Source organism: Burkholderia sp. CpTa8-5 (assembly GCF_017815045.1).
In the GTDB taxonomy this organism is placed as follows: Bacteria; Pseudomonadota; Gammaproteobacteria; order Burkholderiales; family Burkholderiaceae; genus Burkholderia; species Burkholderia sola.
Map to the genome: position 1 here is coordinate 111756 of NZ_JAGIQD010000010.1, position 111294 is coordinate 223049.

Here is a 111294-nt window from a genome sequence, read left to right on the forward strand (position 1 = left end):
TTCTTGGGCTGCGGTCGCCGCCGGGAAGGGCAACGCGCCGCTCAGCGGCGCGAGCGCGGCGTGAGCACGCTCGGCAGCGCCTTCGGCAGCGTATGCGGCCAGTCGCGGCTGTAGTGCAGCCCGCGGCTTTCGCGGCGCGAGTACGCGCTTTTCACGATCAGCGTGGCCACGTCGACGAGGTTGCGCAGTTCGAGCAGATCGCGCGTCACGCGGAAATTCGCGTAGTACTCGTGGATCTCGTCGCGCAGCAGCGACAGCCGGTGCTTCGCGCGCTCGAGGCGCTTGTCGGTGCGCACGATGCCGACGTAGTTCCACATCAGGCGGCGCAGTTCGTCCCAGTTGTGGGCCACGACGACTTCCTCGTCCGCATCCGACACGCGGCTTTCGTCCCATGCGGGCAGTGCGGTGGGCGTTTGGGCGTCGAAGCCGGCCGCTTCGATCGCCTCGGCCGCCGCGCGGCCGATCACGAGGCATTCGAGCAGCGAGTTGCTCGCGAGCCGGTTCGCGCCGTGCAGCCCCGTGTACGACGTTTCGCCGACCGCATACAGGCCGGCGAGATCGGTGCGCCCCGCGAGATCGGTGACGACGCCGCCGCACGTATAGTGCGCGGCCGGCACGACGGGGATCGGTTGTTTCGCGATGTCGATGCCGAATTCGAGGCAGCGCGCATGAATCGTCGGGAAATGTTCGCGCAGGAACGATTCCGGCTGATGGCTGATGTCGAGATACACGCAGTCGATCCCGCGCTTCTTGATCTCGAAGTCGATCGCGCGTGCGACGATGTCGCGCGGCGCGAGCTCGGCGCGCGGATCGTGTGCGGGCATGAAGCGCGTGCCGTCGGGCAGCTTCAGCAGGCCGCCTTCGCCGCGCACGGCTTCCGAAATCAGGAACGACTTCGCGTACGGATGGAACAGGCAGGTCGGGTGGAACTGGATGAATTCCATGTTCGACACGCGGCAGCCTGCCCGCCATGCCATCGCGATGCCGTCGCCGGTCGCGGTGTCGGGGTTCGTCGTGTACAGGTAGACCTTGCCCGCGCCGCCGGTGGCGAGCACCGTATGCGGCGCCTCGATCGTGATCGTGCGGTCGTGGTCGACGTCGAGCGCATACAGGCCATGACAGCGGCGGCCGGGCAGGCCGAGCCGGTCCGACGTGATCAGGTCGATCGCGTGGTGGTTTTCGAAGAACGTGATGTTCGGATGCTGGCGCGCGCGCGCCGACAGCGTCGCGAGCACCGCATGGCCGGTCGCATCGGCCGCATGGATGATCCGGCGGTGACTGTGGCCGCCTTCGCGCGTCAGGTGAAAGCCGAGTTCGGCCGCGTCGTCCTTCGTGAACGGCACGCCTTGCGAGATCAGCCATTCGATCGCTTCGCGGCCGTGCTCGACGATGTAGCGCGTCGCGCCTTCGTCGCACAGCCCGCCACCGGCGACCAGCGTGTCGTCGACGTGGTTCTCGATGCTGTCCGCCGAGTCGAGGACCGCCGCGATGCCGCCCTGCGCGTGATCGCTTGCCCCCTCCATCATCGAACGTTTCGCGATCAGCGCGACACGTCGCGTGCTGGCCAGGTTGAGTGCGACCGACAGCCCTGCCAGGCCGCTGCCGACGATCGCCACGTCGAATTTCATGCTGCATCTCCATCGTTACGCTTTTTGATCTTGCGTTCCGTCGGCTGTCGCCGCGGAAAGGGGAGAGCATACCGCGTCGGGCGCGAGCGCGCGCGCCAAAACAAAAAGCCCCGCAGGAGCGGGGCTTTTCGGTCGCCGTCAGGCTGGCAGAAACCGGAGATTACTTGATCTTGGTTTCTTTGTATTCCACATGCTTGCGGACGACGGGATCGAACTTCTTGATCGCCATCTTTTCCGGCATGTTGCGCTTGTTCTTCGTGGTCGTGTAGAAGTGACCCGTACCAGCGGTCGACTCAAGCTTGATCTTGTCGCGGGCGCCTTTTGCCATGATTCTGCTCCTTGGGCTTAGGCTTCGCCGCGTGCGCGCAGGTCAGCGAGCACGGAATCGATGCCGTTCTTGTCGATCAGGCGCAGACCGGCGTTCGAGACGCGCAGACGCACCCAGCGGTTTTCGCTCTCAACCCAGAACCGGCGGTTTTGCAGGTTCGGGAGGAAGCGGCGCTTCGTCTTGTTGTTGGCGTGGGAAACGTTGTTGCCGCTCATCGGCGCTTTCCCAGTTACTTGGCATACGCGTGCCATGAGAGCACTCCTAATACGCTAAATTCGGGGTTCGATCGCCGGTGAAGGTTCCATCGCACCGCCACGTGATCCATGGCTGCACTCAGAACGCCGTAGCCCTTACAGACAAGGCCCTTCGATGGCTAGAACTGGTTGGAAAAAAGACAGACGGCGATTCTAGCAGAAAAAGTTCAGAAAAATCAAACCTAATTTCGCTTCGCCGTTGCGGCGCCCTGGGGAAGGGCCGCCGCGCCACAGTCTACAGCCAACCGGCCCGTGCGAACGAAAAAGTATCGCTGACGCCGACGACGACGTGATCGAGCAGCCGCACGTCGACGAGCTCGAGCGCGTCCTTCAGCACGCGGGTCAGGCGGCGGTCTTCCGCGCTCGGCTGCACCGCGCCCGACGGATGGTTGTGCGCGACGATCAGCGCGGCGGCGTTCTGTTTCATCGCCTGCCGCACGATCTCGCGCGGGTAGACGGCCATGCGCGTGAGCGAGCCGCGCGCGATTTCCTCGATGTCGATCATGCGGTTGCGGGCGTCCAGGTAGACCGCGACGAACACTTCGTGCGGGAGCGTGCCGATCTTCATGCGCAGGCAATCCTCGACGGCGCCGGGCGAATCGATCTGCATGCCGTCCCGTGCTTTTTCCTCCAGCATGCGCCGGGCGATCTCGGTGACCGCGACCAGCCGCGCGGAGCGCGCGGGGCCGATGCCGGGGTGCGCCTCGAAATCGTCGGCGCCCGCTTCGAGCAATCCGCGCAGCGACTTGTATTGATCGATCAGTTCGCGGGCGATGACGAAGACGTCGTGACCGGGCTTGCCGGTGCCGAGCAGCAGCGCGATCAGCTCGTCGTCGGTCAGCGCGGCCGGCCCGCGCTCCAGCAGTCGTTCGCGCGGCCGCTCGGGCCGCCAGTCGGCCGGGCGGCGCTTGCGCCGGTTGATCGGGATGACGCGGGCCGGCGAATCGGCCGGCGCGTCGGCGGTGTCGCGGCATTCGGCCGACGGCAGGATGAGGCAGGGTGATGGCATGGTCTGAACTCCATTGGCGGCGGGCGGCATGCGCGACGTCGTCGCACTTTCCGCCTTGCACGCTCAGGTGACTTACAATATTGGCTTTGCGCCGGGCCATTCGGCCGTAGCGGGCGCCGACCGAACGAGTAATTCATGAGCCTCATCGATCTATCCGAAGTGAAGCCCGGTTCCCACGTCACGTTGCATTACCGGCTCGCACTGGCCGACGGCGCCGACATCGTCAACACCTTCTCGGACAAGCCGGCCACGCTGTTGCTGGGAGCGGGGCAACTGGCGCCGTCGCTGGAACAGATTCTGCTCGGGCTCCGGGTCGGCGACCACTCGACTTTTCAGCTAGCGCCCGAGCAGGGGTTCGGTCCCCGCAATCCCGACATGCTCCAGCGCGTGACGCTGTCGACGCTGCGCGAGAACGGGATGGTCGGCGACGACTTCACGCCGGGCGAACTCATCGAGTTCAACGCACCGGATGGCGGTCGCTACGCGGGGGTGCTGAAGGAAGTCAGCGAGACCTCGGCGCTGTTCGACTTCAACCATCCGCTCGCGGGCCAGGCGCTCACGTTCGAAGTGAAAATCATCGGAATCCTGTAATCATGAGTACCACCGATACGCTGTCCGGGCAGACCGTCGCCGCCGACGCCGAAATCCTGCTGGCCCAGCCGCGCGGTTTCTGCGCGGGCGTCGACCGCGCGATCGAGATCGTCGAGCGCGCCATCGCGATGCACGGCGCGCCGATCTACGTGCGTCACGAAATCGTCCACAACAAGTACGTGGTCGAGGATCTGAGGAAGAAGGGCGCGATCTTCGTCGAGGAGCTCGAGGAAGTGCCGGCCGGCAATACCGTGATCTTCAGTGCGCACGGTGTGTCGAAAGCCGTGCGCGACGAGGCCGACGTGCGCGGCCTGCGCATTTACGACGCAACCTGCCCGCTCGTCACGAAGGTGCACGTCGAAGTGGCGAAGATGCGCCAGGATGGCGTCGACATCGTCATGATCGGGCACAAGGGCCATCCGGAAGTCGAAGGCACGATGGGCCAGGTCGAGCGCGGCATGCACCTCGTCGAAAGCGTCGAGGACGTACAGAAGCTCGAGCTCGCCGATCCCGAACGCATCGCGCTCGTCACGCAGACGACGCTGTCCGTCGACGACGCGGCCGAGATCATCGGCGCGCTGAAGGCGAAGTATCCGAAGATCCGCGAGCCGAAGAAGCAGGACATCTGCTACGCGACGCAGAACCGCCAGGACGCGGTGAAGTTCATGGCGCCGCAATGCGATGTCGTGATCGTGGTCGGCAGCCCGAACAGCTCGAACTCGAGCCGGCTGCGCGAAGTGGCCGAAAAGCGCGGCGTGGCCGCGTACATGGTCGATGCACCGGACCAGATCGATCCGGCGTGGGTCGCCGGCAAGCGCCGCATCGGCGTGACGGCCGGCGCGTCGGCGCCCGAGGTGCTCGCCCAGGCCGTGATCGCGCGGCTGCGCGAACTCGGCGTGCGCAACGTCCGCGCACTCGACGGCATCGAGGAAAACGTGTCGTTTCCGCTGCCGCGCGGGTTGAACCTGCCGCCCGCCGCCTGATTGCCGCATCGCACCCCGCGGAACACCGAAGCGCGCCTTCCCGGCGCGCTTTTTTTTGTGTGCGCCCGGCAGGGCGCACTTACTTGGAGGTGAAAGTCCTCTACTCGCCCGGCAAGGGGAAGAGTTAGCCGAAGGCAAGGGTTTCCCGGGTGACTGGGAGTCTGAAGGAAGCTGGAGGGCAAAGCGCTGGCCTGACGAACAGGAAGCGGATACGAGGCGTAGCGACTGGGTAAGGTGTCCCAATTCACCGAAGCCCGAAACTTGCACCGACGTTGCTACGTATATCCGACAGGCATGAGCGTGAAGGTGGGTGCGCAATACCCGGGGAGATCTGTTTCTGTGCTGGCGCGGTACGGTCAGCTACCGTGGTCGAGAGGTGGCGGGATGCGGAAGCAGAAGTCAGCAGAGGGCATAGTAGGTCAAGGCGAAGGCGGAGAGCCGAAGAGTACCGGGACCGAAGGCCCGAACAGTGAATGCCGAGAGTAGGACGGATGATCTCGAAGCCTGTTATGGAAGCAGAAGCGCTGGAGACAGCGGCCGGGCGCGCGAGGGGTGGCCGGAAGCCACAGGGCTGCGCGCGAGGTGCGCAGACGGGTACGGCGACATACGGGCGAACGAAATCGGAGGGCGACGCGCTGATGGAGCGCGTCGTGGAACGCGGCAACATGAGGCGGGCATACCGTCGGGTGCTGAGAAACGAGGGTTCGGCCGGAGTAGACGGGCTGAGCGTGGAAGGTCTTGGCGACTGGCTAAAGATGCACTGGCCGAGTGTGAAGCAAGCGCTGCTGGAAGGGACGTACATACCGCGAGCGATACGCCGGGTGGACATACCGAAGCCGCAAGGCGGGGTGAGGACGCTGGGCGTACCGAGCGTGGTGGATCGACTGATTCAGCAAGCGCTGCACCAAGTATTGCAACCGATCTTGGAGCCGACGTTCTCGGCGAGCAGTTACGGATTTCGACCGGGCAAGAGTGCGCTGGACGCGGTGCGTCAGGCGCAAGCTTATGTCCAGGGTGGTCGGCATTGGGTGGTCGACATCGATCTGGAGAAGTTCTTCGACCGGGTCAATCACGATGTGCTGATGGCCCGGGTGGCGCGGCATGTACAAGACAAGGTGACGCTGAAGCTGATTCGTCGCTTCCTCGAAGCGGGGATGATGGCGGCCGGCGTGACGCAGGCGAGAACGGAGGGCACGCCGCAAGGCGGCCCGCTGTCCCCGCTTCTGTCGAATATATTGCTAAGTGACCTGGATCGGAGGCTGGAGAGCCGAGGGCTGGCGTTCTGCCGATACGCTGACGACTGCAACATCTACGTTGGCAGCAAACAAGCAGGACAGCGCGTCATGGCGGGAATCAGGGCCTATCTCGAGAAGGTCTTGAAACTGCGCGTGAACGAAACCAAGAGTGCGGTGGCCCGGCCGAGCACGCGGAAATTCCTGGGATACCGGGTGGCGGTGAGACTGGGTCAAGCGCATATCCGGATCGCACCGGAGAGCATCAAGCGATTGATGACGCGGGTGCGGGAACTGACGGTGAAGGGGAGAAGCTGGTCCCTTGAGCAGACGATCCAGAAGCTCAACCCGGTACTACGGGGCTGGGCAAATTACTTCCGGCTCAGTCAGCAGCACAAGCGGCTGGAGGGGCTGGACGGATGGTTGCGAAGGCGCTTGCGCTGCCTGATCTGGCGGCAGTGGAAGCGTCCCCGAACCCGAGAACGCAACATGATCGCACTGGGCCTACATCCGGAGCGGGCATGGAAATCGAGCGTGAACGGTCGAGGGCCTTGGTGGAACGCCGGATCTCACCATCTGAAGCAGGCGTTACCTAATGCCTACTTCGATGCACGGGGACTGATCTCGATCCGCCGCACGGTGGATCGCCTCCAGAGCATTAACTGAACCGCCGTATGCGGACCCGCACGTACGGTGGTGTGAGAGGGCTGAGGGGGTAACCCCTCACCCTACTCGATGCCTCGAAATTCATATCGCAACCATTATTCCCAGCGATGGTGCAACCCGGTTGCTCTCGGCTCGCGCAATCGTGTCTCAAAATTGGTTGCAATGCAGGAAAACCCCATCGAATCAGGAATATTGGCGGCCTATAAATGGAGTTACAATGCGGCCGTTTTCAAGCCGGAATGGCTTTGAAACGGGTTTTGGCAAGGCGCGGGAGACCATTCAATGCATGTGAAGTTGGCTTACGCCGTGTCCGTCGCCGCACCGGTTGCAATGCTTGCCGGTTGCAGCAAAAAGAGCGACGACGGGGCGGGCAGGAAGGCTGCGGGGTTCGCGGCACCATCGGCCGGCGGCGTGCGCGCCGCCGGAACCGGACGGGCGGCGCCATCGGCGCGCCGTCTCGTGCAACAGGGCAGGGACAAGGAAAACGGGGCACGTTTGACGATCGAGGAAATCAACGCGCTTGGACCGGCGACCGGTCCGGCAGCGGGCATGCCGGCTGCATCGCGGCAAGCCGCCGGTCGACGGAAGCCGGACGATCGCGGCGTTGCCGGCAGCGTGCAGACGCCTCTGTTCCCCCTTCAATTCGATTCGACGAAACAGCGCGCCGCCGCGACCGACCGTGTCGTGGCGCGCCGTCTGGTTCGTACGATGGATTCCGATGCAGTCCTGACGAACGTCGGGCGCGGCCGTCGCAACGCCTTGTCGGGCGACGTGGCGCGGAATCCGATCCGTCCTGGCGCGATGCTTGCATGGCACCGGACGGACCAAGGCACGGATGCCGGGAAACCGGACGACGGCCGTCTCGGCATGCTGCCCCACGACTTCAAGGAGGCCACGAACACCGTCCTCGATGTCGTGACGATTTAGCGACGGGACTCATGACGGCACCGGATCAGTGCGGTGCCGTTTTTGTATCCGCTCCGGCGGCAGGTCCGGCCGTACAGGCCGGGCGGCGCGCGCCGGGACGATCCACCCTTACCGGTATCGACTAGTACCCGCAGTGTCGCCGAGAAGGCGCGATTCCTCGCTTACCCGCGGGGCGCAACGTCCTCCGGCAGCACGGGCCAAGGAGCTTTAAATGGATATTTTCGTCCAGCAGGTTCTCAACGGGCTGGTGCTCGGCAGTGTGTACGCCATCATCGCGTTGGGATACACGATGGTGTACGGCATTCTCGGCATCATCAACTTCGCGCACGGCGACGTGCTGATGATCGGCGCGATGGTCGCGCTGTCGGCCATCACCGTGCTGCAGAATCACTTTCCCGGACTCGGCAACGTCGCGACGCTGACGATCGGCCTGGGCATCGCCGCGGTCGTCTGTGCGTTCGTCGGCTTCACGATCGAGCGCGTCGCGTACCGGCCGCTGCGCCGCGCGCCGCGCCTCGCGCCGCTGATCACCGCGATCGGCGTGTCGATCCTGCTGCAGACGGCTGCGATGATCATCTGGTCGCGCAACCCGCTGCCGTTCCCGCAATTGCTGCCGACCGACCCGATCAACGTGATCAAGGCCACCGACACGACGCCCGGCGCCGTGATCTCGGTCACCGAAATCGTGATCATCGCGGTCGCGTTCCTCGTGATGGGCGGCCTGCTGCTGCTCGTGCACAAGACCAAGCTCGGCCGCGCGATGCGCGCGATCGCCGAAAGCCCGAATACGGCGAGCCTGATGGGCGTGAACCCGAACTTCGTGATCTCCGCGACGTTCATGATCGGCTCCGCGCTCGCCGCGCTGGCCGGCGTGATGATCGCGTCCGAATACGGCAACGTGCACTTCTACATGGGCTTCATCCCCGGCATGAAGGCGTTCACGGCCGCGGTGCTCGGCGGGATCGGCAACCTCGGCGGCGCGATGGTCGGCGGCGTGCTGCTCGGCCTGATCGAGCAGCTCGGGGCCGGCTACATCGGCAACCTCACGGGCGGCGTATTCGGCAGTAACTATCAGGACGTGTTCGCCTTCGTCGTGCTGATCATCGTGCTGGTGTTCCGTCCGTCCGGCCTGCTGGGCGAACGGGTCGCGGACCGCGCGTAACGGAAGGGGAGCAAACAACATGACATCCATTCAACCGATCGAATCGTCGACGTCGCTCGTCGAAGAGCGCAACACCGCCAAGACCGTCGTCATCGGCCTCCTTACTGCGGTCCTCGTGATCGCCGCGCCGATCGTGATCGGCTCGGCCGGCGGCAACTACTGGGTCCGCGTGCTCGACTTCGCGATGCTGTACGTGATGCTCGCGCTGGGCCTGAACGTGGTGGTCGGCTTCGCCGGCCTGCTCGACCTCGGCTACATCGCGTTCTACGCGGTGGGCGCGTACACGGCGGCGCTCCTGAGCTCGCCGCACCTGACCTCGCAGTTCGAGTGGATCGCGGCGCTCGCGCCGAACGGCCTGCACGTGCCGTTCCTGCTGATCGTGCCGATCGCGATGGCGCTCGCGGCGACCTTCGGGATCCTGCTCGGCGCGCCGACGCTGCGCCTGCGCGGCGACTACCTGGCGATCGTCACGCTCGGCTTCGGTGAAATCGTCCGGATCTTCATGAACAACCTCGACCGTCCGGTGAACATCACCAACGGCCCGAAGGGGATCACGGGCATCGATCCGGTGCACGTCGGCGGCTTCAACCTGTCGCAGACGCATACGCTGTTCGGCTTCCAGCTGCCGTCGGTGTACATGTACTACTACCTGTTCGTGCTCTGCTCGCTGCTGGTGATCTGGGTGTGTACGCGTCTGCAGCACTCGCGTATCGGCCGCGCGTGGGCCGCGATCCGCGAAGACGAGATCGCCGCGAAGGCAATGGGCATCAACACCCGTAACGTGAAGCTGCTCGCGTTCGCGATGGGCGCGTCGTTCGGCGGCCTGTCGGGCTCGATGTTCGGCGCGTTCCAGGGCTTCGTGTCGCCCGAGTCGTTCACGTTCTGGGAATCGATCGTCGTGCTCGCGTGCGTGGTGCTCGGCGGCATGGGCCACATCCCGGGCGTGATCCTGGGTGCGGTGCTGCTCGCGATCTTCCCGGAATTCCTGCGTTCGACGATGAGCCCGCTGCAGCATGCGCTGTTCGGTCATGACATCGTCGATACGGAAGTGATCCGTCAGGCGCTGTACGGCCTCGCGATGGTGATCATCATGCTGTATCGCTCGGAAGGCCTGTGGCCCGCGCCGAAGCATGAGGACAAGATCGCGAAACTGGCGAAGCGCAACAGCAAGAAGCCGGTGCGCGCGTAACCTACGGACAAGGGGATAAACACATGAGCGACAAGCAAATCCGACTGTCCGTCTCGGGCGTGAACAAGCGCTTCGGCGGGCTGCAGGCGCTGTCCGACGTCGGCCTGCAGATCAAGGAAGGCGAGATCTACGGGCTGATCGGCCCGAACGGCGCCGGCAAGACCACGTTCTTCAACGTGATCACGGGCCTTTACACGCCGGACTCCGGCGACTTCAAGCTGGACGGCACGAACTACACGCCGACGGCCGTGCACCAGGTGGCCAAGGCCGGCATCGCGCGCACGTTCCAGAACATCCGCCTGTTCGGCGGGATGACGGCGCTCGAGAACGTGATGGTGGGCCGCCACGTGCGCACCAAGCACGGGCTGCTCGGCGCGGTGTTCCAGACGCCGGCCGAACGTCAGGAAGAGCGCGAGATCAAGGAACGCGCGATCGAGCTGCTCGACTACGTCGGCGTGCTGCAGTACGCGGACTACACGTCGCGCAACCTGTCGTACGGTCACCAGCGCCGGCTGGAAATCGCCCGTGCATTGGCGACCGACCCGAAGCTGCTCGCGCTCGACGAGCCGGCAGCCGGGATGAACGCGACCGAGAAGGTCGAACTCACGCGCCTGCTCGACAAGATCCGTTCGGACGGCCGCACGATCCTGCTGATCGAGCACGACGTGAAGCTCGTGATGGGGCTGTGCAACCGGATGACGGTGCTCGATTACGGCAAGGTGATCGCCGAGGGTCTGCCGCAGGACGTGCAGAAGAATCCGAAGGTGATTGAGGCATATCTCGGCGCAGGGGTGCACTGATGGCAGCGGCAATGTTGAAAATCAAGGGCTTGCAGGTCAACTACGGCGGCATCCAGGCCGTCAAGGGCGTTGACATGGAAGTCCGCCAGGGCGAGCTCGTGACGCTGATCGGCGCGAACGGCGCCGGCAAGACCACGACGATGAAGGCGATCACCGGCCTGAAGCCGTACTCGGCGGGCGACATCGAGTACGACGGCAAGTCGATCAAGGGCGTGCCGTCGCACGAGCTGCTCAAGCGCGGCCTCGCGATGGTGCCGGAAGGCCGCGGGATCTTCGCGCGGATGTCGATCATCGAGAACATGCAGATGGGCGCGTACCTGCGCAACGACAACGACCAGATCAAGAAGGACGTCGACCGGATGTTCGGCTTCTTCCCGCGCCTGAAGGAACGGGCGACGCAGCTCGCGGGCACGCTGTCGGGCGGCGAGCAGCAGATGCTGGCGATGTCGCGCGCGATTCTGAGCAAGCCGAAGCTGCTGCTGCTCGACGAGCCGTCGATGGGGTTGTCGCCGATCATGGTCGAGAAGATCTTCGAAGTGGTGCGCGAGATCTCGAAGGAAGGCATCACGGTGCTGCTGGTCGAGCAGAACGCACGCCTCGCGCTGCAGGCAGCCGATCGCGGCTACGTGATGGACTCGGGCACGGTCACGATGGAAGGCGACGCGAAGCAGATGCTCGACGATCCGAAGGTGCGCGCCGCGTATCTGGGCGAGTAAGCGATCGAACGAGTCCGGTTGCGCGCGTCGCACCCGGGCTGTCGAAAGCCGTTACGGGAAACCGTGACGGCTTTTTTTCGTATGGGGCGATTCGCGTCGAACTGTGCGCACGAAGGCGACTCCATTCGACTATTGGATCGTGCATGCGGCTGGCGCGCCGGCCGCCCGCAGCCCGCAAACCGACACACGGGCCGCGTAGCATCGATTACCCGTCGGCACACGGAGAACGCGCATGAGTCTGGACTACGGTTTCGTGAAGGCGAAGGTGAAGTCGGTGGCGAAGCTGAAGGGTTCGCCGCACGGCAGCGAGATCCAGTATCACGTTCACCTGACGCTGGCGCTGCCGGCAGGCGACTGGGACGTCGCGATCAACGTCGGTACCAACGACGCGGACGACCTGCTGAACTACAAGCTCGTCTACGATTTCCATCATCCGGTCACGCAGACGCTCGCGGCCGCGGTCGAAGGCTACACGGACCTGACCGGGCAAACGGCGTTGCCCGCGCTCGACTATCTGCGCAGCGACATCCTGGGCGACACGGGCGCGTGGCGCGCGAGTGCGGCGATGGACGGCACCGAGCATCCGGAGCCGATCCCGTCGCTGCTGCGGCTCGTGAACGCCGCGCAGTCGCAGGGGCTCGACGTCGTCGTGTTCGGCCGCACCTATGCGCAAGGCAACGGGATCCACGACACGCACATGAACCAGGGCTCGACGGGTCCGAACTACCTGCATCGCGCGGGCGACGACCACAACGATCACAACGACGTGTGGCAGGACGGCGCGCTGCTCGTGCGCGTGAGCGACACGCAGTGGGCCGCGTATTTCGCGGCGTTCGAGCAGCAGGCCGTGCCGACCGACGCGCTCGGCAATCCGCTGCCGGGCGCGGGGCTGATCACGCGCTGAGCCGCGCGGCGGCCGGCGGCGGTTTTACGCGACCGGCAGCGTCTTGCCGAACGAGATGCGTTCCTCGACGCGATAGCCGAGCGCTGCGTAGAAGCGGCATGCATCGTCGTTGCCGGGCAGCACCTGCAGGTTGATCTTCATGCAGCCGCGCGCGGCGAGCGCGCGTTCCGCATGCGCGATCAGCGCGCGGCCGACGCCGAGCCGGCGCGCGTCGTTCGCGACGCCGAACGAGTAGAGCCAGCCGCGATGTCCGTCGAAACCGGCCATCAGCGTGCCGACGACGCGCGCGCCGCTGATCGCGACGAAGAACAGTTCCGGCTGCGTCGCGAGCTTCAACTCGATCGATCGCAGCGGATCGCGGTGCGGGGGCGCACCGGTCTCGTCGTACTGCGGGAACGCGTCGCGCCATACCGCGAGCACGGCATCGGTGTCGGCGCGTTCGAACGGGCGGATCGCGACAGCATCGGCGGCGGCATTCATCGCGGCGGTCTCCTTACAGCGTGTCGAGGATCGACCGCAGCATCGCCATCATCTGGTCGATTTCCTCGGTCGTCACGTTCAGCGCGGGCATGAAGCGCAGCAGGTTCGGCCGTGCGGCGTTCAGCAGCAGGCCGTCCGGTTGCATGTCGCGCGCCTTCTCGACGATCTGCGGGCCGATGTCCTTGCCGAGCAGCAGCGCGCGCAGCAGGCCTTCGCCGCGCTCGCCCTCGAAGCCGCGTTCCTCCGACAGCTCGAGCAGCTTGCGCTTCAGATACTCGCTGCGCGCGCGCACCCCTTCGAGGAAGCCGGGCGCGACGAGCTGCGAGATCACCGAATAGCCGACCGCCGTCATCAGCGGATTGCCGTTGTACGTGCCGCCCTGGTCGCCGGCCTCGAACACCGCGACATCGGCCTTCGACAGCAGCGCGCCAAGCGGTACGCCGCCGCCGATGCCCTTCGCGAGCGTCATGACGTCCGGCTCGATGCCGGACAGCTCGTACGCGAACAGCGTGCCCGCGCGGCCGCAGCCGCTCTGCACTTCGTCGACGATCAGCAGCAGGTTGTGCTGCTTCGTCAGCGCGCGCAGCGCCTGCATGAATTCACGCGTGGCCGGGATCACGCCGCCTTCGCCCTGGATCGGCTCGAGCATCACGGCGACGGTCTTGTCGGTGATCAGCTTCTCGACCGACTCGATGTTGTTCAGCTCGGCCTTCGGGAAGCCCGGCACCTGCGGCGCGTAGATCGTGTCCCAGCCCGGCTTGCCGCTGGCCGACATCGTCGCGAGCGTGCGGCCGTGGAAGCTGTGGTCGAACGTGATGATCTCGTACGCGCCGTTCCTGAACTTGCGGCCCCACTTGCGCGCGAGCTTGATCGCGCCTTCATTAGCCTCGGCGCCGCTGTTCGTGAAGAACACCTTGTCGAACACGCTGTGCTGCGTGAGCAGGCCCGCGAGCTTCGCCATCGGCTCGTTGTAGAACGCCGGCGACGGATTCAGCAGCTTGTCGGCCTGCGTCTTCAGCGCTTCGACGATGCCGTCGTTGCAGTGGCCGAGGCTGTTGACGGCCCAGCCCTGGATGAAGTCCAGATAGCGCTTGCCCGTGTGATCGTAGAGCCACGAACCCTTGCCGTGCGTAAACACGATGTCGGGGCGGTTCGTGATGTACATCAGCGAGTCGATCGGATAATCGTTCAGGGGCATGGCAGCAGACTCCAGCGGGCGTTGAAAGGGAAACGGGCAATAAAAAAGCCACGGAAGGCCGTGGCTGGTGGGTCGAACAGCTTGTGCGTAACCGGTGAAGCGGAGGAGGGTTACGCGCGAGTCCGTGACGAGCCGGCGGCATCCGGGCGGAGCGGCGAGCGGCGACGTCGGAGAGCGGACAGGAAGCGGTTCATGTGCGCAAGCATAAGGCATCCCGCGCCCCACTGTAAACCGCCGCGATGCCACGGATGTGACACGGCGGCGCGCAGCGGGGCGCGGGCGCGCCCGCCGCTCAGACGGGATGCGCGAGGTCGGCGGCGCTCGTGAACGAGTCCGCGTAGAACTCGTCGGCCGGCAGCGCGTGGTGCTGCGTGAAGTCGCGCTGCGCGGATTCGACCATCACCGGCGCGCCGCACGCATAGACCTGGTGGCCGGACAGATCGGGCAGGTCCTCGATCACCGCCCGGTGGACGAAGCCCGTGCGGCCCGTCCACCGGTCGGCGTCGTCCGGCTCGGAGAGCACCGGGACATACTTGAAGTTCGGGATCTCGCGCGCCCACTGCTCGGCGAGTTCGGCGAGATAGATGTCCTTTTTGCGGCGCGCGCCCCAGTAGAGCGTCATCGGACGCGTGATGCCCGAGTGCTTCACGTGCTCGATGATCGCCTTGATCGGCGCGAAGCCGGTGCCCGACGCGAGCAGCACGATCGGCTTGTCGGAATCCTCGCGCAGGAAGAACGTGCCGAGCGGGCCTTCGAAGCGCAGGATGTCGCGCTCCTTCATCGCGCCGAATACGTGGTCGGTGAACTTGCCGCCCGGCATGTGGCGGATGTGCAGCTCGATCGGGCCTTCCTCGTGCGGCGCGTTCGCCATCGAGTAGCTGCGGCGCGAGCCGTCCTTCAGGATGAATTCGACGTACTGGCCCGCGAGGTACTGCAGGCGTTCGTTGGCCGGCAACTGCAGCTTCACGACCATCACGTCGTCCGCCTTGCGTTCGAGCGCGGCGATCCGGCACGGCAGCTTCTTCACCTGCACGCCGTCGACGCCGGCGATTTCGCGCACGTCGATCTCGAGATCGCATTGCGCCTTCGAGCAGCACAGCAGCGCGAGGCCGCGCGTGCGTTCGTCGTTGGACAGCGCAGACGCGGCGTGCGGGCCCTGTTCGATCTGGCCCGACACGATCTGGCCCTTGCACGAGCCGCACGCGCCGTTCTTGCAGCCGTACGGCAGATGGACGTTCTGGCGCAGCGCGGCCGCCAGCACGGTTTCATCCGACTCGACCTGGAATTGCCGGCCGCTTTGCTTGAGAGTGACGTTGAATGCCATAGAACCAAACTAGAACAAAATGGGGGGACCGTGCATGTCGCGCACGGCAGCTACAATGCAAAACCGTTGCGCGTCGCGCAACGGCGGCTACTGATCTCGCAACCAACATGATCGCGACACGAATCCTGCGCCGGCCGCGCGTACTGATCGTCGGCTGCGGCGACGTCGGCATGCGCTGCGTCGCGCAATGGCGTGACGCGCGCCCCGACCTGCGCATCCTCGCGCTGACGAGCCACCCGGCTCGCCGCGACGAACTGCGCGCCGCGGGCGCGACGCCGATCGTCGGCGACCTCGATCGCCGGGCGACGCTCGGCCGCCTCGCGGGCCTTGCCCGCACGATCCTGCATCTCGCGCCGCCGCCATCCGGCGGCCGCGACGACCGGCGCACGCGTGCACTGATCGCCGCAACGTCCATGCCCGCGCGTCGGCCGGCGGTACCGCCGGCATCGGCAGTCGGCCGGCTCCGAACGCTGCGCGGCGCGGCGCGACAGGCCGGCGCGTCCGTGCGGGCAGCGCGTATTGTACCCGAGGGTCTTCGCGCGCCGAGGCTGGTCTACGCCAGCACGACGGGCGTCTACGGCGACTGCGGCGGCGCGCGCATCGACGAAACGCACCCGCTGCGCCCCGCGAACCCGCGCGCGTTCCGGCGCGTGTCGGCCGAGCGGCAACTGCGTGCGGCGACGGTGCGCGGCGTGCTGTCCGCGCGCATCGTGCGCATTCCCGGCATCTATGCGGCGAACCGTCTGCCGGTCGCGCGGCTCGAGCGCGGTACGCCGGCGCTCGAGCCGGCCGACGACGTGTACACGAATCACATCCACGCGGACGATCTCGCGGCGATCCTGCGTCGTGCGGCCGAGCGCGGCAAGCCGGCGCGCGCCGTGCACGCGTCGGACGATACCGAACTGCGGATGGGAGAGTATTTCGACCGGGTCGCGCAGGTGCTCGGCCTGCCGAAGCCGCCGCGTGTCAGCCGCGCGGACGCGGAGCGCGTGCTCGAGCCGACGCTGCTGTCGTTCATGCGCGAGTCGCGGCGCCTGTCCAACGCACGGCTCAAGGCCGAATTGTGCGTGACGTTGCGCTATCCGACCGTAGACGATTTCCTTCAAACGCTCGCGCCGGGCGGCGTCAGGTGAGCGCCGGTAACGCCTCGATCAGCAGGAAGCACAGCAGCGCACCGATCAGCGCGCCGATCAGGTTCGGATGATATTTGTGCTTCAGATGCATCGCGGCCAGCAGGCCGCCGATCACGATGACGCCGATGACCGCGAACGCGATCATCACGGACGACAGTTCGAAAGAATGGCTGATGTTCATGATGTCTCCCCCTGCATCGCCGCTCTTGCAGCTTGTGATTTCAGTATAGCGGGGGAACCTGCGGTCGAGAGGCCGCCAGGCACCGAACGGTCGTGCGGATTTTCCCTTACAGGGTTTGGACGGGATTGCGCAGCATGGAAAGGTCGGCTTCGTCGAGCCACCGCCATGCGCCCGGCGCGAGATCGGCCGGCAGCGTGAACCCGCCGATGCTTTCGCGGTGCAGCAATTCGACGCGGTTGCTCGCCGCCGCGACCATCCGCTTGACCTGGTGGTATTTGCCTTCGAGCACGGTCAGCGCGAGCGTGTGCGGGGCGCGGGCGTCCGCGGCGACGGCCGCGATCGGCTTCGGCTCGCCATGTAGTTGCACGCCGGTGCGCAGCGCGTGCAATTGCGCATCGTCGAGCGGGTGGCGCACGGTCGCGACGTAGGTCTTCGGCACCTTGCGCTTCGGCGACGTGTACGCGTGCACGAACTGGCCGTCGTCGGACAACAGCAACAGGCCGGTCGTGTCCTGGTCGAGCCGGCCGACGCACTGCACGCCGCGCGCGACGAGCGGCGCGGGCAACAGGCTGAACACGCTCGCATGGTGCTGCGGATCGCGCGAGCATTCGTAGCCGGCCGGCTTGTTGAGCGCGAGATACGCGCGTGCGTGGAACGGCCAGGCCGTATCGTCGACCGTGAACACGAGGCCGTCGGTATCGAAGGTGGCGTCCGGGTCGGGCGCGACGGCGCCCGCGACGGCGACGCGGCCTGCTTCGATCAGGCCGCGGCACTGGCGGCGCGAGCCGAAGCCCTGGGTGTAGAGAATGCTTTCGAGATCCATAGCGCGCGCATTCTATCAAGCGCCGGCGCCCGACCGGCATGAACGCGTCTGCGCTGGTAAGCTGCCGGAACTGCGCCGCGCGAGGCGCCCGTTCATTCTTCACGGACAGTCCATGCGTTTCGATTCATTCCCGTTCGGCCGACACGTTGCCACCGTCATCGTGGCCGCGACCGTTTCGTCGGCCGCGTTCGCGCACGCGCATCTCGCAACGAGCGACCCGGCGGCGGGTGCGACGCTGGCTGCCGCACCGGCCGCCGTCACGATCGACTTCACCGAGCCGCTGGAGCCGGCATTCAGCTCGATCGTCGTCGTCGATGGCGCCGGCAAGACTGTGTCGGACGGCCGCGCGCGCATCGACGCGTCGAACCGCAAGCGGATGACGGTGCCGCTCGCGGCGCCCGGCACGGGCGCGTACGCGGTGAAGTGGGTGGCCGTCGCGACCGACGGGCATCGCACGCAGGGCGCGTACGGCTTCAGCGTGAAGTGACGCAACGGCGGCGGCAGGCCCGTGCCAGGATTGCCGCTCGCCTTCATCCGACAGGGAGGCTCCCGCATGAATCCGACGACGCTCGACGCACTCGCCGATTTTCCCCGTCAGCTCGAAGCGCATTTCGCGGCCGTGCCCGACGGCTATACGCGCTGGACCCCCGACGACTGGGCCGGCATGCCGAGCGAGCACTTCTCGCCGCTCGGGCAGCTCTGCCACGTGCGTGACATCGAGATCGACGGCTATCACGTGCGGCTGCGTCGCATGCTCGACGAAGACCACCCGCTGCTCGTGTCGATCGATGGCGACGCGTTCGCGATCGAACGGCGCTACGACGACGCGTATGCGTCCGACGTGCTCGCGGCGATTCGCGACGCACGGCGCGAGACGCTGGCGCTGCTGTCGTGCCTAACGCCCGAACAGTTCGAGCGTACCGGCGAATTCGACGGCTACGGTTCGCTGACCGTGCGCGGGCTGGTCCATTACCTGTGCAGCCACGACCAGCAGCACCTGGCCGGCATGCAGTGGCTGCTCGGCAAGATCGACGCGGCGCGGTACGCGCGCTGAGCCGGCCGGCGGCGGCGCCGCAATCGGTCGCGGAATCCGGCGCCGCCGTCGGTGCGGCAGATCACCTTGCGCGGCTTCGATTGGATCGGTTTTCTGGATAATCCATCCAGCGTCGACCGGCTGATCGGCGCGTCGCGTATGCCTACACTCCTAGCTTCGTTCAACGAAAAAAGGAGTCAACCGTGGCAACTCATACGCTCGCAGACAAGGTCGTCCTGATCGCAGGCGGCGCAAAGAATCTCGGCGGCCTGATCGCGCGGGACCTGGCGGGCCACGGCGCGAAGGCGGTGGCGATTCACTACAACAGCGCGGCGTCGCAGGCGCAGGCCGAGGAGACGGCTGCGGCGGTGCGCGCGGCTGGCGCGCAAGCCGCGACGTTCCAGGCGGACCTGACGACGGCCGCCGCGGTCGAGAAGCTGTTCGACGACGCGAAGCAGCGCTTCGGCAAGATCGACATCGCGATCAACACGGTCGGCAAGGTGCTGAAGAAGCCGTTCACCGAGATCAGCGAGGCCGAGTACGACGAGATGTTCGCGGTCAACAGCAAGTCGGCGTTCTTCTTCATCAAGGAAGCCGGGCGGCATCTCGAGGATCACGGCAAGCTCGTCACGCTCGTGACGTCGCTGCTCGGCGCGTTCACGCCGTTCTACGCGGCGTACGAAGGATCGAAGGCGCCGGTCGAGCATTTCACGCGCGCGGCGTCGAAGGAGTACGGCGCACGCGGGATCTCGGTGACGGCCGTCGGGCCGGGCCCGATGGACACTCCGTTCTTCTATCCGGCCGAAGGCGCCGATGCGGTCGCGTATCACAAGACGGCCGCCGCGCTGTCGCCGTTCAGCAAGACCGGGCTGACCGACATCGAGGACGTCGTGCCGTTCATCCGCCATCTCGTGACCGACGGCTGGTGGATCACGGGCCAGACGATCCTGATCAACGGCGGCTATACGACCAAGTAACCGGGCCGCTTGCGGCCGCGCGGCGCGCCGCAATGGCGCGTTTGCGTGGACAATGGACGGGCGCGCAGCCACGAGGCCGCGCGCCCGTTTTCTCTTGTCGCCGAAGCCAGCCGCGCTGCGTGGCGGCCGGCGCCGACCGTCGTTCGAACCCGGGTTTCCCGTCGATGGACAAACTGGATCAGGTCAGGATCTTTCTGCAGGTTGCCGAGATGGGCAGCTTCATCAAGGCCGCGCATGCGCTCGACGTGCCGCGCGCGACCGTGTCGGCGGCCGTCCAGCAACTCGAGACGGCGCTCGGCACGCGGCTGCTGCACCGCACGACGCGCCAGGTGCAACTGACCGCCGACGGCGCGCTGCTGCTCGAACGCGGCCGGCGCCTGCTCGCGGAGGCCGACGAACTCGACCGCCTGTTCCGGCGCCGCGACCGCGACGTGGTCGGGCGGCTGAACGTCGACGTGCCGAGCCGGATCGCCCGCCGCGTCGTGGCGCCCGCGCTGCCGTCGCTGTTTCGCCGCCACCCGAAGCTGCAACTGTCGCTGGGCTCCACCGACCGCGCGATCGACCTCGTGCAGGAGGGCGTCGATTGCGCGATCCGCGTCGGGCGGCTCGCGGACAGCAGCCTCGTCGTTCGGCCGCTTGGGCAGTTCACGCTGATCAACTGCGCGAGCCCCGACTACCTGCGCGAATGCGGCGTGCCCGAGCATCCGGATGCGCTCGCGCACGGGCACCGGGCGATCGGCTATGCGTCGCCGACGACGGGGCGCGAACTCGGCTGGGAATATTGCGCGGACGGGCAGCGGCACATGCTGACGCTGCCGAGCCGCGTGATCGTCAACAACGCCGAAACCTACATCGCCAGCTGCGTCGCGGGAATGGGGCTGATCCAGATTCCGCGCTTCGACGTCGAGCATTTGCTGGCAAGCGGCGCACTCGTCGACGTGATGCCCGGCCACCGCGCCGAGCCGATGGACGTGTCGGCCGTGTATCCGCACCGCCGGCATCGCTCGAGGCGGCTCAACGCGTTCATCGAGTGGTTCGGCGCGTTGATGGTGGAGGCATTGAACGACGCGGGCGCGAGCGACAGCGACAGCGGCGACTGAAAGCGGCATCGTGCCGGTATCCGCGGCCGTCCGCCGATCACCGACTCGTGACGCCGCTCGATCGGCGCAGGCGCGAGACGGCGGCCCGTGCGGCGAGCGCGCCGCGCGTGCTCAGTCGGCGAACTGCCGCGTGCGCCCGGTGGCCCGCACCGCGTCGATCAGCGCGGCGCCGACGCCGGCGGGTTTCGACGCAAATGCGTAAAAGCGGGCGGCCGGCAGCGCTGGCAGGCCGTCGTGCGGCCCGCACGCGCGCAGGCCGTCGCGCAACTGGCTGCGCGCGAGCGCCGTGACCGCGAAGCCGGCGAGCGCGGCCGACATGCAGCCGGCCATGCTCGCGCTTTCGAACAGCACGCGAAACGGCCGCAGCGCCGCCGCGAGCGCGGACACCGCGGCTTCCCGATACACGCACGGTTCCGGAAACAGCGCGAGCGGCACGCGTTCCTCGGCGTCGAGCGCCGTATCGGCCGCGAATGCCCACACGAGCGGCTCCTCCCACAGCAGTTCGCCGGGCGTGTCGACCTGTCGGCACTGCTTGCCGAACACGACGTCGAGCCGGCCCAGCGATTGCTCCCGTAGCAGCGACGCGGTGATGCCGACTTTCAGTTCGATCGATGTGCGCGGATGGCCGTCGCGGAACGTGCGCAGCACCTGCGGCAGCCATGTGCCCGCGAAATCCTCCGACGCGCCGACTCGCAGCGGCCCGTGCGCCGGTGCGCCGCGCAGCCGCGCGCGCACCTCGCGCTCCATGTCGACGATGTTGCGCGCGTACGCGTACAGCGTGTCGCCGGCCGGCGTCAGCGCGATCCGGCGGGTCGTGCGCGCCAGCAGCACGGTGCCGGCCGCCTGTTCGAGCCGCTTGATGTGGCCGCTGACGGCGGACGGCGTCAGCGCGAGGCGTTCCGCGGCCGGCGCGAACCCGCGGCTGTCGACGACTTCGAGAAAGGTGCGCAGCAGCGCGATGTCGAGCGCGGTCGACGCGGGATCGGTCGGCGGTTCCATGGATCGATTCAACGCAATATTCGAAGAGTGAATCATGATACTCCGCGAATCGTGATGAAAGGCCGACCTACCATCGGATGTTCATGCTGACCTGACGGAGTACACGATGACGACCTATACGCATGCGACGACCGCGTCGCTGGACGTTGCCTATCTCGAATGGAACCCGCGCGGCGAGCGCGTGGCCGTGCTGCTGCACGGCTGGCCGGACAGCCCGGTCGGCTGGGAGGCGGTGGCCGCGGGACTGGCCGCACGCGGCTACCGCGTGCTCGCGCCCGCGTTGCGCGGCTTCGCGCCGACGCGTTTTCGCGACGCATCCGTGCCGCGCAGCGGCCAGCTCGCGGCGCTCGGGCGCGACCTGCTCGAATTCGTCGACGTGCTCGGCATCGAGCGGCCCGTGCTGGTCGGGCACGACTGGGGCGCCCGCGCGGCCGCGAACGCGTGCGGGCTGCGCGACGGTGCCGCATCGCAGCTGGTGATGCTGTCGGTCGGGTACGGCACCAACGATCCCGCCCAGCCGCTGTCGCTGCAGCAGGCGCGCAACTACTGGTATCACTGGTTCATGGCGACGCCGCGCGGCGAGCAGGCGCTGCGCCACGACCGCCGCGCGTTCGCGCGCCTGATGTGGGATACGTGGTCGCCGCCGGGCTGGTATCGCGACAGCGATTTCGACGCGGCAGCCGTCGCGTTCGACGGACCCGACTGGATCGACGTCGTACTGCATTCGTACCGGCAGCGCTGGGGCTTCGCGCCGGGCGCGCCGGCCTATGCCGACGACGACGCGCGGCTGAACCCGGCGCCCGTGCTGGCGGTGCCGACGCTCGTGCTGCATGGCGGCGCGGACACTTGCAACCATCCCGACAGCTCGGCGGGGCGGGAGCGGTTCTTCGCCGGGCGCTACGAGCGGCAGGTGCTCGACGGAATCGGGCACTTCCCGCAGCGCGAATCCGCGGCGGCGGTCGCGGACGCGATTCTCCGGTTCTGCGAGCGGGATTGACGCGCGCCGGCCGGCCCGGCGCGCGAACGATCAGCCGTCGATGCGCGGCGCGAGCAGGTCGCCCAGGCCGATGTTCCTGAACATCTCGCGGCGGATGCGATCGCCGACGCGGAACACTTCCTCGGCGCCGTCCTGCGACGGGTCGACGAACACGCGGTACGGGCGCTTGCCGGCCGGCGCCGCGACGAGTTCGGCAATCGCCGTGGCGACGGCGCCTGCGTCGGCGTCCGCCGGTTCAAGCGCGGCGAGGCCCTTCAACGCCTGATCGGCGACGCCCGCGTACGGCCCGCCGTCGTAGGCGGCTTGCACGGCGGTATCGGCCGGCTTGCCCGCATGGAGGAAGTGATTCGTGCCCCGCGTGAACGCGCCCGGCACGACGATCGACGTTTCGATGCCCCAGCGCGCGAGCTCGGCCGCGTAGGACACGGCGAGCGAGTCCATCGCGGCTTTCGCGGCGAAGTAGGGCGCGAGGAACGGCGGCGTGCCGCCGCGCGCCGACGAGGACGACACCCACACGAGCAGGCCGCGGCCCTGGCGGCGCAGATGCGGCAGCGCCGCGCGGTTCACGCGCTGGGTCGACACGACGTTGACGTCGTAGAGCTGCGCAAGCTGCTCGGGCGTGAACGCTTCGGCCGGCCCGAACACCATATGGCCGGCGTTGTGGACGACGACGTCCAGACGCCCATTGTCGGCGATCACGCGATCGATGGCGGCGTCGACGGAGGCGTCGTCGCCGACGTCGAGTTCGACGCTGCGCAAGTCGACGCCGTGTTGTTGCGCATAGGCGGCGATGGCGGCGACGCGCGGCGCATTGCGCCCGGCGCTCTCGCGCATCGATGCGTAGACCGTGTGACCGGCGCGGGCGAGCGCCTGGGCCGTCAGCAAGCCGAAGCCGCTGGACGCGCCGGTGACGAGGACGACTTGGTTCATGAGCATTCTCCTGGCGGAAAGATGAGGCGGCGGTGAGCGGTCCGTCAGCACATGCCGCCGTTCGCGCGCAGGATCTGGCCGTTGATCCACGCGCCGTCCGGGCCGGCGAGGAACGCGACGACGCGCGCGATGTCGTCGGGCTGGCCGAGCCGCTCGAGCGGGTTCAGCTTCGCGAGCCGATCGATGAGTTCGGGGCTCTTGCCCTGCAGGAACAGCTCGGTCGCGACCGGTCCCGGCGCGACGGCGTTCACGCGGACGCCGCGCCCGCGCATTTCCTGCGCGAGCACCTGCGTGAGGCTTTCGACCGCGGCCTTGCTGGCGACGTACACGCCGTACGTCGGCATGCGCATGCCGATCACGCTGGTCGACAGGTTGATGATGCGCCCGCCGTCGCGCACCCGCCTGGCCGCTTCGCGGCAGACGTTGAACGTGCCTTTCACGTTGATCGCGAACGTTTCGTCGAACAGCGCGTCGTCGCAGTCGGCGATGGCCGACAGCTTCATCACGCCTGCGGAATTGACCACCACATCCAGACCGCCGAATGCGTCGCGGGTGGCGTCGAACAGCGCGGCCACGGCCGCTGGATCGGCGACGTTCGCCTGCACCGCGACCGCATGGCCGCCGTCGGCGACGATCGCGTCGACCACTTCGCGGGCCGGGCCGGCGCTGCCGGCATAGTTGACGACGACCCGGAAGCCGTCCCGGGCGAGCTGGCGTGCGATTTCCGCGCCGATGCCGCGCGACGAACCCGTGACGAGGGCGACTTGTTCCGATGTGCTCATGTCCTGCTCCTGATGAAGGTTGAATGCCGTTCGATCCGGCGACAGGACTTACTGTAGGCTTCCTCGATCAATAAAAATAATGAATAATCATCAGTCAATGAATGACTAAAAGTATGTCTCATGGGATTCGACAGCAGATTGCTCAGCGGTATCGGCGTGCTCTCGGCGGTGATCGAGGCCGGCACCTTCGCGCGGGCGGGCGAGGCGATGGGGCTGACTCAACCGGCGGTGAGTCGCGCCGTCGCCCGGTTGGAAGAGCGGGTCGGCATCCGGATCTTCAACCGGACGGCGCGCGCGATCACGTTGACCGACGAAGGGCGACGCTTTTACGAGGCGGTCGCGCCGCTGCTGGCCGGCATCGAGGAGGCGGCGCTCGACGCCGGCCAGTCGAAGGCGCGCGTGAGGGGGCGGCTGCGGGTCAACGTGGACGGCACGTTCGGCCACTACGTGCTGGCGCCGCGGATGGCGGAATTTCTCGACCGCTTTCCCGACCTGTCGGTCGAAATCAGCGTGCGGGACCGGATGGGCGACCTCGTCGCCGACGGCTTCGACGTGGCGGTGCGCTTCGGCATCCCGGAGCCGTCGTCATATCGCGCGCGGCTGCTGCTCGAGACGCGCGTGCTGACCTGCGCGTCGGCGGCCTACGTCGCGCGTCATGGCGAACCGCGGCACCCTCGGGATCTCGCGGACGCTCACCGGTGCGTGCTGATCCGCGATCCGGTGACGGGGCGGCCGTACGAATGGGAGTTTCATCGCGGCAAGGAAGTCGTGCCGGTCGACGCCGCCGGCAGGCTGACGGTCAACGATACGGGCGGGCTGCTCGGCGCGTGCCTGGGCGGTGTCGGCATTGCGCAATTGCTCGAGCTCTATGCGCGGGACGTGCTGGCCGACGGGCGGTTGGTGCAGTTGTTGCCCGAGTGGGCGGACGAGACGTTCCCGCTTTATGCGTATCACCACGCGTCGAATCTCGTTTCGGCGAAGGTGAGGGTGTTTCTGGATTTCGTCCGCGAGTTGATGGCCTGAGCGTACCGGGCGGCAGGCCGCCGTCGATCACTGGGTGCGGTGCGGAACGCGCACCATAAACAAAAAACCCGCGAAGCGGCGAGCTTGCGCGGGTTTCGACAAAGGCAGCGCATGACGCTGCGAAAGACTGGTGCCCAGGGCCGGAATCGAACCGGCACGCCTTGCGGCGGGGGATTTTGAGTCCCCTGCGTCTACCAATTTCACCACCTGGGCTTGATCCTGGCCGCGCATACGGCGGTGCGCGGCGAAACGCGGATTATGGCGGAAAACGAGGCACCGGGCAAGCAGCCCGGTGCCCGGCATGCAAGTCACTGGCTCAGGTAGACGAACCGGCCCTGTTTCACGATCCCCATCACGCTCGCGCGCTGGTCGAGCCCCACGTGATCCTTGTCGCTCGTATTGACGACGCCGTTCGGCACGACGAGCTCGTGCGCGCGTTCGAGTTCGCGCCGCAGCGCCGTGCGGAAGGCCGGCGTGCCGGGCTGCGCGGCCTTCAGCGCACGGCCGACCGCATCGGCGAGGCGCGGATACACGCCCGCCGCATCGCCCGCGAACTGCGTGACCGTGCCGGCGCCGTACTTCGTCTCGTACGCATCGACGAACGCGAGCGCGGCCTGGCGGGCCGGATGGTCGGCCGGCAACGTGCGCGCGACGACGACCGGCTGGGTCGGGAACAGCGTCCCGTCCACATCCTTGCCGCCGAGCTTGATGAATTCCGGCGTCGCGATCCCGTGCGTCTGGTAGATCGCGCCCTTGTAGCCGCGCTCGATCAGCGTGCGCTGCGGCAGCACGGTCGGCGTGCCCGCGCCGGCGATCAGGATCGCGTCGGGTTTCGCCGCGATCAGCTTCAGCGCCTGACCCGTGACGCTCGCGTCGGTGCGGTTGAAGCGCTCGGTCGCGATCACGCGGATCTTGCGCAGGTCCGCGAAGCGCGTGAATTCGTTGAGCCAGCTGTCGCCATAGCTGTCCGCGAAGCCGATGAAGCCGACCGTTTTCACGCCGTGGTTGGCCATGTAGCGCGTCATCACGTCGGCCATCGCGCGGTCGCTCTGCGCCATCTTGAACGCCCAGGTTCGCGCGCCTTCCTGCGGCTCGACGATCGAGCCCGAGCCGACCAGCGTGATCATCGGCGTCTGCGCGGCGGCCACCGCGTCGAGCGCCGCGAGCGCGGCCGGCGTGATGTTCGGGCCGACCACGACGTCGACGTGATCCTCGTCGACCAGCTTGCGGATGTTGCGCACCGCGGCGCCCGGATCGGACGCGTCGTCGAGCACCGTGACCTGCACGGGCTGCCCGGCGATCGTCTTCGGCCACATCAGGATCGCGTTCTTGCTCGTGATGCCGATCGCGGCGGCCGGGCCGGTCGACGACAGGTCGACGCCGACCTTCAGGTCGGCATGCGCGGCCGCGCAGGCCAGGACGAGGGCGGCGCCGGCGACGCGGCGCAACGAGGCGGGCAGCCGTGGCAGGGCGGGAAGCGTCATGCGGGAATCTCCGTCGGGCAACAAAACGGGGCGCGACAGGCGCCCCTGTGTTCATACCTGTCCGTCAAAGCTCATACGATTCGGCTTCGCCCTTGAGCGCCTGTTCGATCAGCTTGCGGTTCAGCGTCGGCGACAGCAGTTCGACGAGCGTATACACATAGCTGCGCAGGTAGGCGCCCTGCTTGAGCGCGACGCGCGTCACGTTGCTGCCGAACAGGTGGCCGACCGGGATCAGCCGCAGGCCGCGATCGCGCTCGGGATTGAACGCGATGTCGGCCATGATGCCGACGCCGAGGCCGAGTTCGACATAGGTCTTGATCACGTCGGCGTCGATCGCCTCGAGCACGATGTCCGGCGACAGCCCGCGCAGCGCGAACGCATGATTGATCTTCTTGCGGCCCGCGAACGCGTCGTCGTACGTGATCAGCGGGTATTGGGCGAGATCGTCCAGCGTGACCGGCTTGCGTTCGAGCAGCGGATGGTCGGCCGGCACGACGGCCGCGTGATGCCACTGGAAGCACGGCAGCGACACGAGCTCCTTGTAGTCGGAGATCGCCTCGGTCGCGATCGCGAGATCGGCCTGGTCGTGGATCACCATCTCGGCTACTTGCGTCGGGCTGCCTTGCAGGATCGACAGGTGCACCTTCGGGAAGCGCTTCTTGAACTCGGCGATCGCGGCCGGCAGCGAGTAGCGGGCCTGCGTGTGGGTCGCCGCGATGGTCAGGTTGCCCTGGTCCTGCGCCGCATAATCTTTTCCGACCCTTTTCAGGCTTTCCACTTCCTGGAGAATCCGCTCGACCGACGCGAGGATGATCCGGCCCGGCTCGGTGAGGGAGCGCACGCGCTTGCCGTGCCGCGTGAAGATCTCGACGCCCAGCTCGTCCTCGAGCTCGATGATCGCCTTCGACACCCCTGGTTGCGACGTGTAGAGCGCCTTGGCGGCCTCGGTGAGGTTGAAATTCTGCCGGACGGCCTCACGCACGAAGCGAAATTGGTGCAGGTTCATTTATAACCCTTCCGCATATCAACAGAATTTTTTAGTCGTTTGAAATATAAGGCGAGTTTATTACGATTCACCGGAGTTTTTCAAATATGGATATCTGTTTTCGTCATTAGCAATCCAGCCGGTCTCGGTTGGCGGCGATGACGACGGAACGGAGATTCGGGCGCGACGTGGCTAGGACGTCGCGCGGTCACCACGAAAACCCTGGGGTCCCCGAATGTATCAGTACGACCAATACGACCAGACGATCGTCGACGAGCGAGTCGCGCAGTACCGCGACCAGGTGCGCCGCCGGCTGTCGGGCGAGTTGAGCGAAGACGAATTCCGTCCGCTGCGTCTGCAGAACGGCCTGTACATGCAGCGCCATGCGTACATGCACCGCATCGCGATTCCGTACGGCAACCTGCGCAGCGACCAGCTCCGGATGCTGGCCCGCATCGCCCGCGAACACGACCGCGGCTACGGTCACTTCTCGACGCGCTCGAACATCCAGTTCAACTGGATCGAGCTCGAAGACACGCCCGAGATCCTCGCGAAGCTCGCGTCGGTGCAGATGCACGGGATCCAGACGTCGGGCAACTGCATCCGCAACATCACGGCCGACCAGTTCGCCGGCGTCGCCCAGGACGAAGAGATCGATCCGCGCCCGTGGGCCGAGGTCCTGCGCCAGTGGTCGACGTTCCATCCCGAATTCGCGTGGCTGCCGCGCAAGTTCAAGATCGCGGTGTCGGGCTCGAAGCACGACCGCGCGGCCGTGCAGATCCACGACCTCGGCGTGTACCTGAAGAAGAACGCGCAGGGCGAGGTGGTCGCGAGCATCCTCGCGGGCGGCGGCCTCGGCCGCACGCCGATCATCGGCGCGGTGATCAAGGAAGACCTGCCGTGGCAGCACCTGCTCACGTACTGCGAAGCCGTGCTGCGCGTGTACAACCGCTACGGCCGCCGCGACAACCTGTACAAGGCGCGGATCAAGATCCTCGTGAAGGCGCTGTCGCCGGCGAAGTTCGCGCAGCAGGTCGAGGAAGAGTGGCGGCACCTGAAGGACGGCCCGTCGACGCTCACGCAGGCCGAAATCGATCGCGTGTCGCAATACTTCAAGCCGCCCGTCTACGAAAAGCTGCCCGACACCGACGCATCGTTCGAACAGCATCTGCTCGAGAACAAGGCGTTTGCGCGCTGGGTCGAGCGTAACGTCGCGCCGCACAAGGTGCCGGGCTATGCGGCCGTCACGCTGTCGCTGAAGGATCACCGCGTGGCCCCGGGCGACGCGACAGACGCGCAGATGGACTTGGTGGCCGACTGGGCCGACGCGTACTCGCTGGGCGAGCTGCGCGTGTCGCACGAGCAGAACCTGATCCTCGCGAACGTGAAGAAGCGCGACCTGTTCGCGCTGTGGGAAAAGGCGAAGGCGGCCGGTTTCGCGACGCCGAACGTGGGCCTGTTGACCGACATCATCGCGTGCCCGGGCGGCGACTTCTGCTCGCTCGCGAACGCGAAGTCGATCCCGATCGCGCTGGCGATCCAGCAGCGTTTCGACGATCTCGACTACGTGTACGACCTCGGCGAACTATCGCTGAACATTTCCGGTTGCATGAACTCGTGCGGTCACCACCACGTCGGCAACATCGGCATCCTCGGCGTCGACAAGGACGGCGCCGAGTGGTACCAGGTGTCGCTCGGCGGCGAGCAGGGCACGGGCCGCAACGGCGCGCGCCTCGGCCGCGTGATCGGGCCGTCGTTCTCGGCGGAAGAAGTGCCCGACGTGATCGCGAAGCTGATCGATACGTTCGTCGAGGCACGCATCGACGGCGAGCGCTTCGTCGACACGTACGACCGCATCGGCATCGCACCGTTCAAGGAGCGCGTGTATGCGGCGCGCCAGGCAGTGAACGCGTAACCAACCGGGTAGAGGGAATTTGCAGATGGCTTCGATTATCAAGAACCGCGCAGTGATCGACGACGCATGGCAGGTCGTGCGCGCGGCGGAAGACGGTGCGCTGCCCGCGGTCGACGCATTGCCGGCCGGCAAGGTGCTCGTGCCGTTCGCGTGGTGGCAGGCCGAGCGCGCGGCGCTCGTCGCCGCTAAGACGAAGGACGAGCTCGGCGTGTGGCTCGCGCCGGACAGCGAACCGGCCGATCTCGTGGCCGACTTCGGCGCGATTTCGCTGATCGCCGTGGATTTCCCGCGCTTCGCGGACGGCCGCGGCTACAGCATCGCGCGCCTGTTGCGCGAGCGCCATGGCTGGACCGGCGAGTTGCGCGCGATCGGCGACGTGCTGCGCGACCAGCTGCTGTACATGTCGCGTTGCGGCTTCGACGCATTCGCGGTGCGTGCCGACAAGGACATCCACGACGCGCTGAATGCGTTCACGGAATTCACGCAGCGTTACCAGGGCGCGTTCGACGAGCCGGCGCCGCTGTTCCGCCGCCGCGAGGCGGCGGTCGACACGAAGGTGAGCGCATGAGCACCGCCACCGCGCTGACGCCGGAGCTTGCCGCGAAGGTCGAGCGCCTCGACGCGCTGCTCGCGCAGATCGGCGAGCGTCACGACAAGGTGAAATTCGCGAGCAGCCTCGCCGCGGAAGACATGCTGCTCACGCACGCGATCCTGTCGAAGGGCGTGTCGATCGGCATCTTCTCGCTGAACACGGGCCGCCTGCACGCGGAAACGCTCGGCATGATCGACCGCGTGCGCGAGCGCTACGGCTACGAGATCGAGCAGTTCCATCCGCGGCAGGACGCGGTCGACCAGTACGTGGCCGAGCACGGCTTGAATGCGTTCTACGAGAGCGTCGAGCTGCGCAAGTCGTGCTGCCACATCCGCAAGGTCGAGCCGCTGAACCGCGCGCTGGCCGACGTCGGCGCGTGGGTCACGGGCCAGCGCCGCGAGCAGTCGGTCACGCGCGCGGAGCTGCACGAGGAAGAACAGGACGAAGCGCGCGGGATCGCGAAGTACAACCCGCTCGCCGACTGGACGGAAGCCGACGTGTGGACGTACCTTAAGGCGTTCGACGTGCCGGTCAACCCGCTGCATGCGCGCGGCTACCCGAGCATCGGCTGCGAGCCGTGCACGCGCGCGATCCGTCCGGGCGAAGACAGCCGCGCGGGCCGCTGGTGGTGGGAGTCGCGCGACACGAAGGAATGCGGGCTGCACATCACGACGATCACGCCGATTCCCGCGAACGCCGAAGCCGGCGCCGCGCACTGAAGACCGACAAGAAACTGAATATTGCGCCGCCTGCGACAGCGCGCGGCACGAACCCAGAAGAGAAGGACTGAAATCATGAGCACGACGCTCGAGCAATCCGCCTTTGCCCCGCCCACCGGCGACAGCAGCCGCATGGGCCACCTCGACTGGCTCGAAGCCGAGTCGATCCACATCCTGCGCGAACTCGTTGCCGAATGCAGCAAGCCGGCGCTGCTGTTCTCGGGCGGCAAGGATTCGGTCGTCGTGCTGCATCTGGCGCTGAAGGCCTTCGGCCTCGGCGCGAACCGCAAGACGTCGCTGCCGTTCCCGCTCGTGCACATCGACACGGGCCACAACTACGAGGAAGTGATCGACTTCCGCGATCGCCGTGCGCAAGAGCTCGGCGCCGAGCTGGTGGTCGGCCACGTCGAGGATTCGATCAAGCGCGGCACGGTCGTGCTGCGCCGCGAAACCGATTCGCGCAATGCCGCGCAGGCCGTCACGCTGCTGGAAACGATCGAGCAGCACGGTTACACGGCGCTGATCGGCGGCGCGCGCCGCGACGAAGAGAAGGCACGTGCGAAGGAACGCATCTTCTCGTTCCGCGATGAATTCGGCCAGTGGGACCCGAAGGCGCAGCGCCCGGAACTGTGGAGCCTGTACAACGCCCGCCTGCACAAGGGCGAGCATCTGCGCGTGTTCCCGATCTCGAACTGGACCGAGCTCGACGTGTGGCAGTACATCGCACGCGAGAATCTCGAACTGCCGTTGATCTACTACGCGCACCAGCGCGAGATCGTGCGCCGCAACGGGCTGCTCGTGCCGGTCACGCCGCTCACGCCGATGCGTGACGGCGAGACGAGCGAGCTCGCGCAAGTGCGCTTCCGCACGGTCGGCGACATCAGCTGCACGTGCCCGGTCGAGAGCGACGCGGACGACGTCGAGAAGATCATCGCCGAGACGGCGGTGACCGAGATCACCGAGCGCGGCGCGACCCGGATGGACGACCAGGCATCCGAAGCCGCGATGGAACAGCGCAAGAAGCAAGGTTATTTCTGAAGCACACGAGGACATTCACATCATGAGCATCATCGAGAACAACGAAGACCTCGGCGTGTTGCGCTTCATCACCGCGGGCAGCGTCGACGACGGCAAGAGCACGCTGATCGGCCGCCTGCTGTACGACAGCAAGGCCGTGCTGTCCGACCAGCTGTCCGCGCTGTCGCGCGCGAAGAACAAGCGCACGGTCGGCGACGAGCTCGATCTCGCGCTGCTGACGGACGGCCTCGAAGCCGAGCGCGAGCAGGGCATCACGATCGACGTCGCGTACCGCTACTTCGCGACCGCGAAGCGCAAGTTCATCATCGCCGACACGCCGGGCCACGAGCAGTACACGCGCAACATGGTGACGGGCGCATCGACCGCGCACGCGGCGATCGTGCTGATCGACGCGACGCGCATCACGGTCGAGAACGGCGTCGTGCAACTGCTGCCGCAGACCAAGCGCCACAGCGCGATCGTCAAGCTGCTCGGGCTGCAGCACGTGATCGTCGCGATCAACAAGATGGACCTCGTCGACTACAGCGAGGCGCGCTTCAACGAGATCCGCGACGCGTACGTCGCGCTCGCGAAGCAGCTCGGCCTGACCGACGTGCGCTTCGTGCCGGTGTCGGCGCTGAAGGGCGACAACATCGTCGGCGCGAGCGAGCGCATGCCGTGGTACGCGGGCGAGCCGCTGCTCGACGTGCTCGAGTCGCTGCCGGTCGAGACGCAGGCGCATGACGCGCTGCGCTTCCCGGTGCAGTGGGTCGCGCGCCAGGACGGCAGCTCGGCCGACGATTTCCGCGGCTACATGGGCCGGATCGAGTCGGGCGAAGTGAAGGTCGGCGACGCGATCGTCGTGCTGCCGTCGAACCGCACCGCGACCGTTGCCGAGATCGTCGCACCGGTGCCGGGCGGCACCGCGTCGGTCGCGCACGCGTTCGCGGGCCAGACGGTGACGATCCGTCTCGAAGAGGACGTCGACGTGTCGCGCGGCGACATGTTCGTCACGACGGCCGAGCCGGTCGAGCCGGCCAAGAAGCTGGAAGCCGACCTGTGCTGGTTCGACGACGCACCGCTGTCGCAGCAGCGCAAGTACCTGCTGAAGCAGACCACCAGCACGGTGTTCGCGAAGGTCGGCGCGGTCAAGCAGGTGCTCGACGTGCATACGCTGTCGCACGCGACCGACCGTCAGGAACTGAAGATGAACGACATCGGCCGCGTGGCGCTGACGCTGCAGAAGCCGATCGTCTGCGACACCTACGATGCGCACCCCGGTACGGGCGCGTTCGTGCTGATCGACGAGGCGACGCATCACACGGTCGCCGCGGGCATGATCCGCGCGTTCTCGGCGTAATCGTCAATCTGCGCGGCGGCGAACCGGCCGCCGCGGCAGGACCCTAGCGAAGCGACAAACATGGGCAAGGTATATCTGATCGGAGCAGGGCCGGGCGCCGCGGATCTCATCACGGTACGCGGCGTGCGGCTGCTCGAGCAGGCCGACGTCGTGCTGCACGACGCGCTCGTCGAGCCCGCGATGCTCGACTATGCGCCGAGCGCGCGCAAGATCGCGGTCGGCAAGCGCTGCGGGCAGCGTTCGACCGCGCAGCATTTCATCAACAAGCAGATCGTCGATGCGGCGCGCGAGCATGCATGCGTCGTGCGGCTGAAGGGTGGTGATCCGATGCTGTTCGGCCGAGCCGAAGAGGAAATGCGGGCGCTCGAAGCGGCCGGCATCGACTACGAGGTCGTGCCGGGCATCACCGCAGCGCTGGCCGGCGCGGCGACGCTGAAGCGTTCGCTGACGTTGCGCGGCGTGTCGCGCAGCGTCGCGTTCGCGACGCACAGCCGCGCACCGGGCAGCGACGAGATCCGCGAAGCCGCACGCGCCGATTCGATCGTCTACTACATGGGCCGCGACAGCGCGCCCGGCATCGCGCAGGAGCTGATCGACGCCGGCCGTGCGCCGGCGACGCCGGTGGCGATCGTCGAGGCCTGCAGCACCGCGCGCGAACGCACGCTGACGCTCACGCTCGCGCAGATGGCGGCCGGCGACGCGCAGGCGTGGCTCGATCCGGCGGAGCCGAGCCTGCTGATGATCGGCGATGCGTTCGCCGAACGCGCACGGCTCGCGCAGGCGGGCGATCCAATCCGCAATGCCGCCTGAGCGCGGCTCGAACGCAGTCCCAAACGAAAAAAGCGCTGGCAGATGCCGGCGCTTTTTCGTTGGGTCCGACGAATGCGCCGGCTGCTACGTGTCGTCGCCGACCTGCTCGATGCAATAGCGCGCGACCGCGTCGAGCACGCCGTCGTCTTCACCGACCGCCGTCGCGCAACGGATCTCGACGCCCGGATGCGCGGCGCGGCATGCGTCGACGAGCTGCGGCAGGTCGCGGCGGACATGGCCGCCCTGGCCGAAGAATACGGGCACCACGGTGATGCGCGCGCAGCCGGCCGCGACTTGCGCGGCCACGGCCTCACCGAGCGACGGCGTCATCAGTTCGAGGAACGCGAGCGACACCTGCGCGGCCGGGGAGGCGCCGCGCAGCCGCGCGGCGAGCCGCTCGAACGGCTCGGCCCAGCGCGGGTCGCGGGCGCCGTGGCCGAACAGGACGATACCGTGCGATTGCATGTCGAAGCCTCCGTCGCGACGCGGCGCTCAGTGCCGGTCGACCCATTTGAGCGCGAACAGGCCGAGCGCGAGATAGATGAGGCCCGGCGTCGCGGCGGTGAGCGGCGCGGGCCACGTGTTCAGCGTGCCGATGTGCGAGAACAGCGTGTTGAGCAGCTGGAAGCTCATGCCGAGCATGATGCCGCCGAACACCTTCACGCCGACCACGCCGGCCCGCGTGTGCAGATACGCGAACGGCAGCGACAGCACGAGCATCACGAACACCGCGAACGGATACAGCAGCTTGCGCCACAGCGCGATGTCGTAGCGCTGCGTGTCCTGCTGGTTTTCGCGCAAGTGCTGGATGTAGCGGAACAGGTTGATGATCGACATGCGCTCCGGCGACACGAGCAGCACCGACAGAATCTGCGGCGTCAGGTCGGACCGCAGCCGGTATTCGGGCAGCGCCACCTGCTGCGACCGGTACACGGGGTTCAGCGCATCGGCCGGCTGGCCGCTGATCGGCTTGATCGGCGTCAGCTCCGTTTCGGTGACGCCCGTCAGCAGCCAGTGGCCGGGCGGCTCGTAGCGGCCGGTCTGCGCGATCCGCACGTTCTGCAGCTGGAATTTCGAGTCGAATTCGTAGATGCGCACGTTGCTGATCGTCGAGTCGGGCGACAGGCTGCCGACGTTGACGAAGCGCGTGACCTGCTCGCCGTTCTCGCGGGCCGCGAGCGTGTCCTTCACCCACACGCCCGACTGGAAGTTCGACGACACCGATGCGCCGAGCGCCTGCAGCCGCACGCGTTCGGACAACTGGTCGGCGTACGGGCCGACGAATTCGCCGATCAGGTAGGTGACGATCACGAGCGGCACGCCGATCTTCAGCAGCGAGCGCAGCGCCTGGTTGGTCGCGAGGCCCGACACGCGGAAGATCGTGAATTCCGAGTTCGCGGCCATCTGCGCGAACACGTAGATCGCGCTGATCAGCGCGGCGACCGGGATGATCTCGTAGAAGCGCGACGGCGTCTGCAGCGCGACGCGCAGCACCGCGTAGCCGAACTTGTAGTTGCCGTGCCCGACCGAATTCAGTTCGCTGATCAGGTCGAAGAAGAAGAACAGACCGGAGAACGCGAACAGGATGAAGACGAACGTGACGTAAATTTGCCGCGCGAAGTACTTTTCATAGAGCCGCATCGATCATGCTCCCGAGCGGCCGAACAGCGCGCGTGTCAACAGCGGACGATTGCGCACGCGCAACCAGAAAATGAATGCGACGATCGCCGCGACGAGCACGTGCAGGCCGACCAGACCGACGCCGAACGACATCTTGCCCTGCTCGATCTGCGCCTGCACGACGTTCAGCAGGTTCGAGTACGTGAGGTAGATCAGCACGGCCATCACGAGGTTGATCGTGCGGCTGCGGCGCGGGTTCTGGTACGAGAGTGGGATGCCGAGCACCATCAGGTTGATCGCGATCAGCGGCAGCCCCGCGCGCCACGCGAATTCCGCGAGGTTGTCGCGCGTCGGGTTGCGCAGCAGGTCGGGCGTGGGCGTGCTGTTGGTGGTCTGCACGTTGACGACCGGCTTGCTCGTGATCTTCACGCCGTAGCGCTCGAACTCCATGATCTTGAAGTTCGGCTGGCCGGGCGTACCGTCGTAGCGGCGGCCGTCCTCGAGGACGACGAAGCGATCGCCGTCCTTCGAGGTTTCCGTATGGCCGGTTTGCGACACGACCACGTTGAGCTTGCCGTTTTCCGTCGACGTGACGAAGACGTTCTGCACCTTGCTCTGGTCGGGCGACATCTTCTCGATGAAGAACACCCGATGGTTCGCGGCCGATTCGCGGAACTGGCCGGGCGCGAGCAGCGAGATTTCGTCGCGCTGCTGGAAGCGCGCCTTGATCAGCTTGCTCTGCTGGTTCGACCACGGCCAGCCGACGAACGCGAAGAACGTGATCAGCAGGATGATCGGCGCGGCGAACACGCCGATTGGCTTGATGAGGCGCGTGAGGCTCACGCCAGACGCGAGCCACACGACCATTTCGGAGTCCCGGTACCACCGGGTCAGCACGAACAGGATCGACACGAACAGCGTGACGACCAGCATCACGGCGAGATAGCCGATCACGGTCAGGCCGATCAGCACGAGCACGTCCCGCGGATCGATTTCGCCGGACGCGGCGTAGCCGACGATGCGAATCATCATCGTCGTGAGCATGATCGTGAGCAGCACCATGAACACGGCGCCAGCCGTATACGCAAGCTCGCGCTGGAGGGAGCGTTCGAAGATCATTCTTGATGAGAAGAGGGCGGGAGGCTGCGCACGCGTGGTGGGGCGCTCGCGCCGCCACGGGAAAAATAGCGGATAATTGCGGCTTTCATCCTTAGCCCAGATTTTATCCGAGGACAAGCGCGATGGACTTTAGCATAAAAGGCTGTGATTGGAGCAAAGGCGAAGCCAAGGGGTTCCTGACCGGGAAGTCCGACTGCATCGTGCTCGGCATCTTCGAGGCGCAGACGCTGTCGGGCGCGGCGCTCGACATCGACACGGCCACCAAGGGGCTGATCTCGCGCGTGGTGAAGGCCGGCGACATGGACGGCAAGCGCGGCAAGACGCTGTTCCTGCACGAAGTATCGGGCATCGGCGCGTCGCGCGTGCTGCTCGTCGGGCTCGGCAAGCAGGATGCTTTCAATCAGAAAGCCTACAACGATGCGGTGACGGCCGCGTGGCGCGCGCTGCTGGCGACCAAGGTCGTCCAGGTCACGTTCTCGCTCGCGCAACTGCCGGTCGACGAGCGCAGCTCCGACTGGGGCGTGCGCGCCGCGATCCTCGCGCTGCGCAACGAGACGTACCGCTTCACGCAGATGAAGAGCAAACCGGAACCGGCGTCGCACACGCTCAAGCGCGTCGTGTTCAGCGTCGATCCGGCCGACGAAAAGGCCGCGAAGGTCGCGATCAAGCAGGCCGTCGCGCTCGCGAACGGGATGGATCTGACCCGCGACCTCGGCAACCTGCCGGGCAACGTCTGCACGCCGACCTACCTGGGCAACACCGCGAAGCAGATCGCGAAGGATTGGGGCCTGAAGGCCGAAGTGCTCGGGCTCAAGCAGATCCAGGCGCTGAAGATGGGGTCGTTCCTGTCGGTCGCGCGCGCATCGGTCGAGCCGCCGCAGTTCATCGTGCTGCACTACCAGGGCGGCGCCGCGAAGGCCGCGCCGGTCGTGCTGGTCGGCAAGGGCATCACGTTCGATACGGGCGGCATCTCGCTGAAGCCGGGCGAAGGCATGGACGAGATGAAGTACGACATGTGCGGCGCGGGCTCGGTGCTCGGCACGATCCGCGCGGTCGCCGAGATGGGCCTGAAGATCAACGTCGTCGCGATCGTGCCGACCTGCGAGAACATGCCGGGCGGCAACGCGACGAAGCCGGGCGACATCGTCACCAGCATGAAGGGGCTGACGATCGAGGTCCTGAACACCGACGCCGAAGGCCGCCTGATCCTGTGCGACGCACTCACGTATGCCGAGCGCTTCAAGCCGGCCGCCGTGATCGACGTCGCGACGCTGACGGGCGCGTGCGTGATCGCGCTGGGCGGCCACAACAGCGGGCTGTTCTCGACCAACGACGCGCTCGCGGGCGAACTGCTCGACGCATCGCGCGAGGCGAACGACCCGGCATGGCGCATGCCGCTCGACGACGAATACCAGGATCAGCTGAAGTCGAATTTCGCGGATCTCGCGAACATCGGCGGGCGTCCGGCCGGCGCCGTGACGGCCGCATGCTTCCTGTCGCGCTTCACCGACAGCTACCCGTGGGCTCACCTCGACATCGCGGGCACCGCATGGAAGGGCGGTGCCGCGAAGGGCGCGACGGGGCGTCCGGTGCCGCTGCTCGCGCAGTTCCTGATCGACCGCGCCGGCCAGTGATGGCGGGGCTGACGACGTCGCGGGTGCGCGGGCAATGACGCGGATCGATTTCCACTCGAACGTCGGCGATTCGCTCGCGTACGCGTGCCGGCTGCTGCGCAAGGCCTATCTGGCCGGGCAGCCGGTCGTCGTGCTCGCCGAGCCCGCGCGCCTGCGCGCGCTCGACGAGCGGCTCTGGACGTTCTCGCCGCTCGATTTCATCCCGCATTGCGGCGTCGACAGCGAGCACGCAGCCGGTACGCCGATCGTGCTGGCCGCCGATCTCGACCGCGCGCCGCATCATCACGTGCTGCTGAACCTCGGCGCGACCGTGCCCGCGCAGTTCGCCCGCTTCGAGCGCCTGCTCGAAGTGGTCGGCAACGCGCCGGACGAGCTGGCCGCGGGCCGCGACCGCTACCGGTTCTACCGCGACCGCGGCTACGCGCTGAACAACTACAAGCAGGGCGGCTAGCCGCAACCGTCGACGGAGTGTTCCCGTGACAGAAGCCGATTCATCCTCGATCCCGACGCTGACCGACGTGCTGGTGCCCGGCAAGCCGGCGCCGGCGCGCTCGCCCGCGTCTGCCGCACCCGGGCCGCACGGAAGCGCGGCGATTCCGGTGCTCACCGACGTGATCGCACCGGGCGCCGCCGCGGCCGCGCCGGCCGAATCCCGTCAAACCGAAGCCGACCCCGATTCCGTCGTGGTCGAACCCGTGCCGACACCGCACGTGCCGACCGTCGAGTTGCCGGGCGACGTGGCGATGGCCGCCGCTGCGGGCGACACCGATGCGCCGGCCGGACCCGGCGCATCGGAGCACGTGGTTGCCGAAGAGGTGGCGGTGATGACGGCGCCGCTGCGCTCGTCGCTGGTCGAAGACGGTCTGCCGCAGCACACGTTCGCTCCGATTGCGCACGAATCGGCCGGGCATGCGCCGGACGCGGCAATGCCGGAGGCGGTCCTGCCGAGCGCAGCGCTGCAACCGGAAGCATCGGACGCCGCCGCGCTGACGCCGGAAGATGCGCAGCACATCGCCGAACGGCTTCGCAATCGCCTGACGAACTATCTGACCGGGCCAGGGCGCGAGGCCATCGAAGCGCGTTGTCGCGATGCGCTGCACGAGCATTCGGCCTGGCTGGTCGGCCAGGTCACGCGCGAAGTCGCCCTCGCGCTGGAAACAGAGGTGATGGACTGGGTACGCGATGCGGTCGATGAAGAGATCGCCCGCCGCCGCGCCGGTCACTCCGGCTGAACGGCAATCGCTCGCGGCGGTGAAAAGGGGGCGGTCCAGTAAGGGCCTGCGAAGCCGGCGGTGATGCGCCGCCGGTCGGGCGGTACGCGATTGCCTGCCTGCCACGCCCTGCACACCGCGTCGGTGCGTCGCGCGGATATCCGATTCAGCGAACCGACAGCACCCACTGGGCGAGCGTGCGGGCTTCGGTGCCCGTCAGTTGCGTGTTGGCGGGCATCGGCACGCTGCCCCATACGCCGACGCTGCCTTTCACTATCGATTGCGCAAGATAATCGGCGGCGTCGTTGCGCGTCGCGTACTTGCCGGCGATGTCGTGGAACGACGGACCCATCAGCGGCTTGCCGATCGCATGGCAGGCCATGCAGTTCTTGCGCTGCGCGAGCGCGAGCCCGTCGGCCTGGTCGGCGCGCGCCGCCGCCGCGCCGCCGGCCAGCAGCGTCGCGAGCAGCACGCGCAATATCGTCTGTTTCATGCGGTTCTCCGCCGGCGGGGATGGCCGGCTTCATGGTCCGCGCATTATAGAAGCAAAGGGGAAGCACGTTTTGCGCGTTCCCCCGGTGGTCCGTTTATCGGGGTCGCATGAGAGGGTGCCCTGCCTCAACCCGTGACCGCCCCTTGGTTCGCCGGCCGGGCAAGCGCCGCGAATTTCGCGAGCACGCCGCGCGTATAGCGCGGCGCGGGCTGCCGCCACGCGGCGCGGCGGCGTGCGAGTTCCGCATCGTCGACGTTCAGTTGCAGCAGCAGCCGGTGCGCGTCGATCGTGATCGAATCGCCTTCCTGCACCAGTGCGATCGTGCCGCCGACGAACGCCTCCGGCGCGACGTGGCCGACCACCATGCCCCAGGTGCCGCCCGAGAAGCGGCCGTCCGTGATGAAGCCGACCGATTCGCCAAGCCCCTTGCCGATGATCGCGGACGTCGGTGCGAGCATTTCCGGCATGCCGGGGCCGCCCTGCGGGCCGAGGTAGCGCAGCACGAGGATGTCGCCCGCCCGGATCCGGTCGCCGAGGATCGCATCCATCGCGCTCTGCTCGTCGTCGAACACGCGCGCCGGGCCCGTGATCACCGGGTTCTTCAGGCCGGTGATTTTCGCGACCGCGCCGTCTTCCGCGAGATTGCCCTTCAGGATCGCCAGATGGCCTTCCTTGTACAGCGCGCGGTCGATCGGAAAGATCACGTCCTGATCCGCGCGCGGCGCGGCCGGCACGTCCTTCAGCTCGTCGGCGATCGTGCGGCCGGTGATCGTCATGCAGTCGCCGTGCAGCAGCCCCGCATCGAGCAGGATCTTCAGCACCTGCGGAATCCCGCCGGCCCGGTGCAGGTCGGTCGCGACGTACTGTCCCGACGGCTTCAGGTCGCAGATCACCGGTACCCGCTTGCGGATGCGTTCGAAGTCGTCGATCGTCCAGTCGACCTCGGCCGCGTGCGCGATCGCGAGATAGTGCAGCACCGCATTGGTCGAGCCGCCGGTGGCCATGATCACCGACACCGCGTTCTCGATCGATTTCTTCGTGATGATGTCGCGCGGCTTCAGGTCGCGTTTCACGGCCTCGACCAGCACGCGCGCCGATTCGGCGGCCGAATCGACTTTCTCCTGGTCGGGATTCGCCATCGTCGACGAATACAGCAGCGACATCCCGAGCGCCTCGAACGACGAGCTCATCGTGTTCGCGGTGTACATCCCGCCGCACGAACCCGACGTCGGGCACGCGTTCTTCTCGACGCCTTCGAAATCCTCCTGCGACATCCGGCCCGCGGTGAATTCGCCGACGGCCTCGAATGACGACACGATCGTCAGGTCGCGGCCCTTCCAGTTGCCGGGGCGGATCGTGCCGCCGTACACGTAGATGCCCGGCACGTTCAGGCGCGCGAGCGCGATCATGCCGCCCGGCATGTTCTTGTCGCAGCCGCCGACGACCACCACGCCGTCCATCCACTGGCCCTGCACGCAGGTTTCGATGCAGTCGGCGATCACTTCGCGCGACACGAGCGAGTACTTCATCCCTTCGGTGCCCATCGACATGCCGTCCGAAATCGTCGGCGTGCCGAAGATCTGCGGGTTCGCGCCGGCCGCCTTCACGGCGTCGACCGCCGCGTCCGACAGCCGCTGCAGGCCGGAATTGCACGGCGTGATCGTCGAATGGCCGTTCGCGATGCCGATCATCGGCTTGTCGAAATCGTCCTTCTGGTAGCCGAGCGCGTAGTACATCGAGCGGTTCGGCGAACGGGCCACGCCTTGCGTGATGTTTTTAGAGCGGCGGTTGTACGACATGGGGAGCTCCATCGTTGTTTTGGCGACGCCGGCGCGAACAGTGCGCCGGGTGGGTCGATCAAGCATGGAGTTTCCGTTCTGGGATGTCCAATATATTATTTGTCGCCTATTAAGTCGTTTTACGAATGAGTCGAGCATGGCCGATCCGATCCCCGACCTGCGCCAGTGGCGCTATTTCGCGACCGTCGCCGACGAGCGCCATTTCGGCCGCGCGGCCGAGCGGCTGTCGATGACGCAGCCGCCGTTGTCGCAGGCGATCCGCGCGCTCGAGGACGCGCTCGGCGTCGCGCTGTTCGTGCGCACCAAGCGCTCGGTCGCGCTGACGGCGGTCGGCGCGGCGCTGCTGCCGGAGGTGCGCCGGCTGCTCGCGTCGGCCGATGCGCTGCCGCCGATGGCGCGGCGGCTCGCGCGCGGCGAGGCCGGCTCGCTGTCGCTCGCGTTCGTGTCGACCGCCGATTACGGGCTGCTGCCGTCATTGCTGCGCGCGTTCGGCGCGCGCTATCCGCAGGTGCGGCTGCAGCTCACCGAAGCGACGAGCGACGTGCAGATCGACGAACTCGTCGCCGGGCGCATCGACGCCGGGCTTATCATTCCGCCCGTGCCGCCGCGCCACGCGGCCGGGCTGTCGTACCTGCCCGTCGTGCGCGAGCCGCTGGTGGCCGCGATGCCGGCCGGGGCGTCCGACGCGCCCGAGGACGAGCCCGTGCAGCTCGCCGACGTCGCCGCGTTTCCGCTCGTGATCTTTCCGCGCCGTTTGGCGCCCGGCTTTTATGACATCATTACGGGCTGCTACGGCGCGGCGGGGGAAACTCCGCGCATCGGCCAGGAGGCGATCCAGATGCAGACGATCGTCAGCCTCGTGTCGGCCGGCATGGGCGTCGCACTGGTGCCGCAATCGCTGCGTAACCTGCGGCGCACCGGCGTGGTCTACCGGCCGCTCGCCGGTCACGCGCCGGTCGTCGAGACGGGCCTCGTGTGGCGCACCGGCGACGTGAGCCCCGTGCTCGCCGGCTTCATCGACGTCGTGTGCGCGCAGGGTCCGGCCGCGTGACGTGAACGATGGCGCGCGGGCGCCGTCCAACGCGCGGTCCTGCACGTGTGCGACGGCCGTACCGTATTCGAAAACTTCTTCGCTAACCCATGATCATTCACCCGAATTTCGACCCCGTTGCGATCCATCTCGGGCCGCTGGCCGTGCGCTGGTACGGCCTCATGTATCTCGTCGGCTTCATCGCGGCGATCGTCGTCGGCCGGATCCGCCTGAAGCTGCCGTATGTCGCCGCGCAGGGCTGGACCGCGAAGGACATCGACGACATGATGTTCTACGGCGTGCTCGGCACCGTGCTCGGCGGCCGGCTCGGCTACGTGCTGTTCTACAAGGCCGATTTCTACTTCTCGCATCCGCTCGACGTGTTCAAGGTGTGGGAAGGCGGCATGTCGTTTCACGGCGGCTTCCTCGGCGTGACGCTCGCGATGATGCTGTTCGCGTGGCAGCGCAAGCGGCACTGGCTGCAGGTCACCGATTTCGTCGCGCCGATGGTGCCGTTGGGGCTGGCAGCGGGGCGGCTCGGCAATTTCATCAACGGCGAGCTGTGGGGCCGCGTGACCGATCCGACGGCGCCGTGGGCGATGCTGTTCCCGGGGGCGATGCGCGACGACGCGGCATGGCTGCCGAAACATCCGGCACTCGTCGAGAAGTGGCATCTCGCCGACGTGTTCATGCAATACCAGATGCTGCCGCGCCATCCTTCGCAGCTCTATGAAATCGCGCTCGAGGGCATCGCGCTGTTCTTCGTGCTGTTCCTGTTCGCGCGCAAGCCGCGGCCGATGGGCGCGATATCCGCGCTGTTCCTGATCGGTTATGGCCTCGCACGTTTCACGGTCGAGTTCGCGCGCGAGCCCGACGACTTCCTCGGCCTGCTCGCGCTCGGCCTGTCGATGGGGCAGTGGTTGTCGCTGCCGATGATCCTCGCGGGTATCGCGATGATGGTCTGGGCGTATCGCCGTCGCGCGGCGAACGCGAATGCGGCTGCTTGAAGTGGCTGCGTGAGGTCGCTGCATGACGCGGTATCGATGTACGCGCGATCGGCGTGCGCATCGGTTACCCGGATGCACATGAAAAACGCCGGCCCTCGGGCCGGCGTTTTCGTTTCCGACAACGGCGCGATGCGCGTTACTGCGTTACTTCATCTGCACGGAGCCGTTGACGGTGACCGACACGGTGGCCTTGCCGCCTTCGACCGCGATCGGCGCACTCATCTTCGCGCTGTCCATCGGCGCCGCGGCCATCGCCATCATGCGCGGGTACGGCTGCACGTTGCGGCCGCTGCCGACGTTCACGTCGCGGATCGTGTAGCTGTTGTAGCCGAACGCCTTCGCGGCTTCGTCCGCGCGGGCGCGGAACGACTTGATCGCTTCGGTCGTGAGCTTCTGCTCGGCCGTGCGCTGCGCTTCCGGCGACAGCGAGAACTCGACGTTCGCAACCTGCATCAGGTTCGACAACTGGCCTGCCAGCTTCGACGCCGCGGCGAAATCGCGCGATTCGAGCGCGACCTCGGTGCGGCCGCGCCATGCGGAGATCTTGCCGTCGCGATCGGTGCTCGGATACACGGAGAACGCGCCCGTGTGCGCGGTGACGCCCGACACGCCCTTCGCCTGCGACAGCGCCGCATCCGCGCGCTGGTTCAGCTGCGCGGTGAGGCTGCCCGGGTCCTTGGCCTGCTGCTCGTAGAACAGCGTGATGTGGATGATGTCCTGCGGCACGTCGGCGCTGGCCTGCGACGAAAGCGACAGCACGCCGGCCGGCTCGGGAAAGTGCGGGTTCGCCGTCTGGGCGTGCGCGGCGGGCGACGCGAGCGTCAGCGCGACGGGAACGGCGGCGGCGAGAGCGAGCGACAGCGCGAGTGCGGATTTCTTGGTCATTGTTGGACTCCTTGTGCGAAGGCGCGCACGCGGATCACGCGTGCGCGACGCGGGCGTACCGCGCGACGAAAAAAACGACGGCCGGCCGATCGGCCGACAGCGGTTGCTTAGGCTGCGCGAAAGCGCCGCGAGTTCCGTTGCGGCAGTGCGTACTGAACAGATTTGACCTTTTGGCCGGTGCCTACTTCATCAACTTTTCGGTGATGAACCGCCATTCCGCGCGCGTGACGGGCGTGATCGACAGCCGGTTGCCACGGGCGAGCACGCGCATGTCGGCGAGCTCGTCGTGCTCGCGCAGCGCGGCGAGCGGCACGAGCGGCGACTTCTTCACGAAGCGCACGTCGACGAGCAGCCAGCGTGGCGCTTCCTGCGTCGATTTTGGGTCGTAATAGGGGCTTTTCGGATCGAACTGCGTGGGATCGGGGTAGGGCGTGGACGATACTTCGGCGAGGCCCGCGATGCCCGGCTCGGGGCAGCTCGAGTGATAGAACAGCACGCCGTCGCCGATCTTCATCGTGTCGCGCATGAAATTACGCGCTTGATAATTGCGCACGCCGGTCCACGGCAGCGAGCGCTGCGGTGCGTTGGCGAGATCGTCGATGCTTGCTTCGTCCGGTTCGGACTTCATCAGCCAATATTGCATGGATCGTAATCGACGCAGAAGGGGCATGAGGGTCTGTTTGCATGCGGAACGCGCACCCCAAACGAAAAATACCATTCACGGGAATGCCCGAAATCGCCCGCATGGCGGCGTCGCTCGTCACTTGTTTGGCTCGGCCAAACGGCGCTCCTCACTTCTTGCCCTGCGAGCGATTTCGGGCATTCGCATGCGCGTTCCGCATGCAAACAGACCCTCAAAAAGGAAACGGCATCGGGAGTTCCCGATGCCGTTGGATAGGCCCCCGCCTTGGCCGCTAGGCCGGCATCCTGAACCTGAGGTTCAGAATTGGTCGCAGTTAGCAGCACTTCGGGTACATCAGACAGAGTGACGCGCGCGCCCGTGCTACAAATTTCCGCAACCGTGCACATGGCATTGGTTCAAGGAATATATGACCTTGGCGAACCAGGCAGGGAAGCTGACTGAACTGTGTTTCGATGCGCCAATTTGACCACCGTTGACCGTCGAGATCAAGCGGAATCGACGCATCGTTTCAAACGTTACTGCGTCTCGTGCTGTGCGAGCACCGCGCCGAGCTGTTCGTTCATCTGGTGCATTGTACGACGGATTTCTTCCGCCGGAAATGCTTCACCGTGCCGCACGCTCGTTTGCAGCCGCAGCAATTCCGACGCAAGCGACAGCGCCGCCATCACCGCGATGCGATCGGTGCCGCGTACCGAGCTGTTCGAGCGGATTTTCGACATTTCGGCATCGACGCGCGCGACCGCTTCGAGCAGCGCCGCTTCGGTCTCGGCCGAACAGGCGAGCCGATAGGGCTGACCGAGAATCGAGACTTCGATCTGCTTGGTGCTCATGCATGTTCTCCGTGGCTGGCCGCGTCATCGCCATCCGTGCGCGCCTGCGCATCGAGCAGGTCGAGCTGGTTGTCGGCTTGCTCCGCGCTCTTCGAGCGCGGCAGCTTTTCGAGAATCGCGTTCAGTTTCACCTGGGCGTCGTCGATCTTCGCCGACAGCGTGTCGCGCTCGGCCGCGAGCGCATTGCGTTCGTCGCGCAGCTGCGCGAGTTCCGCGCGGACCGTATCCGCTTCCGCGCGCAATTGCGCGACCTGCTCCTCGAGCGCGAGCCGTTCCGAGTGATAGCGCTTGTTCAGCGAAATCAGACGGCCAATATTTTGAGACAGGGTTTCGAGTTCGTTGAGCATTTGCTGCGTCCTCTAAAGACCCAGCATTTTAGCGCGGAATACCGCGCAATCCGACATCTGTAACGTTTCCAGTCGTAACACCCCTGCTTCTTGCCGCGAATAGGCATGTCCGACGCCGGTCCGGACGCTTCCTTGACGCTCGCGCGACCGGCTCCTAAACTGGCGCCGCCTCGGTGCTCGCGCGCAGGATGCGCGGTTAAACGGGAAGCAGGGTGCGGGCTCCGCGAGCGCGCCAACCTGCGCTGCCCCCGCAACGGTAAGCGGCCGCGTCGCGTGACGCAGGCCGGCTCGGGCGCGTTTCGCGTGCAGGTCGCACGCAGGCGCGGGCCACTGCGCGTCATCGCGCGGGAAGGCGAGCCGGACCGCCGCCAGCCCGGATACCGGCCGAGACGGGGAGCCCGCAAGGGTTCCATGACGCGCGGCCTGCGGGGAAGCGGGGCGCGCAATGCTTCACGGAACGTTCTTCGATGCCGACCCCAATCGTTCGCCACGCGCCCCTGTCGCGCCCGGCCGGCCACCGCAAGCGGATGCACCGCGCGTCGGGCGCGCGGCCGTGCGCCGCATGAGCGCCGCACGCGCCACCGTCATCTGGGCCGCGCTGGCCGCCGTGGTCGCGCTGCTGTTCGTCGCGTCGCTGTCGATCGGCAGCGTGCCGATGTCGCCGTGGCAGGCGCTCGCGTCGCTCGTGCCGCACGGCGGCGATACCTTGTTTGCCGATATCGTCCGGACGCTGCGCCTGCCGCGCGCGCTCGCGGGTTTCGCGTGCGGCGCGCTGCTCGCGCTGGCAGGCGCGTTGTTGCAGGTGCTGCTGCGCAATCCGCTCGCGGAGCCGTACGTGCTGGGCGTGTCCGGCGGCGCGGCCGGCTTCGCGCTCGTCGCGATGATCGCGGGCGGCGCGTGGTGGCTCGTCGACGCATCCGCATTCGCCGGTTCGCTCGTCTCGGTCGCGCTCGTGCTCGGTCTCGCGAGGCGCGAGCTGTGGCGCGGCGAATCGCGCGACGCATCGCCGCGGCTGCTGCTCACGGGCGTCGTGATCGCGGCGGGATGGGGCGCGCTCGTCACGCTGTTGCTGTCGCTCGCGCCCGATGCACGGCTGCGCGGCATCATCTTCTGGCTGACCGGCGACCTGAACGGCGCGACGGCGCCGTGGTTCGCGTGGGGCGCGCTGTTGCTGAGCGCATGCGCCGCGCTGCCGGCCGCGCCGCAACTGAACGTGCTGCTGCGCGGCGACGCGACCGCGCAGGCGCTCGGCGTGCCGGTCGCGCGGCTGCGCGTGCGGATCTATCTCGTCGCGTCGCTGGCCGCCGCGGCCGCGGTCACGACGGCCGGTACGATCGGCTTCGTCGGCCTCGTCGTGCCGCACGCGTTGCGGCTCGCGTTCGGCAACGACCAGCGGATGCTGCTGCCGGCCGCGATGCTCGCGGGCGGTGGCGGCGTGATGGCGGCCGACCTGCTCGCGCGCACCGCGATCGCGCCCGCACAATTGCCGGTGGGCGTGATGACCGCGTTGATCGGCGTGCCCGTGTTCCTGTGGATGTTGCTGAGGAGGCCGATGCGATGACAGGCACCGCAGCACCGCACGCCGCTGCCGGCGACATGCGCTACATGGCCGTCGACCTGACGCTGAAGGCCGGCGCGCGCACGCTGCTCGACCGCTTCACGCACGCGTTCCGCCCCGGCGAGATCTGGTGCGTCGCCGGGCCGAACGGCGCGGGCAAGACGACGCTGCTCGCCACGCTCGCGGGACTGCAGCCGCCCGCCGGCGGACACGTCGAGATCGACGGTCGGCCGCTTGCCGCATGGCGTCCCGGGCAACTCGCGCAGCGCCGCGCGCTGATGCCGCAGCAACTGCACGATGCGTTCAGCGCGACCGTGTTCGACACGGTGCTGCTCAACCGCTTTCCATATCTCGGCGGCTGGGGTTGGGAGCGCGACGGCGACCGCGCGGCCGCGCGCGAGGCGCTCGCGACATTCGACCTGAACCCGCTCGCGTCGCGCGACGTGATGTCGCTGTCGGGCGGCGAGCGGCAGCGGGTCGCGCTGGCCGCGACGCTGTGCCAGGATGCGCCGCTGATGTTGCTGGACGAACCGCTCGCGCATCTCGACCTGCATCACCAGATCGACTGCCTGACCGCGCTGGCCGCCTGGCTCGCGGCGGGCCCGCGTACGGTGATGTTTTCGTGTCACGACCTGAATCTCGCGCGGCGTTTCGCGACGCATGCGCTGTTGCTCGACGGCCGCGGGCATGCGTGGGCCGGCCGCGTGCATGATGTGCTGACGCCCGAGCGCGCGAGCGACGCGTTCGGCTATCCGCTCGTGCTGATCCGCGAGAACGGCCGCGATGCGCTGTTGCCGGCGTGGCCCGCGCGACAATGATCTTTCCCGTTCCGAATTTTCCGATGCGCGGCGCATGCCGCGCCCACCATACGGCCCCTCGATGACCACTTCGACCCAATTCCCGCCCGCGATCGCGCCGCTAGACGACGCGCTGCGCACGCGCCTGCAGCATGTGATCGACCACAAGACCAAGCCGCCCGGCAGCCTCGGCCAGCTCGAGGCGCTCGCGCTGCAGATCGGCCTGATCCAGCGCACCGAGCGGCCGGTCGTGCAGCGTCCGGTGACGATCGTGTTCGCGGGCGACCACGGGATCGCGGCCGAGGGCGTCAGCCCTTATCCGCAGGCGGTGACCGCGCAGATGGTCGCGAACTTCCTCGCCGGCGGCGCGGCGATCAACGCGTTCTCGGGCGTCGCGCAGAGCACGCTCGAGATCGTCGATGCGGGCGTCGCGTCGCCGCTGCCGCTGTCGGACCGGCTGGTGTCGGTTCCGGTCGCGCGCGGCACGCGCAACTTCGCGGCGGAACCCGCGATGACGCGTGAAGAAGCGATGACGGCGCTGGCCGCGGGCGCGGCGCGCGTGCGCCTGCACGCGTCGCTCGGCACGAACGTGATCGGCTTCGGCGAGATGGGGATCGCGAATACGTCGTCGGCCGCGTGCCTGATGAGCCGCCTGCTCGACGTGCCGATCGACGCGTGCGTCGGCCGCGGCACGGGCCTCGACGATCAGGGCCTCGCGCACAAGCGTGCGGTGCTCGGTCGCGCGCTCGTCAAGCACTCGCATGCGATCGCGCCGCTCGACGTGCTCGCGACGTTCGGCGGCTTCGAGATCGCGATGATGACCGGCGCGTACCTCGCGGCCGCGAGCGAGCGGATGACGATCCTCGTCGACGGCTTCATCGCGACCGCCGCGCTGCTCGTCGCCGAGCGCATCGCGCCCGGCGTGCGCGACTACTGCGTGTTCTCGCATACGTCGCACGAGGCCGGCCACCGGCGCATGCTCGAGCATTTCGGCGCGAAGCCGCTGCTCGCGCTCGACCTGCGGCTCGGCGAAGGCACGGGCGCCGCGCTCGCGCTGCCGCTGGTGCGCGCGGCGGCCGCGTTCCTCAGCGAGATGGCGAGCTTCGAATCCGCCGGCGTCGACGATCGTGACGCCTGAGCGCGTGCGCGGCATGCGCGCCGAGCTGCGCTACTTCTTCGTCGCGCTCGGCTATTTCACGCGCGTACCCGTGCCGCGCTCGATCGGCTACGCGGCCGGCGATCTCGACCAGGCCGCGCGCTATTTCCCGCTCGTCGGCGCGTGCGTCGGCGCGTGGGGCGCGCTCGTCTATCTCGTCGCGCTGCGCGTGCTGCCGCCATCGATCGCGGTCGGGCTGTCGATGGCCGCGACGCTGCTCGCGACCGGCGCGTTCCACGAAGACGGCCTCGCCGACAGTTGCGATGCGTTCGGCGGCGGTTACACGCGCGACGACGTGCTGCGCATCATGCACGATTCGCGGATCGGCACGTTCGGCGCCGTTGCGCTCGTGATCGCACTCGGCCTGAAATGGCAGGCGCTGGCGTCGATGCTGCCGCTGCGCGCCGCATGGACGATGATCGCCGCGCACGCGGCGAGCCGCGCGATGGCCGTGAGCCTGCTGATGACGCTCGACTACGTGCGGCCCGAAGGCAAGGCGAAGCCGGTCGCGCAACGAATGGACGCACGTGCGGCGTGCGTCGCGGCGGTGTTCGGACTGCCGTGGCTGTTCTGGCCGGACTGGCGCATGGGCGTTGCCGCCTGCGTGGCGCTCGTGCTCGTGCGCGCGTGGGCGGCCCGCTATTTCGTGAAGCGGATCGGCGGTTATACGGGCGACTGTCTCGGCTTCGCGCAGCAACTGGGCGAACTGGCGATCTATCTGGTGGTGCTCGGATGGACGTCGTCCTGATCCGTCATCCGGCCGTCGGCATCGAGCCGGGCGTCTGCTATGGGCGCAGCGACGTGCCGCTCGCCGAATCGGCCGATGGCGGCGCGCAGGCCGTGCGCATGCATCTGGCGGAACTAAGTGCGCCGTCGCCCGAACAGGTGCGGACGAGCCCGCTGACGCGCTGCGCGTCGGTTGCCGAACGGCTCGCGCGGGCATTCGACGTACCGCTGCTGGGCGATGACGACTGGCAGGAAATGGATTTCGGCGCGTGGGAAATGCAGCGCTGGGACGATATCGACCGCGCCGCACTCGATGCGTGGGCGGCCGACCTGATGCATGCGTGCGCGCACGGCGGAGAAAGCGTCGCGCGATTCGTCGCGCGGGTGGCGCGGCAGGCCGATGCGGTTGCGGCGTTCGACGGACCGCAATGGGTCGTCACGCATGCGGGCGTGATCCGCGCATTCGCGTCGCATGTGTTGCGCGTGCCGCTCGACACGTTGCTGTCGCGGCCGGTGCCGACGGGCGGGGCGGTGTGGCTGCGCAGGGAGGGCGCCGCGCGAACGTGGGAAGTCGTGCACTGGGATGAATAGGTGCACTTGCGTCTGCATGTGAACTGCGCTGCGCACGGAGCGATCTGTTTCGAGCACCGCACGCATCCGGCACCGGTGCACGATGCACCGCAACCCGCCGGAAATCAGCGCGCCGGCCGCCGCGCACGCGCGGCCTCCAGATCCTCGCACAGCGCGGCCGCACCCTGCGCGATCCGCGGCGCCGGCCGCGTCAGCAGATCGCCGTCGATCGCGAACAGGTTGTTGCGCGCCACGGCCGTCAGCGCGGGCCACGCGCGCCAGCGCGCGAGGCTCGGCAGCGGTTCGTTCGAACGGGTCGCGCCGGCACTCGTCGTCACGATCGCTTCCGGATTCGCCGCGAGCACCGCCTCGTCGGTCACGGTCGGCGCAAGCGGCTTGAGCGACGCGAACACGTTGCGGCCGCCGCAAAGTTCGAATACTTCGTTGATCAGGTGCGTGCCGTTGAGCGTCGTCAGCGGGCGGTCCCACACCTGGAAGAACATCGCGACGGGCGGGCGTGCCGCGTAGCGTGCGCGCAGTGTCGCGATGTCCCGCGTAAAGGCGGCCGCGGCGGCATCGGCGGCCGGTTGCGTGCCGAGCAGCGTGCCGAGCCGGCGCAACGACGACGACACGTCGTCGAGATGCTTCGGTTCGCTGAAGAACAGCGGGATGTGCAGCGCGCGCAGCGCGTCGGTCTGCCGCTCGGCGTTGCCGTGCCGCCAGACGACGATCAGGTCGGGCTTCAGCGCGGCGATGCGTTCGAGATCGAGCGCCTTGTTGTCGCCGACGCGCGGCACCGCTTGCGCGGCGGCCGGATAGTCGCTGTACGTGACGGTGCCGACGAGCTTCGCACCGCCGCCGGCCGCGTAGACGAGCTCGGTCGCGTGCGGCGCGAGGCTGATCACGCGCTGCGCGGGCGCGGGCAGCGTGACCGTATTGCCGGCGTCGTCGCGGGTCGTGACGTTGGCGTGGACGAGCGGCGCGTGAGCGAGCGCGACCAGCAGCGCGGCTGGCGTCGGCCGACGGAACACGCGTGAACTCATGCGGAGGCCCGCCGCAGCAGCGGTGCGCAATGTGCGAGCGCATCGCCGAGGCGCCGCCATTCGGCTTCGCTGCCCGGCAGGCCGATGCGCACGCTCGACGGCGTCGGGAAGTACCGCGTCCAGATCCCGCGCGCCGCGAGCGCCGCATGCAGCGCCGCGGCGCGCGGATCGTCGGTCCAGCTGAACAGCGGCGTCGCGCGCACCGCGAAGCCGTGCGCGCGCAGCAACGCGGCCAGTCGTTCGCCGTCGGCCCCGAGCCGCTCGCGCGCGGCGGCCTGCCATGCGCGGTCGGCGAATGCCGCGGCGACCGCATGGCGTGCGGGGCCGCTGACGGTCCACGCGCCGAGCACGTCGCGCAGCGCGGCGATCAGCAAGGGATCCGCGAGCACGAAGCCCGCGCGGATCCCGGCCAGCCCGAAGAACTTGCCGACCGAGCGCAGCACGACGAGCCCCGGACGATCGACCTGCGGCGCGAGCGATGGCGTCGCGCCCGTATCGGCGAACGCTTCGTCGACGATCAACGCGCCGCCGCGTGCCGCCAGTTGCGCGTGCCAGCCGAGCAAGCGCGCGGTCGGCACGAATTCGGCGGTCGGATTATTCGGATTCCCGACGATGACGTGGCGCAGCGTCGCGGGCAGCGTATCCGCGCGGATGTCGAGCGCGACGACGCGATGGCCGTGGCGCGCGAACGCGGGCGCGTATTCGCCGTACGCGAGCGCCGCGACGCCTGCGTCGCCGGCCGACAGCAACGCCGGCAACGCGCGGATCGCGGCCTGGCTGCCGGCAACCGGTAGCACGTGCGCGGCGTCGGGAGCATGGTAGTACCGCGCGGCGCAGGCCGCGAGGCCGTCGCCGTCGTCGGGCAGCCGGCGCCACGCGTCGGCCGGCACGGGCGGAACCGGGTAGCCGACCGGATTGATGCCGGTCGACAGGTCGAGCCACGCGTCGTACGGAATGCCGTGGCGGCGGGCGGCTTCGTGCAGGTTGCCGCCGTGCGCGATGGATGAATCAGACATGATGGGAGGCCATGACGAGTGCGCCGCTCGCGACCAGCAGCGCGAGCCACAGCGCGAGCGTGCGCGTGACGAGCGACAGCGCGGCGACGATGTGAAGGGCGGTGGCCGTGGCGCCGGTGCCGAGCGCCGGCCGATCCTCGATCTCGCCGTGATAGACGGCCGGGCCGCCGAGCTGCACGTTCAGGCTGCCGGCGCCCGCGGCCATCACGGGGCCCGCGTTCGGGCTGTCCCAGTGGTGGGCCTGCGCGCGCCAGCAGCGCCACGCGGCGGCCGTGTCGCCGAGCAGCGCGTAGCTCGCGGCGGTGAGGCGCGCGGGAATCCAGTTCAGCGCATCGTCGAGGCGCGCGGCGGCCCAGCCGAAGGTCAGGAAGCGCGGCGTGCGGTAGCCCCACATCGCGTCGAGCGTGTTCGCGAGCCGGAACAGCAACGCGCCGGGGCCGCCCGCGACGACGAACCAGAAGAGCGCGCCGAAGATCGCGTCGTTGCCGTTTTCGAGCGCCGATTCGACGGCCGCGCGCGACAGCGCACCTTCGTCCGCGTTGCTCGTGTCCCGCGACACGATGCGCGCGGTCAGCGTGCGCGCCGCGTCGAGGTCGTGCCGCAGCAGCGCGGCGGCGATCGGCGCGACGTGGTCGGCGAGGCTCTTCGCGCCGAGCGCGAACCACAGCAGCGCGACGTGCAGCGCCGCCGCGAACGGCCAGGGCAGCACGGCGACGAGCCATGCCGCGACGGCCACCGGCGGCGCGACCGCCGCGAGCCACGCGGCGACGCCGACCACGCGGCCGCGCCGGCCCGTGTTCAGCGCGGCTTCGATGCGCGCGGCGACGCGGCCGAACGCGACGAGCGGATGCCAGCCGGCCGGCTCGCCGATGGCGCGGTCGACGATCGCGGCCGCGACCGCCAGCATCGCGACGACGGGCAGCGACAGCATCAGCATGACGGCGCGCCCGCCTTGAGGTCGAGCGGCAGCCCGGCAACCAGCAGCGTGACGCGCGTCGCGAGCGCGGCGACGCGCTGGTTCAGGCGGCCGAGCTCGTCGACGTAGCGGCGCGTGACCGACCCGAGCGGCACGACGCCGAGCCCGATCTCGTTGCTGACGACGATCACCTTCGCGTGCGCGCCGCGCAGCGCGTGCTCGAGCCGCTCGACCTGGGCCGCGTACTGCGCGTCGTCGAGCGGTGCGCCGTCGGCGGGGCACAGCAGGTTCGTGAGCCACAGCGTCAGGCAGTCGACGAGCAGGCACGCGTGCGGATCGTCGAGCCGCGCGAGCGTGCCGGCGAGATCGACGCTCGCGTCGGCGAACCCCCAGTCGGCCGGCCGGCGCGCGCGGTGATGCGCGATGCGCTGCGCGAATTCGGGATCGGCGGCGGTCGCGGTCGCGATGTAGGTGACGGGGCGGCCGCTATCGGCGGCGAGCCGCTCGGCATGCGCGCTCTTGCCCGAGCGCGCGCCGCCGAGGACGAAGGTGAGGTCGTGCGGAATCATCGCGTGATTGTAACGGCGCGGGCGACCCGGCGCGGGCGATAATGCCGCCTTTGCTTCGCGACACCTTTCACACGATGAATGCACCCGAGCCGCGGCCGCGCGGCACGCTGATGATCCAGGGCACGACGTCCGACGCGGGCAAGAGCACGCTCGTCGCGGGCCTGTGCCGCCTCGCGCGCCGCGGCGGCGTGCGCGTCGCGCCGTTCAAGCCGCAGAACATGGCGCTCAACAGCGCGGTGACGGTCGACGGCGGCGAGATCGGCCGCGCGCAGGCGTTGCAGGCGCTGGCCGCCGGCGTCGCGCCGCATACGGATTTCAATCCGGTGCTGCTGAAGCCGACGAGCGACCGCGGCGCGCAGGTGATCATTCACGGCAAGGCGCGCATGAACCTCGACGCGCGGGCGTATCACGACTACAAGCCGGTCGCGTTCGATGCGGTGCTCGAGTCGTATGCGCGCCTGCGCGCCGGTTACGACACGGTGATCGTCGAAGGCGCCGGCAGCCCGGCCGAGATCAACCTGCGCGACGGCGACATCGCGAACATGGGCTTTGCCGAGCGCGTCGACTGCCCGGTCGTGCTCGTCGCCGACATCGATCGCGGCGGCGTGTTCGCGCATCTGGTCGGCACGCTCGCCTGCCTGTCGGACAGCGAGCGCGCGCGCGTGCGCGGCTTCGTGATCAACCGTTTCCGCGGCGACCTCAAGCTGCTCGAACCGGGGCTCGACTGGCTGCGCGCGCAGACGGGCAAGCCGGTGTTCGGCGTGCTGCCGTATCTGCACGGGCTGCTGCTCGACGCCGAGGACATGCTGCCCGCGCAGGCGCGCAGTGCCGCCGCCCGCGGCGATGCCGGCGTGTTGCGCGTCGTCGTGCCCGCGCTGCCGCGCATCAGCAACCACACCGATTTCGATCCGCTGCGCGCGCATCCGCAGATCGAATTCACGTACTGGAAGAGCGGCCCCGTGCCCGACGCCGACCTGCTGATCCTGCCCGGTTCGAAGAGCGTGCAGCGCGATCTCGCGTGGCTGCGCGATGCGGGCTGGGACGCGCTGATCCGGCGCCATCTCCGCTACGGCGGCAAGGTGATCGGCATCTGCGGCGGCATGCAGATGCTCGGCCGCACGCTCGACGATCCGCTCGGCCTCGAAGGCGCGCCCGGCAGCGTGCCGGGGCTCGGGCTGCTCGAGTTCGACACGACGCTGCAGCCCGACAAGACGCTGAAGAACGTGACCGGTCGACTCGCGCTGCCGGGCGCGGCGGCCGTGCGCGGCTACGAGATTCACATGGGCGACACGCGCGGGCCGGCGCTCGCGACGCCCGCGCTGACGCTGGCCGCCGATGCCGCGCAGGACGGCATGCGTCCCGACGGCGCGAGATCAGCCGACGGCCAGATCCTCGCGACCTACGTGCACGGGCTGTTCGACGCGCCCGCCGCCTGCGCGGCGCTGCTCGCGTGGGCGGGGCTCGACGGCGCGGCCCGCATCGACTACCCGGCGCTGCGCGAGGCGTCGCTCGAGCGGCTGGCCGACACGTTCGCCGAGCACCTCGACCTCGACGCGCTGTACGCCGAGTTTCGTTGAAACCGCGCCGGTCGACTCTCGCTTTTTCCGCGCGATCGCGTACAACAGAGGAGGGCGGAAGTCCGCCCGAAGGAGGGCGACGATGAGGGCTCGATGGTGGTGGAGCGTCCTGCTCGCGGCGCTGCTGGGCGCGTCCGCGGCCGCGCATGCCTGCGATTCGTATGCGCCGGGCGGCGGCCAGTCCGGCGGTGACGCCACGCAAGGCACGAGCGGTTACTGAGCAGGAAGGACGCAGGGCATGATCGGTCATGCCCTTTTTTTGCGTCGATTCATTCCTGAATGGAGGTAATTTAAGCGGGCTGGCGCGTTTATCGGCCGAATGGATTCGAATAGAGTGCGATCCATTCCATCCACTCACCAAGGAATCCGTCATGAACGCCAATCGCCTGAACGATTTCGCCGCGACGCTGCTGCGCGTCGCCCTCGGCGTGCTGTACCTCGCGCACGTCGCACAGAAAGTATTCGTCTTCACGCTGCCGGGCACCGCGCAGTTTTTCACGTCGATCGGCCTGCCGGGCTGGCTCGCGTACCTGACCACGTTCGTCGAACTGGCGGGCGGCCTCGCGCTGCTCGCGGGGTTCCGCGTGCGCATCGCCGCGCTGGTGCTGCTGCCGTTCATGCTCGGCGCGGTCGCCGCGCATCTGCCGAACGGCTGGGGCTTCTCGTCGCCGCACGGCGGCTGGGAATATCCGGCGTTCTGGGCCGTCACGCTGGCCGTGCAGGCCCTGCTGGGCGGCGGCGCGTTCGCGCTCGGCGCGCGGGAGGCCGCGGTCCAGCGCGCGTGACGTGAAGGAAAGCAGACGAAAGGGGCACAGGTTCGGTGCGACCGGTTCCGGTGACCCCCCGTTTGCCGATATCATCGCTCCCTGTATCCGCAATCGAGCGGCGCCTGCCATGCGGCCGGCGCCGCGCGGCTTTTTCGGGGGAATTCATGACGGTCATCGTGGTGGCGAATCCGAAGGGCGGCGTGGGCAAGAGCACGCTGTCCACCAATCTAGCCGGCTATTTCGCGGCGCAGGGCGCATGGGTCGCGCTGGCCGACCTGGACCGGCAGCAGTCCGCGCATGCGTGGCTCGACCTGCGGCCGGCCGGCTTGCCGGCGATCGAGGCGTGGGCGCTCGATCCGGAGGCGCCGTCGAAGCCGCCGCGCGGCCTCGAATACGCGGTGATCGATACGCCGGCCGGCCTGCACGGCACGCGGCTCAACGTCGCGCTGCAACTGGCCGACAAGGTGATCGTGCCGCTGCAGCCGTCGATGTTCGATATTCTCGCGACCCAGCAGTTTCTGGAACGCCTTGCCGGCGAGAAGGCCGTGCGCAAGGGCAGCGTCGAGGTCGGGATCGTCGGGATGCGGGTCGACGCGCGCACGCGCTCGTCCGACCAGCTGCACCGGTTCGTCGAAGGGCTCGGCCTGCCGGTGCTCGGCTACGTGCGCGACACGCAGAACTACGTGCAGATCGCCGCGCACGGCCTGACGCTGTGGGATGTCGCGAAAAGCCGCGTCGAGAAGGATCTCGAACAGTGGCGGCCGATCGTCGAATGGGCCGAGCGCCGCGCGCCGAAGGCCGAGAAGGCCGTCAAGGCCGCGTCCTGAACGCCCGGCCGTCCGGCCGGCGCGACATCCAATGAGAAGGGCCGGATCCCGTCGCGTACGGTGTCCGGCCCTTCGGTTGCAGGCGGCATCGCTGCACCGCATGCCGCGGCATGCGGGCGTGCCCCGCTCAGGTCACGTCCAGTTCTGCGTCGGCACGTGATCGCGGTGGCCCTTGATCTTGTTGCCTTCGTCGATGAACACGAGCTTCGGCTTCCAGCCGGCCTGCAGTTCCGCTTCGTCAACCATCGCGAACGCCGCGATGATCACGAGGTCGCCGAGCTGCGCGCGGCGTGCGGCCGAGCCGTTCAGCGAGATCATCCCGCTGCCGCGCTCGCCCTTGATCGCGTAGGTCGAGAAGCGCTCGCCGTTGTTGATGTTCCAGATGTCGATCCGTTCGTTTTCGATGAGGCCCGCCGCTTCGAGCAGGTCTTCGTCGATCGCGCACGAACCTTCGTAGTGCAGTTCGCAGTGCGTGACCGCCGCACGGTGGATCTTCGATTTGAGCATGTGGCGCTGCATGGTGTCTCCGTGATGCGTCGTGAGAGGCGCGGCGGGCCGCGCGTCAGATTTCCAGGTTGTCGATGAGGCGCGTCGCGCCGAGCTTCGCGGCCGCGAGCACGACGAGCGGTTCGCCGGCTTCGAGTTCGGCTGCGCTCGGGGCGATCAGGTTCGCGCGGCGGCGGATCGCGATGTAGTCGGGCACCCAGCCGCGTTCGGCCAGGTGCGCGTGCGCATGCTGCTCGAGCTTGCCGAGATCGCGTTCGCCGCCGAGCACGCTGTCGCGCACGCGCTGCAGCGTTTTCGCCAGTTCGGGCGCTTCGTTGCGCTCGTCGGTCGTCAGGTAGCGGTTGCGCGACGACAGCGCGAGGCCGTCGTCGTCGCGCACGGTTTCGGCGGCGATGATGTCGACCGGCAGCGCGAGCTGCTGGCACATCCGGCGCACGATCATCAACTGCTGGTAGTCCTTCTTGCCGAACACGGCGACGCGCGGCTGCACGCAGGACATCAGCTTCGTGACGACCGTGCACACGCCGGCGAAGAAGCCGGGCCGGAACTCGCCCTCGAGGATCCCGCCGAGATCGTCCGGCGGCAGCACGCGGTATTCCTGCGGCTCAGGGTACATGTCGCGCTCGGTCGGCGCGAACAGCACGTACACGTTTTCCTGCTGCAGCTTCTCGATATCGTCCTGGAGCGTGCGCGGGTACTTGTCGAAATCCTCGTTCGGGCCGAATTGCAGCCGGTTGACGAAGATGCTCGCCACGACCGGGTCGCCGTGCTGGCGCGCGAGGCGCATCAGCGACAGGTGCCCTTCGTGCAGGTTGCCCATCGTCGGCACGAACGCCGTGCGGTTCTGTCCGCGCAGCTGGTCGCGCAGTTCCTGGATCGAGCTGATGACTTTCATGATCGGGTAGCGGGTTCCTCGCGCAGGCGCGCGTTGACGCCGCGGCAGCGGCATCGGGGTCGAAGCGGAGAACGCCGGCGCGCGGGCGGCGCATCGGGCGTCGGCGGATTGTAGAGGATTTGGTCGCGCGACGCATCGATAAAAGAACGATCGTTCACTTTATAGTGGGACGTACCGGATACCCGCCGGACGGCCATTCGCCGCGGCGAAGCGGCGAGCGTCGGGATACACCGGGGAACGGGGAGCGGCGGGGCGGCCCTTACGCGGGCAGGTAAGCGAGACGCACGTAGATCGGCGCGAACGGTTCGGCCTGCGTGATCTCGAGCAGCGATTCGCGCGCGAGTTCGAGCATCGCGATGAAGTTCACGACGACGACCGGCACGCCGCGCGACGTGTCGAACAGCTCGGCGAATTCCATGAAGCGCGCGTTCTGCAGCCGGCGCAGGATCAGGCTCATGTGTTCGCGCACCGACAGCTCCTCGCGGGAGATCTTGTGGTGCTGGACGAGCTTCGCGCGCTTGAGCACGTCGGCCCACGCGGCGCGCAGGTCGTCCGAATTCACGTCGGGAAAGCGCGGCGTGACGCTCTGCTCGATGTAGACCTCGGCGCGCAGGAAATCGCGGCCAAGCTGCGGCAACTGGTCGAGCCGCTGCGCGGCGAGCTTCATCTGCTCGTACTCGAGCAGCCGGCGCACGAGTTCGGCGCGCGGATCCTCGGCTTCCTCGCCGGTGTCGGCCTTCTTGACCGGCAGCAGCATCCGCGACTTGATCTCGATCAGCATCGCGGCCATCAGCAGGTACTCGGCCGCGAGCTCGAGGTTCGACGTGCGGATCTGGTCGACGTAGCCCAGATATTGCGCGGTGACCTGCGCCATCGGGATGTCGAGCACGTTGAAGTTCTGCTTGCGGATCAGGTACAGCAGCAGGTCGAGCGGGCCTTCGAACGTCTCGAGGAACACCTCGAGCGCGTCGGGCGGGATGTACAGATCCTGCGGCAGCTTGAACAGCGGCTCGCCGTACAGGCGAGCGAACGCCGCGACACCGTCGACCGTGTCGGGCGTCGAATCGGCGCCCGCGGGCGCGGCGATCGCGTTGTCCTGCCGGGCGGCGCTGGCCTCGTCGGCGGCGCTCACGTCGTCAGAAGTTCTGGTAGTAGACGTACGACGTTTGCTTCACGCGCGATTCCTGCTGCTCGGCGCGCTCTTCGAGATCGATCGGCTGCTTGTCCCACAGCAGGGAACGGCCCTTGCGTTGCTCTTCCTCGAGCGTCGGCTTCTGCTGCTTGAGCTGGTTCAGGAACTGCGTGACGTCGGACTGGTACGGCATGGCTGGATCTTCCGTTTCGGGCGGCGCACGATGCGCCGGATTCTCGATGGCGGGATTTTACCGCATCGCGGGGAACAGCCGGCGCCAATCGAGCGTCGAATCCGCGGGCCGGCGCTGGCGGGCGTCGTGCGGTGACCCTGCCGCGGCCTTGGCACTCTTTCACAATCGTTTGGCCGTGACGTCGGCGCCCTGTGGTCAAATACAGGGTTTTCCACGAAACCGTAACACTCCAGGACGGCGAGGTCATATTTGGCGGGGCAGTCGAACCAGCAAGCACACACGGCGCATCACGCGGGCCGGCGCGCGGCACGCGATCGCTCCGACGCCGCGGCCCGCGTCGCGCGGGCGGCCCTCGCGGGTTGCCTGGCCGCGTGCTTCGCGCTGCCGGCCCACGCGAAGTACGACGTCGACATCGACGCGCCGCGCTCGATCCGCAAGCTCCTGAAGACGCATCTCGACATCGCCCGCTTCGCGAAGCGCGACGACATCAGCGACGACCAGTTCGACTTCCTCGTGACCGCCACGCCGCAGCAGGTGCGCGACCTGGCCGCGACGGCCGGCTATTTCTCGCCGGTCGTGCGCACCGACGTGCGCACGCGCGACGGCAAGCGCGACGTGCGCATCGCGGTCGATCCGGGCAAGCAGACCGTCGTGTCGACGGTCGACCTGACGTTCAAGGGGCCGGTGGAAACCGAGGATCCGAAGCAGGAGACCGCGACGCGGTTCGCGTTCTCGATGAAGCCGGGCGACCCGTTCACGCAGTCCGACTGGGACGACGCGAAGGGTGCGGCGCTCCGGCAACTGCAGTCGCGCCGCTATCTCGGCGCGAAGATCGCGTCGTCCGAGGCGCGCATCGATCCGCGCACGCAGCGCGCGACGCTCGCGGTCGCGTTCGACAGCGGTCCGACGTTCACGATCGGCAAGGTCGACGTCGACGGCGTGCGCCGTTATCCGGAAAGGATCGTCACGAACGTCAATCCGCTGTCGGAAGGCGAGATCTACGACGTGCGGCGGATCACCGAACTGCAGCGGCAGCTGCAGAACACGCCGTACTACGCGAGCGTCGCGATCGACGTCGGCGACGATACGTCGAAACCCGATCGCACGCCCGTGCACGTGAAGGTCAGCGAGTTTCCGTACAACAACATCCGCGGCGGCGTCGGCTTCGCGACCGACACCGGGCCGCACGTGCAGGGTTCCTATACGTATCTCGACACGTTCGGCGCCGCGTGGCCGCTGACCGTGTCGGGCCGGGTCGACCAGATCCAGCAGTACGGGCAGGTCCAGCTGTCGATGCCGCCGGGCGAGAAGGGCTGGACCAACAGCGTGCTCGCGTCGTACACGAACACCAACGTGTCGGATACGCGCATCTACAGCGCGCGGATCGGCGCGCAGCGCACGCGCACCGGCCAGTTCATCGACTATGCGTATTCGCTGATGTACTACCAGGACCGGCTCGACCAGAACGGCGCGGGGCCGACCACGAGCCGCGCGCTGGTGCCGCAGTGGGCGTGGACCCGCCGCAACGTCGACGATCCGCTGTTTCCGCGCTCGGGCAACCTGATTCACGCGGAGGCCGGCTTCGCGGTCAAGCACGTGCTGGCCGACGAAACCTTCATCCGCGGCTACGCGCGCGGGCAGCAGTATTTGCCGATCGGCAAGCGCGACCTGTTCGTGTTCCGCGCGGAGCTCGGCGGCGTGTTCACGAGCGGCAGTTCGACCGGCGTGCCGGCGTCGCTGCTGTTCCGCGCCGGCGGCTCGAATTCGGTGCGCGGTTACGGCTACCAGAGCATCGGCAACAGCGTCGACGGCTCCGTCTTGCCGACCAAGTACCTGATGACGGGGACGGCCGAATACCAGCACTGGTTCAACCGCGACTGGGGCGCCGCGACGTTCTTCGACATCGGCACCGCGACCGATGCGTGGGGCGAGCGCGTGTTCTACCCGGGCGTGGGCGTCGGTGCGCGCTGGCGCAGCCCGGTCGGTCCGATCAACGTCGACGTCGCGTACGGGTTGCGCAACCACAGCGTGCGCCCGTACCTGACGCTCGGCATCGCTTTCTGAACCTGCCGCCCTATTGACGACGACCGCACGACGAACCGCATGACGAAGGACCCGAACGACACGCCGCCGCCTCACGATCCGGATTCGCCCGACGGCGCGCCCGGCACGCCGCCGCGCGTGCCGCGCCGCGGCCGCGCGTGGCGGGCCGTCGCGTGGACGCTCGCGACGGTCGTGCTGCTCGTCATGCTGGCGGCGGGGCTCGTGCTGGGCGCGGTGACGACCGAGCGCGGCACGCGGCTCGCGTGGCAGGTAGCCGGCAAGGTGCTGGGCACGCGGCTCGCGGGCACGCTCGAAGGCGGCTCGCTCGCGACCGGCGTGCGCTTGCGCGGGTTCGCATGGACCAGCCCCGACGGCACCGGCACCGAGGTCCGCATCGACCGGCTCGACGGCCGCTGGGCACTGACGCGCGCGCCGTGGCGGCTGTCCGTCGCCTATCTGCGCGCCGGCACGATCGACGTGCGGATCGTGCCGGGGCCGTCGACGCCGAGTACGACGCCGCAGAATCTGAGCCTGCCGCTGCAGGTGCGGATCGACGACCTGCGCGTCGCTCGCCTCGCCATTCACGAAGGCGCGTCGACGACGCAGCTCGACCATCTCGCGCTGAACGGCCGCAGCGACGGCCGCCACCATGAACTCGTGCTCGACGGCGTCGATACGCCGTACGGTGCGCTGACCGCGCGCGCGAAGCTCGACGGCGTGAAGCCGTTCGCGCTGACGGGCGACGCCACCTACGTGGGCAAACTCGCCGATGAACCGGTCAACGCGAGCGCGAACGTGTCGGGGTCGCTCGAAGCGCTCGTCGCCGACGTCTCCGCGAGCGGGATGAAGCTGAACGGGCGCGCGCACGTCGAGGCCGCGCCGTTCGGCACGGTGCCGCTCACGCGTGCGTCGCTCGCGTTCGACCACGTGAACCCGCAGGCGCTGTCGCCCGGCGCGCCTGCGGCCGATCTCGCGGTGCGCGCGGAACTCGCGCCGGTGAGCGCGCCGGCCGGCGCGGCGCCCGCGAAGGGCTTCGCGGTGACGGGCCCGGTGTCGATCGTCAACGCGAAACCCGGCACGCTCGGCGACCATCTGCTGCCGGTGATCGACGCGCACGCGAGCGTGCATCTCGACGCGCACGCGCAGCGCATCGACGGTCTCGCGCTGAAACTGATCCGCGACGGCAGCGTGACCGGCGGCGGCACGCTCGCGGGCGGCAAGGGCCGCTTCGACCTGAAGGTCGCGAACCTCGACCTCAACGCGTTCGTCGCCGAGCTGCGGCCGATGCGCCTCGGCGGCCCGCTCGGCGTCACGCTCGCGGGCGACGTGACGACCGTCGATTTCAACCTGAACGACCCGAAGCTCGCGCTCGGCGCGCGGGCCAAGGTCGCGCTGACGCAGCAGCAGACCGTGCTGACCGATACGCGCGTGACTGCGGGCAAGGGCCGCATCGACCTGACGGGCGTGTTCCGCCACGACGCGCATTCGACCTATGACGCGAAGGCGACACTGACCGCGTTCGATCCGCTGCTGCTCGCCGCGATGAGCGCGCCGAAGGCGGGCGGCAAGGCGCCTGCGAAAGCGGCCAAGGCGCCGGCCAAGCGCGGCGAGACGCGCGTGTCCGGCACGCTGACCGCGTCGGGCGCGTTCGCGCCGCAGGTATCGACGAAGGCGACCTTCAAGCTCGCCGACAGCCTGTACGACGGCGTGCCGCTGACCGGCGCCGGCGTCGTGCAGCTCGCCGGCTCACGAATTCTGCCGAGCAACGCGAACCTGTCGATCGCCGGCAACCACGTCGACCTGCGCGGCAGCTTCGGCGCACCCGGCGACCGGCTGCGCTTCGTCGTCGACGCGCCGCAGCTCGACCGGCTCGGCTTCGGCGTCGAAGGGCTCGTGCAGGCGCAGGGCGACCTGACCGGCAGCTTCGCGCATCCGAACGTGACAGCCGCCTACAAGGCCGAGCACGTCGTCGTCGGTTCGAACCGGATCGGCACCGCCCAGGGCCGCGCCGACATCCGCGACGGCGCGCACGGCGCGCTCGTGTTCACGGCCGACGCGGCCGACATCGCGCTCGGCTCGTTCAAGCTGAAGTCGTTGCGCGCGAACCTCGACGGCACGCGCGCGAAGCACACGCTCGACGCGTCGGCGCTCGGAATGGCCGGCGGCCGCGTGATCGACCTGACGCTGGCGGCGAACGGCGGCGTGGTCGAGAACCGCGACGGCATGCGCTGGGACGGCACCGTTACGCGGCTCGCGAATCGCGGCACGCCGGCGCTTGCGCTGCAGGCGCCGCTGACGATCTCGGCCGGCGCCGGCCGCGTGACGCTCGGCGCGACGCGGCTCACGCTCGAAGGCGCGGCGATCGACCTGAAATCGTTCGTGTTCGATCGCGGCCAGATGCGCTCGGCCGGTTCGGTGACCGGCGCATCGATCGCGCGTTTCCTCGAGGTTCGCCAGGTGCTGACCGGCCAGCGGCCGCCGATGCGCACCGACGTCGTGCTCGATGCCGACTGGGATTTCTCGCTCGGCGCGAACGCGACGGGCTACGTGCAGGTGAAGCGTCGTGGCGGCGACGTGACGATCGAGACCGGGCGCGGCATCGCGTCGCTCGGCCTGACCGACCTGTCCGCCCGCGCGAGCTTCGCGCCCGGCAACCGGCTCAACGTGACCGGGCTCGCGAAGGCGAGCCGGATCGGCACGCTGGACGCGAACGTCACGGTGCCGTTCGCGCTGCGCGACGGCGTGTTCGGCATCGTCGACGACGGTCCGCTGTCGGGCCGCATCGATGCCGACATCCCGGCGCTGAAGACCACCGGCAACCTGTTCGGCCCGAGCTACCTGCTCGGCGGACGCGCGGCGCTGAAGCTGACGGTGTCCGGCACGCCGGTGAAACCGAACTTGTCGGGGACGCTGACGGGCGACGAGCTGTCCGCGACGTTGATCGACCAGGGCGTCCAGTTGAAGGACGGCATCGTGCGCGTGAAGCTGTCGGACAACCTCGTCGAATTCCAGCAGGTCGAGTTTCACGGCGGCGACGGCACGCTGCGCGCGCTCGGCCGCGTGCGCCTCGACGGCGAGGCGCCGGACCTGACCGCGAGCATCGTCGCGGACAAGCTCGAACTGTTCGCGGCGCCGGATCGCAAGCTGTCGCTGTCGGGCAAGGCCACCGTCGCGAACGACGGGCCGCGCGGCGCGCTGGCGATCGACGGCAAGTTCGTCGTCGATCGCGCGCTGTTCGACCTGCCCGAGCAATCGGCGCCGCACCTGTCGGACGACGTCGTGATCGTGCAGCCGGACGGCACGGTGCGCGGCGAGACGCCCACCGGCACCGCGGCCGCGAAGCCGAAGCCGGTCGAGAACAAGCCGGCGCCGTCGCTGGCGCCGCGCGCGAACATCGACGTCGGGCTCGGCAACAACTTCCGCTTCAAGGGCCACGGTGCGGATCTCGGGCTGCGCGGCACGATCACCGTGATGAGCGCGCCGGGCGTGCCGCTGCGCGCGATCGGCAACGTGCGCGTGACCGAGGGCTCGACGTACACGACGTTCGGCCGCAAGCTCGCGGTCGAGAACGGCTTCTTCACGTTCAACGGCCCGGTGGCGAACCCCGGCGTCAACATCCTCGCGATGCGGCGCAACCAGGAGGTCGAGGCCGGCGTGCAGGTGACGGGGACGATCCAGTCGCCGACGGTCAAGCTCGTGTCGGAGCCGAACGTGACGGACAACGAAAAGCTGTCGTGGCTGCTGTTCGGGCACGGCACCGACCAGGGCAACAACGTCGGTCAGCAGGGGGCGATGACGGCGGCGCTCGGGCTGCTCGGCAGCGTGACCGGCAAGCGGGTCGCGCAGACCTTCGGTCTCGACGAGGTGTCGGTCGGCCGCAGCGAAGTCGGACTGACCGATCCGCAGGTCGTGCTGGTGTCGAAGGCGATCAACGAGCGGTTCGTGCTCGGCTTCGAGCAGGGGCTGCAATCGGCGAGCAACGCGTTCAAGGCGACGATCAACCTGACGCGCTTCTGGTCGGTGTCCGCGTACGGCGGCACGTTCCAGGGCGTCGACTTGAACTACACGCGGCGCTTCGACCGGTGGTTCGGGCAGCGGTGACGGAGGGCCGGCGTACCGGGCAGCGATAAAAAATCCCCGCACGATTCAAACCGTGCGGGGCTTTTTTGCACCAGCGGCAGCGCGTTGCGCTTACTTCACGCGCATGCCCGGCTTCGCGCCGCTGTGCGGCTCGAGGATGTAGAGGCCCGGTTCCGCCTTCTCGTCGGTGGCCGACGCGGCGAGCACCATCCCTTCGGACAGGCCGAACTTCATCTTGCGCGGCGCGAGGTTCGCGACCATCACCGTCAGCTTGCCGACGAGCTGCTCGGGCTGGTACGCGGACTTGATGCCCGAGAACACGTTGCGGGTCTTTTCCTCGCCGACGTCGAGCGTGAGCTGCAGCAGCTTGTCCGAGCCCTCGACGGCCTGGCACGCGACGATCTTCGCGATGCGCAGGTCGATCTTCGCGAAATCGTCGATCGAGATCGGTGCATCGTCGGCGCCGTTCGCGGCGGCCGGCTTCGCGTTCGCCTTCGCGTTGTTTTTCGCATCCTTCGCGGCGTTCGCGCTCGCGGCGGCCGCACCCGTTGCCTCGGCCTGCAGCGAATCGCGGTTCGCGGCGAGCAGCGCTTCGAGCTGCTTCGCGTCGACACGCGTCATCAGGTGCTGGTACGCCTTGATCGGCTGCGCCGACGACAGCGGCTTTGCGGCATCGGCCCACGCGAGCGGCGCGATCCCGAAGAACGCCTCGACCGCTTCGGCGACGCGCGGCAGCACCGGCTTCAGCGCGAGCGACAGCAGGCGGAACGCCTCGAGGCTCACGCTGCAGGTTTCGTGCAGCGCGACCGCGTTGGCCGGATCCTTCGCGAGATCCCACGGTTTCGCGCCGTCGACGTACGCGTTCACTTCGTCAGCGAGCTCCATCGTGTGGCGCAGCGCGCGGCCGTATTCGCGTGCTTCGTAGCTCGCGGCGATTTGCGGAATCGCATCGCGCAGCTTCGCGACGAGCGGATGATTCATCGCGCTGTCCTGCACGCGGCCGTCGAAGCGCTTGATCAGGAAGCCGGCTGCGCGGCTCGCGATGTTCACGTACTTGCCGACGAGATCGCTGTTCACGCGCGCCTGGAAGTCGTCGAGGTTCAGGTCGATGTCTTCCATCGTCGCGTTCAGCTTCGCCGCGAAGTAGTAGCGCAGCCACTCGGGGTTCAGGCCCGTGTCGATGTAGCTCTGCGCGGTGATGAACGTACCGCGCGACTTCGACATCTTCGCGCCGTCGACGGTCAGGAAGCCGTGCGCGAACACGTTGGTCGGCGTGCGATGGCCCGAGAACTCGAGCATCGCGGGCCAGAACAGCGTGTGGAAGTACAGGATGTCCTTGCCGATGAAGTGATACTGCTCGGCCGTCGAGCCCGGGCGGATCCACGCGTCGAAATCGATGCCGTTACGGTCGCACAGGTTCTTGAAGCTCGCGTAGTAGCCGACCGGCGCGTCGAGCCACACGTAGAAATACTTGCCGGGCGCGCCCGGGATCTCGAAGCCGAAGTACGGCGCGTCGCGCGAGATGTCCCAGTCGGCGAGCTTGGCTTCGCCGGCGTCGCCGAGCCATTCGCGCATCTTGTTGGTCGCTTCGGGCTGCGCGAGGCCGCTCACCCATTCGCGCAGGAACGATTCGCAACGCGGGTCGGACAGGCGGAAGAAGTAGTGCTTCGAGGTCTTGCGCACCGGCGTCGCGCCCGACACGACCGAATACGGGTTCAGCAGTTCGGTCGGCAGGTACGTCGAGCCGCACACTTCGCAGCTGTCGCCGTACTGGTCCTTCGCGTGGCACTTCGGGCACTCGCCCTTGATGAAGCGGTCCGGCAGGAACATTTCCTTGACCGGATCGTAGGCCTGCTCGATTTCGCGTTCGGCGATCAGGCCGGCTTCCTGCAGCGCGAGATAGATCTTCTCGCTCAGCACGCGGTTCTCGTCCGAATCGGTCGAGTAGAAGTTGTCGAACGACACGCCGAAGCTGTCGAAGTCGCGCTTGTGCTCGGTCCACACGCGGTCGATCAGCTGCTTCGGCGTCACGCCTTCCTTCTCCGCGCGCAGCATGACCGGCGTGCCGTGCGTATCGTCGGCGCCGATGTAGTAGACCTCATGGCCATGCATTCGCAGCGTCCGCACCCAGATGTCGGTCTGGATGTACTCGACCAGGTGGCCGATGTGGATCTGCCCGTTGGCATAGGGCAGTGCGGACGTAACGAGGATCTGGCGGCTGCCTTGCGGCGCCGCAGCCTGCACGGAGGTGAGGTCGGATGCGGACATAGTGTCTGGAGAAGAACAGCGGGAAAAACGACGGGAAACCGCGATTCTAGCAGGGGCGCGGGCCAGCGCGGCGGGCGGGCGCCGCGGACCGGGCGCCGGAACGGGCAGGGGCGCCCCGCGCGGCGTGCCGGGGGGGTGTTGTGCTGCAGCGCAACACGAATTCTGCGGGCAAAAAAAACCGGGGCGGATACGGCCCCGGAGCAACAACGACAAGAGGAGAATGGTGACGCGCCGGCAACACCAGCCGCGTACCGTAAATACTGACCACGGCCTGCGACAGAAGTTCGAAAATTTTTTCGATTTGTTACCGGCCCCGCCCAACGCCTTGTCAGGCGGGGCTGTGCGGGCGCGGCGCCCGCACGTTTCCTCTCGTGGTCGCGCTTATTGATGCTGTTGCGGCGCGCGCAGGTAGATCTCGACGCGGCGGTTCTGCGCGCGGCCGGCTTCGGTCGCGTTGTCCGCGATCGGGTTCGACGGGCCCATGCCTTGCGCGGACAGACGGCCGCCGTTCACGCCGCGCTGCACGAGCGCGTTCACGACGCTTTGCGCGCGGTTCTGCGACAGCGTCTGGTTCAGCTGCGCCGAGCCCGTGCTGTCCGTGTAGCCGACGATCGACGCCGTCACTTGCGGGTTCTGGTTCAGCGTGGTCGCCAGGTCGTTCAGCAGCGGCGTGAACGCCGGCGTGATCGCGTACTGGTTCGTCGCGAACGTGACCGAGCTCGGCACGTTCAGCTTCAGCGAGCCGTCCGGCTGCTCGGTGACCTGCGTGCCCGTCTGCGCTGCCGAAGGCGCGAGCTTGTTCTTGATCGCTTGCCAGTTGTAACCCGTCACGCCGCCGACCAGTGCGCCGACGCCCGCGCCGATCGCCGCGCCCTTGCCGCCACCGGCCAGTGCACCGATGCCCGCGCCCAGCGCCGCACCCGTGCCGGTACCGACGGCCGTGTTGTTACCTTGCTGCGTGGCGCAGCCTGCCAGCAGCGCGCCGGCGAGTGCGAAGACGGACAGGCGAGTCGCGATTTTCATGTTCATCTTGGATTCCTCTCTTGGTTGAACGAGTCGACAACGACGACAAACAACAGTGATGGCTCCCTGCGCGGGCCGTCCGAAAAAGGAAGGCCGGCCGGCGCTCGCGGCAGCCGCCGAGGCGCTCGCATGCCCTGTCCGTCAGCGTGGCTGTTCGGGCAGTGCGACGCGTCAGCCTCTACAATATAGGCGGTGAGTGGCCGATTTGGCCCTATAGCATGCCGCACGCGAAGAGTGCGCCGGGTCGCGCGTTCGCGCAATGGCGTGCAACAGATTCTTTCACTTTTCCCGAATTTCGCCGCGGAATTTGATATTTTTTGACGTTTTGCGCGCGAGAAAAACGTTTTCACGGAGTTTCGATGAGCATTGACCGGGCCCAAGTCGACGCCGCGCTGGCGGCAGTCGTCGACCCCAATACCGGCCGCCCGTACGCGGCGAACAAGGGCGTGCGCAACGTCGCGATCGACGGCGATGTCGTGGCGCTCGACGTGGTGCTCGGTTATCCGGCGCGCAGCCAGCACGACGACGTGCGTGCGCGCGTCGCCGCAGCGCTCCAGGCCGTGCCGGGCGTGCGCGACGCGCGCGTCGCCGTGTCGCAGGAGATCGTCGCGCATACGGTACAGCGCGGCGTGAAGCTGTTGCCGAATGTGAAGAACATCGTCGCGGTCGCGTCGGGCAAGGGCGGGGTCGGGAAGAGCACGACGGCCGTCAATCTCGCGCTCGCGCTCGCCGCGGAAGGCGCGTCGGTCGGCATTCTCGACGCCGACATCTACGGCCCGTCGCTGCCGACGATGCTCGGCATCCACGGCCAGCGCCCCGAGTCGCCGGACAACCAGTCGATGAACCCGCTGGTCGGCCACGGGCTGCAGGCGAACTCGATCGGCTTCCTGATCGAGGAAGACAACCCGATGGTGTGGCGCGGCCCGATGGCCACGTCCGCGCTCGAGCAGCTGCTGCGCCAGACCAACTGGCGCGAGCTCGACTACCTGATCGTCGACATGCCGCCGGGCACGGGCGACATCCAGCTCACGCTCGCGCAGCGCGTGCCCGTCACCGGCGCGGTGATCGTCACGACGCCGCAGGACATCGCGCTGCTGGACGCGAAGAAGGGGCTGAAGATGTTCGAGAAGGTCGGGATCCCGATCCTCGGCATCGTCGAGAACATGAGCATCCACGTCTGCTCGAACTGCGGCCACGAGGAGCACATCTTCGGCGCCGGCGGGGCGGAGCGGATGGCGAAGGATTACGACGTGACCGTGCTCGGCAGCCTGCCGCTCGACATCGCGATCCGCGAGCGCGCCGACAGCGGCACGCCGACGGTCGCGGCCGATCCCGAAGGCGCGCTCGCGCGTCGTTACCGCGACATCGCGCGTGGGGTCGCGCTGGCGATTGCCGAGCGATCGCGCGACATGACGTCGAAGTTCCCGTCGATCGTTGTTCAAAATACGTAAAACCCTTGCGGGGCGGGGCCTCACGCTGTTTGCTGCGCCGCGAGGCGCGGTATCATGGCGACTTTTCCCGGGTCCCTTTACCCGCCCGGCGCGGCCGTCGTCTCGAACGGTCGCCAGCCGGCATGAGGATCGAATGAAACAACGACATCACGGCGTGCGCGCCGGCCGCGCGCGGCGCGCGCTGCTGGCCGCCGCCGCGCTGGGCCTGCTGGCCGGCTGTACCTCCTTTTCCTCGTCGCACGAAAAACGGGCCGACGCGCAACTGCAGCCGACGGTCGGCTCGCAGGCGCGTGGCGCGGTGACGTTCGTCGAGCGCCCGGACGGCGTGCAGGTCACCTACAACCTGGTCGGCCTGCCGCCGAACAGCGATCACGCGCTGCAGGTGCACGAACGCGGCGACTGCAACGCGGGCGACGGCTCGAGCGCCGGCCAGGTGTTCGCGCCGGCCGCCGACCGGTTGCGCGCGGGCGCGCGCGTCGCCGGCGATCTCGGCAACATCCACGCGGATGCGAACGGCGTCGCGGCCGGCTTCATCGTCGCGCCCGATCTGGCCCTCGATGGCGTGCGCTCGGCGATGAACCGCGCGGCGCTGGTGCACCGCGACGCGAGCGACCCCGCGTTTTCGCAGCATGGCGCGGGGCCTGCGCTGGCCTGCGGCGTGATCCGTTGACGGCCGCCGCGTGCGTGGGCCGATGATCGCGTAAAATGTCCGCCTTTCCCGGCCGCCGCCTCGCGCGAGCGGCCCTCCCTGATTGTCACGCAGCGTTTCCAGGCGCCCAGATATGAGCATCAAGTCCGACAAATGGATTCGGCGCATGGCCGAAGAGCACAAGATGATCGAGCCGTTCGTGCCCGATCAGGTCCGCGCGTCCGAGGACGGCCGCCGGATCGTCAGCTACGGTACGTCGAGCTACGGCTACGACATCCGCTGCGCGGACGAATTCAAGATCTTCACGAACATCAACTCGACGATCGTCGATCCGAAGAACTTCGACGAGGGTTCGTTTGTCGATTTCAAGGGCGACGTGTGCATCATCCCGCCGAATTCGTTCGCGCTGGCCCGCACCGTCGAATATTTCCGCATCCCGCGCACCGTGCTGACCGTCTGCCTCGGCAAGTCGACCTATGCGCGCTGCGGGATCATCGTCAACGTGACGCCGTTCGAACCCGAATGGGAAGGCTACGTCACGCTGGAATTCTCGAATACCACGCCGTTGCCCGCGAAGATCTACGCGAACGAAGGCGTCGCGCAGGTGCTCTTCTTCGAAAGCGACGAGGTGTGCGACGTGTCGTACGCCGATCGCGGCGGCAAGTATCAGGGGCAGCGCGGTGTCACGCTGCCGAAAACCTGATCTGGTTGCATAACGTCTCACCAGTTTCCGGGTGACCGCTGCGCGTGACGCGCCGCGGTCGTTCTTTTTGGAGAATCGCCCATGAAGTTTCGTTTCCCCGTCGTCATCATCGACGAAGATTTCCGCTCCGAGAACATCTCGGGCTCCGGCATCCGGGCGTTGGCCGAAGCGATCGAGAAGGAGGGCGTCGAAGTCCTCGGCCTCACGAGCTACGGCGATCTGACGTCGTTCGCGCAGCAATCGAGCCGCGCGTCGTGCTTCATCCTGTCGATCGACGACGACGAACTCATGCTCGGCGAAACCGGCCCGGACGGCGAGCTGCCGGAGCTCGCGACCGCGATCATCGAGCTGCGCGCGTTCGTCACCGAAGTGCGCCGCCGCAACGCGGACATCCCGATCTTCCTGTACGGCGAGACGCGCACGTCGCGCCATCTGCCGAACGACATCCTGCGCGAACTGCACGGCTTCATCCACATGTTCGAGGACACGCCGGAGTTCGTCGCGCGCCACATCATCCGCGAGGCGAAGGTCTATCTCGATTCGCTCGCGCCGCCGTTCTTCAAGGAACTGGTGAAGTACGCGGACGAAGGCTCGTACTCGTGGCACTGCCCCGGGCACTCGGGCGGCGTCGCGTTCCTGAAGAACCCGCTCGGCCAGATGTTCCACCAGTTCTTCGGCGAGAACATGCTGCGCGCGGACGTCTGCAACGCGGTGGACGAACTCGGTCAGCTGCTCGACCACACGGGCCCGGTCGCGGCGTCCGAGCGCAACGCGGCGCGCATCTTCAGCGCCGATCACCTGTTTTTCGTGACCAACGGCACGTCGACGTCGAACAAGATCGTCTGGCACGCGACGGTCGCACCGGGCGACATCGTGCTGGTCGACCGCAACTGCCACAAGTCGATCCTGCACGCGATCACGATGACGGGCGCGATCCCCGTGTTCCTCACGCCGACGCGCAACCATTTCGGCATCATCGGGCCGATCCCGCGCGACGAATTCAAGCCGGAGAACATCCGCCGGAAGATCGAGGCGAACCCGTTCGCGCGCGAGGCGCTGCGCCAGAACCCGGACATGAAGCCGCGGATCCTGACGATCACGCAGAGCACGTACGACGGCGTCGTCTACAACGTCGAGATGATCAAGGACCTGCTCGGCGACCTGCTCGACACGCTGCACTTCGACGAAGCGTGGCTGCCGCACGCGACGTTCCACGATTTCTACCGCGACATGCACGCGATCGGCGACGGCCGTCCGCGCACCGGCGCGCTCGTGTTCGCGACGCACTCGACGCACAAGCTGCTCGCGGGCATTTCGCAGGCGTCGCAGATCGTCGTGCAGGATTCCGAGAACCGCACGTTCGACAAGCACCGCTTCAACGAGGCGTACCTGATGCACACGTCGACGAGCCCGCAGTACGCGATCATCGCGTCGTGCGACGTCGCGGCCGCGATGATGGAGCCGCCGGGCGGCACCGCGCTCGTCGAGGAATCGATCGCCGAGGCGATCGACTTCCGCCGCGCGATGCGCAAGGTCGACGCCGAATACGGCGACGACTGGTTCTTCAGCGTGTGGGGGCCGGACAACCTGTCCGAGGAAGGTATCGGGTCGCGCGAAGACTGGATGCTGAAGCCGAACGACCACTGGCACGGCTTCGGCCCGCTCGCGGAAGGCTTCAACATGCTCGACCCGATCAAGGCGACGATCATCACGCCGGGGCTCGACGTCGACGGCGAGTTCGGCGAGACCGGCATTCCGGCCGCGATCGTCACGAAGTACCTGGCCGAGCACGGGATCATCGTCGAGAAGACCGGCCTGTACTCGTTTTTCATCATGTTCACGATCGGCATCACGAAGGGTCGCTGGAACTCGATGGTGACCGAGCTGCAGCAGTTCAAGGACGACTACGACAACAACCAGCCGCTGTGGCGCGTGCTGCCGGAATTCGTCGCGCAGCATCCGCGCTACGAGCGCGTCGGCCTGCGCGACCTGTGCACGCAGATCCACGACGTGTACCGCGCGAACGACATCGCCCGCCTGACGACCGAGATGTACCTGTCGGACATGGAGCCGGCGATGAAGCCGTCGGACGCGTTCGCGAAGCTCGCGCACCGCAAGATCGACCGCGTGCCGCTCGACGAGCTCGAGGGCCGCGTGACGAGCATCCTGCTCACGCCGTACCCGCCGGGCATTCCGCTGCTGATTCCGGGCGAGCGCTTCAACAAGACGATCGTGAACTACCTGCGGTTCGCGCGCGACTTCAACGAGCGCTTCCCGGGCTTCCACACCGACATCCACGGCCTCGTCGCGGAAGAGGTGAACGGCCGCGTCGAGTACTTCGTCGACTGCGTGCGCGACTGATGGCGGCGCACGGACGAGTCCGGACGATGCGCGCGGCGCTGGCCGCGCTCGTCGTCTGGGCGGCAGGATTGGCGGGGCTCGCGGGCGCGAGTGTTGCCCATGCGGAAGTCGCGGCGGCCGACCCGATCGACGTCGCGATGCGGCAATGCCTCGCGCGGCGCGACCGGTCGTCGCCGGCCGGGCAGATCCAGTGCATGGGCGAAGCGCAGCAGCAGTGGCAGGCCGTGATGGACGGCGCGTACCAGCGCCTGTTGAAGGATGCGCCGGCCGACGCGAAGCGCGGCTGGCAGGACAGCCAGCGCCGCTGGCTCACGTGGCGCAAGGACGAAGTGCTGCTGCTGAAGGCCGTGTACGACACGACGCGCGGCACCGCGTATGCGATGTCGAGCGCCGACCTGCAGTTGCAGCCGGTGCGCGATCGCGCGCTGGCGCTGCGCGGCGCGGCCGATCGCTATGCGCCGCCGCCCGCCGCCGTGCCGGTCGCGGCGACGAGCGGCGCGCAGGGCGGTGCCGGTGGGGTCGCGCCGGCCGGCGCCAGGCCGGCGAATGCGCCGCGCGATCCGGCGATCCGCCGCGTGCGGCCGTGCGCGCAGGACGCCGCATGCGAACACGCGTTATTCGACTTGAACCGCTATTACCAGAAGCTGCACCGCAAGATGCCCGCGCATTCGGCCGCGACGCTCGTGCGCGCGCAGCGCGCGTGGCTGGCGTTCCGCGATGCGACGGCGCCGCTCGTCGGCGAGGACGGACGCGTCGACCTGATCGGCGCGCGCATCGCGACGATGAAGCGGCTGTCGGAGACGGCCGGCAATCGGTAAAGGCGCGCCGCTTTTGACTGCGGCGACATGATGAAACGGGCACCCTCGGGTGCCCGTTTTGCGTTGGAGCGGTGTATCGCCTACGCGGGCTGCGACATGCCCTGCAGCCCGAACCACGACGGCACGAGCGCGACCGCGTCGTCGAGCGACGCGAGCACGTGCAGGCTCAGCGCGACGATGTCGGGCGTCGGCGCTTTCAGGTCGGGCACGGTGACGACCGCGGCGCCGGCGCCGGCGGCCGACTGCGCGCCGAAGTCGCTGTCCTCGAACGCGACGCACGCGTGCGCCGGCACGCCGAGACGCTCGGCCGCGAGCCGGTAGACGGCCGGGTCGGGCTTGCCGCGCGCGACTTCGTCGCCGCCCGCGATCGCGCGGAAGAACGGCAGCACGCCGACCGCGTCGAGCCGCGCACGGATCACGTCGCGCGCGGACGACGACGCGACCGCGCACGGAATGCCGGCCTGCGCGAGCGTTTCGAGCAGCGCGAGCGCGCCCGACTTCAGCGGAAACTTCGGATGGGGTTCGGGTGCGGCGAGTTGCTCGCGCACGCGGATGCGCACCGCGTCGAACGTGTCGGCGTCGCCGATCAGCCGCGCGAGGATCACCTGGCCTTCGGCGAACGAGCGGCCGACGATCTGCAGGTAATCGATCTCGGTCAGCACGACGCCGTGCGCGTTCGACACGTCGATCCACGTGTTCATGATGGTCCGCTCGGAATCGACGAGCAGGCCGTCCATGTCGAAGAGCGCGGCGGAGAAGGTCATCGTGGGCGTCCGTGAAGCGGGGAAGCGACGGGCGGCGCGACGGCCGCCCGAATGAAAAACGGACGCCGAAGGCGTCCGTCCGGGACGGCGGGCCGTTACTTGCCGATCGCGGCGCGGGCAGCCTTGACGGCCGCGCGCACCTGGTCGGGCGCGGTGCCGCCCGGATGGTTGCGGCTCGCGACCGACCCTTCGAGCGTCAGGTAGCCGAACACGTCGTCGCCGATCAGGTGCGCAACGTTCGGCAGCTCCTGCTTCATTTCGTCGAGCGTCAGGTCGGCGAGGTCGATCCCGCGGTCGTCGCAGATCTTCACCGCGTGCGCGACGGCTTCGTGCGCGTCGCGGAACGGCAGGCCGCGCTTGACCAGGTAGTCGGCGAGGTCGGTGGCGGTCGAGAAGCCCTGCAGCGCGGCCGCGCGCATCGCGTCCGGCTTCACGGTGATGCCGGCGACCATTTCCGCGAAGATCCGCAGCGTGTCGGCGACGGTGTCGACCGTGTCGAACAGCGGTTCCTTGTCTTCCTGGTTGTCCTTGTTGTACGCGAGCGGCTGGCCCTTCATCAGCGTGAGCAGCGCCATCAGATGGCCGTTCACGCGGCCGGTCTTGCCGCGCGCGAGTTCGGGCACGTCCGGGTTCTTCTTCTGCGGCATGATCGAGCTGCCGGTGCAGAAGCGGTCGGCGATGTCGATGAAGCCGACGCGCGGGCTCATCCACAGCACGAGTTCTTCGGAGAAGCGCGACACGTGCGTCATCACGAGCGCGGACGCCGCCGTGAATTCGATCGCGAAGTCGCGATCGGACACCGCGTCGAGCGAGTTCGCGCAGATGCCGTCGAAGCCGAGCGTCTTCGCCACTGCATGACGGTCGATCGGGTAGCTGGTGCCCGCGAGCGCGGCCGCGCCGAGCGGCAGGCGGTTCACGCGGGTGCGGCAGTCGCGCATGCGTTCCGCGTCGCGCGAGAACATCTCGACGTACGCGAGCAGGTGGTGGCCGAACGTGACCGGCTGCGCGACCTGCAGGTGCGTGAAGCCCGGCATGATCGTGTCGGCGTTCTGTTCCGCGAGGTCGATCAGCGCGCCGCGCAGGTCGTTCAGCAGGCCGCCGATGCGGTCGATCTCGCCGCGCAGCCACAGGCGGATGTCGGTCGCGACCTGGTCGTTGCGCGAGCGGCCCGTGTGCAGGCGCTTGCCGGCATCGCCGATCAGCGCGGTCAGGCGCGCCTCGATGTTCAGGTGGACGTCTTCCAGGTCGAGCTGCCATTCGAATTCGCCACGCTCGATCTCGCCCTTGATCTGCGCCATCCCGCGTTCGATCGCGGCCAGGTCGTCGGCGCTGATGATCTTCTGCGCGGCGAGCATGTTCGCGTGCGCGAGCGAGCCGGCGATGTCGACGAGCGCGAGGCGCTTGTCGAAAAACACCGACGACGTGTAGCGCTTGACCAGCTCCGACATCGGTTCCGAGAAGCGGGCCGACCAGGCCTCGCCCTTTTTGTGCAGTTGGGACGTCATGGCGATTCTTCGAAGGGGAGTTGGGCGGCCGTGCGCCGCCGAGGGAATCCCGCGATTCTAACATTCGCGAAGCGGGCGGCCGGCGCGCGCTACCGCGGGCCGCAGGTCAGCGGGCCGATGCGCGGCAGCGTGCCGTCGTCCGGCCGCCGGTACGCGAATTCGACGGTGCAGTCGCGGCCGCCGCCGGAGATCTCCAGGTGGTTGGTCTCGACGAGGCCGTCGACGAAGGTCAGGCCGTCGTAGCCGACGATCGTGCGCTGGCCGCTTTCGACGTGGCGGACCGCGAGCCCCGGCGGAAGCGGCGTGCCGTCCGGCGCGTGCAGCGCGATCGACGCGGCGCTGTAGCGCGTGATGGCGAAGTGCGCGAGCACGCCGGAGCGGGCCTGCGGCACGACGTCGAGCGTCGTGTCGGCGATCCGCGCGTCGGCCGGCAGCGCGCTGCCGTCGATCGCGACGCGATTGTTCTGGTACGCATTCAGGTCGGGCACCAGCAGGTAGCCGGCCCGGTCCGTCGCGCCGATCGGCCGGTTCTGGTGCAGCACGGGCACGCGCCCCGTGTCGGTCGAGACGAGCGCGAAGCCGTCGTCGACGCGGCGCGCCGTCATCACCCGGCCGTCCATCAGCACGAACGCGCCCGTGATGTCGGCCGCCGCGTTGCCGCGCCCGTCGAACGATTGCGCGAGCAGCGTGAGCTGGCCGGCGCGGCCGAGATACTGCAGCTGGCCCTGCCCGTAGCGCGTGCCCGCGTTGGCGCCGGCCTGCACGTTCCAGCCGAAGCCGCCGCCATAGTCGGGCGGCCGCGATGCGTTGAGCGTGTAGGTCGATTCGCCGTTCTGCCGCCCGGCGTTCGCGGAGACGGACGTGTTGCCGCCGAGCCCGATGCTCAGGCTCACGAAGAAGCCGCGCGCGTCGCGTTGTCGGAAGTCCTGGAAGCCGCTGAACGTGATCGAGGTCAGGCCGCCGAGGTTGACGAGGTAAGCGAGCGAGCCGATCCGCGACGCGGCGACGCCCGGATACTTGAGGGCCAGATAGCTGAACGACAGCGTTTGCGCGCGCAGGAACGGGAACGACACCGTCACGCGATCGGTGGCGCGCGAGACCGGCACGCCTTCGCGGCTGCCCAGGTCGACGTAGTCGCCGAATGCGCGCAGCGTCTGTGCGTCGATCGAGAAGCGCGACGTCACGTACTGGTAGCCGATGCCGGCCTGCACGCCGGTCCTGCCCGGCGCGCTGAGCGCCAGGGACGCGTTCGCCACGCCCCGCTCGCCGAGGCGCGCGAGCACGCCGGCGCCGGCGTTGTAGACGCCGGCCGTCGCTTCCCCGTGCGCTTCGACGGTCAGCCGCTCGCTGGTCCCGTAGCGCAGCGAGGCGCTCGCCGCCGGCGTGCGCGCGTAGTCGAACGAATCGGTGCCGTACGCGCGGCGCAGGAAACCGGCTTCGACCGAATAGCTGGCGAGGCCGGGCGCGAGCAGGCGCGTATCGACGTACAGCGGAATCGACGTCGCGATCGCGCGGCCGAGCGCGTCGCGCGTGACGACCGTCGCGTTGCCCGCGCCGGTGATGCCCGGCACGCTGTTGATCACGAACGGCCCGCTCGGCACGTTGCCGCTGAACTGGCGCACGTTGTTCACGTACAGGTCGACCGACGTCGGCACGACCGCGCTGCCGGACAGTGCAGGCACCGGAAACGTGACGAGGTCGGGGCGCAGGCCGAAATTGCTGCGCCACTGCACGCCGCCCAGGCGCAGCGAGCGCGTCCAGGACAGCGACGACGAAATCGTGTCGCCGACCTGGGTCGTCGTGAGCGTGCCGGGATTCGAGCGGGTCCAGGACGTGTCGTAGCGCACGTAGCGCCGGCGATCGTCGTACAGGTACGCGATGCCGGTGCTGCTGAGTACGCCGGCCGGATCGAAATAGCGCGCCTCGCTCCAGACCGCGAGCGGTGCGCGCGCGACGGTTTGCGCGTACGCATCGTAGTTCAGCACGAAGCCGCGGCCGGACGTGGCCGGCGGCGCGGCGGCGAGCGCGCGCGTATCGAACGTGTGCGGAATCCGCAGTGCATCGGGCACGCGCAGGTCGAGCGTCTGCCGGCCGGCGTCGTAGTCGTAGTGCAGCCCCGCGAGCGTATCGAGCGCGACGAGCGTGTTCGACGGCGCGTTCGCGGGGCCGCCGGTCGCGATGCCCAGGTCGTTCAGGTCGGTGGACGCCGCATGCAGCCGCCCGTCGATCTGCCGGAACCGGGCAATCCGGTGCGTCGGTTCGCCATTGAGCGACACGTCGAGATACAGCCCGTCGGCTTGCGCCGCGGCTTCGGACGCGGCGGCGGGCGGCACCGGCGCCGGCTGCGCGCATACGACGAGCGCGCGCAGCGCCAGTATCAGCGCCAGCGCGAGCGGCGCGGCGGTGGGCCGGCCGGGCCCGGCGTGTCGCACGGGGCAGTCGGGCCGGAGGGTCTTGCTCGGCGTCGGCACGGGCACCGTCGTGCGATCCTGCTCGGGTGGCTCAGGGCGCCGTCAGCCGGGCTTCGACCGGCTGCGCGTTGACGGTCGCCTGGATCTTGACGAACGGCGTGCCGGCGTCGAGCTTGAGCGGCCAGCGTCGCGTACTGCCCGCGAGCGCATAACCGAGCAGCCCGCGCGTGACCTCGTGGACACCGCCTCGCGCATCGACCAGCCGGACCGCGGAAATCTGCGCCCGCCGTCCGCCGCGATTGTCGACCGTGAGCCGCATGCCGGTCCCGTCGGGTTCGACGCGCCAGTCGAGGCGCGGGGACGCTGGCGCGGCATCGGGCTCGACGAATACGGGCACGGAATAGCGCAGCCGGATCGTCACGCCGTTGTCGACCGGCGTGCCCGGTGCGGGCAGTTCGTCGATCAGCACGCGATAGCTCTCCTCGGCGGCCGGCGTGCCGCGGCTCGTGCGTACGAGCCGGATCAACTGCTCGGCGTTCGCGTCGATCTGCAGCAGCGGCGGCGACGCGGCGAGCGCGTCGGTCGGCGTCATCACGTCGGTGCCGTTTTCCTGCGTCCAGCGATAGGTGCGGACCTGGCCGTAGATCGGCCGTCCGCCCGGGTTGCTGAGCGTCATGCTCGCGGCGGCCGCCGATGGCGGCAGCTCGATCGTCACGGGCGTGATCTGCAGCGTGGCGGCATGCGAGACCGCCGCCGCCCATCCGACGTACAGCGCGGCCAACGCGCGCGGGAACAATCGCACGGCCCGTTAGAAATAGACGGTGGCGGTGACCGAGGCCTGGTAGGTGTCGGGCTTCGGCGTCGCCTGCGCGGGCACCTGGCCGTACACGTTCAGCACCTGCGCGGAACCGGTGCCGGTGCCGCCCACCGTGTCGGTGCCTTGCGTATTGCCCCAGATCGTCGAGTGGCCCGAGTCCTGATAGAGCTGGTAGCCGACCGTCGTGCCGGTATTGCCGGTCGTGGTGCCGCCCATCAGCCGGCTGGCGACGGTCGAGCCGCTCACCGTGCCGGCGTCGAGCCCGACGTTGTAGGGCGTCGAGTTCGTGCAGGTGACGGAGACCGTCGTCTGCTGGTTGAGCGTCGACGCGAGCACGCCGGTCGTGCCGAATGCAAGCGGGTTCGCGGCGATCGTGCAGTTCGCCTGAATCGTGAGCGTGACGTTGAATTGTGCGGTGGCCGTGCCGTTCGAATAGACTGCGGCAACGGTGACGGGCTGCAGCACCGGCGCGAACGCGAACGTGGCTGCGAGCATGACTGAAAAAACACGACGTCGGGAATCTATCATTATGATTGTCTCCTGCCGTTCAAGGGGTCGCCCGGCCGCGGAGTGCCTGCCGCGTGGTCTGTTGCCGGTCGCCGTTACCGCTCTGTCGTTGGAGGAAGACTACTCCACCGGTTCGGTCGCGCGCAATGGAGAAAACGCCGACCTGGCGGGCATTGTCCGGGGGGGGCGGACGGATTCCATCGGCCTATTGATATGGATCAAGTAACAGTGCGAACGATCGATGCGCGGACCGATACGATGACGGCGCGACCCGGTCCGCGAACCCGATCGGGCGGACGGTTTTTTTCGGGGAGATGCATGGCGGATGACGGCTTCGACGTGGCGCGCCGCTGGATGCGCGCGCTCGCGTACCTGCTGCTGGCCGCGCTGCTCGGCATGCCGTGGATGCCCGCGCGTGCGGATACGTGCACGGTGACGCCGCCGGCGCCGAGCTTCGGCTCGGTCAGCCCGATCACGCAACAGGCGTACACGACGACCGGCACGATGACCGTGAACTGCACGTGGGACGTGCTGAGCCTGAACACCGGCGTGCTCGTGTGCGTGAACCTCGGCGGCACGAGTCCGCGCTACCTGAGCAACGGGACGAACCAGATGCAGTACGACCTGTATCAGGATGCGGGCTATTCGCAGCCCTGGGGCGCCGTGAGCAGCGGCACGACGCCGATCTCGCTGACGTTGACGAAACCGGCGCTCGGCACGTCCGCGAGTGCGAACGTGACCATCTACGGCCGCATCGCGCCGAACCAGCCGACCGTGCCGACCGTGAACAACGACAGCACCGTCTATACGCAGAGTTTCAGCGGCAACCAGGCCGCATACAGCTACAGTTTTTCGCTGCTCGGCGTGCTGCCGACACCGTGCGTGTCGCAGTCGACGGCCGGCACGATGACGGTTACGACGACCGCCACCGTCGTCAACAACTGCATCATCAGCGCGACCGGCGTCGCGTTTCCGCCGGCAGGCGTGCTGGCGTCGGCGCTGACCGCGAGCGGCTCGATCAGCGCGCGCTGCACGAACGGCGACGCATTCCGGATCGCGTTGAACGGCGGCGGCAGCGGCAACGTCGCCGCACGCACGATGCAGCGCGCGGGCGGCGGGTCGGTCAGCTACCAGCTCTATCAGGACAGCGGCTTCACGCAGCCATGGGGCGACGGCACCGCCGGCACGTCGATGGCGACCGGCACCGGCAGCGGGTTCGCGCAGGCGATCACCGTGTACGGCCGCGTGCCCGCGCAAGCGACGCCGGCGCCCGGCAACTACAGCGACACGATTACCGCGACGATCAGCTTCTGAGCCGCGCTCAGTCGCGCACCAGCACGACGAGCTTCAGGTCCTCGCGGTGCGCGGGCTTCAGCGTGATCTGCTGATACACGACGCGGCCGTCGGCCGGATGGTCGAATTCGCGCAGCCCGCCTTCGCGCTCGAACACGTCCTGCGACGCCCAGTACTGCGCGAACGCGTCGCTGCCGGCCGTCAGCGCGTCGATCAGCGCGCGCGTCGGCGCATCGGTCAGGTGGCGGATCGCATCGGCGCGGAATTCGGCGGCGAGCCGCCGGGCGCGGGTTTCCCAGTCGACGATCAGCGTGCGGGCGGCCGGCGACATGAACGTGAAGCGCAGCAGGTTGCGGTCGTGTTCGCCGTCGAGCCAGCCGGAAAAGAGCGCGGCAGCCGGCGCATTCCACGCGAGCGCGTTCCATTGTCGGTCGAGCACGTAGGCGGGCGTCGCGATCGCCGCGACGGTCGCGGCGAGCGTCGGCGGCAGGTCGCCGCCCGCGACGTCGGGCTCGGCCGGGTCGCGCTGCGCGGCGAGCTCGAACAGATACGCGCGCTCGGCCTTCGACAGCTGCAACGCGACCGCGATCCGGGCCAGCGCGTCGGCCGAGGCCGACACGGGCCGACCCTGTTCGATCCACGTGTACCAGGTCGGGCTGACGCCGCACAGTTGCGCGACTTCCTCGCGCCGCAGCCCCGGCGTGCGTCGGCGCGGGCCGGGCGGCAGGCCGACGGCCTGCGGCGACAGCCGCTCGCGGTGGGCGCGGATGAATTCGCCGAGCGCGCGGGCAGGCGTGGCGTCGAGCGGCGGGACGGGGGCGGAGGAGAGTTGGCTCATGCGGAAACGGCAAAGTGGAAGCGAAAACGCGGCAACGATCGAACGATCAGACAGGTGGATCGAATACCAGAATAACTGCTTAACTTGTACTGGTACACACGCCGGCCTATTGTAGCGGCTCGCGCGCTGGCAGGGCAGCGGGCGTCCCCCACAATACGTTGCACGGGGCCGGATCGCGCGCCGAAGCGTCGGTCGGCCGACTGCATCCAGGACAGGAGCGAACGATGAAACACCACGACCAGGTCGCCGACGCATTCGGCACGACGGCCGCCGCCTATCTGACCAGCACGGTTCATGCGACGGGCGCCGACCTGCAGACGCTCGCCGACGCGGTGCGTGCGACGCCCGATGCGGCGGTGCTCGACCTCGGTTGCGGCGCCGGCCACGCGAGCTTCGCGGTCGCGCCGCACGTGCGCGACGTGGTCGCGTACGACCTCGCCGCGCCGATGCTCGCGACCGTCGACGCGGCCGCGCGCGAGCGCGGGCTCGCGAACATCCGCACGCAGCAGGGTCCGGCCGAGCGGCTGCCGTTCGACACCGCGACGTTCGACTGGGTCGTGAGCCGGATGAGCGCGCATCACTGGCACGACGTTCGCGCGGCGCTCGCCGAGGTGCGCCGCGTGCTGAAGCCGGGCGGCCGCGTGCTGATGATCGACATCGCGGGCAACGACCATCCGTTGCTCGATACGTACCTGCAGGCCGCGGAAGTGCTGCGCGACGCGTCGCACGTGCGCGACTACCGCGCGGACGAATGGCTCGCGATGTTCCGCGCCGCCGGTTTCGACGCGCAGGTGCACAGCCGCTGGCGGCTGCCGATCGATTTCGACACGTGGGTCGCGCGCATCCGCACGCCGGCCGACAGCGTCGCCGGCATTCGCGCGCTGTGGGCGCATGCGCCGGACGAGGTGCGCGGCTATTACGCGGTGCGGCCCGACGGTTCGTTCGAGCACGATGCGTTGCTGATCGACGCGCACTGAGCGTGCGGCGCGCGCTGCGCCGTTGCGCCATTTCGTCGCCGCATGAAAAAAGCCGCGATACGCATCGACGCGTATCGCGGCTTTCGTTATCCCGGCCGGCGCCGAACACGTCCGGCGCCGCGCGGCCCGCGGATCAGCCGGTGTTGCGCAGGCCGGCCGCGATCCCGTTGATCGTCAGGTGAATCCCGCGGCGCAGCCGCGCGTTCGTGTCGCCCGCGCGGTGACGCTTGATCAGTTCGACCTGCAGGTGGTTCAGCGGATCGAGATACGGGAAGCGGTTCTTGATCGAGCGCGCGAGCAGCGGGTTGGTCGCGAGGCGGCCTTCCTGCCCGGTGATTTCCGCGAGCGCCTGCGACGTGCGCTCCCATTCCGCGACGATCCGCCCGAACACGTGCTTGCGCAGCTTGCGGTCGGACACGAGCTGCGCATAGCGCGACGCGACCGCGAGATCGGTCTTCGCGAGCACCATGTCCATGTTCGACAGCAGGTTCGCGAAGAACGGCCAGGTCTTGTTCATCTTCTTCAGCAGCGTCACGCGTTTCGCACGTTCGGCGTCGTCCTGCGCGCCGTCGAGATACGCGCTCACCGCGCTGCCGAAGCCGTACCAGCCGGTCAGCAGCAGCCGGCACTGGCCCCACGAGAAGCCCCACGGAATCGCGCGCAGATCCTCGATCTTGCGCTGCTTCGGATCCTGCAGCTTGCGCGACGCCGGGCGGCTGCCGATGTTCAGCTCGGCGATCTCGGTGATCGGCGTCGACGAGAAGAAGTAGTCGGTGAAGCCCGGGGTTTCGTAGACGAGCGCGCGGTACGCGGCCATCGCCGAATCGGACAGCGTCTGCATCGCGGCCTCGAACGCGGGCAACTGTGCCGGCGCGTTCGACTGCGGCAGCAGCGACGCCTCGAGCGTCGCGGCGACGACCGTCTCGAGGTTGCGCCGGCCGATCGACGGGTTCGCGAACTTGCTCGCGATCACCTCGCCCTGTTCGGTCAGGCGGATCTGGCCGTTCACCGTGCCCGGCGGCTGCGACAGGATCGCCTGGTAGGTCGGGCCGCCTCCGCGGCCGACCGTGCCGCCGCGGCCGTGGAACAGCCGCAGCGTGATCTTGCGTTCGCGGAACAGCTCGACGAGCGCGAGTTCCGCACGATACAGCTCCCAGTTCGACGTGAGGAAGCCGCCGTCCTTGTTGCTGTCCGAATAGCCGAGCATCACTTCCTGCTCGGCGCCCTGGTGCGCGATCAGCGCGTCGATGCCCGGCAGCGCGAAGTATTCGCGCATGATGCGCGACGCGTCGCGCAAGTCGGGAATCGTCTCGAACAGCGGAATCACCATCAGGCTGTTGCGCGCGTCGCTGCCCGGCACGCCGAGCGTGCCTTCGAGCAGGCCCGTCTCCTTCTGCAGCAGCAGTACCTCGACGAGGTCGCTGACGGTTTCCGTGTGCGAAATGATGTAGTTGCGCACCGCACGCGCACCGAATTGCGCGCGGACCTCGCGCGCCTTCTCGAACACGCCGAGCTCGCTCTGCGCGAGCGCCGAGTAGTCGAGGTACGGCGAGCGCAGCGGGCGCGGATCGGCGAGCGCGGCGAGCAGCACGCGCAGCTTGTCTTCCTCGGCGAGCGCCGCATAGTCGGCCTCGACGCCCGCGCGCGCGAACAGCTCGGCGACCACCGCCTCGTGGATGTCGGAACTCTGGCGCAGGTCGATGCTCGCCAGATGGAAGCCGAACACTTCGGCCGCGCGCACGAGCGGCGCGAGGCGCGGCGCGGCGAGCGACGCGCCGTGGTGCTCGTCGAGCGACGCGGTCAGCACCTTCAGATCGGCGACGAATGCTTCGGAATCCTCGTACGGAATCGCGCGCACCGGCGGCGCGCCGCGGCCCGCGCTGCGCACGGGCACCGTGCCTTCGCCGACACGCACGCGCGCGCTCGCGGCGAGCCGCGTGTAGATCCCGATCAGCGCGCGGCGATACGGTTCGTCGACGCGATGCGGCGACTGGTCGGGCGATGCTGCCGCGAGGGCCTTCACTGCGTCGTTCGCGCCGACCAGCAGGTTCGATACCGACAGCTCGGCGCCGAGCTTGTGCACCTGTTCCAGATAGTGCTCGAGGATCACCGCGGCCTGGCGGTTGATCGCCTCGTCGAGCGTCGCGGCCGTCACGTTCGGGTTGCCGTCGCGATCGCCGCCGATCCAGCTGCCCATCTGGAAGAACGCGGGCACGCGGGCCGACAGGCCGTGCTCCGCGAGCGCGGCCTCGATGTCGCCGTACAGCGCGGGCAGTTCGTCGAGGAACGTCGCGCGGTAGTACGACAGCGCGTTCTCGATCTCGTCGCCAACCGTCAGGCGCGAGTCGCGCAGCATGCGCGTCTGCCACAGCGCGGTCACGCGTGCGCGCAGCATCGCTTCGTTGTACTGGCGCTCGCGAGCGGTCAGCTCCTGGTCGCGCTCGGCGAGCAGGCGCGCGATGTCGTGCTGCGCGTCGAGGATGCTCTTGCGCTGCACTTCGGTCGGGTGCGCGGTCAGCACCGGCACGATCAGCGCATCGTCGAAGAAGCGCTGCAGCAGGCGCTTCGACGCGTTGCCGGTGGTTTTCAGCTGGTCGAGCGCATACGCGACCGTGCCGGGCTGCGGCGCGGAGCCGGCCAGCGCGTGGATGCGGCGGCGGCGGTTGTGGTGACGGTCTTCCGCGATGTTCGCGAGGTGCGAGAAATAGCTGAACGCGCGCACGACGCTCACCGTCTGCTCGGGCGTCAGCTTGCGCAGCTTCTTCTCGAGGGTCTGCGCGGCTTCGCTGTCGTCCTCGCGGCGGAACTTGACCGCGGTCTGGCGGATCGTCTCGACGACGTCGAACACCGTATCGCCTTCCTGTTCGCGCACGACGTCGCCGAGCAGGCGGCCGAGGAAGCGGATGTCCTCGAACAGCGGGCGGTCCTTGTCGTCGCGCGTGCGGGTGCCGGCCTTCGGCGCGACCGCCTGGCGGGCGGCGGGGCTGGAGGCTTTCGTCGTGCGTTTTGTCTGACGTATCGGGTCTTTCGGTTTCGTTGCCGTGGGTTTCGTTGCCGTTTTCGCACGGCCGTTCGCGGCGGTCGCGAGCGTGGCCGTCGGGGCGTCGGGGGAGGGCAAGGCAGCATTGCGGCGCGCCGTACGCGCCGATCCGGAAGACTTCACGATGGGTTTCCTTGGGAAAGCTCGAGTCAAAAGGAACTGCGGAAACTGCGGGAACTGCGGTCAAGCAACCAGCTACGTGCGACACATCCGCACAACGGCGCCGCGACCCGCGCGGAAGCAGGCCGGGCGCAGGCTTCGGGCCCGGGCGGGCCGGGGCGTGCGTGCTACCATTGTTCGATCTTCAATCCCGTCCTTCGATGTTCCAGCAATGAATTCCGAGACCCCCGCGGCCGGGCCGCAGCAGGCACAGCCGCCCGCGACGTTGACGATTGCTTCGCGCGAGAGCCGCCTGGCGATGTGGCAAGCCGAACATGTGCGTGATGCGCTGCGCAAATTATATCCAGCTTGTGACGTGAAAATCCTCGGGATGACGACGCGCGGCGATCAGATTCTCGATCGCACGCTGTCGAAGGTCGGCGGCAAGGGCCTGTTCGTGAAGGAACTGGAGGCCGCGCTGGCCGACGGCCGCGCCGATCTCGCCGTGCATTCGCTGAAGGACGTGCCGATGGCGCTGCCCGACGGCTTCTCGCTCGCCGCGATCATGGAACGCGAAGACCCGCGCGATGCGTTCGTGTCGAACGACTACGCGTCGCTCGACGCGCTGCCGGCCGGCGCGGTCGTCGGCACGTCGAGCCTGCGCCGCGAGGCGATGCTGCGTTCGCGCTATCCGCATCTCGAGGTCCTGCCGCTGCGCGGCAACCTCGACACGCGCCTCGCGAAGCTCGACCGCGGCGACTACGCGGCGATCATCCTCGCGGCCGCCGGCCTGAAGCGCCTCGGCCTCGAAACGCGGATCCGCGCGCTGCTCGATGTCGAGGCCAGCCCGCCTGCGGCCGGCCAGGGCGCGCTCGGCATCGAGATCGCCGCGCACCGCGACGACGTCGCCGCGTGGCTCGCGCCGCTGCACGACCCGCGGACCGCGCTCGCGGTCGAGGCCGAGCGGATGGTGTCGCGCGCGCTCGGCGGCAGCTGCGAGGTGCCGCTCGCCGCGCACGCGGTGTGGCGCGCGGGCGAGCTGTACCTGACGGGCCGCGTGTCGACCACCGACGGCAAGCGCGTGCTGACGGCCGACGCGTGCGGCGCGGTCGTGACCGTCGCCGATGCGCTCGCACTCGGCCGCGCGGTGTCCGACGAACTCGAGGCGCAAGGCGCGCTCGACATCGTCCAGGCGCTGCTCGCGAGCTCGCAGGCCGCGGGCAAAGGCGACGCCTGATGGCGGGCGGCGCGCGCGCGTTCACCGCTGTCCTGACGCGTCCGGACGGCCAGTCCGACGCGCTTGCGTCGCAACTGGCCGACGCCGGCTGCGACGTGCTCGAATTCCCGCTGATCGATATCGCGCCGGTCGACGATCCGGCGCCGCTCGACGCCGCGTTCGCGGCGCTGGCCGACTACGCGCTGGTGATCTTCGTGTCGCCGAACGCGATCGACCGCGCGCTCGCGCGCTACGGCGCGATCTGGCCGAACGCGCTGCCGGTCGGCGTGGTCGGGCCCGGCAGCGTCGCGGCGCTCGAGCGCCACGGCATCGCGACGCCCGCGCATCGCGTGATCGCGCCGCAGGCGCCGGCCGACGGCGGCGTGCCCCATTACGATTCGGAAAGCCTGTTCGCGAGCATCGACGCCGCGTTCGGCGGCGCGCAGGCGCTGGCGGGCGAGCGCGTGCTGATCGTGCGCGGCGACGGCGGGCGCGAATGGCTCGCCGAGCGTCTGCGCGAGGCCGGTGCGGACGTCACGCTCGTCGCCGCCTACCGGCGCGTCGTGCCCGAGCCGCGCGTCGGCGCGTGGGAGCGCGTGCACGCGCTGCTCGACGGCCGGCCGCACGCGTGGCTCGTCACGAGCTCGGAAGGCGTGCGCAACCTGCACGCGCTCGCGCGGGCCCACCTGAACGATGCCGAGATCGACGCGCTGAAGCATGCGCCGCTCGTCACGCCGCACCCGCGGATCGAGCAGACCGCGCGCGCATTGGGTTTTGATAGGATTACGCTGACCGGCGCGGGCGATGAGCGCATCGTCCGCGCGTTTCGAACGATGGCCGACGAGGCCGTCCAACCGGCGACAGCCGCACCGGTGACTAAACGCATGACAGATACCAACGATTCCAAAAGCGTCGCTTCCCAGCCGGCCGCTGCCTCCGCGCCGCCGTCCAGCCCTCCTTATCGCGCGCCCGAACCGCGTGCGCGCCGCGGCGGCAGCGCGGTGCTGTGGTTCGTCGTCGTCGTGCTCGGCTGCGCGGCGGGTGTCGGCGGCTACGCGCTGAACCGCAAGATCGACCGGCTCGACGGCACGTTCGTCGCGCGCCAGAAGGCGCTCGACGCGCAAGCGGCCGAAACGCGGACGAAGACCGAGCAGGCGCTCGCCGGCACGCACCAGGTCGACACGCAGCTCGCGCAGCTCGACGGCAAGCTCGCCGATGCGCAGAGCGCGCAGCAGGCGCTGCAGCAGCAATACCAGGACCTGTCGCGCAACCGCGATGCGTGGATGCTCGAGGAAGTCGACCAGATGCTGTCCAGCGCGAGCCAGCAGCTTCAACTGACCGGCAACACGCAGCTCGCGCTGATCGCGCTGCAGAACGCCGACGCGCGTCTCGCGACGTCGCAGAGCGCGCAGGCCGTCACGGTGCGCAAGGCGCTCGCGCAGGACATCGAGAAGCTGAAGGCCGCGCCGGCAGCCGATCTCACCGGCCTCGCGATCAAGCTCGACGACGCGATCGCCAAGATCGACGCGCTGCCGCTGTCCGGCGAGGCGATCGTGCCGCACGCGGCGCCGAAGGCCGCGCCGGCCGACGCCGCGTCGTCGGTCGCCGCCGGCGAGCCGCGCTGGAAGGTGTGGTGGCACGCGTTCTCGGCCGGCCTCGGCCAGCAATTGAAAGGCCTCGTGCAGGTGCGCCGGATCGACAACGCGGACGCGATGCTCGCGTCGCCCGACCAGGGCTACTTCGTGCGCGAGAACGTGAAGCTGCGCCTGCTCACCGCACGGCTGTCGCTGCTGGCGCGCAACGACAGCGCGATGAAGGCCGATCTGCACGCCGCGCAGGCGTCGCTCGGCAAGTATTTCGATCAGGCGTCGAAGGACACGCAGACCGTCGAGGATCTGCTCAGGCAGGTTGACGGCGCATCGCTGACGGTCGCGGTGCCGAACCTGAACACGAGCCTGAACGCCGTTCAGCAGTTCAAGAGCCGGGGGTAACGATGACGCTTCGAGGAATCGTCTGGCTCGCGGTCCTGTTCGCGATCGCCGCGGCGCTCGCCACCGTCGGCCGTTTCGACGCGGGGCAGGTGCTGCTCGTCTATCCGCCGTACCGGATCGACGTGTCGCTGAACCTGTTCGTGATCGCCATCGTCGTGCTGTTCATCGTCGTGTACGCGCTGCTGCGCATCGTGCGCAACATCTGGCGTATGCCGCAGCGGGTCGCCGCGTATCGCGCGCGTTCGCGCAACGAGAAGGCGCAGGCGTCGCTGCGCGATGCGATCGCGAACCTGTACGCGGGCCGCTTCTCGCGTGCGGAGAAGGCCGCGCGTGAAGCGTTGTCGGTGGATGCGAACCTGGGCGCCGCGAGTCTCGTCGGCGCCACGGCCGCGCACCGGATGCACGAGTACACGCGCCGCGACGACTGGCTGTCGAAGGTCGACGCGCCCGAATGGCAGGATGCACGGCTGCTCGCCGCGGCCGACATGCGCGCGGACGCCCGCGATGCGGACGGCGCGCTTGCCGCGCTGGCCGACATGCAGGCCGGCGGCAAGCGCATCCATGCGCAGCAGATCGCGCTGCGTGCGCAGCAGCAACTGAAGAACTGGGCCGAGGTGCTGAAGCTCGCGAAGGCGCTCGAAAAGCGCGAGGCGCTGCATCCGGCCGCGGCCGTGCGGCTGCGCCAGCAGGCGGCGGAAAACCTGCTGCGCGAACGCCGGCACGACCCCGAAGCGCTGCTCGAAGTGTGGCAGTCGCTGTCGCCGGTCGAGCGCCAGTCGCCGCGCCTGGCCGATCTCGCGGCCGAGCTGCTCGTGCCGCTCGAGCGCCGCAACGAAGCGCGCCGTATCGTCGAGGACGCGCTCGCGCACAACTGGGATGCGCGCCTGCTGCGCCGTTACCCGGACACGGCCGGCGCCGATGCGCTGCCGCTGATCCAGAAGGCCGAAGGCTGGAAGAAGGATCATCCGGAAGATGCCGACCTGCTGTTCGCACTCGGCCGCCTCTGCCAGCAGCAGCAGCTGTGGGGCAAGGCGCAGTCGTTCCTCGAATCGGCGCTGAAGCTGGCCGACAACGAGGCGCTGAAGGTGCGCGCGCATCGCGCGCTCGCCCGCCTGTTCGAGCAGCTCGGCGAAACCGACAAGGCCGCGAAGCACTACCGCGAAAGCGCGCTCGCGATCACCGTGGCCTGACGCCGCGCTGCGTAAAAATGCCCCGAACGCCGATCGGCCTTCGGGGCTTTTTTTCGTCCGTCGCGAGGCAGCGGGGCGCGTGGCGCGTTATGCGCCGAGCCTGCGCAGCAGGTCGTTCTCGCTCGGGACGAACCAGACCGATTTTCCGCGATTGGACTCGCGAACGAGCGCGCGCAGCGCTTCGCTGCGCGCGAGCCAGCGGTCGATATCGCCGATCACGCCGAGCCGGACGCCGTAGTTGGTCAGCTTTTGCAGCACGGCGCCGGCCAGCCCGCTGTCGAGCCGGTAGAAGTCGTCGTGCAGCGCGTCGGTGGCGACCGCGATCCAGTCGGCTTCATGCTCGTGCGCGAGCGCGATGAGGTCGAGCGCATCGCTTTCCCGCTGCACGAGGCCGGCGGAAGGATCCCGGACCAGCACACGGCTGCCGGCGGCCTGGACGATTCGATGTGGCATGCGGGTTGGCTCCGTCGACATGATCGTTACGCGCCGCGCATCACTTGTCGACGAGCCGCTTCGGCACCGACAGCGCCAGCAGCCCGCCGAGCACGAGGAACCCGGCCAGCATGTACATGCCCGCATCGTTGCTGCCCGTTACCTGCTTGAGCCAGCCCATCAGGTACGGGCTCAGGAAGCCCGCGAGGTTGCCGATCGAGTTGATCATCGCGATGCCGGCCGCGGCGGCCGTGCCGCCGAGGAAGGCGGTCGGCAGGCTCCAGAACAGCGGCAGCGTCGTCAGGATGCCGATCGTCGCGAGCGTGAGGCCGAGCATCGCGAGCGCGGTCTGGTGGGCCCAGATCACCGACAGCACGAGGCCGAGCGCGCCGATCGCGGCCGGAATCGCGAGGTGCCAGCGGCGTTCGCGGCGCTTGTCCGCGCTGCGCGCGATCAGGATCATCGCGACCACCGCGGCCGCATACGGAATCGCCGACAGCAGGCCGATCATGACCGTGTCGGTCACGCCCGTCGCCTTGATGATCGTCGGCAGCCAGAAGCCGACGCCGTAGAGCCCCATCACGAACGAGAAATAGATCAGCGCCATCAGCCAGACGCGCGGGCTCGACATCACGGCGCCGAGCGGCGGGTCTTCCTTGGTGGCTTCCTCGGCGTCGACGTTGCGGGCGAGCAGCGCCTTTTCTTCGTCGGTGAGCCACGTCGCCTTCGCGATCCGCTCGTCGAGCGCGAAGAACACGAGTACGCCGGCGAGCACCGACGGAATGCCTTCGAGCAGGAACAGCCATTGCCAGCCGTGCCAGCCGCTTACACCGTCGAACGCCTTCAGGATGAAGCCCGAGATCGGCCCGCCGATCACGCCGGACAGCGCGACGGCCGTCATGAAGAACGTCGTCATCCGGCCGCGCCGGTGCGCGGGATACCAGTAGGTGAGGTAGAGGATCACGCCGGGGAAGAAGCCTGCTTCCGCGACGCCGAGCAGGAAGCGCATCACGTAGAACATCGCGGGCGTCGTGACGAACATCGTCAGGATCGAGATCACGCCCCACGTCGCCATGATGCGGGCGATCCACACGCGGGCGCCCACCTTGTGCAGGATGATGTTGCTCGGCACCTCGAACAGGAAATAGCCGAAGAAGAAGATCCCCGCGCCGAGCCCGTACACGGTATCGCTCAGGTTCAGGTCGCTCGCCATCTGCAGCTTCGCGAACCCGACGTTCACGCGGTCCAGATACGCGACCACGTAGCACAGCAGCAGCAGCGGCAGGAGCCGCCACGACACCTTGCGATAGGTTGCTTCCTCGAATGCGCCGGACGAGCCCGGCAGCGATTGCGTCGATGTTGCCATGTTGTCTCCTGTCGATCCAAGTTGGCGCTTTAGCGCTTACTTGGATCCCATGCTTTGCGGTCGATCCAAGTTGGCGCTTTGGCGGTTACCTGGATCCCGTGTACCGCTGTCGTTGTAGTTGGCCGGCGCAGACGCCGCGGCGTCCGATCCGGTTTCGTGCGAAGCAAGACGGGGCGATCGAGCGTCCCGGTACGACTAGATGCAGCGTCCGCCGTCGACTTCGAGGCACACGCCGGTGATGAATTCGGCTTCGTCGGACGCAAGATACAGCGCGGCGTTCGCGATGTCCTGCGGCGTCGAGAAGCGGCCGAGCGGGATCGTCGCGAGGAAGCGGCGGCGATTGTCCGGTGTGTCCTCGCAGCCCATGAACTCGGTCATCAACGCGGTTTCGCCGAGCACCGGGTTGATGCAGTTCACGCGGATGCGGTCGGCGCCGAGCTCGGCCGCGAGCGACTTGCTCGCGGTGATCATCGCGCCCTTCGTGCTGTTGTACCAGACGAGGCCCGGGCGCGGCCGCACGCCGGCCGTCGACGCGACGTTCACGAACACGCCGCCGCCCTGTGCGCGAAAGTACGGCACGAAGGTCTGCACGCACCAGAACAGGCTCTTCATGTTGACCGCGTACACGCGGTCGAACTCGGCCTCCGTCACGTCGAGCACGGGCTTGTTGCGGTGCGTGGTGCCCGCGTTGTTCACGACGATCTGCACCGCATGGAAATCGTCGAGCGCGGCCTGCAGCAGCGCGCGCCAGTCGTCCTCTTTCGACACGTCGCCGGCCACCGCGATCGCCTTGCCGCCCGCGAGCGCGATTTCGCTCGCGACGCGCTCGGCCGCCGCGCCGTTCAGGTCGTTGACGACGACGTTCGCGCCTTCGCGCGCATACGTCTTCGCGATGCCTTCGCCGAACCCCGAGCCGCCGCCCGTGACGATGGCCGTCTTGCCGCTCAACCGCATGGTGTGTCTCCTGTGCTGGTAATGAGAGTCGTCGTGTGCCGACGGGCTGCCGGCTGCTGCCGGCTGCCTGTGGCGTGCCGTGCACTCAGCCGTGCCGGATCGCGATCGTCTTCAGCGCGGTGAAACCGTACAGGGCCTCGAAGCCTTTCTCGCGGCCGTGGCCCGAATGGCCGACGCCGCCGAACGGCAGTTCGACGCCGCCGCCCGCGCCATAGTTGTTGATGAACACCTGGCCGGCGCGCAGGCGCCGCGCGAGCCGCATCTGGCGGGCGCCGTCGCGTGTCCAGATGCCCGCGACGAGGCCGTACGGCGTGCCGTTCGCGAGTGCGACGGCTTCGTCCTCGTCGACGAAACGCATCGCCGCGAGCACGGGGCCGAACACTTCCTCCTGCGCGAGCCGGTGCGACGGCGGCACGTCGCGCAACAGCGCGGGCGCCTGATAGAAGCCGCTTTCGGGCGCGTCGGCGACGACCTGCCCGTGGCCGGCCATCGGAATGCCGTCGTGCTGCGCGTCGGACAGGAAATCCCACACGCGCTGCTGCTGCTTCGCGTTGATCAGCGGGCCGCAGTCGAGATCGGCGCGGCTCGGGCCGACGCGCAGTCCGTTGAATGCGGTGGCGAGGCGCTCGACGAGCGGCTCGTACACCGCGCGCTCGATCAGCACGCGGCTGCCGGCCGAGCACGTCTGCCCGCCGTTCTGCACGATCGCGGACACGAGCACGGGCAGCGCCGCGTCGAGATCGGCATCGGCGAACACGATTTGCGGCGACTTGCCGCCGAGTTCGAGCGTGACCGGCACGTGGTTCTCGGCCGCCATCTGCGTGACCAGCTTGCCGGTGGCCGGCGAACCCGTAAACGAGATGTGATCGATGCCCGGATGGCGGGCGAGCGCGGCGCCCGCTTCATGGCCGTAGCCGGTGACGACGTTGAGCGCGCCGGCCGGCAGCCCGGCCTCGGCGGCCAGCTCGGCGACGCGCAGCACGGACAGGCACGCGTCCTCGGCCGGCTTGACCACGCATGCGTTGCCGGCCGCGAGCGCCGCGCCGACGCTGCGCCCGAAGATCTGCATCGGGTAGTTCCACGGCACGATATGGCCCGTGACGCCGTGCGGCTCGCGCACCGTCAGCACCGTATAGCCGGCCTGGTAGGGGAGGGTTTCGCCGTGCAGCTTGTCGGCGGCGCCCGCGTAGAACTCGAAGTAGCGCACGAGCGCGGCGGCATCGGCGCGCGCCTGTTTCAGCGGCTTGCCGGTGTCGCGCGCCTCGATCGCGGCGAGTTCCTCGATCGAATCGGCCACGCGAGCCGACAGCCGCATCAGCGCGCGGCCGCGTTCGGCGGCGCTCGCGGCGCCCCACGGGCCCGCGAACGCGTCGCGGGCGGCGGCGACCGCGCGCTCGATGTCGGGCGCGGTGCCGCGTGCGATCGTCGCGAACGGCTGGCCGTCGGACGGATCGACGACCGCGATGGTTTCGAGTTGCGCGGGCAACGTCCATTCGCCCGAGATGAAGTGCTTCGCCTCTTCCATGCGTCCTCCTGTCGACCCAAGTTAGCGCTTTAGCGCTTACTTGGGTCCCATGCATAGCGGTCGACCCAAGTTAGCGCTTTAGCGCTTACTTGGGTCCCATGCAACGCGGTCGATTCAAGCAAGCGCTTCAGCGCTTGCCCGGCCCCCACGCACCGCGGTCGACCCGGGTCGGCGCCTTGGCACCGCCTCGGGCCCATGCATTGTGATCGACGTGCCACGCCGCCGCCGGTTCGGCGGTCGACATCCGGAACGATTATCGCGCCGATCGTCATCCGGACGCCACCGGTCGATTGGCTATAATGGCGCATTCCTTTTTGGGGGACGCCCGCGGCCGTGCATCGGCCGCGGCGCCCTGTCCCGAATTCCCATCGACCTACAGAGAGTGCTCATGAGCTTCAATCATGTTCCGGCCGGCAAGGACCTGCCGCAAGATTTCAACGTGATCATCGAGATTCCCGCGCAAAGCGATCCGGTGAAGTACGAGGCGGACAAGGAACTGGGCCTCCTCGTCGTCGACCGCTTCATCGGTACGGGCATGCGCTACCCGGTGAACTACGGCTACATCCCGCAGACGCTGTCGGGCGACGGCGATCCGGTCGACGTGCTGGTGATCACGCCGTTCCCGCTGCTGGCCGGCTCGATCGTGCGCTCGCGCGTGCTCGGCATGCTGCAGATGACCGACGAGTCGGGCGTCGACGCGAAGCTGGTCGCGGTGCCGCACGACAAGATCTGCCCGATGACGGCGAACCTGAAGACGATCGACGACGTGCCCGAGTACCTGAAGGACCAGATCAAGCACTTCTTCGAGCAATACAAGGCCCTCGAGAAGGGCAAGTGGGTGAAGGTCGAAGGCTGGGCCGGCATCGAAGCCGCGCACAAGGAAATCACCGACGGCGCCGCGAACTACAAGAAGTAAGCGGCGTGCCGGCCGACGGCCGGCTCGTACGGAACGCGAACCGCGCGTGTCTCGTCAGGAGGCCGCGCGGTTTTGTTTTGCGCGCGCGGTTTTCCGGCGGGCGGACGCGGAGACGGGCGGCAGCGAGGTAGCCGGTGCGTTCTTCGCGCGTTTCGCGCGGGGCGCGGCAACGGACGGCGCGGTCGCTTCGGCGGCTTTCGTGGCCGAACGACGGCGGGCCGGTGCGGAAGCGGCGTCTTCGCGTGCGTTCGCGGCGGGTTTGCCGGCGGCGGCCGGTGCCTTCCTCTTTGACGACGCGGATGCGGGCAGGTCGGTTTTCTTTACCGGTGTGCGACGCGACGAGGTCTTTTTTGCGGCTGCATCGCCGACGGGTTTTGCACGTTTCGCGTCCGGTGCGGCTTGACTCGCCTTCGTCGACTTCGATGCTTGTTTGCCCTTCGCAGGCTTCGCCGTCTTCGCGGCCGTTGCTGCTCCGACCACTTTCCCGGCCTTCACCTTTTTCCCGGCAACCTGTTCCGTTGCAGCCGTCTCCGCCGCAGCGTCGACATTTTCCGCCTTCACCTTCTTCCGCCCGCGCGCCGTCGCCTTCGTCCCGGTCGTGTCGCCGCTCTCGTCGAGCGTGACCACCGCCGGCAGCACCGATTCAAGCGTGCGCAACCCAGCCGCGAGTTCGCGCTTTTTCGCGGGCGTGAGCCGCTTCACCCAGTATTCGGCGCGCGACGCGCTCGACCGGTCGGGCAGCGCAAACGCCGCGAGCACCGCGCGCGGCTTGCGCGAGCGCGTGTAGCGCGCGCCCTTGCCGGACGCGTGTTCGTCGAAGCGCGCGGCGACATCGGTCGTGATGCCCGTGTAGACGCTGTCGTCGGCGCATTCGATCAGATACAGAAACCAGGACATGGCAGGGCGGCGGGATGCGAAGCCGCCAGTGTCTCAGAAAAACCGTGCATCAACGCCGTCGGTCGCCGTGCCCGTCGCGAAAGCGGCTGGGCGCCGCGCCGAGTTCGCGCGTGAAGAAGCGCGTGAACGCGCTCGTCGAACGGAAGCCGACGCGCACGCCGATCTCGCCGATCGGCAACTGCGTGTTGAGCAGCAGGTCGCGCGCCTCGCCGAGCCGCGCCTGCGCGACGAGCGCATGGAAACCGACCGCTTCGCGATGCAGGCGCCGGCGCAACGTCCAGCGCGACATCGCGAAGCGCGTGCAGACGTGCTGCATCAGCGTATCGGTCGGCACGTCGGCGTCGTCGGACGTGCGCAGCCAGTCGCGCACGCATTGCTCGACCGACGAGCCGAACGTCGAGCGAGCGCGCACGCGTTCGCGCGCGGCGTCGGCCGCATGCCGCTGGATGCCGGCGAGCGGCGCGTTGTAGCGCTCGAACGGCGTGTCGAAGTGCGCGGAGCGCAGCACGATGCGATTGTGTGAGGCATCGAACGACACCGGGGCGCCGAGCATGTCGCGCAGCGCGGCAACGGGCGCGAACGCGCGGCCGGCGAATGCGGCGTCGTCGACGCGCACGTGCGGGTCGTACAGGCGCGCGAGCGCCGCGAGGATCGCGAGGTTCGCGAACGCGCTGCCCGCGTGCCGGCCGTCGCCTTCGTTCACGTACTCGAGCGCGATCGCGTCGCCGTTCTCGTGCGCGAACACCCAGTCGACGTTGCCGATCAGCTCGCGATAGTGCAGGTAGCCGTGCAGCGCGTCGCGCAGCGTCGCCGCGTTGCACGTGATGCCCGCGAGTTCGGGAAACGGCACGAGCCACGGCACGACCTGCGGCGGCGGGCGGTGCCACGACAGCGGCCAGTCGTCCATCAATTGCAGCGCGGCCACGTGCCGATCGCCCGCGATGCGGCGCGTGTCGTCGGCGAGCTCGGCCGGCCCGATGCCGAGTGTTTCGTAAAGCGGTGCGGGATCGATGCCGTTCGCACGCGCGTCTTCGCACAGCCAGCGGTAGATCCGGACGGATACCGATTTCTGCTGCAACTCCATGTCTGTCTCCCTGTCGTCATGCCGTTCGGGTTTGTCCCCGCTGCGAGAGGTCAACGCATGCTCCTGCCGGTCAAGCGTGGTGACCGGTCGATTTTTAGACTTGGAGTGGCCACAAGTACAACAGAACGATTCTGGAGGATCAATGAAAACTTCGCTGTTCCGGTGTTCGACGATTGCGTCCGCGTGCGCGCTCACGGTGCTGCTCGCGTCGTGCGGCGGCGACGACATTCACGCCCCGACCGACCCCGACGCGGCAGCCGACCAGCGCGCGGCCGCGCTCGTCGCGCAACTGACGACCGACGAAAAGCTGCAGCTCGTGCATGGCACCGGCATGCCGGCGCTCAGCCTGGGCGGCCCGTTTCCGGCCGACGCGCTGAACGGCGCGAGCTACATCCCGGGCGTGCCGCGGCTCGGTATTCCGGCCGTCAGCAGCGCCGATTCGGCGGGCGGCGTGAACGTGAAGAATGCGCGCGTGACCGCGCTGCCGGCGCCGGTCGCGCTCGCGGCGACGTGGGACCCGGCGCTCGCGGGCACCTACGGCACGCGCATCGCGCTCGAACTGCGCGCGCTCGGTTTCGCCGAAGGGCTCGGCGGCGGCGTGAACCTCGCGCGCGAGCCGCGCAACGGCCGCACCTTCGAATACATGGGCGAGGACCCGGTGCTCGCGGGCACGCTGAGCGCCGCGCGCACGCAGGCCACGCAGGCGCGGAAGGTGATCGCGACGATCAAGCATTTCGCGTTCAACGACCAGGAAACCAACCGCATGACGGTCGATTCGGTCGTCGACGAGCGGACCATGCGCGAGGCCGAGCTGCTCGCGTTCGAGATCGGCGTAAAGGACGGCCAGCCGGGCAACGTGATGTGCGCGTACAACAAGCTGAACGGCGTGTATGCGTGCGAGAACCCGTATCTGCTGACGACCGTGCTGAAGAACGAATGGGGCTTCAAGGGCGTCGTGCAGTCGGACTGGGGCGCGACGCATTCGACGGTCGCGGCCGTGCAGGCGGGGCTCGACGAGGAACAGCCGGGCGCGGCCGACGACGGCAACGCGCCGCTCGGCTCGTACTTCAATGCGAAGCTGCGCGCGGCGCTGCAGGCCGGCAGCGTGTCGGTCGCGCGGCTGAACGACATGGTGCAGCGCAAGCTGCGCACGCTGATCCGCATCGGCGTGATGGATGCGCCGCCGAAGCCGGGCGGCGCGATCGACGAGGCCGCCGGCAATGCCGACGCGCTCGCGATCGCACGGCAAGCGGCGGTGCTGCTGAAGAACGCGGCCGCGCCGGGCGACACGCAGCCGGTGCTGCCGCTCGCCGCGGGCACGCTCAAGTCGGTCGTCGTGATCGGCGGGCATGCGGACGCGGGCGTGCTGTCGGGCGGCGGCTCGGGCGCGGTGCCGGCGATCGACGGCAACGCGGTGACGTCCTGCCAGCAACCGGCGGGCATGCTGTTCGGCGGGTGCGCGACCTGGTACAAGTCCGCGCCGCTCGCGGCGATCCGCGCGAAGGCGCCGAACGCGTCGGTCAGCTATCTCGACGGGACCGACGCGAATGCCGCGGCGAACGCGGCCGCACAGGCCGATGTCGCGATCGTGTTCGCCACGCAGTGGCAGACGGAAGGGCTCGACCTCGCGAGCCTGTCGTTGCCCGATGCGAAGGCGGACCCGTACAACCAGCAATACGACCAGAACGCGCTGATCGCCGCGGTCGCCGCGAAGGCCAAGCGTGTGATCGTCGTGCTCGAGAACGGCAGCCCGGTGCTGATGCCGTGGCTCGCGAACGTGCATGGCGTGCTGGACGCGTGGTATCCGGGCGCGCAGGGCGGCCAGGCGATCGCCGACCTGCTGTTCGGCGACGCGAACCCGTCGGGCCGGCTGCCGCTCACGTTCCCGAAGCAGGAGGCCGACCTGCCGCAGCCGACGATCGATCCGTCGAACCTGCAAAACGTCTATGCGGAAGGGCTCGCGTACGGCTATCGCTGGTTCGACGCGAAGGCGATCGAGCCGCTGTTCCCGTTCGGCTACGGGCTGTCGTACACGACGTATGCGTTGTCGGCGATGTCCGCGCAGGCGGACGCCGCGGGCAACGTGACGGTCGGCGTGACGGTGACGAACACCGGTGCGCGCGCCGGTACGCAGACGGTGCAGATCTACGCGGCGCTGCCCGCGTCGCTTGGCGAGCCGCCGAAGCGGCTCGTCGGCTGGACCAAGGTCGCGCTGCAGCCGGGCGAGGCGCGCACGGTCAACGTCGCGGTGCCGGCGCAGCGCTTCGCCGTGTGGGATGCGAGCGCGCACGCATGGCGGATCGGCGCGGGCAGCTACGGGCTGTCGGCGGCCGCGTCGTCGCGCGATCCGCAGGCGCTGTCGCAGACGGTGACGCTCGCCGCGCACTGAACGCGCGGTAGCCGGACGGCAGGCGGCGAGGCCCTTGCGTGGCTTCGCCGCCTGCGCGGCGCGCCGGACGGCGCTAGCCGGTGTTGCGCCGGAACGGATCGTGTTCGCGCAGTTCGTCGACGTACGCGTGGATATGCTCGGTCTCGCGCTCGAGAAAGCGCGCGACCGCATCGGAAAACGCCGGATGCGCGAGCCAGTGCGCGGAGTGCGTGACGGTCGGCAGGAAACCACGCGCGAGCTTGTGCTCGCCCTGCGCGCCGCCTTCGAACGTGTCGAGTCCGGCCTCGATGCAGAATTCGAGCAACTGATAGTAGGCGGTTTCGAAATGCAGGCAGGGCACGTGTTCGATCGCGCCCCAGTAGCGGCCGTACAGCGTGCCGCCGCCGTGCTCGCCGCGCCGGTACACGGCGAGCGCGCTCGCGATCGGTTTCCCGTCGGCTTCCGCGATCACGAGCAGCAGGTTCTCGGGCATCGTCGCGCCGATCGTGCGGAAGAAGTCTAGGTTCAGGTACGGGCTCGAATAGTGCTCGCGGTACGTTTGCCGATAGCAGCGCGAGAAGAAGCGCCAGTCGGCGTCGGTGATCTGATCGCCGGTCAGCCGCCGGAAGGTCACGCCCGCGTCGTGCACCTTGCGCCGCTCCGCGCGGATGTTCTTGCGCTTCTTCTGCTCGAGTGTGGCGAGGAAATCGTCGAAGTGGCGGTAGCCGTCGTTGAGCCAGTGAAACTGCACGCCTTCGCGCAGCATCATCCCCACCGATTCGAGCAGGCGCGCTTCGTCGCCGGTCGGAAACAGCACGTGCAGCGACGACACGTCGCTCTGCTCGGCGAACGCGAGCAGCGTGGCCGCGAGCCGGCGGCGCGCGTCGTCGTCGGCCGCGAGCAGCCGCGTGCCCTGCACCGGCGTGAACGGCACCGCGCACAGCAGCTTCGGGTAGTAGGGCAGGTCGTTGCGCTGGTACGCGTCGGCCCACGCCCAGTCGAACACGTATTCGCCGTACGAATGCTGTTTCGCGTAGACGGGCGCGGCGGCCGCGAGGCAGCCGGTGCGCGTGTCGGTCAGCGTGACGAAGTGCGGCGACCAGCCGGTGTCGTCCACCGCGCAGCGCGCGACGTGCAGCGCGTCGAGGAATTCGTGGCGCAGGAACGGCGTGGGCTGCGCGTCGCCCGCGAGCAGCGCGTTCCATTCGTCGGCCGGCACCTCGGCGGGGGACGACAGGATGCCCGTGCGATAATCGATGCGTTCGTGTTTCAAGCGTGAATCCGTACCGTTGGATGTTGCCGGATGCGGGCCGCCGTGGCCCGCGCCCGGATCGATTTCGTCAGCCGTTCAAGGCGCGCCGCCGGGTTGCGCCGCTCCCGCCATGAAGACCCGACTCGCTCTCGCCCAGATCAACGTCACCGTCGGCGATTTCGCCGGCAACGTCGCGCGCATCGTCGCGGCCGCGCGCGCCGCGCACAACGATGGTGCGCAACTGATGGTCGCCCCCGAACTCGCGTTGTCCGGCTATCCACCCGAAGACCTGCTGCTGCGACCCGCGTTCTACGCGGCGGCGGCCGCCGCGCTCGACGCGCTCGCCGACGCACTGAAGGCGTTCGACGGGCTCGCGGTACTGGTCGGCCATCCGTTGCGCGGTGCGGGGGCGGGCAGCGCGTCAGCCGTCGATGGTAATGCAAACCGCCCGATCGAGCGCGGCGTGCCGCCCACCGATACCTTCAACGCGGCGTCGCTGATCGTCGGCGGCGAGATCGTCGGCACGTACCGCAAGCAGGATCTGCCGAACGCCGAGGTGTTCGACGAGAAACGCTACTTCGCGACCGATACCGAGCCGCTCGTGTTCGAGCTGAACGGCGTGAAATACGGCGTGATCATTTGCGAGGACGCGTGGCATGCGTCGGCCGCGCAGATCGCGAAGGCGGCCGGCGCGCAGGTGCTGCTGATCCCGAACGGCTCGCCGTATCACATGAACAAGGAGGCGGTGCGCATCGACATCCTGCGCGCGCGGATTCGCGAGACCGGGCTGCCGATGGTCTACGTGAACCTCGTCGGCGGCCAGGACGAACTCGTGTTCGACGGCGGGTCGTTCGTGCTCGACGGCGACGGCGCGCTCGTCGCGAAGATGCCGCAGTTCGACGAAGGGCATGCGATCGTCGAATTCGATGGCGCGCGGCCGCTGCCTGGCGCGATCGCGCCCGAGTTGTCGACGCACGCGCAGGTGTACCGCGCGCTGGTGACCGGCGTGCGCGACTACATCGGCAAGAACGGCTTTCCCGGCGTGCTGATCGGGCTGTCGGGCGGCGTCGATTCGGCGCTGGTGCTGGCCGTCGCATGCGATGCGCTCGGGCCGGAGCGCGTGCGCGCGGTGATGATGCCGTCGCGCTTCACGGCCGACATCTCGACCACCGATGCGGCGGAAATGGCGCGGCGCGTCGGCGTGCGCTACGACGAGATCGCGATCGCGCCGATGTTCGATGCATTCCGCACCGCGCTCGCGGACGAATTCGCGGGCCGCGCGGAAGACGCGACGGAGGAGAACATCCAGGCGCGCATCCGCGGCACGCTGCTGATGGCGCTGTCGAACAAGTTCGGCTCGATCGTGCTGACGACCGGCAACAAGAGCGAGATGGCGGTCGGCTACTGCACGCTGTACGGCGACATGGCCGGCGGTTTCGCGGTGATCAAGGACATCGCGAAGACGCTCGTGTACCAACTCTGCCGCTATCGCAACGAAACGACCGATTACGCGCTGCGCGACGTGATTCCCGAGCGGATCCTGACGCGCGCGCCGTCGGCGGAGCTGCGCGAGAACCAGACCGACCAGGACAGCCTGCCGCCGTACGACGTGCTCGACGCGATCATGCGGATGTACATGGAAGAAGACCGGCCGCTCGCCGAGATCGTTGCGGCCGGCTACGCGCAGGCCGACGTCGAGCGCGTGACGCGGCTCATCAAGATCAACGAATACAAGCGCCGCCAGGCACCGATCGGCATCCGGGTCACGCATCGCGCATTCGGGCGCGACTGGCGCTACCCGATCACATCACGTTTTACCGAACGGCTCGATTGACCGGTGCTGGGCCGGAGGCGGCCCGCCGGCTTACAATCGGGAACGCGATTTTTCATCGAAACGAGCATTGAGGGACAACCATCATGAAACGCATCACCGCCATCATCAAGCCGTTCAAGCTGGACGAAGTCCGCGAAGCGCTCGCCGAAGTCGGTCTCACGGGCCTGACCGTGACGGAAGTGAAGGGCTTCGGCCGTCAGAAGGGCCACACCGAGCTGTATCGCGGCGCCGAATACGTGGTCGACTTCCTGCCGAAGATGAAGATCGAGGTGGTCGTCGCGGAAGCGCAGGTCGATCAGGTGATCGACGCGGTGATCGGTGCGGCGCGCACCGGCAAGATCGGCGACGGCAAGATCTTCGTGTCGGACGTCGAGCGCGTGATCCGCATCCGCACCGGCGAAGAGAACGAAGCGGCCGTCTGAGCGCCGCCGCTTCCGCGCCGTTCAATCACTTCCCGGCCGCTTCGGCCGAGCGGGCCACGGGTCGCAAGAATCCGCCGCCCAAGAAAAAACGGTGCGGATACCCGGTTGGGTACCGCACCGATACGCGCCTCTCGCAGCAGCGTGGAAAGTGTTGTCGAATCGTTCTTTGACGGCGCCTGATCAGAACAGGTGCTGGATGCCGGCGTAGACGCCGGTCTGGCTGCCGCCCGGATGCGGGTTGCCGGTCGACACGGCGGTGCCCGCACCGTTCGCGTTCAGGCCGAAGTTGGCCGACGAGCTGTTGCGTACCGTCGCGGCCTGCAGGTCGAACAGCGTGCGCTTCGAGATGTTGTACGAACCGCCGATCGTGTAGATGTTCGCGTTGCCGCCGCCGTGGTTCGCGTTCACGTGATACACGGCCGCGATCAGCGCCGCTGCCGGCGTCGCCTGCCACGTCACGCCGCCCCACACCTGTTGCGTACCCGTCACGCCGGCGTTCACTGCCGGGCCGCCGCTGCCGTCCGCGCGCGATGCCTGGTAGGCCGCCTGAACCTTGAACTGGCCGAGGAACACGTTCACGCCCGCGAAGTATTCGCGCGAGTAGTTGAACACGTCCGAGAAGCGGCCGTTGCTGTCGCGCGTTTCGTCGTAGATGCCGCGCAACTGGAACAGCGAGTTCGTGTAGGTGACCTGACCGCCCATTGCACGACCCGGTTGGCCGGCCGTCGTGTTGCCGTTGAAGCTGGTCGAATTCGAGAACGAGAACTGGCCGTAGAAGTCGAGGCCGTAGAGCGACGGCGACTGGTACGACACGTTGTTGCTGGTCTTGTTCCAGTTGCGGCCGCGCACCAGCGAGGCCGTCGACCAGGCCGACTGGCCGAACGGGTCGAAATCCCACACGCCGTTGGCGATCGCGAGCTCGCGACCCAGCAGCAGCGTACCGTAGCGGTCGTTCGAGATACCGACGGTCGCGAAACGATCCCAGATCGAGCCGCTGAAGCCGCCCGTCATCGTGTTGAACGCGCCTTCGATGTGGAACAGGACCTTGTTGCCGCCACCGATGTCCTCGCTACCCTTCAAGCCCCACAGGCTCGTGCCCCAGTCGCCGCTTTCCGCGCGCACTTGGTGGCCGTTTTGCAGGCCGTTCATGTACTCGATACCTGCATCCAGGCGGCCATACAGCGTGACGCTGCTCTGCGCGTGCGCCGTCACCACCCCAGCAGCCATCAGCGCCGCCGCGACCAAAGCTTTCTTCATCATCTCCTCCATACCCTGTCAAAAAGTCAACCCAGACTGCACGAGATGCCCGGAGCGCGAGCGCCGGGCAAAAGCGGGATAACCAGGGAGACCTCGTGCAGGGCCGGTAAGCGCGGCACGCGGGCAAGCAGACGGAAAACCGTTGAGCGGTCCCGCGCAGCCGGGTCGGCCTGCGGGGTCTCCTTGTTGTGTCGTGAAGCTAAACTACATTTCACGAACTTCGTTTTGCTACTTTGGTTACTAATTTAGCAAAAATACAATTTTGTGGCGACGGAAATCGTTGTTTGACTAACCGCTGTCGCCAAATTGCCATGCAACACGGTGCGCAACAGGGCTCCCAAGGGTTCTCGATTACCGGAAAACCCTTGTCCCACAAGGGAGACATGGATTCGGCGGATAGGGCTCAAGGATTGCCACTATTGACGTTGCAAAGGCGCCGGCGTAAGCGCGAAAGTCGCGAAATGGGTAAGTATTTCGTAATGATTCGGGCGATTGTCGCCATCGCGGATCGACGCCGGAAACGCCCGGCCGAAACGCGCTGTGGCTAGTCCGCGCTCGGCCGTGCGTCGAGCAACTGCGCGCGGATCCAGCGATGCGCGTCGGTGCGCGCATGCTTCGCATGCGAGTAGACCTTCACCGTGTAGCGCGGGATTTCGAACGGCGCGGGGAAGATGCGGATCGGCGCCGCGTGCCGCAGCGCCTGCGCGGCGCGGTTCGGCGCGGTCATCAGGAGTGCCGACTCCGCGATCACGAACGGCGCGGCCAGCACGGTCGGCAACTGCACGGCGACGTGCCGCGCGAGGCCGAGCCGGTCGAGCACGTAGTCGACGACGCCACGCGACTCGTTCCACGGCGTGACGACCACGTGGCGCGCCGCCAGGTACTGGTCGAGCGTCAGCCGCCGGCGGATGTCCGGATGCGTGGCGCTCGCGATCACGACGTAATCGTCGGAGAACCAGTCGACATCCTCGATGCCCGGTGCGTCGGCCGCCGATTCCTCGTGGTAGCCGAGCGCGAAGTCGATGCGGCCGGCCGCGAGTTCGTCGACGGAAATCTTGCGGTCCGAATGGACGACGCGGATGCGCAGGTGCGGCGCCACGTGCTGGATGCGGGCGACGAACGCCGGCAGCACCGCGAATGCCGTGTAGTCGGTCGCGGCGAACACGAACGTACGGTCGCTTTGCGCCGGATCGAAGCGGCGCGCGCGGGCGAGCCCCTTCGACATCGCGTCGAGCGCGTCGCCGGCCCACGTGGCGATGTCGTCGGCGCGCACGGTCGGCTGCATCTCGTTGCCGAGCCGCACGAACAGCGCATCGCCGATCGCGTCGCGCAGCCGGGCGAGCGCATGGCTCAACGCCGACGGGCTCAACGCGAGCTCGTGCGCGGCCGCTGCGACCGACCGGTGGCGGTACAGCGCGTCGAACACGAGCAGCAGGTTCAGGTCGAGGCGGCGCAGATCGGGATGCATCATGTTCAGGTCTGGATGAAGAACCTGCACTTCCTGCAGGCATCGCATGAACGTAGCATGACGGTTTGAACGGCGCCAGCGCGGCTGCGGGCTGCGCGGCGCCGTTTTCCGTTTCACATCCCGGGCCGGAGGAGGGCTCAACCCGTGCAAATCGATATCCGTTCCGCCACCGTCGCCGACGTGCCGCAGATCCTGCGCTTCATCACCGAACTGGCCGTCTACGAGAAAGCGGAGCACGAAGTCGTCGCGACGCCCGAATCGCTCGAACGCAGCCTGTTCGGCGAAGGCTCGCCGGCGCGGGCGCTGATGTGCGAGATCGACGGCGAGCCGGCCGGCTTCGCCGTGTATTTCTTCTCGTATTCGACGTGGCTCGCGCGGCAGGGGCTGTATCTGGAGGATCTGTACGTATCGCCGCGTTTTCGCGGCGCCGGCGCGGGGCTGCGGCTGCTGAAGGCGCTCGCGCGGATCGCGGTCGACTCGGGCTGCGGGCGTTTCGAATGGAGCGTGCTCGACTGGAACGAGCCGGCGATTCGCTTCTACGAAAGCGTCGGCGCGGCGCCGCAGAGCGAATGGGTGCGTTACCGGCTGGCGGGCGACGAACTGCGCGCGTTCGCCGACGGCACGCCGGTGAGCGCCGCGTAAACGCAAAACGGGCGCCGCGCGGCGAACCGCGGGCGCCCGCTCGGGCGTGGCGCGTGACGGGCGTTACTTGAGGCTGCCCGACAGGAAGCCGCGCAGGCGGTCGCTCTTCGGGTTCGCGAACACCTCGGCCGGCACGCCTTGTTCCTCGACGCGGCCCTGGTGCAGGAACATCACGTGGTTCGACACGTTGCGCGCGAAGCCCATCTCGTGCGTGACGACGATCATCGTGCGGCCTTCCTCGGCCAGCTTCTGCATCACCTTCAGCACTTCGCCCACCAGTTCCGGGTCGAGCGCGGAGGTCGGCTCGTCGAACAGCATCACGTCCGGATGCATCGCGAGCGCCCGCGCGATCGCCACGCGCTGCTGCTGGCCGCCCGACAAATGCGACGGATACTGCTTCTCGACGCGCGGCGCGAGGCCGACCTTCTCGAGATACTCGCGCGCACGCTCCTCGGCTTCCTTCTTCGGGATGCCGAGCACGTTCACCGGCGCTTCCATCACGTTCTCGATCACGTTCATGTGCGACCAGAGGTTGAAGTGCTGGAACACCATCGACAGCTTGGTGCGCACGCGCTGCAGCTGTTTCGAATCGGCCGCGCGCAGTGCGCCCGTCTTGTCGAGCGCGGTGCGCACTTCCTCGCCGTCGACGAAGATGCGGCCCGCGTTCGGCTGCTCGAGGAAGTTGATACAGCGCAGCATCGTGCTCTTGCCGGAGCCGGACGAGCCGATCACGCTGATCACGTCGCCCGAGTTCGCCCTCAGCGACACGCCTTTGAGCACCTCGTTGTCGCCGTACCGCTTGTGGAGATCGTCGACGAAAAGCTTCTGGGTCTGGGAGTTCATTCGATAGTCCTGCGGAAACTTACTTGCCTTGCGGGCGCAGATACGCGAGCCAGCGGCGCTCGGCCTGGCGGAACAGCCACACGAGCGTGAACGAGATCACGAGGTAGAGCAGCGCGGCGATGCCGAACGCGTGGAACGACATGTAGGTCGCCGAGTTCACGTCGCGCGCGATCTTCAGGATGTCCGGCACGGTCGCGGTGAAGGCCACCGTCGTCGCGTGCAGCATCAGGATCACTTCGTTGCTGTACAGCGGCAGCGCGCGGCGCAGCGCCGATGGCAGGATTACGCGGCGATACATCGTGAACGGCGACATCCCGTACGCGCGCGCGGCTTCGATCTCGCCGTACGACGTCGCCTTGATCGCGCCCGCGAAGATTTCGGTGGTGTACGCGCAGGTGTTCAGCGTGAACGCGAGCAGCGTGCAGTGCATCCCGTCGCGGAAGAACGCATCGAGCATCGGCGTGCCGCGCACCGCCTGCAGGCTGTACAGGCCCGTGTAGCAGAGCAGCAGCTGCACGTAGAGCGGGGTGCCGCGGAACACGTACGTATACAGCCACACGGCGCCCGCCAGCCACTTCCGCTTCGACACGCGCGCGACGGCGAGCGGCACCGACAGGCAGAAGCCGAGGCCGATCGACACGACCAGCAGCCACAGCGTGATCGCGACACCGGTGATGCGATAGCCGTCGGTGTACAGATAGTTGCGCCAGTATTCTTGGATGAGTTCGATCATAGGTCAGCCTTGCGGACACCGGTCGAGTAGCGCTTTTCGAGCCACATCAGCACGAAGTTCGAGATCGTCGTGATGGCGAGGTAGACCGCTCCCGCGATCAGCGTGAAGAAGAAGAATCGCAGCGTGCCCTTGCCGGCGT

At 68.2% G+C, this 111294-nt stretch carries 105 protein-coding genes, 1 tRNA gene, 1 other RNA gene and 1 riboswitch (1 of these 108 cut by a window edge); of the genes, 53 read left to right on the plus strand and 54 right to left on the minus strand.

Annotated features, from left to right (window positions below; all coding sequences use genetic code 11):
- Positions 1–41 precede the first annotated feature (41 nt).
- The 4 genes from nadB to radC all read right to left on the minus strand — a co-directional run bounded on the left by nadB (position 42) and on the right by radC (position 3219).
- The gene (nadB, locus tag J8I35_RS17355) at positions 42–1628 is read right to left on the minus strand and encodes an L-aspartate oxidase (RefSeq protein WP_209926339.1); all 1587 of its coding nucleotides are present in this window, start codon (positions 1626–1628) and stop codon (positions 42–44) included.
- A gap of 160 nt (positions 1629–1788) precedes the next feature.
- Positions 1789–1956 carry a 50S ribosomal protein L33 gene (gene rpmG / locus J8I35_RS17360; protein WP_006478046.1) on the minus strand — a complete coding sequence of 56 codons (168 nt, stop codon included), beginning with the start codon at positions 1954–1956 and terminating at the stop codon, positions 1789–1791.
- 17 nt (positions 1957–1973) lie between these two features.
- Positions 1974–2207, minus strand: coding sequence for a 50S ribosomal protein L28 (gene rpmB, locus J8I35_RS17365; protein ID WP_004186391.1), 234 nt, complete (start codon positions 2205–2207; stop codon positions 1974–1976).
- 238 nt (positions 2208–2445) lie between these two features.
- Positions 2446–3219: a DNA repair protein RadC gene (gene radC / locus J8I35_RS17370; RefSeq protein ID WP_050017535.1), complete on the minus strand. Its 774-nt coding sequence runs from the start codon at positions 3217–3219 to the stop codon at positions 2446–2448.
- Between the two features lie 135 nt (positions 3220–3354).
- Here radC and J8I35_RS17375 point away from each other — a divergent pair, with 135 nt between their 5' ends.
- The 9 genes from J8I35_RS17375 to J8I35_RS17415 all read left to right on the plus strand — a co-directional run bounded on the left by J8I35_RS17375 (position 3355) and on the right by J8I35_RS17415 (position 12389).
- Positions 3355–3810, plus strand: a complete 456-nt coding sequence (locus J8I35_RS17375) for a peptidylprolyl isomerase (protein WP_069233031.1) — start codon at positions 3355–3357, stop codon at positions 3808–3810.
- Between the two features lie 2 nt (positions 3811–3812).
- Positions 3813–4793: a 4-hydroxy-3-methylbut-2-enyl diphosphate reductase gene (gene ispH / locus J8I35_RS17380; protein ID WP_050017533.1), complete on the plus strand. Its 981-nt coding sequence runs from the start codon at positions 3813–3815 to the stop codon at positions 4791–4793.
- 650 nt (positions 4794–5443) lie between these two features.
- Entirely contained in the window at positions 5444–6691 is a 1248-nt protein-coding gene (gene ltrA, locus J8I35_RS17385) for a group II intron reverse transcriptase/maturase (RefSeq protein ID WP_348522270.1), read from the plus strand.
- A gap of 282 nt (positions 6692–6973) precedes the next feature.
- Positions 6974–7618, plus strand: coding sequence for an amino acid-binding protein (locus J8I35_RS17390; RefSeq protein WP_209926343.1), 645 nt, complete (start codon positions 6974–6976; stop codon positions 7616–7618).
- A gap of 211 nt (positions 7619–7829) precedes the next feature.
- Positions 7830–8780: a branched-chain amino acid ABC transporter permease gene (locus J8I35_RS17395; protein ID WP_021160758.1), complete on the plus strand. Its 951-nt coding sequence runs from the start codon at positions 7830–7832 to the stop codon at positions 8778–8780.
- Positions 8781–8799: 19 nt separating this feature from the next.
- Positions 8800–9969 (plus strand): ABC transporter ATP-binding protein, encoded by a 1170-nt coding sequence (locus J8I35_RS17400; RefSeq protein WP_006488940.1) that lies wholly within the window; start codon positions 8800–8802, stop codon positions 9967–9969.
- A gap of 23 nt (positions 9970–9992) precedes the next feature.
- Complete coding sequence (locus J8I35_RS17405; RefSeq protein ID WP_050017531.1) at positions 9993–10769, plus strand: ABC transporter ATP-binding protein; 777 nt, start codon at positions 9993–9995, stop codon at positions 10767–10769.
- Complete coding sequence (locus tag J8I35_RS17410; RefSeq protein WP_050017530.1) at positions 10769–11485, plus strand: ABC transporter ATP-binding protein; 717 nt, start codon at positions 10769–10771, stop codon at positions 11483–11485. Before J8I35_RS17405 ends, J8I35_RS17410 begins: the two co-directional genes overlap by 1 nt.
- A gap of 232 nt (positions 11486–11717) precedes the next feature.
- On the plus strand, positions 11718–12389 hold the full coding sequence (locus J8I35_RS17415; protein ID WP_209926344.1) for a DUF2278 family protein: 672 nt from the start codon (positions 11718–11720) through the stop codon (positions 12387–12389).
- A 24-nt stretch (positions 12390–12413) separates the two neighbouring features.
- Here J8I35_RS17415 and J8I35_RS17420 read toward each other — a convergent pair whose 3' ends face one another.
- The 3 genes from J8I35_RS17420 to J8I35_RS17430 all read right to left on the minus strand — a co-directional run bounded on the left by J8I35_RS17420 (position 12414) and on the right by J8I35_RS17430 (position 15391).
- Positions 12414–12869: a GNAT family acetyltransferase gene (locus J8I35_RS17420; RefSeq protein WP_050017527.1), complete on the minus strand. Its 456-nt coding sequence runs from the start codon at positions 12867–12869 to the stop codon at positions 12414–12416.
- A 13-nt stretch (positions 12870–12882) separates the two neighbouring features.
- Positions 12883–14067, minus strand: a complete 1185-nt coding sequence (locus J8I35_RS17425) for an acetylornithine transaminase (protein WP_050017526.1) — start codon at positions 14065–14067, stop codon at positions 12883–12885.
- Positions 14068–14359: 292 nt separating this feature from the next.
- A complete protein-coding gene (locus tag J8I35_RS17430; protein ID WP_050017525.1) occupies positions 14360–15391 on the minus strand; it encodes a CDP-6-deoxy-delta-3,4-glucoseen reductase in 1032 nt (343 codons plus the stop codon).
- A 107-nt stretch (positions 15392–15498) separates the two neighbouring features.
- Here J8I35_RS17430 and J8I35_RS17435 point away from each other — a divergent pair, with 107 nt between their 5' ends.
- A complete protein-coding gene (locus J8I35_RS17435) occupies positions 15499–16524 on the plus strand; it encodes an NAD-dependent epimerase/dehydratase family protein (protein ID WP_209926346.1) in 1026 nt (341 codons plus the stop codon).
- Here the strand turns inward: J8I35_RS17435 and J8I35_RS17440 are convergent.
- Together J8I35_RS17440 and J8I35_RS17445 are read right to left on the minus strand one after the other, a co-directional pair.
- A complete protein-coding gene (locus tag J8I35_RS17440) occupies positions 16517–16705 on the minus strand; it encodes a hypothetical protein (RefSeq protein ID WP_209926348.1) in 189 nt (62 codons plus the stop codon). The two genes, J8I35_RS17435 and J8I35_RS17440, sit on opposite strands and share 8 nt — an antisense overlap.
- A gap of 106 nt (positions 16706–16811) precedes the next feature.
- A complete protein-coding gene (locus J8I35_RS17445; RefSeq protein ID WP_050017522.1) occupies positions 16812–17528 on the minus strand; it encodes a 16S rRNA pseudouridine(516) synthase in 717 nt (238 codons plus the stop codon).
- Between the two features lie 112 nt (positions 17529–17640).
- Between J8I35_RS17445 and copC the strand changes: the two genes are divergently transcribed.
- The 4 genes from copC (at position 17641) to J8I35_RS17465 (ending at position 20638) form a co-directional block, all read left to right on the plus strand.
- Positions 17641–18015, plus strand: coding sequence for a copper homeostasis periplasmic binding protein CopC (copC, locus tag J8I35_RS17450; protein WP_209926351.1), 375 nt, complete (start codon positions 17641–17643; stop codon positions 18013–18015).
- Between the two features lie 66 nt (positions 18016–18081).
- Positions 18082–18582 (plus strand): DinB family protein, encoded by a 501-nt coding sequence (locus J8I35_RS17455; RefSeq protein WP_209926353.1) that lies wholly within the window; start codon positions 18082–18084, stop codon positions 18580–18582.
- A gap of 182 nt (positions 18583–18764) precedes the next feature.
- Positions 18765–19538 (plus strand): SDR family oxidoreductase, encoded by a 774-nt coding sequence (locus J8I35_RS17460; RefSeq protein WP_027785181.1) that lies wholly within the window; start codon positions 18765–18767, stop codon positions 19536–19538.
- Between the two features lie 164 nt (positions 19539–19702).
- A complete protein-coding gene (locus J8I35_RS17465) occupies positions 19703–20638 on the plus strand; it encodes a LysR family transcriptional regulator (protein WP_209926354.1) in 936 nt (311 codons plus the stop codon).
- Between the two features lie 111 nt (positions 20639–20749).
- Here J8I35_RS17465 and J8I35_RS17470 read toward each other — a convergent pair whose 3' ends face one another.
- Positions 20750–21637, minus strand: coding sequence for a LysR substrate-binding domain-containing protein (locus J8I35_RS17470; protein WP_089488746.1), 888 nt, complete (start codon positions 21635–21637; stop codon positions 20750–20752).
- 106 nt (positions 21638–21743) lie between these two features.
- Between J8I35_RS17470 and J8I35_RS17475 the strand changes: the two genes are divergently transcribed.
- Positions 21744–22634, plus strand: a complete 891-nt coding sequence (locus J8I35_RS17475) for an alpha/beta hydrolase (protein WP_050017517.1) — start codon at positions 21744–21746, stop codon at positions 22632–22634.
- 30 nt (positions 22635–22664) lie between these two features.
- On the opposite strand, the gene J8I35_RS17480 is transcribed toward J8I35_RS17475, so the two are convergent.
- Together J8I35_RS17480 and J8I35_RS17485 are read right to left on the minus strand one after the other, a co-directional pair.
- Positions 22665–23564, minus strand: a complete 900-nt coding sequence (locus J8I35_RS17480) for an SDR family oxidoreductase (protein ID WP_050017516.1) — start codon at positions 23562–23564, stop codon at positions 22665–22667.
- Positions 23565–23608: 44 nt separating this feature from the next.
- Positions 23609–24346, minus strand: coding sequence for an SDR family oxidoreductase (locus tag J8I35_RS17485; RefSeq protein ID WP_050017515.1), 738 nt, complete (start codon positions 24344–24346; stop codon positions 23609–23611).
- 120 nt (positions 24347–24466) lie between these two features.
- Here J8I35_RS17485 and J8I35_RS17490 point away from each other — a divergent pair, with 120 nt between their 5' ends.
- Positions 24467–25369 (plus strand): LysR family transcriptional regulator, encoded by a 903-nt coding sequence (locus J8I35_RS17490; protein WP_050017513.1) that lies wholly within the window; start codon positions 24467–24469, stop codon positions 25367–25369.
- Between the two features lie 128 nt (positions 25370–25497).
- Here the strand turns inward: J8I35_RS17490 and J8I35_RS17495 are convergent.
- The 3 genes from J8I35_RS17495 to J8I35_RS17505 form a co-directional block, all read right to left on the minus strand.
- Positions 25498–25582, minus strand: a tRNA-Leu gene (locus tag J8I35_RS17495).
- A 95-nt stretch (positions 25583–25677) separates the two neighbouring features.
- Complete coding sequence (locus J8I35_RS17500) at positions 25678–26853, minus strand: ABC transporter substrate-binding protein (RefSeq protein WP_089488736.1); 1176 nt, start codon at positions 26851–26853, stop codon at positions 25678–25680.
- 64 nt (positions 26854–26917) lie between these two features.
- Positions 26918–27859, minus strand: coding sequence for a CysB family HTH-type transcriptional regulator (locus J8I35_RS17505; protein WP_006478072.1), 942 nt, complete (start codon positions 27857–27859; stop codon positions 26918–26920).
- Positions 27860–28073: 214 nt separating this feature from the next.
- Here J8I35_RS17505 and J8I35_RS17510 point away from each other — a divergent pair, with 214 nt between their 5' ends.
- The 6 genes from J8I35_RS17510 to cobA all read left to right on the plus strand — a co-directional run bounded on the left by J8I35_RS17510 (position 28074) and on the right by cobA (position 34251).
- Positions 28074–29753, plus strand: a complete 1680-nt coding sequence (locus J8I35_RS17510; RefSeq protein WP_050012080.1) for a nitrite/sulfite reductase — start codon at positions 28074–28076, stop codon at positions 29751–29753.
- A 25-nt stretch (positions 29754–29778) separates the two neighbouring features.
- Entirely contained in the window at positions 29779–30321 is a 543-nt protein-coding gene (locus tag J8I35_RS17515; protein ID WP_050012079.1) for a DUF934 domain-containing protein, read from the plus strand.
- A complete protein-coding gene (locus tag J8I35_RS17520) occupies positions 30318–31064 on the plus strand; it encodes a phosphoadenylyl-sulfate reductase (protein WP_209926356.1) in 747 nt (248 codons plus the stop codon). The genes J8I35_RS17515 and J8I35_RS17520 overlap by 4 nt, the downstream gene beginning before the upstream one ends.
- A gap of 75 nt (positions 31065–31139) precedes the next feature.
- Entirely contained in the window at positions 31140–32102 is a 963-nt protein-coding gene (gene cysD, locus J8I35_RS17525) for a sulfate adenylyltransferase subunit CysD (RefSeq protein ID WP_209926358.1), read from the plus strand.
- A 22-nt stretch (positions 32103–32124) separates the two neighbouring features.
- On the plus strand, positions 32125–33441 hold the full coding sequence (locus J8I35_RS17530; protein WP_209926360.1) for a sulfate adenylyltransferase subunit 1: 1317 nt from the start codon (positions 32125–32127) through the stop codon (positions 33439–33441).
- A 60-nt stretch (positions 33442–33501) separates the two neighbouring features.
- Positions 33502–34251: a uroporphyrinogen-III C-methyltransferase gene (gene cobA / locus J8I35_RS17535; protein ID WP_050012075.1), complete on the plus strand. Its 750-nt coding sequence runs from the start codon at positions 33502–33504 to the stop codon at positions 34249–34251.
- Positions 34252–34335: 84 nt separating this feature from the next.
- On the opposite strand, the gene J8I35_RS17540 is transcribed toward cobA, so the two are convergent.
- Genes J8I35_RS17540 through lptF form a run of 3 tightly spaced genes read right to left on the minus strand, consistent with a single transcriptional unit; the run spans position 34336 to position 36990 of the window.
- Positions 34336–34716, minus strand: a complete 381-nt coding sequence (locus tag J8I35_RS17540) for a CbiX/SirB N-terminal domain-containing protein (RefSeq protein ID WP_124631623.1) — start codon at positions 34714–34716, stop codon at positions 34336–34338.
- Between the two features lie 27 nt (positions 34717–34743).
- Positions 34744–35892 (minus strand): LPS export ABC transporter permease LptG, encoded by a 1149-nt coding sequence (gene lptG, locus J8I35_RS17545; RefSeq protein WP_209926367.1) that lies wholly within the window; start codon positions 35890–35892, stop codon positions 34744–34746.
- A gap of 3 nt (positions 35893–35895) precedes the next feature.
- A complete protein-coding gene (lptF, locus tag J8I35_RS17550) occupies positions 35896–36990 on the minus strand; it encodes an LPS export ABC transporter permease LptF (RefSeq protein WP_050012072.1) in 1095 nt (364 codons plus the stop codon).
- Positions 36991–37112: 122 nt separating this feature from the next.
- On the opposite strand from lptF, the gene J8I35_RS17555 reads away from it, so the two are divergent.
- Genes J8I35_RS17555 through J8I35_RS17565 form a run of 3 tightly spaced genes read left to right on the plus strand, consistent with a single transcriptional unit; the run spans position 37113 to position 39856 of the window.
- Positions 37113–38624, plus strand: coding sequence for a leucyl aminopeptidase (locus J8I35_RS17555; protein WP_050012071.1), 1512 nt, complete (start codon positions 37113–37115; stop codon positions 38622–38624).
- 34 nt (positions 38625–38658) lie between these two features.
- Positions 38659–39075: a DNA polymerase III subunit chi gene (locus tag J8I35_RS17560; RefSeq protein WP_050012070.1), complete on the plus strand. Its 417-nt coding sequence runs from the start codon at positions 38659–38661 to the stop codon at positions 39073–39075.
- 25 nt (positions 39076–39100) lie between these two features.
- A complete protein-coding gene (locus J8I35_RS17565; protein ID WP_209926369.1) occupies positions 39101–39856 on the plus strand; it encodes a DUF2486 family protein in 756 nt (251 codons plus the stop codon).
- Positions 39857–40001: 145 nt separating this feature from the next.
- Here J8I35_RS17565 and J8I35_RS17570 read toward each other — a convergent pair whose 3' ends face one another.
- Positions 40002–40328 carry a c-type cytochrome gene (locus J8I35_RS17570; RefSeq protein ID WP_209926371.1) on the minus strand — a complete coding sequence of 109 codons (327 nt, stop codon included), beginning with the start codon at positions 40326–40328 and terminating at the stop codon, positions 40002–40004.
- Between the two features lie 125 nt (positions 40329–40453).
- Positions 40454–42127 (minus strand): dihydroxy-acid dehydratase, encoded by a 1674-nt coding sequence (gene ilvD, locus J8I35_RS17575; RefSeq protein WP_050012067.1) that lies wholly within the window; start codon positions 42125–42127, stop codon positions 40454–40456.
- Positions 42128–42263: 136 nt separating this feature from the next.
- Between ilvD and J8I35_RS17580 the strand changes: the two genes are divergently transcribed.
- Together J8I35_RS17580 and lgt are read left to right on the plus strand one after the other, a co-directional pair.
- Positions 42264–43178: a LysR substrate-binding domain-containing protein gene (locus J8I35_RS17580; protein ID WP_209926372.1), complete on the plus strand. Its 915-nt coding sequence runs from the start codon at positions 42264–42266 to the stop codon at positions 43176–43178.
- Positions 43179–43267: 89 nt separating this feature from the next.
- The gene (gene lgt / locus J8I35_RS17585) at positions 43268–44164 is read left to right on the plus strand and encodes a prolipoprotein diacylglyceryl transferase (protein ID WP_050012065.1); all 897 of its coding nucleotides are present in this window, start codon (positions 43268–43270) and stop codon (positions 44162–44164) included.
- 144 nt (positions 44165–44308) lie between these two features.
- On the opposite strand, the gene J8I35_RS17590 is transcribed toward lgt, so the two are convergent.
- The 5 genes from J8I35_RS17590 to J8I35_RS17610 form a co-directional block, all read right to left on the minus strand.
- Entirely contained in the window at positions 44309–45049 is a 741-nt protein-coding gene (locus J8I35_RS17590; RefSeq protein WP_050012064.1) for an SIMPL domain-containing protein, read from the minus strand.
- Positions 45050–45230: 181 nt separating this feature from the next.
- Positions 45231–45692 carry an EVE domain-containing protein gene (locus J8I35_RS17595; protein WP_006478090.1) on the minus strand — a complete coding sequence of 154 codons (462 nt, stop codon included), beginning with the start codon at positions 45690–45692 and terminating at the stop codon, positions 45231–45233.
- A 252-nt stretch (positions 45693–45944) separates the two neighbouring features.
- Positions 45945–46126: non-coding RNA, 6S RNA (ssrS, locus tag J8I35_RS17600), on the minus strand.
- A gap of 81 nt (positions 46127–46207) precedes the next feature.
- Positions 46208–46522, minus strand: coding sequence for a cell division protein ZapA (locus tag J8I35_RS17605; protein ID WP_006478091.1), 315 nt, complete (start codon positions 46520–46522; stop codon positions 46208–46210).
- Positions 46519–46869 (minus strand): ATPase, encoded by a 351-nt coding sequence (locus J8I35_RS17610; RefSeq protein WP_006478092.1) that lies wholly within the window; start codon positions 46867–46869, stop codon positions 46519–46521. The genes J8I35_RS17605 and J8I35_RS17610 overlap by 4 nt, the downstream gene beginning before the upstream one ends.
- A gap of 154 nt (positions 46870–47023) precedes the next feature.
- Positions 47024–47273, plus strand: a riboswitch (cobalamin riboswitch).
- A gap of 41 nt (positions 47274–47314) precedes the next feature.
- On the opposite strand from J8I35_RS17610, the gene J8I35_RS17615 reads away from it, so the two are divergent.
- The 5 genes from J8I35_RS17615 (at position 47315) to cobC (ending at position 51697) form a co-directional block, all read left to right on the plus strand.
- Positions 47315–48430: an iron ABC transporter permease gene (locus J8I35_RS17615; RefSeq protein WP_050012063.1), complete on the plus strand. Its 1116-nt coding sequence runs from the start codon at positions 47315–47317 to the stop codon at positions 48428–48430.
- Complete coding sequence (locus tag J8I35_RS17620) at positions 48427–49245, plus strand: ABC transporter ATP-binding protein (RefSeq protein WP_209926374.1); 819 nt, start codon at positions 48427–48429, stop codon at positions 49243–49245. Before J8I35_RS17615 ends, J8I35_RS17620 begins: the two co-directional genes overlap by 4 nt.
- Before the next feature lie 61 nt (positions 49246–49306).
- A complete protein-coding gene (cobT, locus tag J8I35_RS17625) occupies positions 49307–50362 on the plus strand; it encodes a nicotinate-nucleotide--dimethylbenzimidazole phosphoribosyltransferase (protein ID WP_050012061.1) in 1056 nt (351 codons plus the stop codon).
- Between the two features lie 13 nt (positions 50363–50375).
- On the plus strand, positions 50376–51128 hold the full coding sequence (locus tag J8I35_RS17630; protein ID WP_050012060.1) for an adenosylcobinamide-GDP ribazoletransferase: 753 nt from the start codon (positions 50376–50378) through the stop codon (positions 51126–51128).
- Positions 51113–51697: an alpha-ribazole phosphatase gene (cobC, locus tag J8I35_RS17635; RefSeq protein WP_124593600.1), complete on the plus strand. Its 585-nt coding sequence runs from the start codon at positions 51113–51115 to the stop codon at positions 51695–51697. The genes J8I35_RS17630 and cobC overlap by 16 nt, the downstream gene beginning before the upstream one ends.
- Before the next feature lie 104 nt (positions 51698–51801).
- Here cobC and J8I35_RS17640 read toward each other — a convergent pair whose 3' ends face one another.
- The 4 genes from J8I35_RS17640 to cobU are packed head-to-tail and all read right to left on the minus strand — an operon-like array spanning position 51802 to position 55220.
- Positions 51802–52719: a cobalamin-binding protein gene (locus J8I35_RS17640; protein ID WP_209926376.1), complete on the minus strand. Its 918-nt coding sequence runs from the start codon at positions 52717–52719 to the stop codon at positions 51802–51804.
- Positions 52716–53735, minus strand: coding sequence for a threonine-phosphate decarboxylase CobD (gene cobD / locus J8I35_RS17645; RefSeq protein ID WP_209926378.1), 1020 nt, complete (start codon positions 53733–53735; stop codon positions 52716–52718). The genes J8I35_RS17640 and cobD overlap by 4 nt, the downstream gene beginning before the upstream one ends.
- Positions 53728–54672 (minus strand): adenosylcobinamide-phosphate synthase CbiB, encoded by a 945-nt coding sequence (gene cbiB, locus J8I35_RS17650; protein WP_209926380.1) that lies wholly within the window; start codon positions 54670–54672, stop codon positions 53728–53730. Before cbiB ends, cobD begins: the two co-directional genes overlap by 8 nt.
- Positions 54666–55220 carry a bifunctional adenosylcobinamide kinase/adenosylcobinamide-phosphate guanylyltransferase gene (cobU, locus tag J8I35_RS17655; RefSeq protein ID WP_050012055.1) on the minus strand — a complete coding sequence of 185 codons (555 nt, stop codon included), beginning with the start codon at positions 55218–55220 and terminating at the stop codon, positions 54666–54668. The genes cbiB and cobU overlap by 7 nt, the downstream gene beginning before the upstream one ends.
- Before the next feature lie 74 nt (positions 55221–55294).
- Between cobU and J8I35_RS17660 the strand changes: the two genes are divergently transcribed.
- From J8I35_RS17660 to J8I35_RS17675, 4 genes are all read left to right on the plus strand, one after another.
- The gene (locus J8I35_RS17660) at positions 55295–56797 is read left to right on the plus strand and encodes a cobyric acid synthase (protein ID WP_209926382.1); all 1503 of its coding nucleotides are present in this window, start codon (positions 55295–55297) and stop codon (positions 56795–56797) included.
- Positions 56798–56879: 82 nt separating this feature from the next.
- Complete coding sequence (locus J8I35_RS17665; protein WP_209926383.1) at positions 56880–57017, plus strand: hypothetical protein; 138 nt, start codon at positions 56880–56882, stop codon at positions 57015–57017.
- Between the two features lie 151 nt (positions 57018–57168).
- Positions 57169–57582: a DoxX family protein gene (locus J8I35_RS17670; protein ID WP_124554773.1), complete on the plus strand. Its 414-nt coding sequence runs from the start codon at positions 57169–57171 to the stop codon at positions 57580–57582.
- A 146-nt stretch (positions 57583–57728) separates the two neighbouring features.
- Positions 57729–58391, plus strand: a complete 663-nt coding sequence (locus J8I35_RS17675) for a ParA family protein (protein ID WP_050012053.1) — start codon at positions 57729–57731, stop codon at positions 58389–58391.
- 132 nt (positions 58392–58523) lie between these two features.
- On the opposite strand, the gene panD is transcribed toward J8I35_RS17675, so the two are convergent.
- The 4 genes from panD to J8I35_RS17695 form a co-directional block, all read right to left on the minus strand.
- Positions 58524–58910 (minus strand): aspartate 1-decarboxylase, encoded by a 387-nt coding sequence (gene panD / locus J8I35_RS17680; protein ID WP_006484038.1) that lies wholly within the window; start codon positions 58908–58910, stop codon positions 58524–58526.
- 43 nt (positions 58911–58953) lie between these two features.
- Positions 58954–59793: a pantoate--beta-alanine ligase gene (panC, locus tag J8I35_RS17685; protein ID WP_089488927.1), complete on the minus strand. Its 840-nt coding sequence runs from the start codon at positions 59791–59793 to the stop codon at positions 58954–58956.
- Between the two features lie 259 nt (positions 59794–60052).
- Positions 60053–60925, minus strand: coding sequence for a ScpA family protein (locus J8I35_RS17690; RefSeq protein ID WP_209926384.1), 873 nt, complete (start codon positions 60923–60925; stop codon positions 60053–60055).
- A 4-nt stretch (positions 60926–60929) separates the two neighbouring features.
- Entirely contained in the window at positions 60930–61118 is a 189-nt protein-coding gene (locus J8I35_RS17695) for a DUF3460 family protein (protein ID WP_006478107.1), read from the minus strand.
- Between the two features lie 249 nt (positions 61119–61367).
- Between J8I35_RS17695 and J8I35_RS17700 the strand changes: the two genes are divergently transcribed.
- Positions 61368–63182 (plus strand): autotransporter assembly complex family protein, encoded by a 1815-nt coding sequence (locus tag J8I35_RS17700; RefSeq protein ID WP_209926386.1) that lies wholly within the window; start codon positions 61368–61370, stop codon positions 63180–63182.
- Between the two features lie 39 nt (positions 63183–63221).
- A complete protein-coding gene (locus J8I35_RS17705) occupies positions 63222–67262 on the plus strand; it encodes a translocation/assembly module TamB domain-containing protein (RefSeq protein ID WP_209926387.1) in 4041 nt (1346 codons plus the stop codon).
- A gap of 90 nt (positions 67263–67352) precedes the next feature.
- Here J8I35_RS17705 and metG read toward each other — a convergent pair whose 3' ends face one another.
- The gene (gene metG / locus J8I35_RS17710) at positions 67353–69509 is read right to left on the minus strand and encodes a methionine--tRNA ligase (protein ID WP_050012049.1); all 2157 of its coding nucleotides are present in this window, start codon (positions 69507–69509) and stop codon (positions 67353–67355) included.
- Between the two features lie 381 nt (positions 69510–69890).
- Complete coding sequence (locus tag J8I35_RS17715; protein ID WP_050012048.1) at positions 69891–70538, minus strand: OmpA family protein; 648 nt, start codon at positions 70536–70538, stop codon at positions 69891–69893.
- A gap of 353 nt (positions 70539–70891) precedes the next feature.
- Here J8I35_RS17715 and apbC point away from each other — a divergent pair, with 353 nt between their 5' ends.
- The 5 genes from apbC to J8I35_RS17740 all read left to right on the plus strand — a co-directional run bounded on the left by apbC (position 70892) and on the right by J8I35_RS17740 (position 76514).
- Positions 70892–71983 carry an iron-sulfur cluster carrier protein ApbC gene (gene apbC / locus J8I35_RS17720; protein ID WP_050012047.1) on the plus strand — a complete coding sequence of 364 codons (1092 nt, stop codon included), beginning with the start codon at positions 70892–70894 and terminating at the stop codon, positions 71981–71983.
- 133 nt (positions 71984–72116) lie between these two features.
- Entirely contained in the window at positions 72117–72653 is a 537-nt protein-coding gene (gene sodC / locus J8I35_RS17725) for a superoxide dismutase [Cu-Zn] (RefSeq protein WP_050012046.1), read from the plus strand.
- Between the two features lie 112 nt (positions 72654–72765).
- Positions 72766–73335 carry a dCTP deaminase gene (gene dcd, locus J8I35_RS17730; protein ID WP_006398615.1) on the plus strand — a complete coding sequence of 190 codons (570 nt, stop codon included), beginning with the start codon at positions 72766–72768 and terminating at the stop codon, positions 73333–73335.
- 81 nt (positions 73336–73416) lie between these two features.
- On the plus strand, positions 73417–75696 hold the full coding sequence (locus J8I35_RS17735; RefSeq protein WP_089488731.1) for an arginine/lysine/ornithine decarboxylase: 2280 nt from the start codon (positions 73417–73419) through the stop codon (positions 75694–75696).
- Positions 75696–76514 carry a lysozyme inhibitor LprI family protein gene (locus J8I35_RS17740; RefSeq protein ID WP_209926389.1) on the plus strand — a complete coding sequence of 273 codons (819 nt, stop codon included), beginning with the start codon at positions 75696–75698 and terminating at the stop codon, positions 76512–76514. Before J8I35_RS17735 ends, J8I35_RS17740 begins: the two co-directional genes overlap by 1 nt.
- Positions 76515–76594: 80 nt before the next feature.
- Here the strand turns inward: J8I35_RS17740 and J8I35_RS17745 are convergent, their stop codons facing one another.
- From J8I35_RS17745 to J8I35_RS17765, 5 genes are all read right to left on the minus strand, one after another.
- Positions 76595–77278, minus strand: a complete 684-nt coding sequence (locus J8I35_RS17745; protein WP_050012043.1) for an HAD family phosphatase — start codon at positions 77276–77278, stop codon at positions 76595–76597.
- Positions 77279–77373: 95 nt separating this feature from the next.
- Positions 77374–78783, minus strand: a complete 1410-nt coding sequence (gene argH / locus J8I35_RS17750; protein WP_050012042.1) for an argininosuccinate lyase — start codon at positions 78781–78783, stop codon at positions 77374–77376.
- Between the two features lie 89 nt (positions 78784–78872).
- The gene (locus J8I35_RS17755; protein ID WP_209926390.1) at positions 78873–81215 is read right to left on the minus strand and encodes a fimbria/pilus outer membrane usher protein; all 2343 of its coding nucleotides are present in this window, start codon (positions 81213–81215) and stop codon (positions 78873–78875) included.
- Positions 81216–81285: 70 nt separating this feature from the next.
- Complete coding sequence (locus tag J8I35_RS17760) at positions 81286–81996, minus strand: molecular chaperone (RefSeq protein WP_050012040.1); 711 nt, start codon at positions 81994–81996, stop codon at positions 81286–81288.
- 6 nt (positions 81997–82002) lie between these two features.
- On the minus strand, positions 82003–82539 hold the full coding sequence (locus J8I35_RS17765; RefSeq protein WP_050012039.1) for a spore coat U domain-containing protein: 537 nt from the start codon (positions 82537–82539) through the stop codon (positions 82003–82005).
- Positions 82540–82836: 297 nt separating this feature from the next.
- Here J8I35_RS17765 and J8I35_RS17770 point away from each other — a divergent pair, with 297 nt between their 5' ends.
- A complete protein-coding gene (locus J8I35_RS17770; protein WP_124554780.1) occupies positions 82837–83832 on the plus strand; it encodes a spore coat protein U domain-containing protein in 996 nt (331 codons plus the stop codon).
- A 7-nt stretch (positions 83833–83839) separates the two neighbouring features.
- Here the strand turns inward: J8I35_RS17770 and J8I35_RS17775 are convergent, their stop codons facing one another.
- Positions 83840–84649: a helix-turn-helix transcriptional regulator gene (locus tag J8I35_RS17775; protein WP_050012036.1), complete on the minus strand. Its 810-nt coding sequence runs from the start codon at positions 84647–84649 to the stop codon at positions 83840–83842.
- Between the two features lie 224 nt (positions 84650–84873).
- Here J8I35_RS17775 and J8I35_RS17780 point away from each other — a divergent pair, with 224 nt between their 5' ends.
- Complete coding sequence (locus tag J8I35_RS17780) at positions 84874–85626, plus strand: class I SAM-dependent methyltransferase (RefSeq protein ID WP_124651393.1); 753 nt, start codon at positions 84874–84876, stop codon at positions 85624–85626.
- A gap of 133 nt (positions 85627–85759) precedes the next feature.
- Here J8I35_RS17780 and ppc read toward each other — a convergent pair whose 3' ends face one another.
- Positions 85760–88789: a phosphoenolpyruvate carboxylase gene (gene ppc / locus J8I35_RS17785; protein WP_209926392.1), complete on the minus strand. Its 3030-nt coding sequence runs from the start codon at positions 88787–88789 to the stop codon at positions 85760–85762.
- 208 nt (positions 88790–88997) lie between these two features.
- On the opposite strand from ppc, the gene hemC reads away from it, so the two are divergent.
- The 3 genes from hemC to J8I35_RS17800 are packed head-to-tail and all read left to right on the plus strand — an operon-like array spanning position 88998 to position 93162.
- Positions 88998–90002: a hydroxymethylbilane synthase gene (gene hemC / locus J8I35_RS17790; protein WP_050012033.1), complete on the plus strand. Its 1005-nt coding sequence runs from the start codon at positions 88998–89000 to the stop codon at positions 90000–90002.
- Complete coding sequence (gene hemDX / locus J8I35_RS17795) at positions 90002–91972, plus strand: fused uroporphyrinogen-III synthase HemD/membrane protein HemX (RefSeq protein WP_209926394.1); 1971 nt, start codon at positions 90002–90004, stop codon at positions 91970–91972. Before hemC ends, hemDX begins: the two co-directional genes overlap by 1 nt.
- A 2-nt stretch (positions 91973–91974) precedes the next feature.
- The gene (locus tag J8I35_RS17800) at positions 91975–93162 is read left to right on the plus strand and encodes a heme biosynthesis protein HemY (RefSeq protein WP_209926395.1); all 1188 of its coding nucleotides are present in this window, start codon (positions 91975–91977) and stop codon (positions 93160–93162) included.
- Positions 93163–93249: 87 nt separating this feature from the next.
- Here the strand turns inward: J8I35_RS17800 and J8I35_RS17805 are convergent, their stop codons facing one another.
- The 4 genes from J8I35_RS17805 to J8I35_RS17820 form a co-directional block, all read right to left on the minus strand.
- Complete coding sequence (locus tag J8I35_RS17805; protein WP_209926397.1) at positions 93250–93615, minus strand: DUF4180 domain-containing protein; 366 nt, start codon at positions 93613–93615, stop codon at positions 93250–93252.
- Positions 93616–93655: 40 nt separating this feature from the next.
- Positions 93656–94960 carry an MFS transporter gene (locus J8I35_RS17810; protein WP_124554788.1) on the minus strand — a complete coding sequence of 435 codons (1305 nt, stop codon included), beginning with the start codon at positions 94958–94960 and terminating at the stop codon, positions 93656–93658.
- Positions 94961–95155: 195 nt separating this feature from the next.
- Positions 95156–95914 carry an SDR family oxidoreductase gene (locus J8I35_RS17815; protein WP_006478125.1) on the minus strand — a complete coding sequence of 253 codons (759 nt, stop codon included), beginning with the start codon at positions 95912–95914 and terminating at the stop codon, positions 95156–95158.
- 85 nt (positions 95915–95999) lie between these two features.
- A complete protein-coding gene (locus J8I35_RS17820; RefSeq protein WP_209926398.1) occupies positions 96000–97439 on the minus strand; it encodes an aldehyde dehydrogenase family protein in 1440 nt (479 codons plus the stop codon).
- 388 nt (positions 97440–97827) lie between these two features.
- Here J8I35_RS17820 and ppa point away from each other — a divergent pair, with 388 nt between their 5' ends.
- A complete protein-coding gene (gene ppa / locus J8I35_RS17825) occupies positions 97828–98355 on the plus strand; it encodes an inorganic diphosphatase (protein WP_006489643.1) in 528 nt (175 codons plus the stop codon).
- Between the two features lie 54 nt (positions 98356–98409).
- On the opposite strand, the gene J8I35_RS17830 is transcribed toward ppa, so the two are convergent.
- On the minus strand, positions 98410–99252 hold the full coding sequence (locus J8I35_RS17830) for a GIY-YIG nuclease family protein (protein ID WP_209926405.1): 843 nt from the start codon (positions 99250–99252) through the stop codon (positions 98410–98412).
- Positions 99253–99301: 49 nt separating this feature from the next.
- On the minus strand, positions 99302–100336 hold the full coding sequence (locus tag J8I35_RS17835; protein WP_050012025.1) for an AraC family transcriptional regulator: 1035 nt from the start codon (positions 100334–100336) through the stop codon (positions 99302–99304).
- Positions 100337–100478: 142 nt separating this feature from the next.
- Between J8I35_RS17835 and J8I35_RS17840 the strand changes: the two genes are divergently transcribed.
- The gene (locus J8I35_RS17840; RefSeq protein WP_209926406.1) at positions 100479–102725 is read left to right on the plus strand and encodes a glycoside hydrolase family 3 C-terminal domain-containing protein; all 2247 of its coding nucleotides are present in this window, start codon (positions 100479–100481) and stop codon (positions 102723–102725) included.
- A gap of 73 nt (positions 102726–102798) precedes the next feature.
- Here the strand turns inward: J8I35_RS17840 and J8I35_RS17845 are convergent, their stop codons facing one another.
- Positions 102799–103977 (minus strand): GNAT family N-acetyltransferase, encoded by a 1179-nt coding sequence (locus J8I35_RS17845; RefSeq protein WP_209926408.1) that lies wholly within the window; start codon positions 103975–103977, stop codon positions 102799–102801.
- Between the two features lie 109 nt (positions 103978–104086).
- Here J8I35_RS17845 and J8I35_RS17850 point away from each other — a divergent pair, with 109 nt between their 5' ends.
- A complete protein-coding gene (locus J8I35_RS17850; RefSeq protein ID WP_089488726.1) occupies positions 104087–105790 on the plus strand; it encodes an NAD+ synthase in 1704 nt (567 codons plus the stop codon).
- 83 nt (positions 105791–105873) lie between these two features.
- Positions 105874–106212, plus strand: a complete 339-nt coding sequence (locus tag J8I35_RS17855) for a P-II family nitrogen regulator (RefSeq protein WP_006398637.1) — start codon at positions 105874–105876, stop codon at positions 106210–106212.
- A 180-nt stretch (positions 106213–106392) separates the two neighbouring features.
- Here J8I35_RS17855 and J8I35_RS17860 read toward each other — a convergent pair whose 3' ends face one another.
- Positions 106393–107472 (minus strand): porin, encoded by a 1080-nt coding sequence (locus J8I35_RS17860; RefSeq protein ID WP_050012021.1) that lies wholly within the window; start codon positions 107470–107472, stop codon positions 106393–106395.
- 541 nt (positions 107473–108013) lie between these two features.
- A complete protein-coding gene (locus J8I35_RS17865; protein ID WP_209926410.1) occupies positions 108014–108940 on the minus strand; it encodes a LysR family transcriptional regulator in 927 nt (308 codons plus the stop codon).
- A 141-nt stretch (positions 108941–109081) separates the two neighbouring features.
- Between J8I35_RS17865 and J8I35_RS17870 the strand changes: the two genes are divergently transcribed.
- Positions 109082–109579: a GNAT family N-acetyltransferase gene (locus J8I35_RS17870; RefSeq protein WP_050012019.1), complete on the plus strand. Its 498-nt coding sequence runs from the start codon at positions 109082–109084 to the stop codon at positions 109577–109579.
- Positions 109580–109642: 63 nt separating this feature from the next.
- Here J8I35_RS17870 and J8I35_RS17875 read toward each other — a convergent pair whose 3' ends face one another.
- The 3 genes in view from J8I35_RS17875 to hisQ are tightly spaced (at most 19 nt apart) and all read right to left on the minus strand, a layout consistent with a single transcriptional unit that may run on beyond the window.
- The gene (locus tag J8I35_RS17875; protein ID WP_176016068.1) at positions 109643–110422 is read right to left on the minus strand and encodes an ABC transporter ATP-binding protein; all 780 of its coding nucleotides are present in this window, start codon (positions 110420–110422) and stop codon (positions 109643–109645) included.
- Positions 110423–110441: 19 nt separating this feature from the next.
- On the minus strand, positions 110442–111155 hold the full coding sequence (locus tag J8I35_RS17880) for an ABC transporter permease (protein WP_050012017.1): 714 nt from the start codon (positions 111153–111155) through the stop codon (positions 110442–110444).
- A protein-coding gene (hisQ, locus tag J8I35_RS17885) for a histidine ABC transporter permease HisQ (RefSeq protein ID WP_006489645.1) crosses the window boundary here: on the minus strand, positions 111152–111294 show its 3' end. It continues 547 nt past the right edge of the window; only the last 143 of its 690 coding nucleotides appear in the window; its start codon lies beyond the right edge, outside the window — the gene reads right to left on this strand; the stop codon is at positions 111152–111154. Before hisQ ends, J8I35_RS17880 begins: the two co-directional genes overlap by 4 nt.

What these genes read in the sequence shown, in the direction of transcription:
- nadB (WP_209926339.1), bottom strand. Translation starts at nt 1,628, where the DNA reads ATGAAATTCGACGTGGCGATCGTCGGCAGCGGCCTGGCAGGGCTGTCG.
- rpmG (WP_006478046.1), bottom strand. Translation starts at nt 1,956, where the DNA reads ATGGCAAAAGGCGCCCGCGACAAGATCAAGCTTGAGTCGACCGCTGGT.
- rpmB (WP_004186391.1), bottom strand. Translation starts at nt 2,207, where the DNA reads ATGGCACGCGTATGCCAAGTAACTGGGAAAGCGCCGATGAGCGGCAAC.
- radC (WP_050017535.1), bottom strand. Translation starts at nt 3,219, where the DNA reads ATGCCATCACCCTGCCTCATCCTGCCGTCGGCCGAATGCCGCGACACC.
- J8I35_RS17375 (WP_069233031.1), top strand. Translation starts at nt 3,355, where the DNA reads ATGAGCCTCATCGATCTATCCGAAGTGAAGCCCGGTTCCCACGTCACG.
- ispH (WP_050017533.1), top strand. Translation starts at nt 3,813, where the DNA reads ATGAGTACCACCGATACGCTGTCCGGGCAGACCGTCGCCGCCGACGCC.
- J8I35_RS17390 (WP_209926343.1), top strand. Translation starts at nt 6,974, where the DNA reads ATGCATGTGAAGTTGGCTTACGCCGTGTCCGTCGCCGCACCGGTTGCA.
- J8I35_RS17395 (WP_021160758.1), top strand. Translation starts at nt 7,830, where the DNA reads ATGGATATTTTCGTCCAGCAGGTTCTCAACGGGCTGGTGCTCGGCAGT.
- J8I35_RS17400 (WP_006488940.1), top strand. Translation starts at nt 8,800, where the DNA reads ATGACATCCATTCAACCGATCGAATCGTCGACGTCGCTCGTCGAAGAG.
- J8I35_RS17405 (WP_050017531.1), top strand. Translation starts at nt 9,993, where the DNA reads ATGAGCGACAAGCAAATCCGACTGTCCGTCTCGGGCGTGAACAAGCGC.
- J8I35_RS17410 (WP_050017530.1), top strand. Translation starts at nt 10,769, where the DNA reads ATGGCAGCGGCAATGTTGAAAATCAAGGGCTTGCAGGTCAACTACGGC.
- J8I35_RS17415 (WP_209926344.1), top strand. Translation starts at nt 11,718, where the DNA reads ATGAGTCTGGACTACGGTTTCGTGAAGGCGAAGGTGAAGTCGGTGGCG.
- J8I35_RS17420 (WP_050017527.1), bottom strand. Translation starts at nt 12,869, where the DNA reads ATGAATGCCGCCGCCGATGCTGTCGCGATCCGCCCGTTCGAACGCGCC.
- J8I35_RS17425 (WP_050017526.1), bottom strand. Translation starts at nt 14,067, where the DNA reads ATGCCCCTGAACGATTATCCGATCGACTCGCTGATGTACATCACGAAC.
- J8I35_RS17430 (WP_050017525.1), bottom strand. Translation starts at nt 15,391, where the DNA reads ATGGCATTCAACGTCACTCTCAAGCAAAGCGGCCGGCAATTCCAGGTC.
- J8I35_RS17435 (WP_209926346.1), top strand. Translation starts at nt 15,499, where the DNA reads ATGATCGCGACACGAATCCTGCGCCGGCCGCGCGTACTGATCGTCGGC.
- J8I35_RS17440 (WP_209926348.1), bottom strand. Translation starts at nt 16,705, where the DNA reads ATGAACATCAGCCATTCTTTCGAACTGTCGTCCGTGATGATCGCGTTC.
- J8I35_RS17445 (WP_050017522.1), bottom strand. Translation starts at nt 17,528, where the DNA reads ATGGATCTCGAAAGCATTCTCTACACCCAGGGCTTCGGCTCGCGCCGC.
- copC (WP_209926351.1), top strand. Translation starts at nt 17,641, where the DNA reads ATGCGTTTCGATTCATTCCCGTTCGGCCGACACGTTGCCACCGTCATC.
- J8I35_RS17455 (WP_209926353.1), top strand. Translation starts at nt 18,082, where the DNA reads ATGAATCCGACGACGCTCGACGCACTCGCCGATTTTCCCCGTCAGCTC.
- J8I35_RS17465 (WP_209926354.1), top strand. Translation starts at nt 19,703, where the DNA reads ATGGACAAACTGGATCAGGTCAGGATCTTTCTGCAGGTTGCCGAGATG.
- J8I35_RS17470 (WP_089488746.1), bottom strand. Translation starts at nt 21,637, where the DNA reads ATGGAACCGCCGACCGATCCCGCGTCGACCGCGCTCGACATCGCGCTG.
- J8I35_RS17475 (WP_050017517.1), top strand. Translation starts at nt 21,744, where the DNA reads ATGACGACCTATACGCATGCGACGACCGCGTCGCTGGACGTTGCCTAT.
- J8I35_RS17480 (WP_050017516.1), bottom strand. Translation starts at nt 23,564, where the DNA reads ATGAACCAAGTCGTCCTCGTCACCGGCGCGTCCAGCGGCTTCGGCTTG.
- J8I35_RS17485 (WP_050017515.1), bottom strand. Translation starts at nt 24,346, where the DNA reads ATGAGCACATCGGAACAAGTCGCCCTCGTCACGGGTTCGTCGCGCGGC.
- J8I35_RS17490 (WP_050017513.1), top strand. Translation starts at nt 24,467, where the DNA reads ATGGGATTCGACAGCAGATTGCTCAGCGGTATCGGCGTGCTCTCGGCG.
- J8I35_RS17500 (WP_089488736.1), bottom strand. Translation starts at nt 26,853, where the DNA reads ATGACGCTTCCCGCCCTGCCACGGCTGCCCGCCTCGTTGCGCCGCGTC.
- J8I35_RS17505 (WP_006478072.1), bottom strand. Translation starts at nt 27,859, where the DNA reads ATGAACCTGCACCAATTTCGCTTCGTGCGTGAGGCCGTCCGGCAGAAT.
- J8I35_RS17510 (WP_050012080.1), top strand. Translation starts at nt 28,074, where the DNA reads ATGTATCAGTACGACCAATACGACCAGACGATCGTCGACGAGCGAGTC.
- J8I35_RS17515 (WP_050012079.1), top strand. Translation starts at nt 29,779, where the DNA reads ATGGCTTCGATTATCAAGAACCGCGCAGTGATCGACGACGCATGGCAG.
- J8I35_RS17520 (WP_209926356.1), top strand. Translation starts at nt 30,318, where the DNA reads ATGAGCACCGCCACCGCGCTGACGCCGGAGCTTGCCGCGAAGGTCGAG.
- cysD (WP_209926358.1), top strand. Translation starts at nt 31,140, where the DNA reads ATGAGCACGACGCTCGAGCAATCCGCCTTTGCCCCGCCCACCGGCGAC.
- J8I35_RS17530 (WP_209926360.1), top strand. Translation starts at nt 32,125, where the DNA reads ATGAGCATCATCGAGAACAACGAAGACCTCGGCGTGTTGCGCTTCATC.
- cobA (WP_050012075.1), top strand. Translation starts at nt 33,502, where the DNA reads ATGGGCAAGGTATATCTGATCGGAGCAGGGCCGGGCGCCGCGGATCTC.
- J8I35_RS17540 (WP_124631623.1), bottom strand. Translation starts at nt 34,716, where the DNA reads ATGCAATCGCACGGTATCGTCCTGTTCGGCCACGGCGCCCGCGACCCG.
- lptG (WP_209926367.1), bottom strand. Translation starts at nt 35,892, where the DNA reads ATGCGGCTCTATGAAAAGTACTTCGCGCGGCAAATTTACGTCACGTTC.
- lptF (WP_050012072.1), bottom strand. Translation starts at nt 36,990, where the DNA reads ATGATCTTCGAACGCTCCCTCCAGCGCGAGCTTGCGTATACGGCTGGC.
- J8I35_RS17555 (WP_050012071.1), top strand. Translation starts at nt 37,113, where the DNA reads ATGGACTTTAGCATAAAAGGCTGTGATTGGAGCAAAGGCGAAGCCAAG.
- J8I35_RS17560 (WP_050012070.1), top strand. Translation starts at nt 38,659, where the DNA reads ATGACGCGGATCGATTTCCACTCGAACGTCGGCGATTCGCTCGCGTAC.
- J8I35_RS17570 (WP_209926371.1), bottom strand. Translation starts at nt 40,328, where the DNA reads ATGAAACAGACGATATTGCGCGTGCTGCTCGCGACGCTGCTGGCCGGC.
- ilvD (WP_050012067.1), bottom strand. Translation starts at nt 42,127, where the DNA reads ATGTCGTACAACCGCCGCTCTAAAAACATCACGCAAGGCGTGGCCCGT.
- J8I35_RS17580 (WP_209926372.1), top strand. Translation starts at nt 42,264, where the DNA reads ATGGCCGATCCGATCCCCGACCTGCGCCAGTGGCGCTATTTCGCGACC.
- lgt (WP_050012065.1), top strand. Translation starts at nt 43,268, where the DNA reads ATGATCATTCACCCGAATTTCGACCCCGTTGCGATCCATCTCGGGCCG.
- J8I35_RS17590 (WP_050012064.1), bottom strand. Translation starts at nt 45,049, where the DNA reads ATGACCAAGAAATCCGCACTCGCGCTGTCGCTCGCTCTCGCCGCCGCC.
- J8I35_RS17595 (WP_006478090.1), bottom strand. Translation starts at nt 45,692, where the DNA reads ATGCAATATTGGCTGATGAAGTCCGAACCGGACGAAGCAAGCATCGAC.
- J8I35_RS17605 (WP_006478091.1), bottom strand. Translation starts at nt 46,522, where the DNA reads ATGAGCACCAAGCAGATCGAAGTCTCGATTCTCGGTCAGCCCTATCGG.
- J8I35_RS17610 (WP_006478092.1), bottom strand. Translation starts at nt 46,869, where the DNA reads ATGCTCAACGAACTCGAAACCCTGTCTCAAAATATTGGCCGTCTGATT.
- J8I35_RS17615 (WP_050012063.1), top strand. Translation starts at nt 47,315, where the DNA reads ATGCTTCACGGAACGTTCTTCGATGCCGACCCCAATCGTTCGCCACGC.
- J8I35_RS17620 (WP_209926374.1), top strand. Translation starts at nt 48,427, where the DNA reads ATGACAGGCACCGCAGCACCGCACGCCGCTGCCGGCGACATGCGCTAC.
- cobT (WP_050012061.1), top strand. Translation starts at nt 49,307, where the DNA reads ATGACCACTTCGACCCAATTCCCGCCCGCGATCGCGCCGCTAGACGAC.
- J8I35_RS17630 (WP_050012060.1), top strand. Translation starts at nt 50,376, where the DNA reads ATGCGCGCCGAGCTGCGCTACTTCTTCGTCGCGCTCGGCTATTTCACG.
- cobC (WP_124593600.1), top strand. Translation starts at nt 51,113, where the DNA reads ATGGACGTCGTCCTGATCCGTCATCCGGCCGTCGGCATCGAGCCGGGC.
- J8I35_RS17640 (WP_209926376.1), bottom strand. Translation starts at nt 52,719, where the DNA reads ATGAGTTCACGCGTGTTCCGTCGGCCGACGCCAGCCGCGCTGCTGGTC.
- cobD (WP_209926378.1), bottom strand. Translation starts at nt 53,735, where the DNA reads ATGTCTGATTCATCCATCGCGCACGGCGGCAACCTGCACGAAGCCGCC.
- cbiB (WP_209926380.1), bottom strand. Translation starts at nt 54,672, where the DNA reads ATGCTGATGCTGTCGCTGCCCGTCGTCGCGATGCTGGCGGTCGCGGCC.
- cobU (WP_050012055.1), bottom strand. Translation starts at nt 55,220, where the DNA reads ATGATTCCGCACGACCTCACCTTCGTCCTCGGCGGCGCGCGCTCGGGC.
- J8I35_RS17660 (WP_209926382.1), top strand. Translation starts at nt 55,295, where the DNA reads ATGAATGCACCCGAGCCGCGGCCGCGCGGCACGCTGATGATCCAGGGC.
- J8I35_RS17665 (WP_209926383.1), top strand. Translation starts at nt 56,880, where the DNA reads ATGAGGGCTCGATGGTGGTGGAGCGTCCTGCTCGCGGCGCTGCTGGGC.
- J8I35_RS17670 (WP_124554773.1), top strand. Translation starts at nt 57,169, where the DNA reads ATGAACGCCAATCGCCTGAACGATTTCGCCGCGACGCTGCTGCGCGTC.
- J8I35_RS17675 (WP_050012053.1), top strand. Translation starts at nt 57,729, where the DNA reads ATGACGGTCATCGTGGTGGCGAATCCGAAGGGCGGCGTGGGCAAGAGC.
- panD (WP_006484038.1), bottom strand. Translation starts at nt 58,910, where the DNA reads ATGCAGCGCCACATGCTCAAATCGAAGATCCACCGTGCGGCGGTCACG.
- panC (WP_089488927.1), bottom strand. Translation starts at nt 59,793, where the DNA reads ATGAAAGTCATCAGCTCGATCCAGGAACTGCGCGACCAGCTGCGCGGA.
- J8I35_RS17695 (WP_006478107.1), bottom strand. Translation starts at nt 61,118, where the DNA reads ATGCCGTACCAGTCCGACGTCACGCAGTTCCTGAACCAGCTCAAGCAG.
- J8I35_RS17705 (WP_209926387.1), top strand. Translation starts at nt 63,222, where the DNA reads ATGACGAAGGACCCGAACGACACGCCGCCGCCTCACGATCCGGATTCG.
- metG (WP_050012049.1), bottom strand. Translation starts at nt 69,509, where the DNA reads ATGTCCGCATCCGACCTCACCTCCGTGCAGGCTGCGGCGCCGCAAGGC.
- J8I35_RS17715 (WP_050012048.1), bottom strand. Translation starts at nt 70,538, where the DNA reads ATGAACATGAAAATCGCGACTCGCCTGTCCGTCTTCGCACTCGCCGGC.
- apbC (WP_050012047.1), top strand. Translation starts at nt 70,892, where the DNA reads ATGAGCATTGACCGGGCCCAAGTCGACGCCGCGCTGGCGGCAGTCGTC.
- sodC (WP_050012046.1), top strand. Translation starts at nt 72,117, where the DNA reads ATGAAACAACGACATCACGGCGTGCGCGCCGGCCGCGCGCGGCGCGCG.
- dcd (WP_006398615.1), top strand. Translation starts at nt 72,766, where the DNA reads ATGAGCATCAAGTCCGACAAATGGATTCGGCGCATGGCCGAAGAGCAC.
- J8I35_RS17735 (WP_089488731.1), top strand. Translation starts at nt 73,417, where the DNA reads ATGAAGTTTCGTTTCCCCGTCGTCATCATCGACGAAGATTTCCGCTCC.
- J8I35_RS17740 (WP_209926389.1), top strand. Translation starts at nt 75,696, where the DNA reads ATGGCGGCGCACGGACGAGTCCGGACGATGCGCGCGGCGCTGGCCGCG.
- J8I35_RS17745 (WP_050012043.1), bottom strand. Translation starts at nt 77,278, where the DNA reads ATGACCTTCTCCGCCGCGCTCTTCGACATGGACGGCCTGCTCGTCGAT.
- argH (WP_050012042.1), bottom strand. Translation starts at nt 78,783, where the DNA reads ATGACGTCCCAACTGCACAAAAAGGGCGAGGCCTGGTCGGCCCGCTTC.
- J8I35_RS17765 (WP_050012039.1), bottom strand. Translation starts at nt 82,539, where the DNA reads ATGATAGATTCCCGACGTCGTGTTTTTTCAGTCATGCTCGCAGCCACG.
- J8I35_RS17770 (WP_124554780.1), top strand. Translation starts at nt 82,837, where the DNA reads ATGGCGGATGACGGCTTCGACGTGGCGCGCCGCTGGATGCGCGCGCTC.
- J8I35_RS17775 (WP_050012036.1), bottom strand. Translation starts at nt 84,649, where the DNA reads ATGAGCCAACTCTCCTCCGCCCCCGTCCCGCCGCTCGACGCCACGCCT.
- J8I35_RS17780 (WP_124651393.1), top strand. Translation starts at nt 84,874, where the DNA reads ATGAAACACCACGACCAGGTCGCCGACGCATTCGGCACGACGGCCGCC.
- hemC (WP_050012033.1), top strand. Translation starts at nt 88,998, where the DNA reads ATGAATTCCGAGACCCCCGCGGCCGGGCCGCAGCAGGCACAGCCGCCC.
- hemDX (WP_209926394.1), top strand. Translation starts at nt 90,002, where the DNA reads ATGGCGGGCGGCGCGCGCGCGTTCACCGCTGTCCTGACGCGTCCGGAC.
- J8I35_RS17800 (WP_209926395.1), top strand. Translation starts at nt 91,975, where the DNA reads ATGACGCTTCGAGGAATCGTCTGGCTCGCGGTCCTGTTCGCGATCGCC.
- J8I35_RS17805 (WP_209926397.1), bottom strand. Translation starts at nt 93,615, where the DNA reads ATGCCACATCGAATCGTCCAGGCCGCCGGCAGCCGTGTGCTGGTCCGG.
- J8I35_RS17810 (WP_124554788.1), bottom strand. Translation starts at nt 94,960, where the DNA reads ATGGCAACATCGACGCAATCGCTGCCGGGCTCGTCCGGCGCATTCGAG.
- J8I35_RS17815 (WP_006478125.1), bottom strand. Translation starts at nt 95,914, where the DNA reads ATGCGGTTGAGCGGCAAGACGGCCATCGTCACGGGCGGCGGCTCGGGG.
- J8I35_RS17820 (WP_209926398.1), bottom strand. Translation starts at nt 97,439, where the DNA reads ATGGAAGAGGCGAAGCACTTCATCTCGGGCGAATGGACGTTGCCCGCG.
- ppa (WP_006489643.1), top strand. Translation starts at nt 97,828, where the DNA reads ATGAGCTTCAATCATGTTCCGGCCGGCAAGGACCTGCCGCAAGATTTC.
- J8I35_RS17830 (WP_209926405.1), bottom strand. Translation starts at nt 99,252, where the DNA reads ATGTCCTGGTTTCTGTATCTGATCGAATGCGCCGACGACAGCGTCTAC.
- J8I35_RS17835 (WP_050012025.1), bottom strand. Translation starts at nt 100,336, where the DNA reads ATGGAGTTGCAGCAGAAATCGGTATCCGTCCGGATCTACCGCTGGCTG.
- J8I35_RS17840 (WP_209926406.1), top strand. Translation starts at nt 100,479, where the DNA reads ATGAAAACTTCGCTGTTCCGGTGTTCGACGATTGCGTCCGCGTGCGCG.
- J8I35_RS17850 (WP_089488726.1), top strand. Translation starts at nt 104,087, where the DNA reads ATGAAGACCCGACTCGCTCTCGCCCAGATCAACGTCACCGTCGGCGAT.
- J8I35_RS17855 (WP_006398637.1), top strand. Translation starts at nt 105,874, where the DNA reads ATGAAACGCATCACCGCCATCATCAAGCCGTTCAAGCTGGACGAAGTC.
- J8I35_RS17860 (WP_050012021.1), bottom strand. Translation starts at nt 107,472, where the DNA reads ATGATGAAGAAAGCTTTGGTCGCGGCGGCGCTGATGGCTGCTGGGGTG.
- J8I35_RS17865 (WP_209926410.1), bottom strand. Translation starts at nt 108,940, where the DNA reads ATGATGCATCCCGATCTGCGCCGCCTCGACCTGAACCTGCTGCTCGTG.
- J8I35_RS17875 (WP_176016068.1), bottom strand. Translation starts at nt 110,422, where the DNA reads ATGAACTCCCAGACCCAGAAGCTTTTCGTCGACGATCTCCACAAGCGG.
- J8I35_RS17880 (WP_050012017.1), bottom strand. Translation starts at nt 111,155, where the DNA reads ATGATCGAACTCATCCAAGAATACTGGCGCAACTATCTGTACACCGAC.